This window comes from Cellulosimicrobium cellulans, from assembly GCF_016907755.1.
GTDB classification, from domain to species: Bacteria; Actinomycetota; Actinomycetes; order Actinomycetales; family Cellulomonadaceae; genus Cellulosimicrobium; species Cellulosimicrobium cellulans_D.
Genome location: NZ_JAFBCN010000001.1, coordinates 2063985 through 2179327, shown reverse-complemented (window position 1 = coordinate 2179327; position 115343 = coordinate 2063985). Strand labels below are relative to the sequence as shown.

Annotated in this window: 103 protein-coding genes, 3 tRNA genes and 1 other RNA gene (2 of these 107 cut by a window edge); 38 read left to right on the top strand and 69 right to left on the bottom strand. The window is 73.8% G+C overall.

From position 1 onward, the window contains the following. The 4 genes from JOE63_RS09350 to JOE63_RS09335 all read right to left on the bottom strand — a co-directional run. Positions 1 to 1079: the 5' portion of a solute symporter family protein gene (locus tag JOE63_RS09350; protein WP_204540867.1), read on the bottom strand. It extends 568 nt beyond the left edge of the window; the window shows 1079 of its 1647 coding nt (coding positions 1-1079); it begins with the start codon at positions 1077 to 1079; its stop codon lies beyond the left edge, outside the window. Continuing rightward, positions 1076 to 1426 carry a DUF485 domain-containing protein gene (locus JOE63_RS09345; RefSeq protein ID WP_087471630.1) on the bottom strand — a complete coding sequence of 117 codons (351 nt, stop codon included), beginning with the start codon at positions 1424 to 1426 and terminating at the stop codon, positions 1076 to 1078. Before JOE63_RS09345 ends, JOE63_RS09350 begins: the two co-directional genes overlap by 4 nt. Before the next feature lie 185 nt (positions 1427 to 1611). Beyond that, entirely contained in the window at positions 1612 to 2382 is a 771-nt protein-coding gene (gene trmB, locus JOE63_RS09340) for a tRNA (guanosine(46)-N7)-methyltransferase TrmB (RefSeq protein ID WP_204540864.1), read from the bottom strand. Positions 2383 to 2443: 61 nt separating this feature from the next. Beyond that, on the bottom strand, positions 2444 to 3754 hold the full coding sequence (locus JOE63_RS09335) for a TrpB-like pyridoxal phosphate-dependent enzyme (protein ID WP_204540861.1): 1311 nt from the start codon (positions 3752 to 3754) through the stop codon (positions 2444 to 2446). Between the two features lie 334 nt (positions 3755 to 4088). Here JOE63_RS09335 and JOE63_RS09330 point away from each other — a divergent pair, with 334 nt between their 5' ends. Next, complete coding sequence (locus JOE63_RS09330; protein ID WP_204540858.1) at positions 4089 to 4850, top strand: SDR family NAD(P)-dependent oxidoreductase; 762 nt, start codon at positions 4089 to 4091, stop codon at positions 4848 to 4850. A gap of 123 nt (positions 4851 to 4973) precedes the next feature. Here the strand turns inward: JOE63_RS09330 and JOE63_RS09325 are convergent, their stop codons facing one another. From JOE63_RS09325 to JOE63_RS09310, 4 genes are all read right to left on the bottom strand, one after another. After that, positions 4974 to 8780, bottom strand: a complete 3807-nt coding sequence (locus JOE63_RS09325; protein WP_204540855.1) for a metallophosphoesterase — start codon at positions 8778 to 8780, stop codon at positions 4974 to 4976. A gap of 269 nt (positions 8781 to 9049) precedes the next feature. Further along, a tRNA-Lys gene (locus JOE63_RS09320) sits at positions 9050 to 9122 on the bottom strand. A gap of 123 nt (positions 9123 to 9245) precedes the next feature. Further along, a tRNA-Lys gene (locus JOE63_RS09315) sits at positions 9246 to 9321 on the bottom strand. Between the two features lie 116 nt (positions 9322 to 9437). Then, positions 9438 to 9734 carry a GroES family chaperonin gene (locus tag JOE63_RS09310; protein ID WP_204543600.1) on the bottom strand — a complete coding sequence of 99 codons (297 nt, stop codon included), beginning with the start codon at positions 9732 to 9734 and terminating at the stop codon, positions 9438 to 9440. Between the two features lie 158 nt (positions 9735 to 9892). Between JOE63_RS09310 and bcp the strand changes: the two genes are divergently transcribed. Further along, positions 9893 to 10369 carry a thioredoxin-dependent thiol peroxidase gene (gene bcp / locus JOE63_RS09305; protein WP_204540852.1) on the top strand — a complete coding sequence of 159 codons (477 nt, stop codon included), beginning with the start codon at positions 9893 to 9895 and terminating at the stop codon, positions 10367 to 10369. A gap of 98 nt (positions 10370 to 10467) precedes the next feature. Beyond that, positions 10468 to 10549 (top strand) — tRNA-Leu (locus JOE63_RS09300). A gap of 225 nt (positions 10550 to 10774) precedes the next feature. Here JOE63_RS09300 and trxA read toward each other — a convergent pair. Further along, complete coding sequence (gene trxA / locus JOE63_RS09295; RefSeq protein ID WP_047233225.1) at positions 10775 to 11158, bottom strand: thioredoxin; 384 nt, start codon at positions 11156 to 11158, stop codon at positions 10775 to 10777. Positions 11159 to 11290: 132 nt separating this feature from the next. Between trxA and JOE63_RS09290 the strand changes: the two genes are divergently transcribed. From JOE63_RS09290 to JOE63_RS09270, 5 genes are all read left to right on the top strand, one after another. Next, on the top strand, positions 11291 to 12736 hold the full coding sequence (locus JOE63_RS09290; RefSeq protein WP_087471624.1) for an MFS transporter: 1446 nt from the start codon (positions 11291 to 11293) through the stop codon (positions 12734 to 12736). Beyond that, positions 12702 to 14327, top strand: coding sequence for a pyridoxal phosphate-dependent decarboxylase family protein (locus tag JOE63_RS09285; RefSeq protein ID WP_244286107.1), 1626 nt, complete (start codon positions 12702 to 12704; stop codon positions 14325 to 14327). The genes JOE63_RS09290 and JOE63_RS09285 overlap by 35 nt, the downstream gene beginning before the upstream one ends. Positions 14328 to 14368: 41 nt before the next feature. Beyond that, positions 14369 to 14938: an NUDIX hydrolase family protein gene (locus JOE63_RS09280; RefSeq protein ID WP_087471623.1), complete on the top strand. Its 570-nt coding sequence runs from the start codon at positions 14369 to 14371 to the stop codon at positions 14936 to 14938. Continuing rightward, complete coding sequence (locus JOE63_RS09275; RefSeq protein WP_244286106.1) at positions 14935 to 15597, top strand: Pr6Pr family membrane protein; 663 nt, start codon at positions 14935 to 14937, stop codon at positions 15595 to 15597. Before JOE63_RS09280 ends, JOE63_RS09275 begins: the two co-directional genes overlap by 4 nt. Positions 15598 to 15742: 145 nt before the next feature. After that, positions 15743 to 16285, top strand: coding sequence for a flavodoxin family protein (locus JOE63_RS09270; RefSeq protein WP_087471622.1), 543 nt, complete (start codon positions 15743 to 15745; stop codon positions 16283 to 16285). A gap of 71 nt (positions 16286 to 16356) precedes the next feature. Here the strand turns inward: JOE63_RS09270 and JOE63_RS09265 are convergent, their stop codons facing one another. Continuing rightward, positions 16357 to 17991 (bottom strand): ABC-F family ATP-binding cassette domain-containing protein, encoded by a 1635-nt coding sequence (locus JOE63_RS09265; RefSeq protein ID WP_087471621.1) that lies wholly within the window; start codon positions 17989 to 17991, stop codon positions 16357 to 16359. A 110-nt stretch (positions 17992 to 18101) separates the two neighbouring features. Between JOE63_RS09265 and JOE63_RS09260 the strand changes: the two genes are divergently transcribed. Further along, entirely contained in the window at positions 18102 to 18575 is a 474-nt protein-coding gene (locus tag JOE63_RS09260) for a DUF3054 domain-containing protein (RefSeq protein WP_087471620.1), read from the top strand. A 65-nt stretch (positions 18576 to 18640) separates the two neighbouring features. Here the strand turns inward: JOE63_RS09260 and rdgB are convergent, their stop codons facing one another. The 6 genes from rdgB to clpS all read right to left on the bottom strand — a co-directional run bounded on the left by rdgB (position 18641) and on the right by clpS (position 22887). Beyond that, positions 18641 to 19330, bottom strand: coding sequence for an RdgB/HAM1 family non-canonical purine NTP pyrophosphatase (gene rdgB, locus JOE63_RS09255; RefSeq protein ID WP_204540849.1), 690 nt, complete (start codon positions 19328 to 19330; stop codon positions 18641 to 18643). Further along, the gene (gene rph, locus JOE63_RS09250; RefSeq protein WP_087471618.1) at positions 19327 to 20097 is read right to left on the bottom strand and encodes a ribonuclease PH; all 771 of its coding nucleotides are present in this window, start codon (positions 20095 to 20097) and stop codon (positions 19327 to 19329) included. Before rph ends, rdgB begins: the two co-directional genes overlap by 4 nt. Before the next feature lie 92 nt (positions 20098 to 20189). Next, entirely contained in the window at positions 20190 to 21020 is an 831-nt protein-coding gene (locus tag JOE63_RS09245) for an MBL fold metallo-hydrolase (RefSeq protein ID WP_204540846.1), read from the bottom strand. Next, on the bottom strand, positions 21020 to 21823 hold the full coding sequence (murI, locus tag JOE63_RS09240) for a glutamate racemase (RefSeq protein WP_204540843.1): 804 nt from the start codon (positions 21821 to 21823) through the stop codon (positions 21020 to 21022). Before murI ends, JOE63_RS09245 begins: the two co-directional genes overlap by 1 nt. A gap of 111 nt (positions 21824 to 21934) precedes the next feature. Beyond that, positions 21935 to 22603 (bottom strand): DUF2017 family protein, encoded by a 669-nt coding sequence (locus JOE63_RS09235; RefSeq protein WP_204540840.1) that lies wholly within the window; start codon positions 22601 to 22603, stop codon positions 21935 to 21937. Beyond that, positions 22600 to 22887, bottom strand: a complete 288-nt coding sequence (gene clpS / locus JOE63_RS09230) for an ATP-dependent Clp protease adapter ClpS (protein WP_087472876.1) — start codon at positions 22885 to 22887, stop codon at positions 22600 to 22602. The genes JOE63_RS09235 and clpS overlap by 4 nt, the downstream gene beginning before the upstream one ends. Positions 22888 to 23000: 113 nt before the next feature. Between clpS and JOE63_RS09225 the strand changes: the two genes are divergently transcribed. Next, on the top strand, positions 23001 to 24431 hold the full coding sequence (locus tag JOE63_RS09225; protein ID WP_204540837.1) for a nicotinate phosphoribosyltransferase: 1431 nt from the start codon (positions 23001 to 23003) through the stop codon (positions 24429 to 24431). A 19-nt stretch (positions 24432 to 24450) separates the two neighbouring features. Here JOE63_RS09225 and JOE63_RS09220 read toward each other — a convergent pair whose 3' ends face one another. The 9 genes from JOE63_RS09220 to JOE63_RS09180 form a co-directional block, all read right to left on the bottom strand. Continuing rightward, positions 24451 to 26304, bottom strand: coding sequence for a DEAD/DEAH box helicase (locus tag JOE63_RS09220; RefSeq protein ID WP_087471614.1), 1854 nt, complete (start codon positions 26302 to 26304; stop codon positions 24451 to 24453). After that, complete coding sequence (locus JOE63_RS09215; protein ID WP_087471613.1) at positions 26301 to 26636, bottom strand: DUF3039 domain-containing protein; 336 nt, start codon at positions 26634 to 26636, stop codon at positions 26301 to 26303. The genes JOE63_RS09220 and JOE63_RS09215 overlap by 4 nt, the downstream gene beginning before the upstream one ends. A gap of 184 nt (positions 26637 to 26820) precedes the next feature. Then, complete coding sequence (nagB, locus tag JOE63_RS09210) at positions 26821 to 27603, bottom strand: glucosamine-6-phosphate deaminase (protein WP_087470544.1); 783 nt, start codon at positions 27601 to 27603, stop codon at positions 26821 to 26823. Beyond that, the gene (locus JOE63_RS09205; RefSeq protein WP_244286105.1) at positions 27603 to 28631 is read right to left on the bottom strand and encodes an ROK family protein; all 1029 of its coding nucleotides are present in this window, start codon (positions 28629 to 28631) and stop codon (positions 27603 to 27605) included. Before JOE63_RS09205 ends, nagB begins: the two co-directional genes overlap by 1 nt. A 1-nt stretch (position 28632) precedes the next feature. Further along, positions 28633 to 29493: a carbohydrate ABC transporter permease gene (locus tag JOE63_RS09200; protein WP_244286104.1), complete on the bottom strand. Its 861-nt coding sequence runs from the start codon at positions 29491 to 29493 to the stop codon at positions 28633 to 28635. Positions 29494 to 29561: 68 nt separating this feature from the next. Then, positions 29562 to 30518, bottom strand: coding sequence for a carbohydrate ABC transporter permease (locus tag JOE63_RS09195; RefSeq protein WP_087471612.1), 957 nt, complete (start codon positions 30516 to 30518; stop codon positions 29562 to 29564). A 154-nt stretch (positions 30519 to 30672) separates the two neighbouring features. Continuing rightward, positions 30673 to 31983: an extracellular solute-binding protein gene (locus JOE63_RS09190; protein ID WP_204540834.1), complete on the bottom strand. Its 1311-nt coding sequence runs from the start codon at positions 31981 to 31983 to the stop codon at positions 30673 to 30675. A gap of 198 nt (positions 31984 to 32181) precedes the next feature. Beyond that, positions 32182 to 33342 (bottom strand): ROK family transcriptional regulator, encoded by a 1161-nt coding sequence (locus JOE63_RS09185; protein WP_082141568.1) that lies wholly within the window; start codon positions 33340 to 33342, stop codon positions 32182 to 32184. A gap of 133 nt (positions 33343 to 33475) precedes the next feature. Continuing rightward, a complete protein-coding gene (locus JOE63_RS09180; RefSeq protein WP_307840307.1) occupies positions 33476 to 34351 on the bottom strand; it encodes a PfkB family carbohydrate kinase in 876 nt (291 codons plus the stop codon). 156 nt (positions 34352 to 34507) lie between these two features. On the opposite strand from JOE63_RS09180, the gene JOE63_RS09175 reads away from it, so the two are divergent. Both JOE63_RS09175 and JOE63_RS09170 read left to right on the top strand, forming a co-directional pair. Then, on the top strand, positions 34508 to 35491 hold the full coding sequence (locus JOE63_RS09175) for a DUF4349 domain-containing protein (RefSeq protein ID WP_204540827.1): 984 nt from the start codon (positions 34508 to 34510) through the stop codon (positions 35489 to 35491). Continuing rightward, positions 35484 to 35846, top strand: coding sequence for a hypothetical protein (locus JOE63_RS09170; protein WP_204540823.1), 363 nt, complete (start codon positions 35484 to 35486; stop codon positions 35844 to 35846). Before JOE63_RS09175 ends, JOE63_RS09170 begins: the two co-directional genes overlap by 8 nt. A gap of 79 nt (positions 35847 to 35925) precedes the next feature. Here the strand turns inward: JOE63_RS09170 and ssrA are convergent. The 16 genes from ssrA to JOE63_RS09095 all read right to left on the bottom strand — a co-directional run bounded on the left by ssrA (position 35926) and on the right by JOE63_RS09095 (position 48962). Continuing rightward, positions 35926 to 36292: a transfer-messenger RNA gene (gene ssrA, locus JOE63_RS09165) on the bottom strand. A gap of 128 nt (positions 36293 to 36420) precedes the next feature. After that, the gene (locus JOE63_RS09160; protein ID WP_087471608.1) at positions 36421 to 36834 is read right to left on the bottom strand and encodes a hypothetical protein; all 414 of its coding nucleotides are present in this window, start codon (positions 36832 to 36834) and stop codon (positions 36421 to 36423) included. Between the two features lie 101 nt (positions 36835 to 36935). Continuing rightward, positions 36936 to 37406: an SsrA-binding protein SmpB gene (gene smpB / locus JOE63_RS09155; RefSeq protein ID WP_047234045.1), complete on the bottom strand. Its 471-nt coding sequence runs from the start codon at positions 37404 to 37406 to the stop codon at positions 36936 to 36938. Positions 37407 to 37552: 146 nt separating this feature from the next. Continuing rightward, entirely contained in the window at positions 37553 to 38920 is a 1368-nt protein-coding gene (locus JOE63_RS09150) for a M23 family metallopeptidase (protein WP_204540820.1), read from the bottom strand. A 1-nt stretch (position 38921) separates the two neighbouring features. Further along, a complete protein-coding gene (gene ftsX, locus JOE63_RS09145; RefSeq protein ID WP_087472873.1) occupies positions 38922 to 39833 on the bottom strand; it encodes a permease-like cell division protein FtsX in 912 nt (303 codons plus the stop codon). Positions 39834 to 39838: 5 nt separating this feature from the next. Next, positions 39839 to 40726: a cell division ATP-binding protein FtsE gene (gene ftsE, locus JOE63_RS09140; protein WP_244286102.1), complete on the bottom strand. Its 888-nt coding sequence runs from the start codon at positions 40724 to 40726 to the stop codon at positions 39839 to 39841. A 163-nt stretch (positions 40727 to 40889) separates the two neighbouring features. Then, a complete protein-coding gene (gene prfB / locus JOE63_RS09135; protein ID WP_087471606.1) occupies positions 40890 to 42002 on the bottom strand; it encodes a peptide chain release factor 2 in 1113 nt (370 codons plus the stop codon). Positions 42003 to 42080: 78 nt separating this feature from the next. After that, positions 42081 to 43241 (bottom strand): hypothetical protein, encoded by a 1161-nt coding sequence (locus JOE63_RS09130; RefSeq protein WP_204540816.1) that lies wholly within the window; start codon positions 43239 to 43241, stop codon positions 42081 to 42083. Positions 43242 to 43374: 133 nt separating this feature from the next. Next, positions 43375 to 44001, bottom strand: coding sequence for a hypothetical protein (locus JOE63_RS09125; protein ID WP_087472872.1), 627 nt, complete (start codon positions 43999 to 44001; stop codon positions 43375 to 43377). 189 nt (positions 44002 to 44190) lie between these two features. Continuing rightward, complete coding sequence (locus tag JOE63_RS09120; RefSeq protein ID WP_087471605.1) at positions 44191 to 44682, bottom strand: pilus assembly protein TadG-related protein; 492 nt, start codon at positions 44680 to 44682, stop codon at positions 44191 to 44193. Further along, positions 44682 to 45161, bottom strand: a complete 480-nt coding sequence (locus tag JOE63_RS09115; protein WP_204540813.1) for a TadE/TadG family type IV pilus assembly protein — start codon at positions 45159 to 45161, stop codon at positions 44682 to 44684. The genes JOE63_RS09120 and JOE63_RS09115 overlap by 1 nt, the downstream gene beginning before the upstream one ends. Beyond that, the gene (locus JOE63_RS09110; protein WP_244286101.1) at positions 45158 to 45508 is read right to left on the bottom strand and encodes a TadE/TadG family type IV pilus assembly protein; all 351 of its coding nucleotides are present in this window, start codon (positions 45506 to 45508) and stop codon (positions 45158 to 45160) included. The genes JOE63_RS09115 and JOE63_RS09110 overlap by 4 nt, the downstream gene beginning before the upstream one ends. Before the next feature lie 58 nt (positions 45509 to 45566). Continuing rightward, positions 45567 to 45782: a hypothetical protein gene (locus tag JOE63_RS20990; RefSeq protein ID WP_239576671.1), complete on the bottom strand. Its 216-nt coding sequence runs from the start codon at positions 45780 to 45782 to the stop codon at positions 45567 to 45569. An 81-nt stretch (positions 45783 to 45863) separates the two neighbouring features. Further along, entirely contained in the window at positions 45864 to 46805 is a 942-nt protein-coding gene (locus JOE63_RS09105) for a type II secretion system F family protein (RefSeq protein WP_087471602.1), read from the bottom strand. Continuing rightward, complete coding sequence (locus JOE63_RS09100) at positions 46802 to 47662, bottom strand: type II secretion system F family protein (RefSeq protein WP_087471601.1); 861 nt, start codon at positions 47660 to 47662, stop codon at positions 46802 to 46804. Before JOE63_RS09100 ends, JOE63_RS09105 begins: the two co-directional genes overlap by 4 nt. A 1-nt stretch (position 47663) precedes the next feature. Continuing rightward, entirely contained in the window at positions 47664 to 48962 is a 1299-nt protein-coding gene (locus JOE63_RS09095) for a CpaF family protein (protein WP_087472871.1), read from the bottom strand. Positions 48963 to 49162: 200 nt separating this feature from the next. On the opposite strand from JOE63_RS09095, the gene JOE63_RS09090 reads away from it, so the two are divergent. Further along, positions 49163 to 50431 (top strand): pyridoxal phosphate-dependent aminotransferase, encoded by a 1269-nt coding sequence (locus JOE63_RS09090; RefSeq protein ID WP_087471600.1) that lies wholly within the window; start codon positions 49163 to 49165, stop codon positions 50429 to 50431. 166 nt (positions 50432 to 50597) lie between these two features. On the opposite strand, the gene JOE63_RS09085 is transcribed toward JOE63_RS09090, so the two are convergent. The 7 genes from JOE63_RS09085 to JOE63_RS09055 form a co-directional block, all read right to left on the bottom strand. Continuing rightward, positions 50598 to 51719 (bottom strand): hypothetical protein, encoded by a 1122-nt coding sequence (locus JOE63_RS09085; RefSeq protein ID WP_087471599.1) that lies wholly within the window; start codon positions 51717 to 51719, stop codon positions 50598 to 50600. Beyond that, complete coding sequence (locus JOE63_RS09080) at positions 51700 to 53481, bottom strand: ABC transporter ATP-binding protein (protein WP_307840013.1); 1782 nt, start codon at positions 53479 to 53481, stop codon at positions 51700 to 51702. The genes JOE63_RS09085 and JOE63_RS09080 overlap by 20 nt, the downstream gene beginning before the upstream one ends. Then, positions 53478 to 54533: a glycosyl transferase gene (locus JOE63_RS09075; RefSeq protein WP_157759609.1), complete on the bottom strand. Its 1056-nt coding sequence runs from the start codon at positions 54531 to 54533 to the stop codon at positions 53478 to 53480. The genes JOE63_RS09080 and JOE63_RS09075 overlap by 4 nt, the downstream gene beginning before the upstream one ends. A gap of 223 nt (positions 54534 to 54756) precedes the next feature. Beyond that, the gene (locus JOE63_RS09070; RefSeq protein WP_204540808.1) at positions 54757 to 57678 is read right to left on the bottom strand and encodes a thiopeptide-type bacteriocin biosynthesis protein; all 2922 of its coding nucleotides are present in this window, start codon (positions 57676 to 57678) and stop codon (positions 54757 to 54759) included. Positions 57679 to 58080: 402 nt separating this feature from the next. Further along, positions 58081 to 58296 (bottom strand): hypothetical protein, encoded by a 216-nt coding sequence (locus JOE63_RS09065; RefSeq protein ID WP_087471595.1) that lies wholly within the window; start codon positions 58294 to 58296, stop codon positions 58081 to 58083. 207 nt (positions 58297 to 58503) lie between these two features. Continuing rightward, positions 58504 to 59856 (bottom strand): LCP family protein, encoded by a 1353-nt coding sequence (locus JOE63_RS09060; RefSeq protein WP_244286100.1) that lies wholly within the window; start codon positions 59854 to 59856, stop codon positions 58504 to 58506. A gap of 174 nt (positions 59857 to 60030) precedes the next feature. Next, complete coding sequence (locus JOE63_RS09055; protein ID WP_087472869.1) at positions 60031 to 61266, bottom strand: multidrug effflux MFS transporter; 1236 nt, start codon at positions 61264 to 61266, stop codon at positions 60031 to 60033. Positions 61267 to 61407: 141 nt separating this feature from the next. Between JOE63_RS09055 and JOE63_RS09050 the strand changes: the two genes are divergently transcribed. Then, on the top strand, positions 61408 to 62175 hold the full coding sequence (locus tag JOE63_RS09050; protein ID WP_087471594.1) for an SOS response-associated peptidase: 768 nt from the start codon (positions 61408 to 61410) through the stop codon (positions 62173 to 62175). A 24-nt stretch (positions 62176 to 62199) separates the two neighbouring features. Here JOE63_RS09050 and JOE63_RS09045 read toward each other — a convergent pair whose 3' ends face one another. Together JOE63_RS09045 and JOE63_RS09040 are read right to left on the bottom strand one after the other, a co-directional pair. Beyond that, complete coding sequence (locus JOE63_RS09045) at positions 62200 to 63288, bottom strand: adenylate/guanylate cyclase domain-containing protein (protein ID WP_374059014.1); 1089 nt, start codon at positions 63286 to 63288, stop codon at positions 62200 to 62202. A 109-nt stretch (positions 63289 to 63397) separates the two neighbouring features. Then, the gene (locus JOE63_RS09040; protein ID WP_087471593.1) at positions 63398 to 64312 is read right to left on the bottom strand and encodes a biotin--[acetyl-CoA-carboxylase] ligase; all 915 of its coding nucleotides are present in this window, start codon (positions 64310 to 64312) and stop codon (positions 63398 to 63400) included. 249 nt (positions 64313 to 64561) lie between these two features. Here JOE63_RS09040 and JOE63_RS09035 point away from each other — a divergent pair, with 249 nt between their 5' ends. The 8 genes from JOE63_RS09035 (at position 64562) to JOE63_RS09000 (ending at position 73225) form a co-directional block, all read left to right on the top strand. Then, entirely contained in the window at positions 64562 to 66133 is a 1572-nt protein-coding gene (locus JOE63_RS09035; protein WP_087472867.1) for an acyl-CoA carboxylase subunit beta, read from the top strand. A 49-nt stretch (positions 66134 to 66182) separates the two neighbouring features. Next, the gene (locus tag JOE63_RS09030) at positions 66183 to 66701 is read left to right on the top strand and encodes a hypothetical protein (RefSeq protein WP_087471592.1); all 519 of its coding nucleotides are present in this window, start codon (positions 66183 to 66185) and stop codon (positions 66699 to 66701) included. Beyond that, the gene (locus tag JOE63_RS09025) at positions 66698 to 66958 is read left to right on the top strand and encodes an acyl-CoA carboxylase epsilon subunit (RefSeq protein WP_087471591.1); all 261 of its coding nucleotides are present in this window, start codon (positions 66698 to 66700) and stop codon (positions 66956 to 66958) included. Before JOE63_RS09030 ends, JOE63_RS09025 begins: the two co-directional genes overlap by 4 nt. Beyond that, positions 66955 to 67737 (top strand): hypothetical protein, encoded by a 783-nt coding sequence (locus tag JOE63_RS09020; RefSeq protein WP_204540806.1) that lies wholly within the window; start codon positions 66955 to 66957, stop codon positions 67735 to 67737. Before JOE63_RS09025 ends, JOE63_RS09020 begins: the two co-directional genes overlap by 4 nt. A gap of 10 nt (positions 67738 to 67747) precedes the next feature. Further along, on the top strand, positions 67748 to 69502 hold the full coding sequence (locus JOE63_RS09015) for a DUF885 domain-containing protein (RefSeq protein WP_204540803.1): 1755 nt from the start codon (positions 67748 to 67750) through the stop codon (positions 69500 to 69502). Between the two features lie 80 nt (positions 69503 to 69582). Beyond that, complete coding sequence (locus tag JOE63_RS09010) at positions 69583 to 70503, top strand: AEC family transporter (protein ID WP_204540800.1); 921 nt, start codon at positions 69583 to 69585, stop codon at positions 70501 to 70503. A 66-nt stretch (positions 70504 to 70569) separates the two neighbouring features. Beyond that, positions 70570 to 71229 carry a Maf family protein gene (locus tag JOE63_RS09005; RefSeq protein ID WP_087471587.1) on the top strand — a complete coding sequence of 220 codons (660 nt, stop codon included), beginning with the start codon at positions 70570 to 70572 and terminating at the stop codon, positions 71227 to 71229. Positions 71230 to 71425: 196 nt separating this feature from the next. Further along, positions 71426 to 73225 carry an acetyl/propionyl/methylcrotonyl-CoA carboxylase subunit alpha gene (locus tag JOE63_RS09000; protein WP_307840012.1) on the top strand — a complete coding sequence of 600 codons (1800 nt, stop codon included), beginning with the start codon at positions 71426 to 71428 and terminating at the stop codon, positions 73223 to 73225. Between the two features lie 430 nt (positions 73226 to 73655). Here JOE63_RS09000 and JOE63_RS08995 read toward each other — a convergent pair whose 3' ends face one another. Together JOE63_RS08995 and JOE63_RS08990 are read right to left on the bottom strand one after the other, a co-directional pair. Further along, positions 73656 to 74966, bottom strand: coding sequence for an MFS transporter (locus tag JOE63_RS08995; protein ID WP_307840011.1), 1311 nt, complete (start codon positions 74964 to 74966; stop codon positions 73656 to 73658). A 58-nt stretch (positions 74967 to 75024) separates the two neighbouring features. Further along, positions 75025 to 76227, bottom strand: a complete 1203-nt coding sequence (locus tag JOE63_RS08990; RefSeq protein WP_204543596.1) for an MFS transporter — start codon at positions 76225 to 76227, stop codon at positions 75025 to 75027. 147 nt (positions 76228 to 76374) lie between these two features. Here JOE63_RS08990 and JOE63_RS08985 point away from each other — a divergent pair, with 147 nt between their 5' ends. The 7 genes from JOE63_RS08985 (at position 76375) to narI (ending at position 86231) form a co-directional block, all read left to right on the top strand. Further along, positions 76375 to 76914 carry an NUDIX hydrolase gene (locus JOE63_RS08985; RefSeq protein WP_087472864.1) on the top strand — a complete coding sequence of 180 codons (540 nt, stop codon included), beginning with the start codon at positions 76375 to 76377 and terminating at the stop codon, positions 76912 to 76914. A gap of 91 nt (positions 76915 to 77005) precedes the next feature. Beyond that, a complete protein-coding gene (locus JOE63_RS08980; RefSeq protein ID WP_087471585.1) occupies positions 77006 to 77734 on the top strand; it encodes a helix-turn-helix transcriptional regulator in 729 nt (242 codons plus the stop codon). 119 nt (positions 77735 to 77853) lie between these two features. After that, positions 77854 to 79200, top strand: a complete 1347-nt coding sequence (locus JOE63_RS08975) for an MFS transporter (RefSeq protein WP_239576669.1) — start codon at positions 77854 to 77856, stop codon at positions 79198 to 79200. Between the two features lie 63 nt (positions 79201 to 79263). After that, a complete protein-coding gene (locus tag JOE63_RS08970) occupies positions 79264 to 83016 on the top strand; it encodes a nitrate reductase subunit alpha (RefSeq protein WP_204540797.1) in 3753 nt (1250 codons plus the stop codon). Between the two features lie 115 nt (positions 83017 to 83131). Next, the gene (gene narH / locus JOE63_RS08965) at positions 83132 to 84796 is read left to right on the top strand and encodes a nitrate reductase subunit beta (protein ID WP_204540794.1); all 1665 of its coding nucleotides are present in this window, start codon (positions 83132 to 83134) and stop codon (positions 84794 to 84796) included. Continuing rightward, positions 84793 to 85500: a nitrate reductase molybdenum cofactor assembly chaperone gene (gene narJ / locus JOE63_RS08960; protein WP_204540791.1), complete on the top strand. Its 708-nt coding sequence runs from the start codon at positions 84793 to 84795 to the stop codon at positions 85498 to 85500. The genes narH and narJ overlap by 4 nt, the downstream gene beginning before the upstream one ends. Then, on the top strand, positions 85497 to 86231 hold the full coding sequence (narI, locus tag JOE63_RS08955) for a respiratory nitrate reductase subunit gamma (RefSeq protein ID WP_204540788.1): 735 nt from the start codon (positions 85497 to 85499) through the stop codon (positions 86229 to 86231). Before narJ ends, narI begins: the two co-directional genes overlap by 4 nt. A 173-nt stretch (positions 86232 to 86404) precedes the next feature. Here narI and JOE63_RS08950 read toward each other — a convergent pair whose 3' ends face one another. From JOE63_RS08950 to JOE63_RS08935, 4 genes are all read right to left on the bottom strand, one after another. After that, positions 86405 to 86749 carry a DUF2249 domain-containing protein gene (locus JOE63_RS08950; RefSeq protein WP_204540785.1) on the bottom strand — a complete coding sequence of 115 codons (345 nt, stop codon included), beginning with the start codon at positions 86747 to 86749 and terminating at the stop codon, positions 86405 to 86407. Between the two features lie 90 nt (positions 86750 to 86839). Further along, the gene (locus tag JOE63_RS08945; protein WP_307840009.1) at positions 86840 to 89776 is read right to left on the bottom strand and encodes a multicopper oxidase domain-containing protein; all 2937 of its coding nucleotides are present in this window, start codon (positions 89774 to 89776) and stop codon (positions 86840 to 86842) included. Further along, a complete protein-coding gene (locus tag JOE63_RS08940) occupies positions 89773 to 91017 on the bottom strand; it encodes a hypothetical protein (RefSeq protein WP_204540782.1) in 1245 nt (414 codons plus the stop codon). Before JOE63_RS08940 ends, JOE63_RS08945 begins: the two co-directional genes overlap by 4 nt. 105 nt (positions 91018 to 91122) lie before the next feature. Next, positions 91123 to 91443 (bottom strand): ArsR/SmtB family transcription factor, encoded by a 321-nt coding sequence (locus JOE63_RS08935; RefSeq protein ID WP_087471579.1) that lies wholly within the window; start codon positions 91441 to 91443, stop codon positions 91123 to 91125. Between the two features lie 122 nt (positions 91444 to 91565). On the opposite strand from JOE63_RS08935, the gene JOE63_RS08930 reads away from it, so the two are divergent. After that, the gene (locus JOE63_RS08930; protein WP_204540779.1) at positions 91566 to 92759 is read left to right on the top strand and encodes an MFS transporter; all 1194 of its coding nucleotides are present in this window, start codon (positions 91566 to 91568) and stop codon (positions 92757 to 92759) included. A gap of 7 nt (positions 92760 to 92766) precedes the next feature. On the opposite strand, the gene JOE63_RS08925 is transcribed toward JOE63_RS08930, so the two are convergent. From JOE63_RS08925 to JOE63_RS08905, 5 genes are all read right to left on the bottom strand, one after another. Continuing rightward, complete coding sequence (locus tag JOE63_RS08925) at positions 92767 to 93837, bottom strand: TIGR03842 family LLM class F420-dependent oxidoreductase (protein ID WP_087471577.1); 1071 nt, start codon at positions 93835 to 93837, stop codon at positions 92767 to 92769. A gap of 25 nt (positions 93838 to 93862) precedes the next feature. Continuing rightward, positions 93863 to 95299: a dihydropyrimidinase gene (gene hydA / locus JOE63_RS08920; protein WP_204540776.1), complete on the bottom strand. Its 1437-nt coding sequence runs from the start codon at positions 95297 to 95299 to the stop codon at positions 93863 to 93865. A gap of 46 nt (positions 95300 to 95345) precedes the next feature. Beyond that, positions 95346 to 96182, bottom strand: coding sequence for a nitrilase-related carbon-nitrogen hydrolase (locus tag JOE63_RS08915; protein ID WP_204540773.1), 837 nt, complete (start codon positions 96180 to 96182; stop codon positions 95346 to 95348). A gap of 61 nt (positions 96183 to 96243) precedes the next feature. Next, positions 96244 to 97650 (bottom strand): aspartate aminotransferase family protein, encoded by a 1407-nt coding sequence (locus JOE63_RS08910; protein WP_087471574.1) that lies wholly within the window; start codon positions 97648 to 97650, stop codon positions 96244 to 96246. A gap of 7 nt (positions 97651 to 97657) precedes the next feature. Beyond that, positions 97658 to 99145 (bottom strand): CoA-acylating methylmalonate-semialdehyde dehydrogenase, encoded by a 1488-nt coding sequence (locus JOE63_RS08905; RefSeq protein ID WP_204543592.1) that lies wholly within the window; start codon positions 99143 to 99145, stop codon positions 97658 to 97660. Positions 99146 to 99361: 216 nt separating this feature from the next. Between JOE63_RS08905 and JOE63_RS21415 the strand changes: the two genes are divergently transcribed. The 3 genes from JOE63_RS21415 (at position 99362) to JOE63_RS08890 (ending at position 102698) form a co-directional block, all read left to right on the top strand. After that, complete coding sequence (locus JOE63_RS21415) at positions 99362 to 101485, top strand: endonuclease/exonuclease/phosphatase family protein (RefSeq protein ID WP_307840008.1); 2124 nt, start codon at positions 99362 to 99364, stop codon at positions 101483 to 101485. A gap of 144 nt (positions 101486 to 101629) precedes the next feature. Beyond that, positions 101630 to 102103 carry a hypothetical protein gene (locus JOE63_RS08895; RefSeq protein WP_157759607.1) on the top strand — a complete coding sequence of 158 codons (474 nt, stop codon included), beginning with the start codon at positions 101630 to 101632 and terminating at the stop codon, positions 102101 to 102103. 1 nt (position 102104) lies between these two features. Continuing rightward, complete coding sequence (locus JOE63_RS08890) at positions 102105 to 102698, top strand: hypothetical protein (protein WP_204540770.1); 594 nt, start codon at positions 102105 to 102107, stop codon at positions 102696 to 102698. A 25-nt stretch (positions 102699 to 102723) separates the two neighbouring features. Here JOE63_RS08890 and JOE63_RS08885 read toward each other — a convergent pair whose 3' ends face one another. Next, positions 102724 to 104175, bottom strand: a complete 1452-nt coding sequence (locus tag JOE63_RS08885) for an NAD(P)H-quinone dehydrogenase (protein ID WP_087471570.1) — start codon at positions 104173 to 104175, stop codon at positions 102724 to 102726. Between the two features lie 119 nt (positions 104176 to 104294). Between JOE63_RS08885 and JOE63_RS08880 the strand changes: the two genes are divergently transcribed. The 5 genes from JOE63_RS08880 (at position 104295) to JOE63_RS08860 (ending at position 110553) form a co-directional block, all read left to right on the top strand. Then, positions 104295 to 105146: a purine-nucleoside phosphorylase gene (locus tag JOE63_RS08880; RefSeq protein WP_204540767.1), complete on the top strand. Its 852-nt coding sequence runs from the start codon at positions 104295 to 104297 to the stop codon at positions 105144 to 105146. Position 105147: 1 nt separating this feature from the next. Next, the gene (locus tag JOE63_RS08875; protein WP_204540764.1) at positions 105148 to 106998 is read left to right on the top strand and encodes a phospho-sugar mutase; all 1851 of its coding nucleotides are present in this window, start codon (positions 105148 to 105150) and stop codon (positions 106996 to 106998) included. A 70-nt stretch (positions 106999 to 107068) separates the two neighbouring features. Continuing rightward, entirely contained in the window at positions 107069 to 108130 is a 1062-nt protein-coding gene (gene deoC / locus JOE63_RS08870) for a deoxyribose-phosphate aldolase (RefSeq protein WP_204540761.1), read from the top strand. A gap of 18 nt (positions 108131 to 108148) precedes the next feature. After that, entirely contained in the window at positions 108149 to 109621 is a 1473-nt protein-coding gene (locus JOE63_RS08865; protein ID WP_204540758.1) for an aldehyde dehydrogenase family protein, read from the top strand. Further along, the gene (locus JOE63_RS08860) at positions 109621 to 110553 is read left to right on the top strand and encodes an aldehyde dehydrogenase family protein (RefSeq protein WP_204540755.1); all 933 of its coding nucleotides are present in this window, start codon (positions 109621 to 109623) and stop codon (positions 110551 to 110553) included. Before JOE63_RS08865 ends, JOE63_RS08860 begins: the two co-directional genes overlap by 1 nt. 84 nt (positions 110554 to 110637) lie before the next feature. Here JOE63_RS08860 and JOE63_RS08855 read toward each other — a convergent pair whose 3' ends face one another. The 7 genes from JOE63_RS08855 to JOE63_RS08825 form a co-directional block, all read right to left on the bottom strand. Further along, positions 110638 to 111780 (bottom strand): adenosine deaminase, encoded by a 1143-nt coding sequence (locus JOE63_RS08855; protein WP_204540752.1) that lies wholly within the window; start codon positions 111778 to 111780, stop codon positions 110638 to 110640. A 62-nt stretch (positions 111781 to 111842) separates the two neighbouring features. Then, the gene (locus JOE63_RS08850) at positions 111843 to 112082 is read right to left on the bottom strand and encodes a hypothetical protein (protein ID WP_204540749.1); all 240 of its coding nucleotides are present in this window, start codon (positions 112080 to 112082) and stop codon (positions 111843 to 111845) included. A gap of 50 nt (positions 112083 to 112132) precedes the next feature. Then, a complete protein-coding gene (locus JOE63_RS08845) occupies positions 112133 to 113104 on the bottom strand; it encodes a hypothetical protein (RefSeq protein WP_204540746.1) in 972 nt (323 codons plus the stop codon). Then, complete coding sequence (locus tag JOE63_RS08840; protein WP_204540743.1) at positions 113101 to 113448, bottom strand: DUF202 domain-containing protein; 348 nt, start codon at positions 113446 to 113448, stop codon at positions 113101 to 113103. The genes JOE63_RS08845 and JOE63_RS08840 overlap by 4 nt, the downstream gene beginning before the upstream one ends. Then, positions 113445 to 113852 carry a YidH family protein gene (locus JOE63_RS08835; RefSeq protein ID WP_204540740.1) on the bottom strand — a complete coding sequence of 136 codons (408 nt, stop codon included), beginning with the start codon at positions 113850 to 113852 and terminating at the stop codon, positions 113445 to 113447. Before JOE63_RS08835 ends, JOE63_RS08840 begins: the two co-directional genes overlap by 4 nt. Before the next feature lie 2 nt (positions 113853 to 113854). Then, positions 113855 to 115204: a thymidine phosphorylase gene (locus JOE63_RS08830; protein WP_087472859.1), complete on the bottom strand. Its 1350-nt coding sequence runs from the start codon at positions 115202 to 115204 to the stop codon at positions 113855 to 113857. Positions 115205 to 115215: 11 nt separating this feature from the next. Then, on the bottom strand, positions 115216 to 115343 hold the final stretch of the coding sequence (locus tag JOE63_RS08825) for a cytidine deaminase (RefSeq protein ID WP_087471560.1). It continues 271 nt past the right edge of the window; the window shows 128 of its 399 coding nt (coding positions 272-399); its start codon lies off the right edge, out of view; it ends in the stop codon at positions 115216 to 115218.

Below are 115343 nucleotides of genomic sequence, written 5' to 3'. Positions count from 1 at the left end.
ACGACGGCGAGGATCGTCGCGAACGCGACGGCGGAGATGAACCCGAGCAGGATCTCCCCGCCGAGGGCGAACGCGAGCAGCGGCGCCGCCGAGTTCACTCCCCCTGGGGCCGCGCTGATCGTCTCCGGTCCCACGAGCGCCCCGGCGCCGTACCCCAGCACGAGGGTGAACAGGTAGAAGATGCCGATGAGCCAGATCGCCCACACGACCGAGCGGCGGGCCTCCTTGGCCGACGGCACGGTGTAGAAGCGCATGAGCACGTGCGGCAGCCCGGCCGTGCCGAGCACGAGGGCCAGGGCGAGGGAGAGGAAGTCGAGCTTGGTCGTGCCGGTCGCGCCGTACTGCTTGCCCGGCTCGATGAGCGCCTCGCCGCCGACGCCGGCCTCGTCGATGGCGCCCTGGAGCAGGTCGGAGAGGTTGAAGCCGAACTTGGCGAGCACCCACACCGTCATCACGGCCGCACCCGCGATGAGCAGCACGGCCTTGATGATCTGCACCCACGTGGTGCCCTTCATCCCGCCGACGAGCACGTAGAGGATCATCAGCGCGCCCACGACCGCGACGACGACGCTCTGGCCCGCCGTCGTGTCGATGCCGAGCAGCAGCGCCACGAGCCCGCCCGCGCCGGCCATCTGGGCGAGCAGGTAGAAGAACACGACGGCCAGCGTCGCGAGCGCCGCCGCCATCCGCACGGGCCGCTGCTTGAGCCGGAACGACAGCACGTCGGCCATCGTGAACTTGCCCGTGTTGCGCAGCAGCTCGGCCACGAGCAGGAGCGCGACGAGCCACGCCACGAGGAAGCCGATCGAGTAGAGGAACCCGTCGTACCCGTTGATCGCGATGGCGCCGCAGATCCCGAGGAAGCTCGCGGCGGAGAGGTAGTCGCCCGCGATGGCCGTGCCGTTCTGCGGCCCGGTGAACGAGCGCCCGCCCGCGTAGTAGTCGGCCGCCGACTTGTTCTGCCGGGACGCGCGCAGCACGATCACGAGCGTCACCGCGACGAACACGCCGAAGATCGCGATGTTGACGACAGGGTTGCCGACGTCCGTGGCCTCCGCGGCCAGCACCGGCGCGCTCACAGCTCGTCCTCCTCGATCTCGCGGCGCAGCTCGTCGGCCGCGGCGTCGAACCGCCTGTTGGCCCAGCGCGCGTAGATCATGGTGATCGCGAACGTGGACACGAACTGCCCCAGGCCGAAGAGCAGCCCGACGGTGATGTTCCCCCAAACCTTGGTGCTCATGAAGTCGTGGGCGTAGTTCGCGAGCAGGACGTAGACGAAGTACCACACGAGGAAGAGCGCGGTCATCGGGAACACGAAGTTCCGGAACCGTCTGCGCAGGTCCTGGAACTCGGGCGAGCGTTGCACGCGCTGGTAGTCGGTCTCTTCGGCGGGCCCCGGTCCGGGGACGGCCGTCACGTCGGTCATGACGCCTCCGTTGGCTCATTCCGTTGACTGACAGAGAGCCCGCACCCCGCAGACGGCCACCTGTCGACGCGACCGCACGCGACACTGCGTGCCCGGGGCGACGTTCTCCCCCGGCACAATGTGCCGTAGATCACTTCTGTCCGCAAGAACCTGACGCGGCCGGTCGGGCCGCCGGTCACCACGCGTCAGACGCGCACGTACTCCAGGTCGGTGATGACGCGGCCCGCCGTCTCGCCCTTGCGCTCGAACCCCGTCAGCACGCGCCCCTCGAAGCGCGGCGCCACCCCGCGCGGGCCGTGGACGTTCCGCAGCCCCGGCGCGGCGTCGAGCACGTCGAGCATCTGGTCGGCGTACTCGGCCCAGTCCGTGGCGAGCCGCAGCGTGCCGCCCGGCCGGCCGTCGTCTCCCTCGCCCGGGGCACGCAGCACCCGCTCGGCGAGCGCCGCGAACGACGGCGCCACGAGGCGCCGCTTGTGGTGGCGGGACTTGTGCCACGGGTCGGGGAAGAAGATCCACAGCTCGTCGACGCTCCCCGCGGGCAGCGTCGTGGCCAGCAGCTCGGCCGCGTTCGCCTGGACCAGGCGCACGTTCGTCAGGTCGCGCTGGGACGCGCGCAGCACGGTCTGCGCGAGGCCCGGCGTGTACACCTCGACGGCGAGGAAGTCGGTGCCCGGCTCGCGCTCGGCCGCGGCCACCACGGCCTCGCCCTGGCCCGAGCCGATCTCGACGACGAGACGCGCGTCGCGCCCGAACGTGCCCGCGACGTCCAGGACGTACGCCGGGTCGACCGACGTTCGCGCGACGTCGCGCGGCACGTCGACGACGTAGCGGTCCCGGTGGGCGTCCCACGCCCGCTGCTGGCGCGGCGCGAGGCGCCCGCTGCGCCGCACGAACGACACCGGCTGCGTCCGGTAGCGCGGGCGGTCGTCGAGGATGTCGGGGGTCGGGTCGGGCATCGCACCAGGGTACGGGCGCCCCGCGCGAGGTCCTACCGCGCGGGGCGCCCGGAGGCGCCCGTCAGACGTACGCCGCGTACGCCGGCAGGTCGAGGACGCCGTTGCCCGACAGGCCGAGCACGATCACCTCGGGCTCGGTCGCGGCGCGCGCGTGCGCGATCGCGGCCGCCACGGCGTGCGTCGACTCGGGCGCCGGGATGATGCCCTCGCTGCGCGCGAAGAGCGTGCCCGCGACGAACGCCTCGTCCTGCTCGACGGCGACCGCGTCCATGAGCCCGAGGTTCACCGCGTGCGACACCATCGGCGACATGCCGTGGTACCGCAGGCCGCCCGCGTGGATCGCGGGCGGGACGAAGTCCTTGCCGAGCGTGTGCATCTTGAGCAGCGGCGTGAGGCCCGCGACGTCGCCGAAGTCGTAGCGGTACTCCCCCTGGGTCAGCGACGGGCACGCGGCCGGCTCGCACGCGACGAGCCGCGTCGTCGTGCCCTCGCGCAGGTTGCGCCCCAGGAACGGGAACGTCAGGCCCGCGAGGTTCGACCCGCCGCCCGCGCACCCGAACACGACGTCGGGCGCCCCCTCGCCCGCCTCGTCGAGCTGGACGAGGGCCTCCTGGCCGATGACGCTCTGGTGCAGCATGACGTGGTTGAGCACGCTGCCCAGCGCGTAGTGCGCCGCGGGGTCCTTCGCCGCGGTCTCCACGGCCTCGCTGATCGCCATGCCGAGCGAGCCGGTCGTCCCCGGGTCGGCGGCGAGCATCGCGCGCCCGGCCTCCGTGAGGTCCGACGGCGACGGGTGGCAGATCCCGCCGTAGACCTCCATCTGCGCGCGGCGGTACGGCTTCGAGTCGTACGACGCGCGCACCTGCCACACCTCGACGTCGAGCCCGAGCAGCGCGCCCGCGAACGACAGCGACGCCCCCCACTGGCCCGCGCCGGTCTCGGTCGTGAGCTTCGTCGTGCCCTCGAGCGCGTTGTAGTACGCCTGCGCGACCGCGGTGTTCGGCTTGTGCGACCCGACCGGGCTCACGCCCTCGTACTTGTAGTAGATGCGGGCCGGGGTGCCCAGGGCCCGCTCGAGGCGTCGCGCGCGCACGAGCGGCGACGGCCGCCACAGGGCGTAGATCTCGCGGATCGTCTGCGGGATCTCGACGTAGCGCTCCGTCGTCACCTCCTGCTGGACGAGCGCGAGCGGGAACAGCGGCGCGAGGTCGTCGGGCGTGAGCGGCTCGCGCGTGCCCGGGTGCAGGTGCGGCGGCACGGGCTCGGGCAGGTCCGCGGCGAGGTTGTACCAGTGCGTCGGGACGGTCGAGGGCACCTCGGCGCCGGTCGGCTCGAGGGACCGGACGGGGACGGGAGACTGCTGTGTCGTCATTCTGGGGGCTCCAGCTCAGGGGTACTCGGAGGGGTACTCGGGAGGTAGAGGCCGCTGGGCCGACGACGCGTGCACCGGGGTCCGCCGAGGCCGCCCACGTCGTCGGGGCACGGCCGGATGAGGTCACCGGCCGTCAGGCGGCCGGCCACCAGGGGGTCACGGACGGGTGCGTCACGACGCCGACCCTACCCCGACGCGCGCTGTCGGGACACCGGCAGGGACCACCGGCACCGGCACAGGGACGATCGGCTCTCGCGCGCGCCAGGGCCCAGGCGGTGGGATGGGACCAGGACGCCGGACGACGGCAGTGCCGGCGCGGACGGAAGGAGCCGTCATGGTCAGCAACCACGTTCCCGGCCGGTTCGAGGGCCGCACCGCGATCGTCACCGGCGCGGGCGCCGGGATCGGGCGCGCCACCGTCGAGCGGCTGCTCGCGGAGGGCGCGCGCGTCGTCGCGACGGACGTCCGGGAGGACCGGCTGGACAAGCTCGTCGCGGACGTCGGGTCCGACGCCCTCGTGACGGTCGCGGGCGACGTGAGCGCGCAGACCACGGTCGACGCGGTGGTCGCCGCCGCGGGCGGCCGGGTGGACGCGCTCGCCAACGTCGCGGGCATCATGGACGGCTTCCTGCCGAGCGCCGAGGTCGACGACTCGACCTGGGACCTCGTCATGACCGTCAACGTCACGGCCGTCATGCGCCTCACGCGCGCGGTGCTGCCCCTCATGCTCGACGCCGGGAAGGGGTCGATCGTCAACGTCGGGTCCGAGGCGGGGTCGCGCGCGTCGGCCTCGGGCACCGCGTACGCGACGTCGAAGCACGCGGTCGTCGGCTTCACGAAGAGCACGGCGTTCTTCTACACCCCGCAGGGCGTGCGGGCGAACGTCGTCGCGCCGGGCGCCGTCGCGACGAGCATCGAGGCGCCGTTCCGCTCGCAGCACGCCGGCGAGCGGCTCGGGCCGATCATGGCGACCACCGTCCCGCCCGCCGCGAGCGCCGACGAGCTCGCCGCGGCGATCACGTGGCTGCTCTCGGACGACTCGGCGAACGTGTCCGGCGCCGTCCTGCACAGCGACGGCGGGTGGGCCGCCGTCTGACCACGGCGGCCACCGGGCCGAGGACGGAGACGTGGCCCCCGAGCACGAGTGCTCGGGGGCCACGTCTCACCTCTCGGCGCGGCGCGTCACCGGGTCACCCCGGTCACCCGCGCGGAGCACGGGTCAGCCGCACGAGAGGGCGTCGAACGCGACGTCGCCCGCGAACGTGCGGCCGTCGCCGGTCGCGGCCACGTGGGCGCTGCCCGCGGCGACCTGCGTCGAGCGCACGGCGAACGCCTGGTACGCCGACGCGCCGGGCTGCACGGCCGCGACCGTGCGCTCGCCGTACGGCGTGCTCAGCGTGACGTCGACCGGCACGGTGTCGGCGTTGGTCGCCCGGACCGCGACGTACGCCTTGCCTGCCATGCACTGGCTGCGCGCCGTCGTCGAGACGACGAGCCCGTCCGGCGCCGGGGCCGTGGTGAACGTGGTGACGGGCGAGACCGCCGTGCCGCCGCCCGCGCTCGTCGCCGTGACGACCCACGCGTGCAGGGCCCCGGCGTCGAGACCGTCCCAGGTCACGCGCGCGACGTCGCCCGACGGGACGGTCACGCTCCCGATCTCCTCCGCCGGGGCGTAGAGCGCCACGGCGTCGGTCACGAGCGTGGTCGTGCGGGTCGTCAGGTCCACCGGCACCGTGAAGTCGTCCTCGAGCCCGTTGTAGCGCTGGCGGTCGTCGTACTCCGTGGCCCCGAAGTTCTCGAGCCACGGCGAGTACGTGTCGACGACCAGCTCGGAGCGGTCGACGTCGAACTGGAGCAGGCGCAGGTAGCTCGACCCGAGCCGCAGGCCCTGGTCGGGTGCGTACCCGCCGATCTCGGTGAGACCGGCCTCCTCCGCGGTGACCTCGTAGAACTGGTAGTCCGCGAGGAGCTCGACGACACCGTTGCCCGGCGTGCCGACGTCGCGCTTCACGTTGATCCCGACGCCGTGCTCGTGGCCCGAGAGCACGAGGAAGACGTTCGGGTTCGGCTCGACGACCTTCGAGTACAGCAGGCGCCCGTCCGGGGTGGAGAACGGGGCCCCGCGGCCGTCGGGGTTCGTGCTCGGCGCGAGGTAGTCGTGCGCGAGCAGGATCGCGTTGCGGTCGGCGAACTGCTCCAGCACGCCGTCGGCCCAGGCGGCCTCCTCGTAGGTCACGCCGTACGACAGGTACACGGCGACGAAGTCCAGGCCGCCGGCCGTGAACAGGTCGTAGTGGTTCTGGTTGTCGCCCTCGCGCCACGGGCCGCCGTAGGACGCGTCCTGCCACCCGGCCGAGAGCGCCTCGTACCGCTCGGGCCCGTAGTAGGCGTTGTAGAGGGCACCGGGACCGTTGTCCGCACCGGTGAGGTTGTCGTGGTTGCCCGCGAGGACGCCGTTGGGGATGCCCGCGTCGTCGAGCAGACGCTGGGCGGACGACGAGAACTCGTACTCCCCGCGGACCTGGGCCGCCATCGCGTCGTCCGACGGCGTGCGCGTGTAGTTCTCGACGATGTCGCCCGTGTGCGCGACGTACTCGATGCCGCGCTCGTCGGCGTTGTCGACGACCCACTGCACGAGGTCGGTGTAGGTCTTCGCCCAGACCGCACGCTCCTCGGCGGTCTCCTGCTCGACGGCCCCCTCGGACAGGTACTGCGTGTCCGTGAAGTGGACCATCGAGAAGTCGTAGGCGTCGCGGTCCGCGAACGACGTCGGCTCCTCGGTGCCGACGCCGTCGTCGATGTCGTCGGCGAACGGGTCGGTGCCGGTGACGAGGACGTGCACCGTCCCCTGCGTGGCGTGCCGCGCGGACAGCGTCGCGGTCAGGCTCGTCGGCCCCTCGACGGCGCCCCGTGCCGAGGTGAGCGGCTCCCACGCCGCGCCGTCCCACACGTGGAGGGTCGCGAGGCGCTGCGGGTCGATCACGCCGTCCCAGCGGACGGTCTGCCCCGCCACGTCACCCTCGGCCGGGATCTCGAAGCGCTGGAACGCGATGTCGGCGGCGGGTGCCGCGTCGAGCGTCGCGCCGTCGCCCGGGACGAGCGCGTCGACGTCGGCCGGGACCTCGCCCTCGACGTGCAGGACGTCGGTGGGGACCTCGGCCGTCTCGCCCTGGGCCGCGACGGCCGGCGAGCGGACCTCGGCGCGCGCGAACGTCGCCGTCACGTCGCCGGCGCCGGGTGCGGTCACCCGCGCCCCGAGCTCGACGGAGCCCTCGACCCCGGTCGTCCCGGTCACGGGCGTGAGGTCGGTCGGGACGTCGGGGATCCCGAGGCTCGTGAAGCCGATCTCGTGCGTGCTCGCGTTCCCGAGCACGTCCGTCGCGGTGACGACGAGCGTGTGCGCGCCGGGTTCGAGGCCCGGACCGACGAGCGCGCCCGGCTCGACGACCTCGCCGTCGAGCGTGACCGCCGGGCCCTCGAGCACGCCCGAGGCGTCCGTGAGCTCGACGGCGAGGCTGGTCGCCGTCGCGAGCTCGGCACCGGCGGCGGGGGTGCTCGACGCGACCGCCGGACCCGTGTTGTCCGTGACGACCGCGCGCCGGGCCGTGGCGCCCGCCGCGGTCGAGGAGGTCAGCGCGTGCTCGCCGTCGGCGAGCGTCGTCGTGTCGAGGTCGGCGCGCAGCCCGGCAGCCGGTGCGTCGGCCGACGGCGTCACGTCGAACGTGAGGACGGCCTCGCGTGGCTTGGTCGCGCTCGAGCCGCAGTCGCCGTCGCCGAGCGAGTACGACGACGCGACGTCGACCGGGGTCGCGGTGCCGTGGCTCGGCACGAGGCCGATGCCCGAGATCGCGAAGTCGTCCCGGTTGTCGCCGCACGACGTCGGGTAGGTGCCCGTGACGAACCGGACGGTGTTGCGCCCGGCCGACAGGTAGGCGTTCGGCACGTCGAGGCGCACCGTCTCGCTCACGTAGTCCCGGTCGACCAGGTCGATGCGCTGGCCGTTGACGAGGAGGTGGTTCGTGTAGCGGGCCTCGATCGAGTTCGAGCCCACGGTGAAGACGAACTGCGACGAGCCGGCGCCCAGGGTCGCGGTCGTGGCGAGGGGCGCGCCGTCGACCTCGATGCCCGTCGGGGCGTCGCCGCCGGCGGGCGGGGTCGCGAGGACGGTCCGCGTGCCGTGGAGGAGCTCGCCGTCCGCCGGGGTCAGGGCCGGCGCGCCGGGAGCGGAGTTGTTCACGGTCACGCCGCTCGTCGCGGTCTGGCCCGACGCGGTCGTGGCCGTGAGGGTGTGCGCGCCGTTCTCGAGCGCCGTCGTGTCGAGCTCCGCCGCGAGTCCGGTCGTCGCGGCCGGGTCCTGGGCGACCGTGAACGTCAGGTCTGCCGTCAGGACGCGGGACGTGTTCGTCCCGCACGAGCCGTCGCCGAACTGGTAGGTGAAACGGTTGCCGGAGCCGTCGGCGACCTCGCCGAGCAGCTCGAGCGAGACCTCGGTGAGGTCGAAGTCGTCGTAGTTCGAGCCGCACGACGTGGGGACGGCGCCCACGACGAACCGCACCGCGTTCTCCCCCGGGACCAGCAGGTCGTTCGGCACGTCGAGCGCCACGCGCTCGGACACCATGTCGCGGTCGAGCTCGAGGCGCGCGCCGTTGACGAGCACGTAGCTGCCGTAGCGCTTCTCGATCGAGTTGCTGCCCACGTCGAACAGGAGGCGCGACGTGGCAGGGGTCGCCACGGCGCCCGCGAGCGGCTCGCCGTCGACGGCCAGCTCGCGGACCGGGTCGCCGGCCAGCACGGGCTGCGCCGTGACGGTCACCGTGCCGTCCAGGTACGTCCCGGAGGTGGGGTGGAGCGTCGGCGTCCCGCTCGGCTCCTCGGCCGCCGCGGCCACGCGTTGCGTGGGCGCGCGGTCGGTGGCCACGGCCGCGGTCACGGGGAGCGCGGTCCCCACCGCGAGGCTCGCTCCGACCACGGCGGCGAGCCCTCGGCGTCTTCTCCGGGTGCGGGGCGTGTGCACGGGCGTGCGCATCGGTGTGTCCTTTCGTCGTCGACAGGCCTGGGCACGACCGGTCCGACGTCCGCGGCGACCGCACCCGTACCGGACCATTCCGGGCACGGGTGAACTCTCGGACGAGACGGGACGAACGCGATCCGAACGCCGGGAGACGGTCCGGTGCCCGGACGGGTGGACGACAGAGCGCACGACAGGGGCGGCACGCACCGGCGGCACGGGCGCGGCGGGTCCGGGAACGACGCAGGCCGCCCACCCCGGAGGGTGGACGGCCTGGTCAGGAAGGGTGCGCCATCAGGGACTCGAACCCCGAACCCGCTGATTAAGAGTCAGCTGCTCTGCCAATTGAGCTAATGGCGCGCGAGAGGGAACACTACCAGCGGCCGCGGGTCCTCCTCGTGGAGGAGTCCCGCTCCCGCCGCCGCCCCGGTCCCTCGACCGGCACGGCTCAGGCCGCCCGCGTGCGGACGGCCCGATCGGTGGTGGTGCGCCATCAGGGACTCGAACCCCGAACCCGCTGATTAAGAGTCAGCTGCTCTGCCAATTGAGCTAATGGCGCGCGAGAGAAAACACTAGCAGCCGCGGGCGCGCCGGGAAAATCCGTTCCGCCCGCTCCCGTGTGACGTCGGCGACAGCGCCCGACGCCCCGCCCGCGCGGCGGGGCCCACGGCCGGTTCAGAGGTACAGGCCCGTCGGGCCGTCCTCCTCGATCTCCTGGGAGACGGCGTGCACGTCGCGCTCGCGCAGCAGCACGAGGTCCCGGCCCCCGAGCTCGACCTCCGCGCGGTCGTCCGGGTCGAAGAGGACGCGGTCACCCACCGCCACCTGGCGCACGTGCTCACCAGCGGCGACGACGACGGCCCACGCCAGGCGCTTGGGGCCGACCGCCGTCGCGGGGATGACGAGGCCCGCCGAGCTCTGCCGCTCGCTCGCGTCGATCTCCGGGTCGACGAGGAGCCGGTCGTGGAGCATCCGGATCGGCAGGTCACGGGCCGCCGGGCGGACCGAGGACGTGCGGGTGGAGGACGCGGAGGGGGCGGACGTCGTCTTGCTCACAGCCACAACGCTACCGGTGCCGCGACGCCTCACCTACGCTCGAACCCACACCCTGGCCGGACCGAAGGAGATCCATGTCCACGCGCCTCACCGTCGGCGACACCGCTCCCGACTTCACCCTGCCCGCCGCCGACGGCAGCACCGTCACGCTCTCCGACCTGCGCGGCAAGCACGTCGTCGTCTACTTCTACCCGGCCGCCGGCACCCCTGGCTGCACGACCGAGGCGTGCGACTTCCGCGACAGCCTCGCCTCGCTCCAGGGCGCGGGGTACTCGGTCGTCGGCGTCTCCCCCGACCCCGTGGACAAGATCGCGGCGTTCGTCGAGGCCGAGCACCTCACGTTCCCGCTCGTCTCCGACGTCGACAGGACGGTCCTCGAGGCCTACGGCGCGTGGGGCGAGAAGAAGCTCTACGGCAAGACGGTCGTGGGCGTCATCCGCTCGACGGTCGTCGTCGATCCGGACGGCAAGGTCGAGCTCGCGCAGTACAACGTCAAGGCGACGGGCCACGTCGCCAAGCTGCGCCGCGACCTGGGCATCGACCCGAAGTAGTCCTCGCGGCCGAGCGCTGCGGCCACGCGCGAACGCTGCGTCCCGGGACGCAGCGCCCGACCAGGGACGCAGCGCTCGCGCCGTAGACTGACCACCGCGCGCGAGTGGCGTAACTGGCAGCCGCGCCAGGTTTAGGTCCTGGTGTCCTCGGACGTGCGGGTTCGAGTCCCGCCTCGCGCACCCTGGAGCGACGCCCCGGCTTTCACCCGCCCATCAACTGGACGCCCGTCCAGTTGGACGGCTAGCCTGACGTCAGAGCCGGTGTCCGCACCATTGCCCCCTGCCGGTGCGGGCACCGGCTTCTTCCGTCGAGGCGCGTCCTGCGCGCGCACGACGGCCTCTGACCGAGACGCGAACGGCCCGGCACCCTCGAGGTGCCGGGCCGTTCGTGTGCGAGGGTGCGGGTCAGGCGTCCTGCGCCGGGGTCCCGTCGTTCGCCGCGGCGATCTGGCGACGGACGTCCTCCATGTCGAGGCCCTTGACGGCGTCCACGACCTGCTTGAGCGCGGGAGCGGGGAGCGCGCCCGGCTGGGAGAACACGAGGATGCCCTCGCGGAAGGCCATGAGCGTCGGGATCGACGTGATGTTCGCCGCCGCGGCCAGGCCGCGCTCGGCCTCGGTGTCGATCTTGCCGTGCACGACGTCCGGGTTCTCCTCCGACGACGCCTCGAACACCGGGGCGAACATCTTGCAGGGTCCGCACCAGTCGGCCCAGAAGTCGACGAGGACGATGTCGTTCTCCGTGATCGTCTGCTCGAAGGTGGACTCGGTGAGCGTCTGCGTGGCCATGGATGATCCTCCTGGGACGGTGGGGGTGTCTGCCTCGTAGAGCAACGATCCTCCCCCACGTATTCCCCTCGCTCCCCGGGCACGCGCGCGCCCCGGCCCGCCCCGCGCCCGACCAGCCTCTACGCTGCCCCTGTGACGAACGCCACCGCCTCCCCTCGGCTCTCGCGCGCCACGATCGCCGGCTACGCCGCCGGCTCCGTGGGCACCGGGGGCTTCGGCACCCTGCCCGGCCTCGTACTGCTCGTGTACCTGACCGACGCGCTCGCCGTGCCCGCCGCGGTCGCGGGGCTCATCGTCACCGGGGCGAAGGTCTGGGACGTCGTCATCGACCCGTTCATCGGGTACGGCTCCGACCGCGACCTCGCCCGCACCGGGTCGCGCCGGCGCTTCATGACGATCGGCGCCCTCACGCTGCCCGTCTTCTTCGCGCTGACGTTCGCCGTCCCGGCCGCGGCAGGACCGACCGCCGCGGCGATCTGGGTGCTCGTCGCGTTCCTCCTCGCCGCGACGTCGTTCTCGCTCTTCCAGGTCCCGTACATCGCCCTGCCGGCCGAGCTCGACCCCACCTACGACGGCCGCACGCGGCTGCTCGCGTGGCGCGTCGCGGCGCTCGCGTTCGCGATCCTGCTGTTCGGCGCGGGCGGGCCCGCGCTGCGCGGTGGCAGCGACTCGACCTCGGGCTACCTCGTCATGGGCGTCGTGTCCGGCCTCGTCATCGGCGTCGGGATGCTCGTCGCGACCCGCGTCGCCCCGCGCGCCCCGGGCTCCCGGGACGCCGGCCCGCACGCCGCGACGACGACGTCGCTCGCCCCCGCCGCGTCGACGTCGGCCTCGCGCGCGTGGACCCTCGCGGTCCGCGAGGCGTTCGACGCGCTGCGTCGCTCGCGCCCCTTCCGCACGCTGCTCGCCGCGTTCTTCCTCCAGGCGGTCGCCACCGGCCTCATGCTCGCGGGCGCAGCGTACGTCGCCCGGTACGTGCTGCACGACGAGGCCGCGGTGAGCTACCTCTTCGCGGCCCTCATCGCCCCCGCCCTGCTCTGCATGCCCTTGTGGACCCGCCTCGCGCGCCGCGACGGCAAGGAACGCGGGTTCGTCGTCGCCACGGTGCTCTTCGCGGTCGCCGCGCTCGGGATGATCCCGCTGCTGTGGGCGCCCGGTGCCTGGGTGTACGCCCCGACGGCGCTCGCCGGGATCGCGTACGCGGGCATGCAGGCGCTCCCGCTCGCGATGCTCCCGGACGTCATCGCCCACGACGCGCGCACGCACGGCGAGGGCCGCGGCGGGGCGTTCAGCGGCGTCTGGACGGCGGGCGAGACCACGGGCATGGCGCTCGGCGCCGCGGTGCTCTCGCTCGTCCTCGGGGTCACGGGCTACGTGTCGACGCGCGCCGGGGAGACCGTGACGCAGCCGGACGCGGCGGTCGACGGCATCGCCCTGGCGTTCTCGGTCGTCCCCGCGGTCCTCGTGCTGGCAAGCCTCGTTCCGCTCGTACGGTACGGTCTGCGCAAGGGGGACATCGACGACACAGCACCGGAGCTGCCGCGTGACCACGCCTCCACCGACCGAGCGCACGACTGACCCCTCCACGGAGCACTCCGGGGCCACGGCGGGCGACGTCCCGCTGCGCACGGACGGGATCCTCGACCGGCTCGCCGCGCTCCGGGCGGCCGACGCCCCGACGCACGGGGGCCGCGTCCTGTCCTACGTCTACGACCCGGGCCTCGCCGAGCTCGACGAGCTCGCCGCCGCGGCGGCCCGCGCGGTCCAGCCCGTCAACGGCCTCGACCCGACGACGTTCACCTCGGTCGCCGTCATGGAGTCCGAGCTCGTCGCCTTCGCCCGCGCGATGCTCCGCGGGCCCGACACCGGGCCGGACGCGGTCGTGGGCTCGGTGACCTCCGGCGGGACCGAGAGCTGCCTCCTCGCGGTGAAGATCGCCCGCGACGCAGCCCGCGCGGCCCGGCCCGGCGTGCGCCCGCGCGTCGTCGCCCCGGTGAGCGTGCACGCCGCCTTCCGCAAGGCCGCGCAGTACCTCGACGTCGACCTCACGCTCGTGCCGGTCGACCCCGCGACCGGGACCCTCGCGGCCGCCGACCTCGTCGCTGAGCTCGACGGCGCGCCCGACGGCGACGACGTCGCGCTCGTCGTCGTGTCCGCGCCGTCGTACCCGCACGGCGTCGTCGACCCGGTGGCCGAGGTCGCCGCCGCGGCCGCTGCGCGCGGCGTGCCGGTGCACGTGGACGCGTGCGTCGGCGGGTGGGTCCTGCCGTTCTGGGAGGACGCGGGCGGCGACCCGGTGCCCGCGTTCGACTTCTCCCTGCCGGGCGTGACGAGCATCTCCGCGGACGTGCACAAGTACGGCTACGCGCCCAAGGGCACGTCGGTCCTGCTCGTGCGCGGCCGCGACCGCCAGCGCCGCCAGTTCTTCGCGACCACGGGCTGGCCCGGCTACCCGGTGGTCAACCCGACGACGTCGGGCTCACGCTCCGCGGCCCCGCTCGCGGCGGCGTGGGCCGTGAGCCAGGCCCTCGGCACGGCCGGGTACACGGCCCTCACCGCGCGGTGCGTGCGCGCGACCCGGGCCCTGCACGAGGCGATCGGCGGGATCGACGGGCTGCGCGTCGTCGGCCGCCCCACCGGTCCCCTGATCGCCGTGGCGTGCGACGAGACGGTGCCGCCCGCGCGGCAGGTCGACCCGCACCTGTGGGCCGACGCCGTCCGGTCGCTCGGCTGGGTCCTCCAGCCCCAGCCGGGCCTCGCGCAGGACGACGGGACGCACCTGCCGCACACGACCCACCTCACGGTCACCCCCGTGACGGAGGCGGGACTCGACGGCCTCGTCGCGGCGCTCGCCCAGGGCGCGGACGCGGTGCGCGGCGAGCCGCGTCCCGACGTGAGCGCCGTGCTCGGCGCGCTCTCCGGAGCGTTTGCTCCCGCGCCCGGAGCCGCCCCGACCGAGCCCACCGCCGACGCCGTCTGGGAGGCGCTGCTCGCGGCCCTCGCCGCCGACGGAGGCGAGCCTCGCGGAGCGTCCCGCTCCGTCCTGCCCGACCGGCTCGCGCCGCTCATGGCCGTCATGGAGGTGCTGCCCGCGGAGGCGGCGGAACGCGCGCTGGTCGAGATCGTCGCACGGGTCGCCGAGCCACCCGCCGGTCCCGGTACGCCGTGAGCGGACTCGCCCCGGCGCACCGCACGGGGTAGAACAGTCGCGTGACCGACACCGCCGACTTCGTGCCCGACGACTTCTCCCACGAGAACCCGCAGCCCGCGGGCTGGCTCAGCCCGGAGGAGATCGCGGTCGCGCGCGCACAGCTCCCGCTCGTCTACGTCGACGCCGTCCCGGTGCGGGTCGACGACTCGGGCGACGTCGTCGCCGTCGGGCTCCTGCTGCGCGTCACGCCGGAGGGCATGATGACGCGCGCCCTCGTCTCCGGCCGCGTGATGTTCCACGAGCGCATCCGCGACGCCCTGCTGCGGCACATCGAGAAGGACCTCGGCCCGGTCGCGCTCCCGCAGGTCCCCGCGTCGCCGCAGCCGTTCACGGTGGCCGAGTACTTCCCGACGCCGGGCATCACCTCCTACCACGACCCCCGCCAGCACGCGGTGTCGCTCGCGTACGTCGTGCCGGTGACGGGCGACTGCCGACCCCAGCAGAACGCGCTCGAGCTCGCGTGGCTCACGCCCGAGCAGGCGTGCAGCGACGAGGTGCAGCTCGAGATGCGCGGCGGCCAGGGGGTGCTGCTGCGCCAGGCGATGGCGTACGTCGGCCGCCTGCCGTGACCGGCGCGCCGCGCGTCCCGGCGGCCGGACGAAGGATCGCCGTCGCGCGGGCGCTCCACGCGCTCGTGGCGCTCGCCGCGCTCACGGGCGTCGCCATGGAGCTCGTCATCGCGCTCGTCGACGGGCCCGGCACGGCCCCGAGCCAGGCGGAGCGTCTCGTGCGCCTGTTCTCCTACTTCACGATCCAGTCGAACCTGCTCGTCGGTGTCGTCTCGGTCCTCCTCGCGGTGCGGCCCGAGCGGGACGGCCCGGTGCTCCGGGTCGCGCACCTCGACGCGCTGCTCTGCATCGCCGTGACCGGCCTCGTCTACAACACCGTCCTGCGTGGTCTCGCCGAGCTGAGCGCCGCCGGCCAGGTCTCGAACCTGCTCCTGCACCTGATCGCGCCCGTGCTCGCCGTCGCCGCGTGGCTCCTCGTCGGTCCGCGTCCCCGGGTCGACGCCGCGACGGTGTGGTGGTCCGTCGTCTACCCCCTCGCCTGGATCGCGTACACGTTCGTCCGGGGCGCGGCCGTCGGCTGGTACCCGTACCCGTTCCTCGACGTGGGCACGCTCGGCCTGGGCCGGGCGCTGGTCAACACGGCGGTCGTCGCGGTCGTCTTCCTCGCGCTGGCGTGGCTCGTGCGCCTCGTCGACGCGCGGCTGCGCCCGGCACCCTGACGCCGCGCCCACCGGCGGCGGCGAGCGCGGGACCAACGGCCCCCACGCTCCGTCCGCTCGACCCTGGGCCGGGCGCGCCCCCGGCCGGACGCTGGAGGGAGGGGACCCGTCCGGTCCGGACGGGCGTTCGACGAAGGGGCGCGCCATGGATGCCGCAGTGGTCTACGAGTCGATGTACGGGAACAGCGAGCGGGTCGCACAGGCCGTCGCCGAGGGGCTGAGCGAGACGGTCCGCGTGATGGTGGTCGACGTGTCCGACCCCGCCGCGAGCCCCGACGCGCTCCGGCACATGGGCCTCGTGGTCGCCGGAGGTCCGACCCACGCGTTCGGCATGACCCGGCCCACGACACGTGCTGAGGCCGTGCAGCGCGCGAGCGGCGACGTGTCCGACCGCGCGACGGGACTGCGCGAGTGGGTCGAGTCCGTCCCGCGCCAGGACGAGACGCGCCTGGCCGCGACGTTCGACACGCGCGTCACCAAGGTCAAGTCCCTGCCCGGCTCCGCCGCGCGCGGCGCGGCCAAGGTGCTGCGCCGAGCCGGCTTCCGCCTGGTCACTCCGCCGGCGTCGTTCTACGTCGGGGACGTCGAGGGGCCGCTCGACGACGGCGAGCTGGACCGCGCGCGGGCGTGGGGCCGCGCGCTGGGCAAGGTGCTGGTGCCCGCGGCGAGCCCGGCCGAGGGCCGCTGAGGGACCGCCCGGCGGGCGGGGCGGACCGCGGGTCGGTGCCGTCGCGGGTCGGTGCCGGTCGCGCGGCCGGGTCAGCGCCCGAGCTCGAGCTGCGGCCAGTCCGCGAGGTCCTCGCGCATGCGCCGGTCGTGCGTCGCGACGACGACGGCCGCGGGCGTGACCCGCAGCGCCTGTGTCAGCTCGTCGACGAGGTCGATCGAGAGGTGGTTGGTCGGCTCGTCGAGGATCAGCACGTGCGGCGCGGCCAGGAGCGCGCGGGCGAGGTCGAACCTGCGCCGCTGCCCCGCGGACAGCTCGCGCAGGGGCCTGTCCAGGTCCTCCTCGGCGAGCAGGCCGAGGAACGCCACCGGGACGAGGTGGTCCGGGTCCAGCCGGTTCGTGTCGAGGAGCTCGAGGGCCTCACGTGCGTACTCGTCGAACCCGGTGCGGTCCTCGGCCTCCGGGGGCAGCGCCGGGCCCTCCTGCGCCACGACCCCGAGCCGCGCGCCGTCCACGACCGACCGCGCACCCCGGTCGAGCGCGACCAGCCCGGCAAGCGCCGCGAGGAACGTCGACTTCCCGCTCCCGTTCGGCCCGGTCACCAGGAGCCGCCCGCTGGGCGGGAGCGCCACCCGGGTCCCGGGCAGGTCGAGGCGCGCGCCGCCGTCGGGCCCGACGCGCGGGCTGCGCAGCTCGAGCACCGGGTCGCCCGGTTCCCAGCCGGGGGACATCGCGGGGAGCTCGGGGAACACGAGCTGGAGCGGCGGCACCGGGACCTCGACGGCCTCCGCCTCGAGCTGCTGGAGGCGCCGGTCCGCGGCCTTGACGTGGATGCGGGCGCGCGTCGCGCGACGGTGCTTCTGGCTGCCCTTGGGCGGGCGCCACTCGTCGGACAGTCCCTCGTACGAGGCGTCGAGCACCGCGGCAAGCTTCTCCGCGCGCTTCTGCTCGGCGCGGAACCGCTGGCGCCACCGGTGCAACGCCTGGTTCTTGGCGAACCGGTAGGACAGGTAGCCCGGCTGCCCGTAGAGCACCGGCTTCCCGTCCATGGCGGGGTCGAGGTCGAGGATCTCGGTCGCGACGTCGTCGAGGAGCTGGCGGTCGTGCGTGACCATGACCGCGCCCCCGCGCCACGCGACGAGCTCGCCGGTGAGGAAGTCGATCCCGCCCGCGTCGAGGTGGTTGGTGGGCTCGTCGAGGAGCAGCAGGTCGGCGCGCTCCGCCAGTCGGCACGCGAGCCGCACCCGGTAGCGCTCGCCGACGGACAGCGTCGCGAGCTCGCGGTCGCGGTCCCGGCACGCGCCGAGGCGGGACAGCGCGACGTCGACGCGGCGGTCCGCGTCCCACACCGCGAGGTGCTCGGCCCGCGCGAGGATCTCCGTGAGCTCGGCGAGGTCACCGGCCTCGTGGTCGAAGTCCCGCGCCGCCGCCTCGAGCTCCGCGGCGACGGCCCGCAACCCGCTGAGCGTCGCGGCGACGAGCGTGCCGACCGTCTGGCCCGGCTCGATCGCGAGCTCCTGCTCGACGAGCGCGAGCGAGCCCGCGCGGCGGACCTCGCCGCGGCCGGGTGTCAGGTCGCCCGAGAGCACGTGCAGCAGGGTCGACTTGCCCGTGCCGTTCTCCCCCACGACGCCGAGCCGGGTCCCCGCCGCGACGCGCACCCCGACGCCGTCGAGGACGGGTCGTCCGGGGTAGGCGAAGGCGAGGTCGTCGGCGGCGAGATGCACGGGGACTACCTTAGGTGCCGCGGGATCGACCCCCGCGGCGCGAGATCGACCTCCCGAGGGTCGATCTCGACCGTACGGGTCGATCTCGCGCGCGGGGTACGGTCGGGCGCATGAGCACCGTGCCCTCCGGACCGGCCCAGCCGAGCGCCCCCTCCTCCCCTGCCGCCGCCCCCGGGACGACGCCGGAGCCCTCCACGGGCCGGACCGCGGCCCGGGTCGTGACGCTCGCCGTCGTGCTCGACGTCGTGAGCGTCCTCGCCTTCGCCGCGGGCGGGCGCGCGAGCCACGCCGCGGACAGCCCCCTCACCGCCGTCGCGGGCATCGCGTGGCCGTTCCTCGCCGGCCTCGCGGTCGCGTGGGTCGTGCTGCGCGCGTGGCGACGCCCGCTCGTGCCCTGGCCCGTCGGCGTCGGTGCGTGGGCGCTGACCTGGGCCGTCGGCATGGCGCTGCGGGCCGCGACGGGCGAGGGCCTCGCCGTCCCGTTCCTCGTCGTCTCCGCGCTGTTCCTGCTCGCGACGCTCGTCGGCTGGCGTCTCGTCGCCTCGCTCGTCGCGCGCCTCCGCGCCGCCCGCACCCCGCGGTAGAGGCGTGGTCACCCGAGGTAGAGGCGTGGTCGCCGACCAGGCCTCTACCTCGCGGGACCGGGCCTCTACCTCGACGAGAGCACGGTCACGATCTCGGGGGCGAGCGCGCGGAACGCCTTGCCCCGGTGGCTCACGGCGTTCTTCTCCGCCGGGCTCAGCTCGGCCGCGGAGCGGGCGGGCGCGCCGGCGTCCGGCTGCTCGTCCGGCAGGAGGATCGGGTCGTACCCGAACCCGTTCTCGCCGCGCGGCGCGGTGAGCAGGGTCCCGCGCATCTCGCCGGTGCGCACCACCTCGGTGCCGTCCGGCGTGACGAGCGCCGCCGCGCACACGAAGCCCGCGGCCCGGTGCTCGGCAGGCACGTCGCCGAGCTGGGCGAGCAGGAGCTCGAGGTTCGCGACGTCGTCGCCGTGGCGCCCGGCCCAGCGCGCCGAGAAGATCCCCGGGGCGCCGCCGAGCACGTCGACGGCGAGGCCCGAGTCGTCGGCGACCGCCGGCAGGCCCGTCGCCGCCACGAGCGCGCGCGCCTTGATGAGCGCGTTCTCCGCGAACGTCACGCCGTCCTCGACCGGCTCGGGCGCGCCGACGTCACCGGCACCGACGATCGCCTCGTGCGCGAGCGCGAGGCCCGGGTGCGCGTCGAGCTCCGCGGCCAGGATGGCGCGCAGCTCGGCGATCTTGCCCGGGTTGTGCGTCGCGAGCACGAGGCGGGCGCCGTCGGGCACGACGACGCCCGTCGCCTCGGGCGCGCCGCTCACCGTGCGTCCGCCGCGAGCGCCGCGCGCTGGATCGCGGTGAGGTCGGCGGTGCCCGCGACCGCGAGGTCGAGCAGCGCGTCGAGCTCGGCGCGGTCGAACGGGGCGTGCTCGGCGGTGCCCTGCACCTCGACGAACGTGCCCGAGCCCGTGACGACGACGTTCATGTCCGTCTCGGCCCGCACGTCCTCGACGTACGGGAGGTCGAGCATGGGCGTGCCGTCGATGATCCCGACGCTCACGGCCGCGACGGAGTCCGTCAGGACCGGCTTGCCGCCCTTGATGTGCCCGTGCCGCTGGCCCCACGCGACCGCGTCGGCGAGCGCCACGTAGGCTCCCGTGATCGCGGCGGTGCGCGTGCCGCCGTCGGCCTGGAGGACGTCGCAGTCCAGGACGATCGTGTTCTCGCCGAGCGCCGAGACGTCGATGATCGCGCGCAGGGACCGGCCGATGAGGCGCGAGATCTCGTGCGTGCGCCCGCCGATCTTGCCCTTGACCGACTCGCGCTGGCTCCGCTCGTTCGTCGCGCGCGGGAGCATCGCGTACTCGGCCGTGACCCAGCCCTCGCCCGACCCCTTGCGCCAGCGCGGCACGCCCTCCGTGAACGACGCCGCGCACAGCACGCGCGTGCGACCGAACTCGACGAGCACGCTCCCCTCGGCCTGGTCGAGCCAGTGGCGGGTGATGGTCACGGGGCGGAGCTGGTCGGGCGTGCGGCCGTCGGCGCGCAGGGGCGCGCCCGTGTCCGAGGACGATGCGGGGATGGTCATGCCGCCACCCTACCGACCGCCCGGCACCCGCTGAGTGCGGGGTATCTGCCGTCACGACGCCGTGCGGGCGACACGTCCCCCGCACTCAGCGGCTAGAGGTCGAAGACCGCGCCGGTGGTCGCGACGTCGACCTTGCCCGCGTACGACTCGCGGGCCTCCGCGCGCGACCGCTCGGGGTCGTTCCACGCGGGGAGGTGCGTCAGGACCAGCCGGTGCGCGCCGGCCGCCGTCGCGACCTCGCCCGCCCGGCGCCCCGTGAGGTGGATGCCGCGCTCGACGCCGTCGTCGCGGCCCTCGTGGAACGCGGCCTCCGACAGCAGCAGGTCGGCGTCCCGCGCGAGCTCGACGACGCCGTCGCACGCGTCGGTGTCGCCCGTGTACGCGAGCACGGCCCGCTCGCCCGGCCGCAGCGACGACGGCCCCGTGACGCGCACGCCGTACGCCTCGACGGGGTGGAACACGCGGTGCGGCTCGAGCGTGAGCGGCCCGACCCTCACGGGCACGCCCGGCTCCCAGACCCGCACGTCCAGCTCCTCGCTCATCCCGTCGCCCGGCTCGGCGCCGTACGCCGCCTCGATGCGCCCGGCCGTGCCCGACGGACCGAGCACCGTCAGCCGGCTCGGCACCCCGGTCCGGGTCGAGCCGCGCTCGGGGTGGTAGCGCAGGTAGACGTACAGCCCGCAGACGTCGACGAAGTGGTCGGGGTGCAGGTGCGACAGCGCGACGGCGTCGAGGTCGAGCGGGTCGACGAACCGCTGGAGCGCGCCCAGCGCCCCGTTGCCCAGGTCGAGCACGACGTTCCAGTCGCGCGCCGCGAAGCCCGCGGCCGCGGCCTCGGCGGCCGGGACCTGGACGAGGTACGACGACGCGGGCGAGTCCGGCCCGGCGAACGACCCCGAGCACCCGACCGTGACGAGGCGCATCAGGCGGCCTCCACGCTGAGCACCTCGGGGCCGAGGAAGCGGCGCGCCAGGTGCTCGAACGGTTCCGCGCTCCCCGTCGCGAGGAAGCGGTGCCGCGGCGTCCCCGCGTCGCGCGAGCGTTCGAGGTCGTGCGCGACGAGCGTGCGGTAGACGTCCTTGGCGGTCTCCTCCGCGCTCGACACGAGCGTGACCTCCTCGCCCATGACGTAGGAGATCGCGCCCGTCAGGAGCGGGTAGTGCGTGCACCCGAGCACGAGCGTGTCGACGCCCGCCGCCTTGACCGGGTCGAGGTAGCGGTGCGCGACCTCCAGCACCTCGGGCCCCGACGTCACGCCCTGCTCGACGAGGGACACGAAGTCCGGGCACGCCTGGGTCGTGAGGTGCAGTCCCGGCGTGACGGCGAACGCGTCCTCGTAGGACCGCGACGTGATGGTGGCGCGCGTCCCGATGACCCCGATCCGCCCCGAGCGCGTCGCCGCGACCGCGCGGCGCGCCGCCGGGAGGATCACCTCGACGACCGGCAGGCCGTGGCGCTGCGTGTACCGCTCACGGGCGTCGCGCAGGACAGCCGAGGAGGCCGAGTTGCACGCGATGACGAGCATCTTCACGCCGTCGTCGACGAGCTGGTCCATGATCGCCAGCGCCATCGCCCGGACCGCCGCGAGCGGCTTGGGCCCGTAGGGACCGTTCGCGGTGTCCCCGATGTAGAGGAGGGACTCGTTCGGGAGCTGGTCCAGGATCGAGCGCGCGACGGTCAGGCCACCCACGCCCGAGTCGAAGATCCCGATGGGAGCGTCGTTCACCCGCCCGAGCCTACTGGCGCGCCCGCGCGCGGGGCGCACCGAACCGCGGCTCCCGCCTGTGGCAGCGCCCACAGGGCGGTCGCCGCGGCGGCCCGACGCGCGGGACGACCCTCAGGACCGGCCGTCGCGCCCCGCCCGCAGGTCGGCGAGCATGCCGTCGACGAGCGACTCCTGGAGCAGGCCCGTGAGCAGGAAGACGCTCACGAGGAAGCGGCGCGGTGCGCCACCCACCTCGCCGTCGTCCGGGCCGTCGTCGCCCTCGCGGTCCAGCTCGTCGTAGAGGCCCTCGACCTGCTCGTCGGTCCGCAGGCCGAGGCGCTCGGCGAGCACGAGGCGGACGTCCGTCAGCGCCCCCGCGACGTCCTCGGCATCGTCGCGGGCGACGGCGAACGGCGCCACCTCCGCGGGCTCTGCGTCCACGAGCAGGCGCGCCAGCCGCACCAGCCGCCCGACCTTGCGCGCCGCCAGGTCGTCCTGGGTGAACCGCCGGAACTCGGCGGCCACCTCGACGTCGTCCGACGCGTCCGGGAGCAGACGCCGCACGGCCGGGTCCGGCGGCGGCGTCGCGTCCGAGACGCTCCCCCCGGGGACCGGCCCCGTCCAGCCGGGAGGCGACCACGCGTCGTCGGGCCCGGACGGTCCGGGCTCCCCCGGCGCCCGCCCCGGCACGCCCTCCTGGAGCATCTGCGCGACGTCGCCCGCGAGCTGGGCCAGCACGATCCGCTCCGACGGCTCGAGCTCCGCGACGTACCCCTGCGCCTCGGCGCGGAACGGCCTCACTGCTCACCGTCCTTCTGGAGGGTCGCCCACAGCCCGAACGAGTGCATCGCCTGCACGTCGACCTCCATGCGCTCGCGGTCGCCCGTCGACACGACGGCGCGACCCTCCTGGTGCACCTGCAGCATGAGCTCCTGGGCGCGCTCCGCGGCGTACCCGAAGTAGGACTCGAACACGTACGCGACGTAGCTCATGAGGTTGACCGGGTCGTTCCACACGAGGGTGACCCACGGGCTGTCGGGGAGGACGGTCTCGTCGACCCGCGTCGCCTCCTCGGGCACGGTCACGGACGCCCGCGCGCCGACGGCGCGGGTGAAGATCGGCTGGGGGCTCACGCCACCACTGTATTCGTGGGCCTGTCGACGCCCGTCGTACCCGTCGCTGCCCTACCGTATTCCGCATGAGCCTCGCCGATCCGGGCAGCGTCGCCCTCTCCCCCACCGACAGCGCTGCCTCGCCAGGACAGCACGCCGGCCCGGCGCCGGAGCGCCCGCCGTACCAGCCGGTCGCGTCGACCGCGCTCCTCACCGACCGCTACGAGCTGACGATGCTCCAGGCCGCGCTCGCGGACGGCACCGCCGACCGGCACTGCCTCTTCGAGGTCTTCACGCGGCGCCTTCCCCCCGGGCGGCGCTACGGGGTCCTCGCGGGGACCGGACGCGTCCTCGAGGCGCTCTCGTCGTTCCGCTTCGGGGCCGAGGAGCTCGACTGGCTGCACGCGCAGGCCGTCGTCGACGACCGCACGCTCGAGTTCCTCGCCGGCTACCGGTTCACCGGGACGATCACGGGGTACGCCGAGGGCGAGGTCTTCTTCCCGCAGTCCCCCGTGATGACCGTCGAGGGCACGTTCGCCGAGGCCGTCCTGCTCGAGACGCTCGTGCTGTCGATCCTCAACTACGACTCCGCCGTCGCGTCGGCCGCGTCGCGCATGACGAGCGCCGCCGTCGAGCGCCCGTGCCTCGAGATGGGCGCGCGGCGCGCGCACGAGCAGGCCGCCGTCGCCGCGGCGCGCGCCGCCGTCGTCGGCGGGTTCGCCGGGACGTCGAACCTCGAGGCGGGACGCCGGTACGGGCTCGCGACCATCGGCACGGCCGCGCACGCCTTCACGCTCCTGCACGACGACGAGGAGTCCGCCTTCGCGTCGCAGGTCGCCTCCCTCGGGGCCGGCACGACCCTGCTCGTCGACACCTACGACGTACGCAAGGGCGTCCAGAACGCGGTCCGCGCCGCCGGCGGCCGGCTCGGCGCCGTCCGCCTCGACTCCGGCGACCTCGGAGTCCTCGCCGTCGAGGTGCGCCGCCAGCTCGACTCGCTCGGCGCGCACGACACGAAGATCACCGTGACGTCCGACCTCGACGAGTACGCCATCGCGTCGCTCGCCGCCGCACCGGTCGACTCGTACGGCGTCGGCACGTCGCTCGTCACCGGCTCCGGCGCGCCGACGTGCGGCATGGTCTACAAGCTCGTCGCCCGCGCCGACTCCTCCGGCGTGCTCCAGCCCGTCGCCAAGGCGTCCACGGCCAAGACCAGCACCGGGGGGCGCAAGGTCGCGGCGCGCCGCTACGACGTCGACGGGCGCGCGATCGAGGAGGTCGTCGTCACCGGCGCCGACCTCCCCGTCCAGGAGTGGGAGCCCGACGACGGCGACCTGCGGCCGCTCCAGGTCCCCCTCGTCGTCGACGGCGCGGTCGACTCGCGCTGGGTCGGTTCCTACGGGGTCCAGAACGCCGCGCACCGCCACCGCGAGGCCCGCGCCGAGCTGCCCCGCGGCGCGCGCCGCCTCTCCGCCGGCGACCCCGCGATCCCGACGGTCGTGCACACGCTCTCCTGACGCACGGGCCCGGCGTCGGCTACCGCTTGCCGACGAACCAGCCGCGCACGGTCGCGACGCGGGCGTCGAGCTGCTCGACCGTCGCGAGCGGGACCTCGGGTCCGCCGCAGCGGCGGCGCAGCTCGGTGTGCACCGAGCCGTGCGGCTGCCCGCTGCGGCGCGACCAGGCGGACACGAGCTGCTGGAGCTCCTTGCGGAGCTCGGCCGCTCGACGGTGGTCCAGCTCGGACCGCTCCCGCTCCGCCGACTGCGTGGTCTTCGAGCGGGCGCTCAGCTGGTCGGCCTGGCGCTGACGCAGCAGCGTGGTGACCTGGTCGGCGTCGAGGAGTCCGGGGAGCCCGAGGAAGTCGAGCTCCTCGTCCGACCCGACGTCCGCGCCCGTCCCGAACTCGCCGCCGTCGAACAGCACGCGGTCGAACGACGCCTGCGCCTCGAGCGCCTCGAACGAGCCCTGGACGAGCTCGCCCGACGCCTTGTCCTCCCGGTTCGCCTCCGCCAGCAGCGCGTCCTCGGGGCTGAAGCCCTCGCCCTGCTCCTCCGCCGTGAGCGGGCGGTCGAGCGCGTGGTCACGCTCGATCTCGAGCCCGTTCGCGAGCTCCAGCAGGTGCGGGACGCTCGGCAGGAACACCGACGCCGTCTCGCCCCGCTTGCGCGCCCGCACGAACCGCCCGACCGCCTGCGCGAAGAACAGCGGGGTCGCCGTCGAGGTCGCGTACACGCCGACGGCGAGGCGCGGGACGTCCACGCCCTCCGACACCATGCGCACGGCGACCATCCACCGGCCGTCGCCGTCGGAGAACTCCTCGATGCGGCTGCTCGCCCCGTCGTCGTCGGAGAGGACGACCGTCGGCGATCTCCCGGTGATCCGGGCGAGGTGTCCCGCGTAGGCGCGCGCGTCGGTCTGGTCGGTCGCGATGACCAGGCCACCGGCGTCCGGGATCGCGCGCCGTACCTCGGTGAGGCGCTTGTCCGCGGCCGCGAGGACCGACGGGATCCACTCGCCGTTCGGGTCGAGCGCGGTGCGCCACGCCTGGCCGGTCATGTCCTTGGTGAGCGCCTCGCCGAGGCGTGCGCTCACCTCGTCGCCGGCCTTCGTGCGCCAGCGCATGTTGCCGGAGTACGACAGGAAGAGCACGGGGCGCACGACGTGGTCGCGCAGCGCGTCGCCGTAGCCGTACGTGTAGTCCGCACGCGACCGGCGGATGCCGTCGGGGCCGCGCTCGTACTCGACGAACGGGATCGCCGCGGTGTCGGAGCGGAACGGCGTCCCCGTGAGGGCGAGGCGGCGCGTCGCGTCCTCGAACGCCTCGCGCACCGCGTCGCCCCACGACAGCGCGTCGCCGCCGTGGTGCACCTCGTCGAGGATGACGAGCGTGCGGTCGGCGGTCGTGCGGGCCGCGTGCAGGGCGGGCTTGGCGGCGATCTGCGCGTAGGTCAGCGCGACACCGTCGTAGTGGGCGCCGTGCCGCCCCTGGCTGTTGCGGAAGTTCGGGTCGATGCGGATGCCGACGCGCGCGGCGGCGTCGGCCCACTGGTGCTTGAGGTGCTCGGTCGGTGCGACGACGGTCACCCGCCGCACCACGCCCTGCTCCAGGAGCTCCGTCGCGACGCGCAGCGCGAACGTCGTCTTGCCCGCGCCGGGGGTCGCGACGGCGAGGAAGTCGCGCGGCGCGCGCGTGCGGTAGAGCTCGAGGGCCTCCGCCTGCCAGGCGCGCAGCTTCGACGCCGAGCCCCACGGGGCACGGCGCGGGAACGCGGGCGAGAGGTGCGACGCCGCTGCCGACGACGGGCTCTGCGGCGCGGGCGGTGTGGTCCTGCTACGGGTGTCGGGGACGGAGTGACCGGTGGACGTCGTCTGGTGCTCCCCGCTCACTTGCCGGAGTCACCCTCGCCGTCCTGCGGGTCGCGCAGACCGTCGTAGATCTCCTTGCACGTGGGGCACACGGGGAACTTCTTCGGGTCGCGGCCGGGCACCCACACCTTGCCGCACAGCGCGATCACCGGCTTGCCGGAGAGCGCGGACTCCATGATCTTCTCCTTGCGCACGTAGTGCGCGAAGCGTTCGTGGTCGCCCGGCTCGGTCTGCTCGCGCGTCTCCTCGCGCTCGAGCACCCCGGTCGACGTGCCGGTCGTCGGCTCGGTCGCGGGGTTCCGGAACGGGTCCTCAGGACCCCCGGGGGGCGTGCTCGCACGGAGTTCGATCATGGGGGGAAGTCTACGTCGGTGCGCCGACACCCGTGCGGCGCGGCGCCGTCCGCGGGTGCCTCCCCCGCCTCGACCCGACGACGACGAGAGCCCGCCGGCGCGGCGGTCCAGGGGCGTGGACCGCGCGCCGGCGGGCGGTTGTGCCTCGCGGGCGACGGCCCGCGAGAGTTCATCGGCAGATCGGCTACAGGCCCTGCCAGTCCGGCTTGGACGCGTACGTCTGGCGGTAGTAGTCCCCGAGCTGCAGGCGCGAGGCCGCCGCGTCGTCGACCAGCACCGTCGCGTGCGGGTGCATCTGCATGATCGTCGCGGGCCACAGCGCCGAGATCGGGCCCTCCACGAGCTGGTGCACCGCCTCCGCCTTGCCCTTGCCCGTCGCCAGCAGCACCAGGTGCCGCGCCGACATGATCGTCGCGAGCCCCTGCGTCAGGCAGTGCCGCGGCACCCGGTCCACGTCGTCGCCGAAGAACCGCGCGTTGTCCTCACGCGTCTGCGCCGTCAACGTCTTGATCCGCGTGCGCGACGCCAGGCTCGACCCCGGCTCGTTGAACGCGATGTGCCCGTCCGTCCCGATCCCCAGGATCTGCAGGTCCACACCCCCGGCCCCCGCGATCGACTCCTCGTACGCCGCGCACGCCGCGACCAGGTCCTCGGCGTTCCCGTCCGGGCCCTGCACCGCGCCCGGGGCGAAGTCCACCCGCGAGGCGATCTCCGTCTCGATCACGTTCCGGTACCGCTCGGGGTGCTCCGCGGGCAGGCCCACGTACTCGTCGAGCATGAACGCCCGCACGCCCGCGAACGACAACCCGTCCTCACGGTGACGGCGCGCCAGCTCGTCGTACACCTTCAGCGGCGAGGAACCCGTCGCCAGCCCCAGCACCGCCTCCGGCCGCGACCGCACCACCTCCTCGATCGCGTCCGCAGCCAGCACCGCCAACCGCTCCGCAGGAGCGATCACGACCTCCATCACTTCACCTTTCGACGGCCGACGAGGGCAGCGCCCACCGCGGCGACGGGTACGTCCGCCGGAGCGAGCGAGACCCGCTCGGCGAGACGCAACGAGGACAGGAACGGGGACGTGCTCGACTGCGCGTCGAGCGCGGCGCGCACGGCGTCGAGGAGCGGCTGCCCCAGGGCGGACACACCGCCGCCGAGGACGACGTGCCGGACGTCGACCGTGAGCTCCAGGATCCGCACCGCGGAGGCGACGGCGGACGCGAACTCGTCCTTGATCCGGATCGCCTCCGGGTCGCCCGCGGCGGCCGCCTCGAACAGCTCCGCGGGAGCGGGCCGGCCGTGGCGCGACGGCCACCGGGCGGACACCGCGGAGCCGGAGGCGTAGACCTCGACGCACCCGCGCTGGCCGCACGCGCACTCGGGACCGTGCGGGTCGATCGGGATGTGACCGATCTCCCCTGCCGCACCGCTCACACCCCGGCGCAGCTCGCCACCGAGCACGATCCCGGCGGCGAGGCCGGTGCCCAGCGCGAGGAACGCGAGGTCCGACCCGTCGTCTCCGCGCAGGTGCGAGGCACCGAGCGCGGCGACGTTGAGGTCGTTGTCGACCTGGACCGGGAGACCGCCGAGCTCCGCCGACAGCGCCTCGGCGAGCGCGAAGCGCCCGCCCTCGATGCCGAGGTTGACGGCGTGCATGACCGAGCCGTCCTCCGGGTCCACCAGCCCCGGCACGCCGACGCCGACACCGTCCACCTCCGCGAGCTCCGCACCCGCGCGTCGCACCACCTCGCGGACGGCTCGGGCCGCGCTGGACACGACGCCCTGCGGCCCGCGCACCGTCGGCAGGCGCAGGGTCTCCCGCGCGACGCCGTCAGGCCCGAGGAACGCGGCGAGCACCTTGGTCCCGCCGATGTCGAGACCGACCGCGGTCCCGGCACCCGGGGAGTCGCACCGCGGCGCGCCAGCGGGACCGGGGCGTCCGGCCAGGGCTGCGGCTGCCTCGCCGTTCAGCGAGGCAGCCGTGCTCAGGTCGCTCACGTCAGCCCTTCACCGCACCCGAGACGAGGCCACCGGTCATCCGACCCTGGACGATGAGGAAGAACACCACCGCCGGGATCGCGATGAGCACCGACCCCGCCATGAGAGCACCCCAGTTGGTCGCCTGAGTGGCCTGCTGGAACGTCCGCAGCCACACCGGCAGAGTCATCGACTCGGGGCGCTGCATGATGATGAGCGCCATGACGAACTCGTTCCAGGCCTGGATGAACGCGAAGACGCCGGTGGCGACGAGGCCCGGAGCGAGGAGCGGGAAGGTGATCTTCCAGAACGCCTTGCCGCGCGAGCAGCCGTCGATCATGGCCGCCTCCTCGAGGTCGGCGGGGACGCCGTTGACGAATCCTCGCAGCGTCCAGATCGTGAAGGGCAGGACGCCGGACACGTACACGATGCCCAGGCCGACGATCGTGTTGAGCATCTGCCAGTTGTCGATGATCCGGAAGATCGAGATCATCATGGCCTCGCCCGGGATCATCTGGACCACGAGGATCGCGAGGATGAACGTGCGACGCCCCTTGAAGCGGAACCTGGTCACCGCGAGCGAGGCGAGGAACCCGAGCACCATCGCGATGACCAGCGTGAAGAACGTCACCGTGAGCGAGTTGCCCATCGCGGGGACGAACGGCGCTCGCGAGTCGTCGGTGACCGCCGTCACGTAGTTGTTCAGCGTGAAGACGTCCGGTGTCGGGAAGAACTTGAGGTCCGTACCCCGCACGAGGCTCGACGGCAGGAACGAGGTGTTGATCATCCAGTAGACCGGGAAGACCGACGAGACGAAGACGATGATCGCCAGGATGGCGTAGCCGACGTTGGCGGCCTTCTTGCGCTGCTTCTCACGGCTCACGCGAGGCGCGGAGCCGCCCGCGGCGGAGGCGTGTCGGACAGTGGTCCGTGGTGTGGTCTGGATGGTGCTCACAGTTCTTCCTCCCGGACCGTCTGGCGCACGTAGTAGAACGAGATGCCGAGCATGATGAACACGAAGATCACCGAGATGGCGCCCGCGAGACCGTAGTGCCCCTGGGCCATGCCCATCTGGTAGATGTACACGCCGATGGTGTTCGTCTTGTCGCGGTCACCCCCCACGCCCTGCAGGGCGTAGATCTGCGTGAAGACGCGCAGGTCCCAGATGATCGACAGCACGATGAGCACCGTGATGATGCTGCGCACGTACGGGATCATGATGAGCCGGAAGCGCTGGACCGGACCCGCTCCGTCGAGCTGCGCGGCCTCGAGCACCTCGCCGGGGATCTGCGTCAGTCCCGCGTACATGGTGAACGCGACGAAGGGGACGGCGCCCCAGACGATGATGAGCGTGGCGATGAGGAAGAACTGGAGCGGGTTGAGGAGCCACGAGTGGCCCATCCAGTTGTCCCCCGTGATCGTCGTCAGGAGGTTGTTGATCACGCCGTACTGGGTGTCGAAGATCCAGCCCCAGACGATGGTCGCGGCGAGCGCCGGCATGGCCCACGCGAGCAGCAGCCCGACCGAGACCAGCAGACGGAAGCCCTTGCCGAGGCGCATCATGAGCAGGGCGATGAGCGTGCCGAGCACCATGGTCAGGACGACACAGGCGACCATGAAGAGGAAGCTGCGCAGCAGCACGGTCCAGAAGCCGTCCACGTCGGTGAGGACCTGGACGTAGTTGTCGAAGCCGACCCACTCGGCGGGCTGGCCCATGAGCTGCGCCCGCTCGTACTTCTGGAACGACATGATGACGAGCCGCACGAGCGGGTATCCCACGAGGACGCCGAGCACGACGAGGCTGGGGACGAGCAGCGTCCAGGGCAGGATCGGCGGACGCCGCTTCTTGGGGGGTCGCACCGGCGCGCCGGGACGCTCGGTGCGTGGTTCGAGGGTGGTTGAGCTCATTTCCTCACTCCGTCAGAGGTGCGCGGTGGTGCGCAGGCGACGTGCCGACGGCCCGTCATGGGAAGGGGTGGGGACTCCTCAGGAAGGAGACCCCACCCCTGACGGCTCGAGCCTCCGGTGATGCCCGGCCTGCGCCGGGCATCACCGGACGGGCTCAGCTGTTGAGGATCTCCTCGATCTTCGCGTCGAGCTCCTTGGCGACGGTCTCGACGTCGTCACCGTTCGCGATCTTGGTGAAGGCGCTCTGGAGCACGTTCTGCGCCTCGACGTCGGCCCACTTCGGGGACGCCGGGGTCAGGCGCGCGTTCTGCGCGGCCGCGACGCCCGCCTGGGCGATCGGGTCCTCCTGCGGCACCTCGCTCGCGAGCGACTTCTTCGCCGGGATCATGTTCGCCTGGGCGAGGATCGTCTGGTACTCGTCGCTCATCATGATCTCGAACGCCTTGTACGCGAGCTCCGGGTTGTTCGACTTCTGCGCCACGGCGATGTTCGAGCCACCGGCGAACACGGCAGCCGGCTCACCCGCGGTCTTGCCCGGCAGCGGGAACGCCGCGAGGTCCGAGCCGTAGGTCTCGAGGCAGCCCGGGGTCTGCGCGGGGTCCTCAGGGGTCTGCGAGGTCTTGATGGTCCCGGCGATCCAGGTCGGGGCCGACACGTACGCGACGGTGCCCTCGCAGAACGGCACCTGGAGGTCGGTCTCCTGACCGTCCTTCGGAGCGTGCGACGCGTTGGTCATGAGGTCCTGGACCTGCGCGAGGCCGGCGAGGCCGCCCTCGCTCGAGAAGCCCGCCTCCCACTCGCCCGCGTCGTTCTGCTCGGCGATGAAGCCACCGTTCTCCCAGACGAACGGGAGAGCGTTGTACCAGTCCTGGCCGGGCCAGTACACACCCGACACCGTGTCCGTGTACATCGCCTTCGCGTTGGCGACGTACTCGTCGAGCGTCGTCGGGACGGCCGTGGCCCCGGTGACCTGCGGCGTGTAGAACACCGCACGCGAGCCCGCGTAGTACGGCAGGGCGTAGTGCTTCTCGTCCCAGTCGCCGGCCTCGACGAAGCCGGGGAGCAGGTCGTCGCCGCCGAGCGACTCGAACTCCTCCGCCGTGATCTCACGGAAGAAGCCCGCGGACGTGAACGCCGGGGACTGCGTGTTGCCGACCTCGACGACGTCCGGGCTGTCCGACCCGGAGAGCGACGTGGTGAGCTTGTCGACGAGGCCGGTCCAGGACTGCTCCTCGATCGTGAGGGTGCTGCCCGGGTTCTCCTCCTCGAACGTCGTCTTGAGGTACTCGCGCGCGGCGTCGGGCGTGTCCGAGCCGTTGAGCCAGACGCGGATGTCGCCGGTCGTGGCCTCGGTCTCGCCGGAGCCGTTGTCGTCGCTCCCGCCGCCGGAGCTGCAGGCGGTCAGCGCGAGCGCCAGGGTGATCGTCGACGCCACGGAGGCGACGACGAGACGGTTCCTCTTCACTGGGTGCTTCCTCTCGGTGTTTCTTGGTGGCGGCGTCGGTGACGCCACCGGAGGTGTGGCAGGAGTCCTGCGTAATCGAGCACGTGCAGGGGTACTGCGTTCCTGGGGATGCTGCTCTGGGGTTCCCAGGAGGTCTGAGGGGCAGGGTCGGGACCCGGCCCCGGTCGGGCGGTGGAGGTCAGTCCGAGCGTCGTCGGCTCAGGAGACCCCCAGCTGTCCGGACAGGACGAGGACGGCCGCCCCAGCAAGGACGACGTCTTCGTCGAGCGTGGCCATCCGCACCTGGAGCCCGCTGCCGATGACCGGCATCGTGCGGGAGCGGATGGTCTCGAACGCCGCCTCGCGCAGGGGCCCGTCGAGCAGGTCCGCAGGACCGCTGACGAGCACCTCCGCGAGGTTGAGCGCACTGACGACAGGTGCCAGAGCGATGCCCAGCGTCCTGCCCACCGACGCCAGGACGGCGTCGGAAGCCTCGGTGTCGAGCCCGTCCACCGCGCGGCGCAACGCCGGCACGGACAGGACGGTCTCCAGGCAGCCGCGGCGCCCGCAGGCGCACGGCTCGCCGTCGTCGACGACGGTCACGTGACCCAGCTCGCCGGCCGCGTCCGCGTGCCCGCGCACCCGTGCGCCGTCGACCATGATCCCGGCGCCCACGCCCTCGCCCACGGTGAGGACGAGGAGCCCGTCGCCGGCCGCGCCGCCGAACGTGAACTCGCCGAGCGCGGCGATGTTCGCGTCGTTGGCCACGTGGACCGCGAGACCGAGCCGCTCGGTGAGCTGCGCGGCGAGCGGGACGTCGTACCAGCGCCGGTTGGGCGCCTCGATGACGCGGCCCTCGGCGTCGACGACGCCGGGCGACCCGATCCCCACGCCGATGACCGGCTGGGTGGCGGACGCGATGAGGCCGCGGCAGAAGCGCGTGAGGAGGTCGACCAGCTCGGTCCCGGTGCGTCCGTCGACCGCCAGGCTCTGCCGGACGACGAAGTCGCCGGTGAGCGTGAGGACGGCGCCGCGCAGGACCTCGTCGTCGGTGAGGTCCACGGAGACGATCTGGTAGGCGCTCGTGCGCATCCCGACGAGGATCGCGGGCTTGCCGACGCGCTGGCCCGGGCGGACGCCGAGCTCCTCGACCAGGCCCTCCGCGATGAGCACGGAGACGAGGTCGGAGATGGTCACGCGGGTGAGGGACGTGGCGCGCGCCAGGTCGGCGCGCGAGGTGGGTCCCTCGTGGAACAGGTGCTGCAGCACGAGGGACCGGTTGTGGGCCCGAGCGTGCTCGGGCAGCACCTTCGAGGTCGGCCTGAGCCCTGTGCTCAGACGCCTCCTCGGTGCTCCGGTCCCGGTGACTGCCGTTGTCATGTTTGTTAGTAGACTGCCTTTACTAAGTGGCTGTCAACTTCCTCGCGGCTTCGTGACCGAAATGTTGCCGATCGGCCCTCGCCGCGGGACCTGGGTCCTGGCCACAGACGGCCCGTGGGCCCGCCAGCGCCCCTCAGACCGCCGCCCCGCCTGCCCAGCCCCGCGCACCGGGGTGCTCCACCGATCGTGATGCGACGACGACCGCCTGCTCGAGCGCGGACCGCCACGACGCCCCGCGCGCCACCCCCGCCGCGAACGCCCCGTGGACCACGTCCCCCGCCCCGAGGGTGTCGACGACGCGCTCCGGCTCGGGAACCGCGACGTCGTACCGCTCCCCCGCGTCGAGCACCTCGACGGGACGCGGACCGCGCGTGCGAGCGACGAACCGCGGTCCGAGCGCGGCGACCGCGGCGAGCACGTCACCCGCCCCGAGTCCCGGCGGCCGGAAGTCCGCCGACACGACGACCGCGTCGCACAGCCCGATCATCTCGACGGCGTCGGGCTTCCAGGACCCGCCGTCGAGCACGACGCGCGCGCCTCGCTCGCGCGCCCCGCGCGCGAGCGTGAGCGCGAGGCCCGGCAGGTGCCCGTCCAGCAGCAGGACGTCGCCCGGCCCGACGCCGTCGAGGAGCCCGGAGCCGCCCGCCACCGCGCGGGCCGCGAGGTCGCCGAACCCGGACGCGTTGGTGCTCACGACGGCTCGTTCACCGGTGGCCCGCGTGACGAGCACGGTCGAGACGGCGAGGCGTCCGCCGCTCGTCCCGGCCGCGGCATCGACGAGACCGACCCCGCAGTCCGCGAGCTCGCGACGCACGACCTCCGCGAGCGGCCCGTCCCCGACCGCGGTGACGAACCGCGTGGGCACGCCCAGCACGGCGGCGGTCGCCGCGGCGTTGGCGGCTGGCCCCCCGAAGGTGGCCGAGACGGACCGTGCGACGACCTTCTCGTCGGGACGGGGCAGCGCGTCGACGACCTGGACGACGTCGAGGGTCACGAGACCGCAGCACACGAGCACGCGACCATCCTGCCGTGCCACGTCCCGGGACCGCGCCGCCGTCCACGGTCCGAGGTGTCGCGCTGCGGTTGGATCACGACCAGTTCACAAGACGGTCACGATGTCGCGCCCGGTGTCCGGTTCGCACGCTTGGCCCCCTACCCTCGCAGCATGCGGACCACTCGCCCCTTCGCCGTCGTCGCGGCGCTCCTGCTCGGCGGCGCTCTCCTCGCGGGCTGCTCCGCCTCCTCGGGCGACATGGCGGCCCTCTCCGTGGACGACGGCGGCGCGGGCTCGGAGGTCGCGGGCGGCGGCGCGGCGGACGCCCCCGAGGACGTGGCCTCGGGGATCGCCCCGGGAGACGAGGACGCCGTCGCCGCGGCGGAGCGGGAGATCGTCACCACCGGGTCGGTCACGGTCGTGGCCGACGACCCGTCGGCCGCAGCCGACGCGGTCGCCGACCTCGCGGAGAGCGCGGGCGGGCGGGTCGAGAGCCGGCGGCAGTCGGAGCCCGAGGGCGACACGCTGGCGTCCGCCGAGCTGACGATCCGGGTGCCGGCGGCACAGACGACCGCCACCGTCGACGCCCTCGACCAGGTGGGCGAGGTGCGCGACCTGTCGATCGAGGCCGTCGACGTCACGGGGACCGCGCGCGACCTCGATGCCCGCGTCGACGCCCTGACGACCTCGGTCGAACGGCTGCGCACGCTCATGGGCGACGCCGCCACGACCGCCGACCTGCTCGCCGCGGAGCAGGAGCTGACGAGCCGCCAGGCCGAGCTGGAGTCGCTGCAGGCGCAGCGCGCCGCGCTCACGGACCAGGTCTCGATGTCGACCCTGCACGTCACGGTCGTGCAGGTCGTGCCGACCGAGCAGCTCGCGCCCGGCGGCTTCCTCGGGGGTCTGCAGAACGGCTGGAACGCCCTGCTCGCCACGCTCAACGGGCTCGTCGTCGTCCTCGGCGCCCTGCTGCCGTGGCTCGTGGTCGCCGGGGTCGTGCTGCTCGTCGTGCGTTGGGTCCTGCGCCGGTTCCGACGGCGAGCCCAGGACGGAGGCACCCCTCCGGGGGAGACCGACCGCCCGGGTCCGGACGACGACCCCGACGCCCCGGCCGCGAGCCGCGGGCCGCTCGTCGGTGCGTCCACCCATGACTGAGTCGACGCACACCGAGACCCCGCCGACCGGGCGGGTCGCACGCCTCTGGCTCGACACGGACGACGGAGAGCCGCGACCGGTCGGGCACCTCGTGACGCGCGTGTGCACGCACTGGGACACGGTCGGCCCGCAAGCCTTCCCGCGGCACGTGAACCCCGAGCCGCGCGTGCAGTGGCGCGCCCACCTCGACGACGCCGACCCGGCCCTGGCCGAGGACCTGTACAGCGACGACCCCGAGGCACCGCCGCTCCCCCGCGAGGACGGCGACGACCTCGTCGTGCGGGGGCGGCGGCTGCGGGTCGAGTGGCTCGACGGCGCGGAGGCGGCCGACGCCTGGGCGCAGCACGGGTGGTGACGGGCGCCCACGACCGACCGCACCACCTGCCGGGACGACGACGGCCCGCACCCTCGAGGGGTGCGGGCCGTTGCCGCAGGGGTGGAGGTGCGGGGAATCGAACCCCGGTCCGGTGACGCCGATCGAGGACTTCTCCGGGCGCAGTCTGCTGTCGTTTTTCTCGGCCCCCGCACTCACGCAGACAAGATGCGGACGGGCTCAGTCACCTGAAAGTCCCCGCAGCCCCGATGACGAGGACTACGAGCAGTGGCTCTCTAGATGACGTCAGGATCCGAGTCGAGAGCTAGCTCGGGCTGACGGACTTCGGGGCTCGCTCAGGCGGCGAGGGCGAAGTCGGTGCGCTTGTTATCGGCACCTGTGGTTTGCAGACATCGTTAACGAGATAAGCCTGCATCCTCGGCCCGCTTCTCCTCGAAGCACGACCACCGTCGAAACCGATCACCCCCTGTGGAGTTGTCAATCACTGCGCGGCTCCCGGGCGGACCCGGTCCTCGCTCAGCAGGACAAGCCTACGGGATGAACGCCGGCCGCTGCACCGATATTTCCGCGCGGCCGGACGCCGCCGGACGCGCGCCTACTTCTTGCGGCTCAGCGCGTCCACCAGCAGACCGCCCGCGATCCCGAGGAGGAACACGTCCTTCGCGAGCCCGGTGCCCTGCTCGGTCGGCCGCACGCCGTCCTCGCGCGTCATGCCGGGGGTCTTCAGGTACATGCCCACGAGCCCGGCCGAGAAGACGCCCAGGCCCACGGCCACGAGCCCGGTCGGGACGAACGGCACGACCAGGGCCGCGCCGAGCGCGATCTCCGTGGTCGAGAGCGCCTTCGTGAACTGCTTCGGCTCGACGTCCCCGAGGAACGAGTACGTCCCCGCCGCCATGCCGTGGATCCCCTGCGCGGTCGCCTCGTCCGCGCCGCGCTTGTTCAGTCCGGAGTTGAGGATGTACGCGCCCGCCGCGAGGCGCGGGATGTACTGGCGGAGCTTGACCATGGGGCCTCCTGGTTCGTGGTGGACGTCTCGCCCTCGACCGTACGTCGAGGGCGACGCCGCCACCAGCGGGTGGGACCGCCGTCGGCCCCGACCTGCCAGGGTCAGCGCAGCTCGCGCTGCCGCATCGCGCGCTGCGCCTCGCGGTTGTCCTGCTTCTCGCGCAGGGCCTGCCGCTTGTCGTACTCCTTCTTGCCGCGCGCCAGGGCGATCTCGACCTTGGCCCGACCGTCGAGGAAGTACAGGGCGAGGGGCACGATCGTGTGGCCCTTCTCGCGCGTCTTGGACTCGAGGCGCAGGATCTCCTCCTTGTGCAGGAGCAGCTTGCGCTTGCGCCGCGGGGCGTGGTTGTTCCACGTCCCCTCGGTGTACTCGGGGATGTGGACGTTCTCGAGCCACGCCTCGCCGCGGTCCACGGCGACGTAACCGTCGACGAGCGAGGCCCGCCCCATCCGCAGCGCCTTGACCTCGGTGCCCGACAGGACGATCCCCGCCTCGTACACGTCCTCGATCACGTAGTCGTGGCGTGCCTTGCGGTTGCTGGCGACGACCTTGCGGCCGGTGTCCTTCGCCATCCGTGTCCTACCGTCCTTCGCTGTCGTGTCGTCGCCGGCGCACCAGCGTACGGGTGCCCGACGACGCCCGGTACCGATTATCCCCCGCGGCGGGACGGCGCGGGCCAGGCCGCGGTGCGCGACCCGCCCGCGCTCGGGGACGTGGGTCAGCGCAGGACCGACATCGGGTCGATGGTGGAACCGTTGACGTACACCTCGAAGTGGAGGTGGCACGCCCCCGACAGCCCGGTGTTGCCCGAGTAGCCGATGACGTCCCCCTTGTTGACCGACTGGCCGGAGGACACCGCGAAGCGCGTGAGGTGGTTGTAGCTCGTCATGAGGTTCGACCCGCCGACGGTCCCGTGGTTGATCAGGACCTGGTTGCCGAACCCGTTGCGCCACTGCGCGTGGACGACCGTCCCCGGCCCCGCGGCCATGATCGGGGTCCCGCAGTAGGCGCGCAGGTCGGTCCCGGCGTGCAGGCGGTAGTACCCGAGGATCGGGTGCAGCCGCATCCCGTAGCTCGACGTCACGTACGGCACGGCGGTCGGGAACGACAGGAAGCTCGAGATGCTCCCGCGGTCGCCCCCCGACGAGGACCCGCCGCCACCGCCACCGCCGGACGACCCACCACCGCCGCCGGACGGCTGCTGCTGCTGGCGCCGCGCCTCCTCCTCCGCGGCCTTCCGGTCGCGTTCCGCCTGCTCGGCGATGATCCCCTTGATCTCCTGCTGCAGCGACTGCTGGGCGGCCTCGTTCTCGGCGACCTTCGCCTCGGCCGCGGCCTTGCGCTCCTCGATCGTCGCCTTCTTCGCCTGCTGGTCGACGATGAGCTGCTCGACCTCGGCCTTGCGGTCCGCCGCCGCCTTGCGCGCGGCCTCGGCGGCGACGACGTTCTCGTCCGCCTGCTTCTTCAGGTCGGCGACCGTCTCCCGCACCGCCTGCAGGCGCGCCTCGCGGTTGCGGGCCACGGACTCGGCCTCGAGGAGGTCCTGGAGGGACCGGGACTGGCTGCGTGCCGCCGTCGACGAGACCGCGTACTCCTCGATGAACTCCTCGGTGCTCTGCGCACCCGTGACGATGCCCAGGCTCGAGACGTCACCCTGGCCGCGGTACGCCTGGCGCGCCATCTCCGCGATGCTGGACTTCGCGTCGGCGACGTCGGTCGCGCCGCGCTCGATCTCGGCGCTGATCGCGGCCTCCTGCCCGAGCGCGTCCTCGAGCCGTTGCGCGAGCAGCTCCGCCTCACGCTGGGTCCGCTCCACCTCGGCCTCCGCGGCGTCCAGCTCGGCCTGCGCGACCGGCAGGCGCGCCTCGATCGCCTGGAGGTCGACGACCGCCTGCGCGAGCTCGGCGTCGGTGTCCTCGAGCTCGGACTGGAGCTGCTCGCGGCCGCCGAGGATCTCGGACTGACGGCGTTCCGCGGCGGCGCGCCGGTCGTCGATGTCGTCGGCGGACGCCGACGCGACGCTCCCCACGAGGAGCATCGTCGTGGCGATCAGGGCCGCGGTCGCGCGGCGGAGGTCCCGGGTCATCTCACACCCTCGTGTGCCGGTTGAGCGTGACGACCGAGGAGACGGCCGCCAGCAGGAACGCGATGCCGACGAGGACCGGCGCGATGCGCAGCACGTCCGACTCGTCGACGTAGGCCACCCACGTCACGGACTGCGACAACCAGTCGGTGACGAGGTACTTCACCCCCACCCAGAGCCCGCCGACCGCGAGGAGCGCGCCGAGCACGGCCGCGATCGCCCCCTCGAGGAGGAACGGGAGCTGGATGAACAGGTTCGACGCACCGACGAGGCGCATGATGCCGGTCTCCCGGCGCCGGCTCAGCGCGGACAGCCGGATCGTCGTCGTGATGAGCAGCACCGCGGCGAGGAGCATGACCGCTGCGAGGCCGGCGGCGAGGAGCGACGCGCGGTTGAGCGCGAGGAACAGCGAGTCGAAGATGCGGCGCTGGTCCTCCACGACCTCGACGCCCGGGCGTCCGGTGACGACGTCGTTGACGACCTCGTAGTTCTCCGGGTTCGTGAGCTTGAGGCGGAAGGACGCCTGCATGTCGTCCACGGTGAGCTGCGTGCCGAGGTAGCCGTCCGGGTACCGCTCCTGGAACGCCGCGAACGCGTCGTCCTTGGACTCGAAGTAGACCGTCTGGATCTCGTCGGCGAGCTCGTTCTCGAAGACGTCCTCGAGAGCCGCGATCTGGTCCGGGGTCGCCTCGCCCGCGGCACACGTCGGCGACGGCGAGCCGGTCGGGCACAGGAAGACGGAGACCTCGACCTTGTCGTACCAGTCGTCCTTGAGCTTGCCGATCTGCGCCTGCAGCAGCATGGACGCCCCGACGAACGTCAACGAGACGAACGTGACGAGGATGACCGAGACCGTCATCGAGACGTTGCGGCGCAGGCCCTGGCCGAGCTCCGCGAGGATGAACTGGAGTCGCACGCCGATCACTCCCCCGCCGCTGCCTCGACGTGGCGACGCACCGAGCGTCGCGACGGCGGCTCGGCCGGCTCCTCGTCGACGGCCTGCGCCCCGCGGACCGGGTCGTGGTGCGCGCGCGGGACGATCGTCGTCGGCGCGGACTCCGGCGTCCCGTCCGGCGCCGGCTGGGCGCCGGGGGCGTGCCGGTCAGGGTCCGGGATGACCTGCCCCCGCGCCCCGTAGGCGCCGTGCGCCTGGTCGCGCACGAGCGTGCCGGTCTCGAGCTCGATGACCCGGCGCCGCATCTGGTTGACGATCTCCTCGTCGTGCGTCGCCATGACGACGGTGGTCCCGGTCCGGTTGATGCGGTCGAGCAGGCGCATAATCCCGAGCGACGTGGTGGGGTCGAGGTTCCCGGTCGGCTCGTCGGCGAGCAGGATGGGCGGCCGGTTCACCATGGCGCGCGCGATGGCGACGCGCTGCTGCTCACCGCCGGAGAGCTCGTGCGGGCGACGCTTCTCCTTGCCCGCGAGGCCCACCATCTCGAGCGTCTCGGGGACGGTGATCGCGATCGTGTGCCGCGGCTTGCCGATGACCTGGAGGGCGAACGCCACGTTCTCGAACACGGTCTTGTTCGGCAGCAGGCGGAAGTCCTGGAAGACGACCCCGATCTGGCGCCGCAGCTTGGGCACGTTCCAGCTCGACAACGACCCGAGGTCCCGCCCGGCGACGAAGACCTTCCCCCGGGTCGGGCGCTCCTCGCGCAGGACGAGGTGCAGGCACGTCGACTTGCCGGAGCCCGACGCGCCGACGAGGAAGACGAACTCGCCGCGGCGGACCTCCATCGACACGTCGTCGACGGCCGGCCTCGCGCCGCGCGCGTAGACCTTGGTGACGTTCTCGAAGCGGATCACAGCGGCACGTTCCTCGGGTCGGGGGTCGATCCGTGGACGAACGAGGTTCGTCGCACGATCCCGAGGGTAGGCACGCGCGCCCGGCCGGGCGGGGCGGACACGCCGCGCCCGGGCGCATCGACCTGTTGCTCGGATCAACCGCCCGGGGCGGGCCCGCGCCGGGTCAGGACTCCTGCTGCGCCCCGCGGCGCCAGCGGATCCCGGCCTCGATGAAGTCGTCGATGTCGCCGTCGAACACCGCCGACGGGTTGCCGACCTCGTGCTCCGTGCGCAGGTCCTTGACCATCTGGTAGGGCTGCAGCACGTAGGAGCGCATCTGGTCCCCCCAGCTCGCCTTGATGTCGCCCGCGAGCTCCTTCTTCTTCGCGTTCTCCTCCTCCTGGCGCACGAGCAGCAGGCGGGACTGGAGGACGCGCAGCGCGGCCGCACGGTTCTGGATCTGCGACTTCTCGTTCTGCATCGACACGACGATGCCGGTCGGGATGTGCGTCATGCGCACCGCGGAGTCCGTCGTGTTGACGGACTGCCCGCCCGGGCCGGACGAGCGGAACACGTCCACCTTGATCTCCGACTCGGGGATCTCGACGGAGTCCGTCTGCTCGATGAGCGGGATGACCTCGACGGCCGCGAACGACGTCTGCCGACGTCCCTGGTTGTCGAACGGCGAGATGCGCACGAGGCGGTGCGTGCCCGCCTCGACCGACAGGTGGCCGAACGCGTACGGCGCCTTCACCTCGAACGTGGCCGACTTGAGCCCCGCCTCCTCGGCGTAGGACGTGTCGAGCACGGTGGTCGAGTAGCCGTGACGCTCCGCCCAGCGCAGATACATGCGCAGGAGCATCTCCGCGAAGTCGGCCGCGTCCACGCCGCCCGCGCCCGCGCGGATCGTCACGACGGCCTCACGGGCGTCGTACTCGCCCGCGAGGAGCGTGCGGACCTCGAGCTGGTCGAGGTCCTTGCGGATCGCGCCGACCTCGGCCTCCGCCTCGACGAGGGTGTCCTCGTCCTCCATCTCCTGGCCCATCTCGACCAGGGTCTCGACGTCGTCGATGCGCTGCCCGAGCTTCTTCACCCGGTCCAGCTCGGACTGCACCGCGGAGAGCGCCGACGTCACCTTCTGCGCGGCGTCCGGGTCGTCCCACAGGTCGGGGGCCGACGCCTTCTCCGAGAGGTCCGCGATCTTCGCGCGCAGCACCTCCGGGTCGCTCACGCTCTCGATGGACTCGAGCGTGCTGCGCAGCGCCTTGATCTCGGTCGGAAAGTCGATGGTGGCCACGAGGTTCAAGGTTACGCGACGTCCTGCGCGCTCCGCGCCGTCGGGCGGGTCTCCCCTGCCCGACGGCGCGGCCGTGGCTCAGGCCTTCGGCTCGCCCTTCGCGGCGGGCGAGGCCGTGCCCGACGGCGCGGGCTCGCTCCCGGCGGCCTGCTGGCGGCCCTCGTCGCGGGCCTTCGCGAGCATCGCCTCCAGGCGCTGGCGGCGACGACGGCGGTCGTCGCGCACGCCCACGATCAGGACCACGACGATCGCGATCAGGAGGAGCTGCGGCCACGGGACGGCCCAGGTCGTCACGGTGACCGTGACGGGCTCGAGCGGCGCGTCGACCTGGTCGTCCGCGACGGTCGTCGGCGTGACGGTGATCGTCGTGCGGACCGGGCCGAGAGGCCACACGTCGTCGAAGTCGACGCGGCTGCGGAGCGACCCGCCGGGGAGGACCTCGTTGATCGGCTCCGCCGCACCGTCCGCGCTCACCGCACCGAAGAGCGCGGACGTCGCGACGTCCCCCTCGGCACCGAGGCGCACGTTGCCGTCGTTCGCGACGTCGTAGGAGACCGTCAGGTCACCCGCCGCGAACGGGTTCCACGACGGCGCGTAGGAGGCCTTGACGTTCTCGACCACCAGGACGGGCTCGACCTCGCCGGTGACGCGCGTCGTGACCCGGAAGCCGACGCGGGACTCGACCCCCAGGCTGGTGCCTCCCGCGTCGGTCCCCGTGCTCGTGATCGACGCCGCGATGCCCGCCGGGTGGTCACCGGGGGTCGCGTTCTCCGGGACCGTGATCGTGTACGGCACCACGACCGTCTCGTCCGGACCGACCTCGACCGTGTCCTGGACGGTGAACCACGTCCCCGCGTCCGTGGACTCCTGGTCCGACGGCAGCATGTTGAACCGGCCGTTCGCGGTGAGGTACCCGTCGGCGGACTTCAGCGCGAAGGTGGCGGGCACCTTGCCGAAGTTCGTGACCGCCAGATGGTCCTCGACCGTCTGCCCCGGGTCCGCGGTGAAGTCGACCCAGCGCCGCCCGTCAGCGCCGTCGGCGTCCGCGGGAGTGACGCTCCAGGTGATGGTGTCCTCGGTGTCGAACGCGAGGCCGCCCGGCGCCACGCTCGCCGTGGCCGCCGCCGGCAGGACCGGCGCGAGCGCGGCGACGAGCGCTGCGCCGGCGGCCAGGAGCCAGCGCGCGGCACGAGGTCGTGCCGGGGTCGTTCGGGCGTTCAGGTGTGATGCAGGGTTCACGCAGGTGCTCTCTCCGTACGACGACGGGCCGCCCGTCCCACCCGACGCTCGGTCGGACGGGGCGGAGCGGCCCGCCGTGGTCTGCTCGGTTCGACGGCCGGCCGAGACCGGCCGTCGGGTCACGAGGGGCTGATCAGCCGATGTCCTCGAAGAGGGACAGCGTGACCGTCGAGGAGTAGGCGCCGGCGGCGACGTCCTCGGCCGTACGGAGCGTGAGGCCGGCGTTCGCCGTCCACGAGCCCTCGGGGTTGACCTCGGTGGAGTCGAAGGTCGAGACGAGGAGGTCCTGGTCGACGAGGCCGACACCGTCCTCGAGGACCGGGTCGACACCCTCGCCGGCCTCGACGAGGCCGCTCGCGCTGCCACCGACGAGAGCCGGCGCCCAGCCGAGGTTCTCCGCACCGATCGTGCCGGCGTCACCGGTGAAGTCCGAGGCCGAGCCCAGGACGTACCAGTAGGAGCCCGCCGCGATCTGGTCGGCAGCACGCGTGTCGGTGACCGTGACCGACGGCAGCGTGCCGGTGAACTCGCGGGTCTCGGCGACGGTCGAGTCGACCTCGCTGAGCGTCGTGGAGCTGGAGGCCACGCTGAAGGCGAGGTTGCCCGGCTCCACGGTCGACTCGATCTCGACCGAGACGTCGACGTTCGAGTCGTCGCCCACCTGGTCTGCGGTGGCAGCGGACGCGAGGGCGACCGTGCCGATGAGCATCGCGCCGAGGGCACCCCCGGCGACGAGCTTCTTCGTTGCTCGTGCGTTCATGTTGTAGCTCTCCATCGTTGGAGTTGTTGTCGGACCGGATCACCATAGCGGCGAACCTGGGGTTTTGACAGAGTCGAACCAGAAGTGGCCATCCAAAGTTAAGAAAGTAAACAAAGGCGCGGGAGCATGCTCACGCGTCCTTGCGAACTGCCCTTTCCTGGATGCTCGTCGTCGAACAGCAACAGGTGCTCACCACGCTCTGGCACGTGACTCTGCACGCACGATGATGCCATCACTCCACGCCTGGGTCACCCAGCCGATCATCGCGGGTCGTGCCCGCGCGGCGAGACCGACCGTCGCGGTGCGCCCGTCGGCGGTCGACGCCTCGGTCACGACGACGTCGTGCAGACCGTCGAGCGCCCCCGGATTCCGGGTCAGGTAGTCCTGGACGTCCGACCGGATCGAGGAATCCGTGAGCGTCAGGACACCGCTCTCGACCGGTGCGGTGGCGGCACCCGTGTAGAACGACTCCGGCGCCATCGAGTCCGCCGCCGTGAGGGCGAGCGCGTCCGCGAGCTCGTACAGCCGCTTGCGCTCGAGATGCACCTGCGTCGCGCTCACCACCACGGTGACCAGCAGCAGCGCGAAGGCGACGAACGCCGTCGTGAGGAGCATGATGCGACCGTCCTCGGGCCCGTCGACGGGCTCGCTACGGCGCCACGGGTCGAGCCTCGCACGCATCACGGCCGCCTCGCGGCGTACTCGTCGACCGACGCGACGTGCTGCGCCTCGACCGGGACCGCGAGGGGCACGGCCGCCCGGACGAACGACGGGACGAGCGGCAGGGGCACCTCGAACTTCACCCGCGCGACCACCTCGCCCCCGGGCTCGAGGCAGGGTGTGGCGGAGCAGGAGATCGTCAGCACGTCGGTCCCGGGCCGAAAGCCCTGGTCGTCGAGCGCGAGCCTGACCGCGGCCGCGGCGAGCCGCCCGCCGTCGTCCGCGGTCTGCGCGGTCACGAACGCCCGCGCCGCCTCGCGCGAGGCACCCTCGACCGCGAACGTGGCCGCTTGCAGCCGCCCGACCGTCAGCACGAGGTACAGCACCGGCAGCAGCAGCACGAACGCGACGCCCAGGAACTCCACGACGGCGCTCCCCCGCTCCGCCCGCTGCCCACCCCCGGTGAGGCGAGCGAGCACCGTCCGCACCCTGCGGGTCACGGTGCCTCCTCGAGCGCGTGCCCGTCGACGGTCACCACGCCCGCAGGACCGAGCAGGCCCACCACGGGGAGCGGCGCCGAGACCGTCACCTCGACGACGGGGAGACCGTCGACGACCGCCTGCCGTGCCACGACGTCCTGGGCATAGCGGGACGAGAGCGCGGCCGTGATCAGGTCGCGCGTCCGGGCAGCCCCGTCCTGCGGGCCGCGGTCGGCGCGCCCGGCGACCCGAGCGCCCTCCGCGGCGCAGTCCACCAGCGTCGCCCGCACGTGGACCGCGAGCGCCACCTGGACGACACCGAGGAACAGCACGAGCACCAGGACGGACACGAGGGTGAAGTCGACCACCGCGGACCCGCGCTCACGATCTTCCGACGCCGGGCCGAGACCGTCTCCGTGCGCCACCTCAGGGCGCCCCCACGCTCGAGATCGCGTTGCTGAAGGCCTGGGTCAGCGCCGGCCCGGCGACGGCCCACAGTGCGATGACCAGACCCGCCGTCATCAGGGTGATGAGGACCCACCCCGGGACGTCGCCCCGTTCCGCGTCTCCTCGCACCAGGCGTCCCAGCGCCTCGCGCGCCGCTCGCCGTGCACCCTGCGTCCTAAGACCCCACCCCTGCATGGTTCCCCCTCGTTCGTCCGTCGTCTGTCGTGTCGTCTGTGAGCCGTGCGGGTCCCGGGCACGCCCGGGGGGAGCCGCCGTTCAGAACCCGAGCCGCAGCGTGGCCAGGGACGGATAGACGGCGAAGACCACCGTCACCGGGAGGATGAGGAAGACGACCGGGATCATCATCGCCACCTCCTTCTTGCCGCCCGCCTCCATGAGCGCGCGGCGCCCGGACTCGCGCACGTCCTGCGCCTGGGCGCGCAGGACGTCGGCGAGCGGCGTCCCGCGCTCAACGGCGACGGCAACCCCCTCCGCGAAGCGGGTCAGGCTCGGCAGACCCGTCCGGTCGGCGAGCTGCTCGAGCGCCCGGGCGAGCGGCGTGCCCGACCGCACGGACGCGAGGGTCGTGCGCAGCTCGTCCGAGAGCTCTCCGCGGGCCGTCGACGCGACCCGTTCGAGCGCCGCCACCGGGCCCTCGCCGGCGTTGACCGCGAGGGCGAGCAGTTCCGCGACGGTCGGGAACTCCGCGAGCATGCGTTCCTCGCGGCGTCGCACGGCGCGCGTCAGGGCGTGGTCGCAGGCGAGGATGCCTCCCACCCCGCACAGCAGCGCGAGCAGCACGAGCAGCACGACGGACGAGCCTCGCGTCGCGGCGAGGACCACAGCGACGAACGTGCCCAGCGCGAGCCCGACGACGCCCCACACGAGCTGGCGGGCACGGAACTGCTCCACGCTCTGGCGTCGGCCCGCGCGATCGAGCCGGCGGCGGACGTCGGCGGACGTGGAGCCGAGCCGCTCGAGCGCCCGGCCGGCGTCGGCGAGCACCGGGGCGACCAGGCGCTCGACCGTCGGGAACGGCGTCCGGGTCGGCTGGTCGCGGAGGAGCACCGACGTGCGGTCGTGCGTCCGCAGGTAGGGCGCAAGGCGCTCGTCGAGCCGGATCGCGCGGCCGCGGACGCCCGCGACGACGAGCAGCAGCCCCACCGCACCGAGCCCGCCGATCGCGGCTCCCGTCAACGACACGTCGAGCGCGTTCATCGGAGCACCCTCTCCTCCTCGGGCAGTCGCCCGATCCGCAGCATGAGCTGGTACGCCGCGGCGGAGCAGGCCGCGCCGACGCCGAGGACGAGCGCCCCCGCGAGCGAGTTGTACGCCGCCGCGGTCTCGGGCCGGGTCGCCAGGAAGCCGAGCACCACCCAGGGGCCCGCGACGGCGAGCCGCGCGCCGTTGACCGTCCAGGACTGGCGCGCCTCGAGCTCGCCGCGCGTCCTCGCGTCCTCGCGCAGGAACGTCGAGAGGGTGCGCAGGAGCCGCCCCAGGTCCGTGCCGCCGACGTCGCGCGTCAGTCGGAGCGCCTCCACGATGCGGTCGGCCACCGGGTCCGCGAGCCGTTCCTTGAGACGGTCCAGACAGTCTCCGAAGCGCCCTGACGCGCGGTAGTCCACCGCGAACCGGGTGAACGGCTCCCGCAGCTCCGCCGGGCCACGCTCGCCCAGCTGACCGACGGCCTCGGGGAGCGACAGGCCCGCGCGGACGCCGGAGGCGAGGTGGTCCAGCACCTCCGGCCACACGTCGCGCAACCGGGCCCTGCGGCGTCGGGCGCGGGAGCGCACGAGGAGCACCGGCAGCGACGCGGCGATCGCACCGAAGCAGGTGGCGATCGTGACCGACCCGGCGAGGACCGTCGCGACGAGGAGGACCACGAGCCCCACGCCCACGCTCGTCGCCACCAGCGCGCCCGGCGTCACGGACGGTGCACCCGCTTGCACGAGGAGGTCCTGGGTGCGTGCCGTCCAGCCGTCCGCACGGCGCTCCTGGCGCGGGCCCGGCGCCCAGAACGACCACCACACGCAGAACAGGCCCGCGCCGAGCAGGAACCCCACGACGACGCCCACGTCAGCTCGCCCCCGACCACGTCGTGCTCGCCGAAGCACCCGCCGGGGCGGCCGGGACGCGTGAGCGCTCGGGGTGCATCACGGCCGCCAGGTCGATCCCCGCACGCGCGAACCGGTCCGCGCCCGGTGGGAACCCGTCGGCCCGCACCAGCCGGTCCCCGGTCCGGACGAAGATCTCCGCCGCCTCCACCACGCCCTGCTCGACCCGCCCCGTGACCCCCAGGACCTCGCGCACGACGCGCCGCCCGTCGACGTCGACGCCGAGATGGACGACCAGGTCGATCGAGGACGCGACGGTGGGGACCACGAAGCGGTCCGAGACGTTCTCGCCGGCGAGCAGCGGCAGCGTGCACATCTTGGTGATCGCCTCGCGGGCCGAGTTGGCGTGCAGCGTGCACATCCCGGGGATGCCGGCGTTGAGGGCCACGAGGAGGTCGAAGCTCTCCGCCTCGCGGACCTCCCCGATGACGATCCGGTCGGGGCGCATGCGCAGCGCCTCCTTGACCAGGCGGCGCAGCGGGATCTCGCCGGTCCCCTCGAGGCTCGGCTGCCGACACTGCATGGAGACCACGTCCCGTACGGCGAACCGGAGCTCGAACACCTCCTCGCACGTGACGACGCGCTGCGTGGGCGGGACCGAGCCCGCGAGGGCGTTGAGCATCGTCGTCTTGCCCGCCTGCGTGGCGCCCGCGACGAGGATGTTCAGCCCGGCACGGACCGAGGCGTCGAGGAACGACGCCGCCTGCGGGGTGAGCGAGCCGAGCCGGACGAGGTCGTCGAGGTGCGACGCGCGGACGACGTGCTTGCGGATGTTGACCGCCCAGCTGTTTCGCGTGACGTCAGGGATGACCACGTGGAGCCGCTCGCCGCCGGGCAGCGAGGCGTCGACGAAAGGGCTCGACAGGTCCAGCCGGCGGCCGGACGAGCGCAGCATCTGCTCGACGAGGTCCCGCACCTGCTCCGCGGTGAGGATCGTCGTCGTGAGCTCGGACCGGCCGCCCCGCGCGACGAAGACCTGGGAGGGCGCGTTGATCCAGACCTCCTCGATCTCCGGGTCGTCGAGGTAGGGCTGGAGCGGTCCGAGGCCCGCCACGGAGTCGACCACCGCGCGACCGGCGGCCGTCGGGTCGGCGAGCGGCGCGACGGCCCCGAGCGCGCTCCGCGTCTCGTAGTCGGCGACCGCCTCGCGGACGAGCTCGTCGACCGCCGCGCGGTCGCGCACGGGGTCCACCCCGCGCCGCCGGACGAGCTCGCGCACCTCGCCCTCGAGCACGCCGACGGCGTGCGTGTCCGTAGACATGTCGAGCATTCCCCCTGCTCTGCTGGCCGGCTGCCCCGCCGGACCGGAAAGACCTGACCGAGAGAGTAGGGCATCGACGGGCCCCGCGGGAGTGCCCTGTGGACAGCGGACCCGGGAGCCTCGGGATGACGGCGCGCGCCCGCCGGGAACCCGGCCGCGGCGTCCCACATCGTGGGCGCGGACACGGCTAGGGTCGGGCCATGACCGACCTCCCGCCCGGCCGCTGGCAGGCCGCCGCCCGTGCCACCGGCCTCCTCGGCGCGGACGGCGCGGTCGCGGCGACGATCTTCGCCGAGATGACGGCGCTCGCGCACCGTACGGGCGCGATCAACCTGGGGCAGGGATTCCCGGACGTCGACGGCCCGGCGACGGTCAAGCACTCCGCGATCCGGGCGATCGAGGAGGGCCACAACCAGTACCCGCCGGGTCCGGGCATCCTCGAGCTGCGCAACGCCGTCGCGAGCCACCAGTACCGGCACTACGGGCTGGACCCCGACCCGGAGACCGAGGTCCTCGTGACGACGGGCGCGACGGAGGCCCTCGCCGCGACGATCCTCGCGCTGGCCGGCCCGGGCGACGACGTCGTGACGCTCGAGCCGTTCTACGACGCGCATGCGGCGTGCATCGCGCTCGCGGGCGCGAACCACGTCACCGTCCCGCTCGTGGCGGGCCCGGACCGCTTCCGGCTCGACCTCGACGCCCTGCGCGCCGCGGTCACGGACCGCACGCGGCTGATCCTCGTGAACTCGCCCCACAACCCCACGGGCACGGTCCTCGACCTCGACGAGCTCGACGCGATCGCCGCCGTCGCGCGCCGTCACGACGCGGTCGTCGTCACGGACGAGGTCTACGAGCACCTCACGTTCGACGACGCCCGGCACGTGCCGATCGCGACACTGCCCGGGATGCGGCAGCGCACGATCACGATCTCCTCGGCCGGCAAGACGTTCTCGTTCACCGGCTGGAAGATCGGCTGGCTGCACGGGCCGGAGCAGCTCGTCACCGCGGTGCGCACGGTCAAGCAGTTCCTCACCTACACGTCGGGCGCGCCGTTCCAGCCCGCGATCGCCGACGCCCTGTCCGACGACGAGACGCCGCGCGCGCTCGCCGACTCCCTCGCCGCGCGTCGGGACCTGCTGTGTGCGGGGCTCGTCCGCGCCGGGTTCGACGTCGTCGTGCCGCAGGGCACGTACTTCGTCGTCGCCGACGGCGCCCCGCTCGGCTTCGAGGACGGCACCGCCCTGTGCCGCGACCTGCCCGCCCTCGCGGGCGTCGTCGCGGTCCCCGTGAGCGCGTTCTGCACGCCGGGGTCGACGACGGCCCGCGCGCTGGCCCCTCGCGTGCGGTTCACCTTCGTCAAGCGCGAGGACGTGCTCCGCGAGGCGGTGGCGCGTCTTGCTCGCCTCGGCACGACACCGCACCCGCGAACAGCCCGCGGAGCGGTGCCGGGGAGCCCTGCCGGTCGTTGAGGCACCGGGTCATGGGAGCGCGAACCGGGCCTGCCTGCCCCGAGAGCGCCTCGCCGCCCCTGTCGGCGCCCGGCCGGGGTCGCGCGGGCCTTCTGCGCGGCGCGTCCGGCATCCCGGCTACACCTTCCGACCACGGGGAACCCGACATGAAGCAGCCCGAGCCGACTCAGCCCGTTCGAGCGCCACCCTCGGGGGGCCCGATCGCCCGACCGAGGTCGAGGCCCTCGAGAAAGGCGTCCCGTACCGGGACGACGAGCTCGTCGGGCGCCGCCCGTGGACCGGTGGGCCGATGACCCTCGACGACGCCGGCGGCGAGCGTCTCCAGCGCCACCTCGCCGTTCGCCCCTCCCGGGATCCCCCCTCCGGAAGTCCCGGTGTCGCGGTCCGCCGTCTGGCCGACCTCGAACCCGCTGAGCGTCGCGAGCAACAGGGCATGGGCAGCGGTGGTCACTGGGAGATCGCGGGTCCGGTGGAGAGTCCGGCCCTGAGTGCGTGCGGTCTCGGCGAGCTGCGCCAGGATGCGGGGTCGCTCTGCGAACGCTTCGCGGATCGTGCAGGGACGCAGGCCTCCGTCGGAGCCACGAGTCAGGTAGAAGGGGACTCCGGCCGTGCGTGACATGACCGGTACGCGGTCGAACCGGGCCGGACCCGCATCGCCGAACGACGCCGGAGCCGGGCCGAAGAGGGCGGACCGCCGTGAGCCCTGGAAGGTGTTGCCGACCAGGCTCGGGAGAGAGGCGTGCTCGACCAGGTTGGGCACGGCGATCAGCGGGGTGACGCCGAGCTCGCGCACGACCCGCGCCAGGACGACGTCGTCTTGCGGCACGTCGAGCGAGGCGACGGCGGCGGCGTCCGCGACGACGGCCGGAAGCACGATCCCCACCTGGGACACCCAGGCATCGGGATTCTCCACGAAGCGTTGTCCGGTCCAGGCTGCGAAGCGGACGAGGTTCGAGGACGCGGACGCCCATTCCGACATGAGGCAGACGGGCTGTTCACGACAGGTCGTCGCGATCTCCCGGACTCGCTCGGCAAGGCCTGTGCACGGCTCGGCGTCGTCCTGGAGCACCACCAGGTGTGAGGCGTCGACGGGCCGGGAAGCCCATACCCGCTGGGCGGTGCGGGCGGCGGAACCCTGGCCGGGCGGTGCGTCGTCGACCACGACGTACGCGTTCAGCGTGTCGAACCGGCGTGCGAGCGCGTGTGCGCGGTCCAGCCGAGTCGGGTGGGCCATGACGGCCAGCGCCAGGTCGACGCCGTCGTCCGACTCACGCGAGCGCGTCGACATGCTCGTTCTCCGTTCGCTCGCCGCTCACGGTGCTCGCCCGAACCAGAGCGGCGAAGTGGCCGTCGCGGCGGACCAGGTCCGCCCGAGTGCCCTGTTCGGCCACCCGTCCCTCGTCCATGACGAGCACGACGTCGTCGTTCCTGATGCCGGCGAGCCGGTGGGTGATCAGGACCAGGGTCCGCGACCCGTGCAACGCGTCCAGCGCGGCGCTCACCTGCTTGGTCGTCCGCCAGTCGAGCGCGGAGGTGACCTCGTCCAGGACGATGACCGGCGCCTCGGCGAGAAACGCCCGTGCCAGCGCGAGGCGCTGACGTTCGCCACCGGACAGCTGCTTCCCACCCTCACCCACCGTCGCGTCGAGGCCCTCCGACGAGCGGTCGACCAGGTGGGTCAGCGAGAGCATCGCGAGCACATCGCACATCTCTTCCTCCGTGACGGACGAGCGGGAGACGGCGAGGTTGACGCGGATCGACGCGTTGAGGAGAACGGGCTCCTGCGGCACGAGTGTCGCGACGTCCACCGCGCGCAGGCCGGCGCGGAACTCGACTCGGCCGGAGGTCGGTTCGAGCAGTCCAGCGAGCACCTGCCCGAGCGTCGACTTGCCGCTGCCGGTCGCCCCGACGACGAAGACGCGCTCGCCAGGGGCGATGTCCACGTCGACGTCCACGAGCGCCGCCGCGCTCGCGCCGTCGTGGACGAACGACACGCTGCGCGCGACGACCCCGACAGGTCCTCCGGCGTGGTGGTCATGGGCTTCCGGAAGGCTGACCAGGGGCTCGAGGTCGAGGATCTGCCACACGCGGTCGAAGCTCGCCAGCGCCACCCTGCCTTCCGTTCCCAGCCCGAGGATCTCCCCGACCGGGTAGGACAGCGACGTCGCGAGGATGACGAAGCTGATCGCGGTACCTACGGTAAAGCCGGAACCGCCGACGCCGCCGTACCAGTAGATCAGCGGGATCAGGAGGGAGAACGCGAACTGCATCAACGCCCGCATCCGGATCAGACGGTTGCGCTGCCGTGTCTCCTCCTCCGCCACGACCGCTGACACCAGCTCGAACCTGCGGCGCTGTTCCCCCCACACCTTGAGCGTGCGACCGAGGACCACTCCGCCGAAGGACAGGCTCTCGAACGCCTCGTGCATCATCGCCGACGTCGCGGCCTGCACCGTGTCCGCATGCCTGCGCTGACGCTCGGCGGAACGGTGGTTCACCCACGCCAGCACCAGCACCCCCAGGACCATGCCGGTCGCCAGACGCCAGTCGAGGAGGAACATCGCGACGCCGTAGCCGAGCACGAGCGAGCCCGCGCCCACGGCGCGCTGAGCCGTGAACGCGATGGTGTCGCTCACGTTGCCCAGGTCGCTGGTCACGCGGGTCTGCACCTCCGCACCCGAGGCACCGGTGAAGAACGTGACGGGCAGCCGCTGCAGCCGTTCGAAGATCTCGCCGCGGATGCGACGCACCACCGCAAGGCCCGCCCGATTGGTCAGCCGGTGCTGCGCGATCCACAACCCCGCCGTGAGCGCCCCGATGACGACGAACGCGAGGCACCCCAGCATGAGCGCGCGCCGGTCCTCGCCGAGCAGACCCTCGTCCACCATCACCCGCACCACGAGCGGCGACAGGACCGCCGTCGTCGCGTCGGCGAGCACGATCAGGATCGAGACGATGAACGCGACCCGGTACGGGCGGTAGTACCCGGCGACCCTACGGATCGTCTCGCGCGCGCTGGTCTCGCGGGCGGCGCCGAACGCCGCTGTCACCGCACACCGCCGACGACCGCCGACGGACGCGCGTGCGCCAGGATCCGGGTGGCCACCGCACGCGCCTGACCCCACGCCGCACCGGCCAGTTCGGCCTCCGCCGTGCGCGGGCGGTCGAGGACCCTTTCCAGCACCCCCCAGAACCGCTCCGGCTCACGCGCGTCGACCACCCCGACCGGGCCGAGGGCGCTGACGGCCCGCAGCCGTGCGGACACCTGCGTCCGCTCGTTCCCGTCGAGACCCACCGGCAGGAGCGCCACGGACGGCACGTCGTTGTGCGCGAGGTCGCAGACCGTGAAGCCCGTGCCGTCGCAGACGACGAAGTCCGCGGCCGCGTAGTACGCCTCGGGGTCATGCACCCGGCCGACCCACACGACGCTCGGGTCCTCGACGACCGCACGGACCGGCGGGTCGCAGAGGATCACCAGGCGCCCGTCACGCGGGCGCCGGCCCCAGGCCCGCAGCACGGCGCGCAGCATCTCCAGACCACGCCGGCGGTCGGGGCGACCGCCCATGCTGACCACGCCCAGCAGTCCGGGCCGACCGCCCAGTCCGGGCAGGTCGCGGCCGGTGGAGCCGAACCGCCGCACGATCGGTCCGGAGACCGTGACCGGCACGTCGAGGTACGGAAGAACCGGGTGCACCTCGGGGAAGTCGGTCACGATCACCTCGGACGCGTCCCGCAGCGGCTCGTCCGCGTCCGGCGCCCCGAACTCCGCACCGAACCAGTCCGTGAGCACGACGACGGGTCGGCCCAGGACGCGCCGCGCGAACGGAGCGGCGTGGAAGAACTCGTCCGAGACGACGACGTCCGTGTCCCGCGCTTCGTGCAGGAGCCGCCACACCGCCCAGACCGCGTCCGTGCCGTGGTCCTCCGAGTCCGGGAACCCGAGGTCGACGAAGTCCCGGCCGCGCTGGGCGAAGAACGTCGCCCCGCTGCCCGAGCTGGCCAGCGTGAGCCGCAGTCCCGGCTCGAGCGCGTACAGCTCCTCGATGATCCGCTCGTCGCGCGCGGCATGACCGAAGCCGTGCCCGCGGGAGAGGAACGTCATGCTGAGGCCCTCCACGTGAACTCCCCTCTCCTCGGTCCACGACGCCTGACGGCGTCCTCTCTCACCCCTCGCCCCACGTGTCGGGCGGCGGTACCCATGGGGCGAGGGCGGCGGCGACCGGCTGCTCCTGACAGTCGGCTGTGGCCCTCGCCCTCCCGCTGGTGGTGCTCCTGACTCCTCGCACCGCCGCCCCGGCGAGGGACGACCGACGGGACGGTCCGGGCTAGCCGGCGCGTGACCCGGCTCGTGCTCGCTCCTTGCGGCGCGCCCTGTCGGCGATGCGCAACACCACGAACTCCTCGCGACGATCGAGCCCCAGACGGTTGCAGAAGAGGTGCAGGGCGGACTGCACCACTGTGGCGTCACGTACCGCGTCGACGGCGGAGGGCGCCGTCCAGTGCTCGCGCAGCGCCTCCCCGAGCGCCGCGGCCGCGTCCGACGCGCGCGCCTCGTGCTGGCGCGCCGTCGCACGCAGCACGTGGACGTCCGGGCCGAGCTCGGCGGCGTACCCTTCGTCGACCAGCTCCAGCACCCGGTCCGCCGTCTCCGGGTCGGGCGCCGCCACCGAGAGCCACGCCTCCACCAGCCCCGCCGCGAAGGCGTAGTCGGGCTCGTCGTCGCTGCTCCGCACGCGCAGTGCAGCGCCGGCGACGAGCGCCTGGGACTCGACGCAGAACGCGTCCTGCCAGATGCCAAACGACACGGCGCCGCCGTAGCGTTCGAGCTCGAGCTCGAACGTCCGGACCGCCACCTCGCCGACCGTGCCGTCGGCGCGGAGGCGCGCCACCACGTCGAAGAGGTCACCGAGCGCGGCGAGATCCGCGTTGACTCGCAGCCGGAGCTGCCCGTGCCCCTGCTCGTCGTATCGCACGAAGTACCACGGCCGTGCGCCGGCAGCGGCCGCCAGCGTCCTCACCAGCCCGTCGAACCGGTCTCGCCGCGCCTTCAAGGTCAGATAGGTCCAGCCCTTCCCGATGTCGAGGCGTCGCGCCTCGTCGTCCGCCTCGCGCACGACGGAGCGCGGCGACCAGCGACGCGCTCGCGCCCGGTGCTCGTCCGGCGTGGGGAGCGTGACGACGAGCTCGGCCGCGTGGTCGCCGTCGGGCCCCGGGATCGTTCCCAGTCGCTCGGGGGGCGGGGCCTCATGGACCCACGCCGGGCGTTCACCCAGCTCGCCGGCGAGCAGGTCCACGTGCACCGGGTCCTCGGTATCGAGGTGCAACCGGTTGTCACCGTCACCGACGGTGACGTAGCGCGGCAACCCTGCCTCGCGGAGCCAGCCGCTCACCGCGTCCCGCGAGCCCCTGCCGCCCGTCCAGCGCCACGCCTGCTCCGAGAGGACCACGCCCCGGTAGACCACCTCCGGGACGTAGTCCACGAGCCCTCCGACCGGACCCCAGGACCAGCGCGGCGCGACCCCGCCGCTCTGCCCGACTTCGAGGAGCAACCGCACGATCTCTGCATACTGGTCGGTGTTGAGCATCGTCAGCTGTCGAAGCTCCACGGGTGTTCCGTCACCCAGGAAGAGCCCGAGCGATCCTTCGTCCACGGTCCCGAGGAACAGCTCGTCCAGGCGGATCCTCCGGTCGTCCTCACGGGAGCCGGCGGAACCCGTCAGCGCGAGCGTCGCGGCGTGGAGCGCGACCGTCATGCCGACGACGTTGAGGGCGCCGTCGTCGGTGCCACAGTCGAGCTCGGCCACGACGGCCTCCGCGTGGACCGCCCTGTCGTATCCGGCCCACGTGCGCGCACGTTCCGCGAGATCGGCGTTCCCCAGGGTGAACCTTCCGATGCCCCGACCCCCGGGCGAACGCGCGCCGACCGGCGTGACCGTCAGGACCGTTCGTCCGTCGCGCTGCGAGAGCCCGACGAAGAGGTCGTACGACGACGGCCAGCCACCGTTGTGCGGCAACGACCGGAGATCCTCGTCGAGCAGGGTGACGCTCCCGGTTCCCGTGCGTCGTGCCCGGTCGAGCAGCGACGCCCGCACCGACAGGAGCCGCCTGCGTTCGGGGTCAGCCTCGTCGCTGGGATCTGGTTCGTCCCACTTCTCCGGGAGGCCGAGTCCTCGCTCAGGATCGGCGGCACGGAGGACCGGCACCAGTGCCGACCCGTACCGCTCGCGGAACCTCTCTGCCCAACGTACGACCCCCGGGCGAGGAGCCGGGACGGGAGAGACTCGCGCGAGCACGGGGGCCACGGCCGCAGCGGCCTTCACGAGGTCCTCCGGCACGGCTCCCCGCACGTCGAGGTAGGTGTCGACGTGCACGAACGCGCCACGATGAGGCGAACCCGTCGACGTCCCTGCAGCACCGTGCGCCGCGCGGAGCGCCGCCTGGGCCTCGGCGAGCTCGGCGGCACCGTCGCCCCAGGGGGCGGTCGCGTACCCCTCCAGCGCTCGCACGACGTCGTCGGGGACACCGGGCTGGCGCAGTCCCTCGAACATCGAACGGCCGGCCGAGGGCACGAGCACCTCGAAGTCCACCAGGCGTGCCACGAGCCGGCCCGCGGCCGCTTCCGGCACGCCGCTCTCGACGACTCGCGCGACCAGCTCGGACCGGGTCAGACCGTCCCGGCACAGCTCCATCACCTGCGTGACCAGCGCGCTGGTCCGGACCGACGACGCCGTGGCCCGTCCCGACCGCCGCCCCCACCGCACAGGCACGACGAGGCGGTCTCCCCGGACCACCAGCCCCGGGTGCGGCACGAGCGGCACGTCCTCGCCCTGAGCCAGGTCATGCGCCACGGCCGGGTCGACCCGCACGTGGCGACGATGGCCGCTCCCGAGCCGCAGCGGTCCAGCACTGCGGTCCGTGTCGGCCACGCCGGCAAAGGTCCCGAAGGGGGTCGCCCGCGTCACGGCGCGCAACGCGAACCGGAGCAGCCCCGCCCGGAGCCGCTCGAGTCGACGCTCGCTCGGCTCACTGCGACCGGAGAGGACGTCCTCGATGCGCGTCGCGAGGTCCGGGCTCGACACGGCGACGGACTCCCGCAGGGGACTCGAGCTCCACAGGAGCCGGAGGTGCTCGAGGGGGGACAGGTTCTCCGACCCGACCGGGTAGCGGGTGACCGGAAGCGTCGCGCACCGCACCGCGACGGTGGGAGACGGTGCTTGAAGGTTCTCGTACGACCTGTCCGTCCGCATGTCGCACAAGGCCAACAACCCTCATCTCGCTCATGGCGGCGATCTTCACCGGATCCGTAAACCCTGTGTTCACCTCGCGGACGAAACAATAACCGGAGGGGATTTCAGGAATGTGTGGTCCGACCCGTGGAAGTGAGCGCCCGCGATGAGCGACTCCGCTTCCACAGGCCGAAACACACCGGTCGGCTCTACCGACGGGACCCCGAGAGCTCTACTCGACCACGAATACCCTGCGTTCGGGCTGCAATGATTCCTGACCCCGGGGCGACGCGACCTCTCGCGCACGCACCACGGCCCGCAGCACGGGATCCTGCAGCACGCCGGCTCGCCGGGTCGCGCGTCTCCGGCGTGGTCACGCCCACCAGGATCCCTCAGCACGGCCGCATCCTGGGAACTGCTGGATCACACGGTTCGGCAGGTCTTCCAGGTGCTCACCGTGATGGCGCCGCCGCACGACGTGATCTCGAGCTCCGAGTCGAGCACGCCATCGAGCAGAGCGTCGATGGCGTCGTCCCACGTCTCCGCAGAAGCGCCGACGAGTTCAGGCATTGTCACAGTCATGGAGATCTCACCTTCGAGCGTGCGAATATGACGACAGCGCCGTACGACCGAGAGCATTCGAGGCCCTCGACTCACTCCGGGATTATGGAAGCGGCCCTGCGGAACAGAGGTTAACGGCACTCTGATTACTGGTCAACCCTGCCCAGAGAATTCATCGCACCACGACGCATCGGCGTCTCCCCTGAAACACGGGCGCCACGAAATACCGAGCACGCGACGACCGCCCGAGTCTCCGAACGGTGGTCGGCACGGCCACGGGCCGGCTCAGCCGCAGACGCCGGGCTGCAGCTCCTGGACCGGGGTCTCGGGGGTCATGCCCGGGTCGGTGGTCCCAGGGTCGGTCGTACCCGCTCCCGGGTCGGTCGTGCCGGGGTCCGTCCCGGTCGCCGGGTCGGTCGTGCCGTCCGCGGGCGCCGTCGCGTCGTCGCGGGGGTCGGTGACGGGCTCGTGGCCCGGAGGGGGTGCGTCGTCGACGAGGCGCTGCCAGATCGCGTCCGCCTCCGAGGTCCACTCGACGCGGTTGCGGTCGCTCGCCGCCTCGACGACGGGGACCTGGGTGAAGACGACCTCGGAGGGCTGGATGGCCCGGAGGCTGAACGCGAGGCCCGCGAGCGCCGTCGGGTCCGCGATCGTGGGGTCCGCGCTGATCGAGCTGAGGACGGCCTCGATGACCCCGTAGAGCTGGGGCGAGTTGGTGATGACGTTCTGGGAGAGCAGCTCGCGCACGGCGGAGTCGATGAACGCCTGCTGGCGCGCGATGCGCGTGAGGTCGGACCCCATCTCGAGGCCCATGCCGGTGCCGTGGCGTGCCCGGAGGAAGCTGATCGCCTCGTGCCCGTTGAGCGTGTACTCCCCTGCGGGCAGGTCGAGGGTGCCGTACCGCGGGCTCTCCTTGACGGGCTCCGGAAAGCACATGGTGACGCCGTTGATCGCGTCGACCACGCCGATGACCCCGGTCATCTTGACGACGACGTGGTTGGTGATCGGGACGCCGGTGAGCTCCTGCACCGCGGTGATCGTGCATGCGGCGGCGTACGTCATGTCGTCGACGCCGCCCGAGCCGATCTGGAACGCCTCGTTGAACATCGTGTTGCGCCGCGGGCCCGACATCGACCCGTCGGGGAGGTTGCACGCAGGCAGGTCGACGAGCGAGTCGCGCGGGATGGAGACGACCTCCATGCGCGTGCGGTCCCCGGACACGTGGACGATGAACGTCGTGTCCGACCGCATGCCGTCCTCCTCGCCGGCGATCGCGGCGTTCTCGGCGTCGCGGTAGTCCGTGCCCATGACGAGGATGTTGAGCGCCTTGCCGGCGAACGGGTCGGAGGGGTCCTTCGGCGGCTCGACCGTCGGCCCGCCGACGACGAGGCCCGACACGTCGCTCACGGTGATCTTCGACTTGAGGTCGAGATAGACGGCGCCCGCGCCTACCGCGACGAAGACGAGCGCCCCGGTGAGGACGAGCCCGACGGCCCGTGCGACGCGGTGCGAGCGCAGCGCACGCGCGTGGTGCGGGCCGCCGGAGGGCTTGTCCTCGCCACTCTTGCGAGAGTGTGTCGTCGGTGTCGCGCGGGGCCGCGAGCGCGGGGACGACGAGGCGGGGGCGGTCGTTGGCACGGTCTGAGGGTAGAGGGTGCGGCGTGGATGCGTGCGCCGAACCAGCAGGAGGACGTGTGAAAGGGCGGCGAAGACCCGCCTCGGAGGCTCGCAGCGCACGCCCGGCGACGGGAGGGGTCGTCCGGCGGCCGACGAGTCGTCGACGAGCGCGTGCCGCGCCGTCGCCGTGGCCCGTCAGACCGGCGTGTGCCAGCCGCCGCGACGGAACGCGGGCGTGGCGAGGGCGAGCACCAGCAGCGACGCGACGACCGCACCGAGCATGACGGTGGCCATCGCGACGGCGTCGCCCCCGAGCACGCCGACGAGCGGGCTCACGAGCCCGGCGACGCCGGACTGGAACGCCCCGATGACTGCTGCGGCGGTGCCCGCGATCTCGCCGTGCCGGGTGAGGGCGAGCGCGGAGGCGTTCGCCGGGATCATGCCCTGCATCGACAGGACGAGGAACAGGGCGGCGACGATGCCGACGATCCCGCCCGCGCCGGTCACGGCGACGACCAGCAGCCCGACGGCGAACACGCCCTGCACGACGAGCGCGGTCCGGAGCAGGCGCACGGGCGCGACGCGGCGCACGAGCGCGGCGTTGGCCTGCGCGGACAGGACGAGGCCGATGCCGTTGACGGCGAAGAGGAGCGCGAACTGCCCGTGGCTGAGGCCGTAGCCCTCCTGGAGGACGAACGGCGACCCGACGACGTAGCTCATGAGGACGGCCTGCCCGAGGCCGGGCAGGACGGCGAGGGCGACGAAGTGGCGGTCGCGCAGGAGGCTCGCGTAGCCGCGCAGGACGGTGCGCGCACCGGCGGGGCGCCGGCGCTCGACGGGCAGGGACTCCGGCATCCAGAACAGCACGATCGCGCCGAGCGCGATGCCGCCGAGCGCCAGGACCCAGAACACCGCGCGCCACGAGGCGTGGGCCCCGATGAACGACCCGATCGACGGCGCCAGGAGCGGGGCGAGCCCGATGACGAGCATGAGGCGCGACAGGATGCGGGCGGCGTCCGACCCGGTGAAGCGGTCGCGGATCGCGGCGATCGCGACGACGGAGGCGGATGCGTTGAAGAACCCCTGCAGCACCCGCAGCCCGATGAGGATGCCGATGTTGGGCGCGAGCGCGCAGAGGAGCGACGTGACGACGTGCAGCGAGAGCCCGACGAGGACGGGCAGGCGCCGGCCGTAGCGGTCCGACAGCGGGCCGATGACGAGCTGGCCGACCGCGCCGCCGAGCAGCATCCCGGACAGCGTGAGCTGCGCGAGCGAGTCGGGAGCGCCGAGCTCGGCGCCCACCTCGGGCAGCAGCGGGAGGTACATGTCGACCGTGAGCGCGGGGAGCGTGGCGAGCGCGCCGAGGAGCAGCACCCAGCGGGCGTTCGATCTCGGTCGGGGCACGGCGGGGTCGACCGAGGAAGAGGGCATGGCGTCCATCGTATCGATTCGATCGAGTCGCACCCGCCCGCGCGGGAGTGAGTCTCCTCTCCTGCCGCAGCCCGCCCACGGCACCGCGGACCCCACCCCTCCAGCTCCCCGCGTGTGGGTGGCGTGCGGCAGGCTGGGGGCATGTGCGGACGCTATGCCTCCTTCCGGGACGCGCAGGACCTGGCGGACGAGTTCGCGATCGCGGACGTCGCCGACGACGCGCGGCTGCTGCCGCCGTCGTGGAACCTCGCGCCCACCGACCCGGTGCGGATCGTCGTCGAGCGCGCGGCGAAGGACACGGGCGAGGTCCGCCGGTCGCTGCGCCTGGCACGCTGGGGACTCGTGCCGTCGTGGTCCAAGGACCCGAAGGGCGGCGCGCGCATGATCAACGCGCGCGCGGAGTCGATCCTCGACAAGCCGGCGTTCGCCAAGCCGTTCGGCGTCCGCCGCTGCCTCGTCCCCGCGGACGGGTACTACGAGTGGCGCGTCCTGCCCGACGCCGCGTCGCCGGCAGGGTCCGCGGGTGCGCCCGCGCGCAAGGGCAAGGCCCCCAAGCAGCCGTACTGGATCGCGCCGGGCGACGGCGAGAGCGCCGCGTTCGCCGGGCTCTACGAGTTCTGGCGCGACCGGTCCAAGGCCGACGACGACCCCGACCGCTGGCTCGTCTCGACGACGATCATCACGACGGACGCGGCGCCCTACCTCGCCGAGATCCACGACCGCATGCCGCTCGCCCTGCCCTCCGACGCGTGGGACGCGTGGCTCGACCCGGCGGTCGACGCCCGCGGCGCGGCCGACCTGTTGGGGCTCGGCGGCCCGCACGACGACGTCCCGATGGTCGCGCGCGAGATCTCGACCCTGGTCAACTCCGTGACGAACGACGGTCCCGGCCTGCTCGAGGCCGTCTGACCCGGTCGCACGGCCGGCAGGCCGTCAGCCCCGGTAGGCCCACTGGAGTCGCACGGGCTCGATCGTGCCGAGCCCCTGCACCTCGGTCTCGGGCTGTGCCGTGAGCGCGAAGCGCTGGTCGCCCGCGAGCAGGCCCGCGGTCTCCCGGTCGACGAGGACCGTCGTCGGCTCGGCGATGTCCACGAGGCGGGCGGCGAGGTTGACGCTCGGCCCGAACACGTCGCCGAACCGCGAGAGCACCCGGCCCCACACGAGGCTCACGCGCACGGGCGGGACGTCGACGTCCTCCTCGCGCCCGCCGGCCTCTGCGAGGCCGAGCGCGACGCGGGCACCGGTGGCGACGTCGTCGGCGACGTAGAGCACCGCGTCGCCGATCGTCTTGACGACCCGCCCGCCCGCGGCGGTGATGACGTCGCGCGCGCTCGTCTCGAAGAGCTGGACGAACTCGGCGAGCTCGCTCGACCCGAGCCCGCGCGTGCGCTGCGTGAAGGAGACGATGTCCGCGAACCCGACGGCCCGCGGCAGCGGGAGCTCGTGCTCGTCGACCGCCGTGGCCCGCGCGTCGGAGAACTCGACCGCGAACCGTCCGGCGACCGCGGCGAGCTGGCGGCGCCACGCGTGCAGGAGCTGCTCCTCGAGGACCGGCGCGAGCTCGGGCAGCCGGTCGAGGACGAGGAGGCGCGCGCTCGTGTCGTCGAGGTCGAACCGGCGCGTCATGTGCTCGACGAGCGCCTCCACCTGCCAGAGCACGAGCCGCTCGGTGGTGTGCCCGGTGGACCGGATCAGGGTCGTCAGGGCGCGCTCGTCGAGACGCTCGGTCGCGGCGAACGCGAACACGTCCGCGAGCGCCTGCGCGTCCTTCTCGGTGAACGCGTGCTCCTCGCCCTCGGTGAGGGGCAGGCCCAGCGCCTGCCAGTAGGCGCGCACCCGGTCCTCGCCGACGCCGGCGCGCTCGGCGAGCCGCTCGACGGTGAGGGTGCGAGGGCCGCCGAGCAGCGCCTCGTCGAGCACCGCCTCGGTCGCCTCGGTGTCCGGGGCCGGCTCGCCGCCCTCCCCGCCGTTCGGGGTCAGGGTGGTGGGGACGGGCTCGTTCTGCTCAGGGTCCACGGGCACCCGGCGATCCTATTCCTCGGCCCAGGTCGGCGAGATCGGCGGACGCGCGCGAGATCGGCGGTCGTGACCGCCGACCGCGTCCCGGACTGCCGATCTCGGACGCAGGACGTCAGCCGTGCGGGCGCAGGTGGTGGACGTCGCCGCTGTGGTGGACGCTCGTCGTCCCGTCGTCCTCGCGCACCACGAGGCCGCCGTCGGGCGCGAGCCCGGTCGCGAGCCCGACGACGTCGCCGCCCGCGACGCGCTCGACGCGCACGCGCGTGCCGAGCGTGGCGCTGACCTGCGCGCAGTCCGTGTCGAGCCCGGCCGCGCGCGCGTCGCCCCCGGCGTCCTGCCAGCGCACGAGGACCTCGCCGAACGCCTCGTGGAGGGCGACGAGCACGACCTCGCGATCGGTCGTCGCGGCGCCCGCGAGGGCGAGCGACGTGGCCGTCGGGACGGGCAGCTCGTCGCGCTCCTGCGAGACGTTGAGCCCGACGCCGACGACGACGCCGCCGTCGGGCAGCACCTCCGCGAGGATGCCGGCGACCTTGCGCAACGACGCCTGGTCGCCGGCCCCCGGCGACGCGACGCCCAGCGACCCCGGCGCGGCGCCCGGGTCTGGCACGAGGACGTCGTTCGGCCACTTGACGACGGCGTCGACCCCGGCGGTCGCGCGCAGCGCGCGGGCGGTCGCGAGCCCGGCGAGGAGCGGGAGCCAGCTCAGCGCCTCGCGCGGCACATCGGGGCGCAGGAGGAGCGAGCCGAGGAGCGCGGCGCGCGGCGGCGTCGTCCACGAGCGGCCCAGCCGGCCGCGCCCGCCGGGCTGGTGCTCGGCGACGAGGAGCGCGGGCGCGGGCCACGCCCCCGGGTCGTCGGCGACGGCGCGCGCGAGCTCGGCGTTGGTCGAGGCGGACTCGGCCACGACCTCGAGCCGGGCGAGGGGCCCCGCGGGCGCCACGAGCAGCTCCCGCAGGAACTCCGCCCGCAGCGGGGGCCGCTCGTCGCCGTCGGGCCGGGTCTCGTCGTCGCGCGCGCTCGCCATGCCCGCCATCCTCCCGCACGGGGACGACCCGGCACGAGGGTGGGCGGGCGCGCGGGCACCCGTGGGCGCGCCCCCGGGTGCCCGCGGCGGGTTTGTCGACACCCACCAAGACCCGCCCCCGGCGTGCTGGCGTCGCCCGCATCGAGTTGGCGCCACCCGCCAACTAGGCTCGGGTCCGTGACGGACTCTGCGACCACCTCGCCCGCGACGCCCGAGGCACCCCCGACATCGCCCGACGCGCCCCACCTCGTGGGCACCGCGGCCAAGCTCGCCGACCTCGACCGTCGCCGCGCCGAGGCGACCGAGCTGCCCGAGGAGGCGGCGCGGACCAAGCAGCACGCGCGCGGCAAGAAGACGGCGCGCGAGCGCGTCGAGGCGCTGCTCGACGAGGGCAGCTTCGTCGAGCTCGACGCGTTCGCGAAGCACCGCTCGCACAACTTCGGGCTCGAGAAGAAGCGCCTGGCGGGGGACGGCGTCGTCGTCGGGCACGGCACGATCGACGGCCGCCAGGTGTGCGTGTACTCCCAGGACTTCACGGTGTTCGGCGGGAGCCTCGGCGAGGTCCACGGCCAGAAGATCACCAAGGTGCAGGACCTCGCGCTGCGCACGGGCGTGCCGCTCATCGGCATCTCCGACGGCGGCGGCGCCCGCATCCAGGAGGGCGTCGCGGCGCTCACGCAGTTCGCGGAGATCTTCCGCCGCAACGTCGCGTCGTCGGGCGTGATCCCGCAGATCTCTCTCATCCTCGGCCCGAGCGCCGGTGGCGCGGTGTACTCCCCCGCCCTGACCGACTTCATCGTCATGGCCGACAAGACGTCGAACATGTTCATCACCGGACCGGACGTGATCCGCGCGGTGACGGGTGAGGACGTGGGCTTCGAGGAGCTCGGCGGCGGCCTGACGCACAACGAGAAGTCCGGCGTCGCGCACTACCTCGGCGCGGACGAGGACGACGCGATCGACTACGTGCGCCACCTCGTGTCCTACCTGCCGCAGAACAACCTCTCGGACGCGCCGTCGTTCCCGCCCGACGACGTCGAGCTCGACGTCACGGAGGAGGACCTCGAGCTCGACGCGCTCGTGCCCGACTCGGACTCGCAGCCGTACGACATGCGCACCGTGATCGAGCACGTGCTCGACGAGGGCGCGTTCCTCGAGGTGCAGCCGCTGTTCGCGAAGAACGTGCTCGTCGGGTTCGGGCACGTCGAGGGCCAGTCGGTCGGCGTCGTCGCGAACCAGCCGCTCGCGATGGCGGGCACGCTCGACATCGACGCCGCGGAGAAGGCCGCCCGGTTCGTGCGCACGTGCGACGCCTTCAACATCCCCGTGCTCACGCTCGTGGACGTCCCCGGCTTCCTCCCGGGCGTCGACCAGGAGCACCAGGGCATCATCCGGCGCGGCGCGAAGCTCATCTACGCCTACGCCGAGGCCACGGTCCCGCTCGTCACCGTCATCACGCGCAAGGCGTACGGCGGGGCGTACATCGTCATGGGGTCCAAGCAGCTCGGCGCCGACGTCAACCTCGCGTGGCCGACGGCGCAGGTCGCCGTCATGGGCGCGGGCGGCGCGGTGAACATCCTCCAGCGGGCGGCGCTCAAGCGCGCGGCCGACGCGGGCGACGACGTCGAGGCGGAGCGCGCCCGGCTCGTCGCCGAGTACGAGGACGCGATCGTCAACCCGTGGGACGCCGCCGAGCGCGGGTACGTGGACGCGGTCATCCGTCCGTCCGAGACACGCGTGCAGGTCGTGCGCGCGCTGCGCGCGCTGCGCACCAAGCGCGCGACCCTGCCGCCCAAGAAGCACGGCAACATCCCGCTGTGACCACGAGCGAGCACGAGCACCCGACGAACCTCGCGAGGGAGAACCAGGAATGAGCCACGACGACGCCACGCACGGACCCGTCCCGCTCGGGTCGGTGGACCCGGCGCCGCTGCACGCCGCGGTCGACGCGCTCACGGCGGCGCTGCACGAGTACGTCGAGACGGCCGTCGGGGTACGGGCCGAGTTCGGGGCGTCCGAGGCGGACGAGGACCCGCGCGTCCTCGCGCTCGAGGGCCGTATCGGCGCGCTCAACGCCCGGCTGTTCGACGAGCTGCACGGCACGCTCGGCATCCACGCCGACCTCACGACGTCGGTGTGGGACCCGGGCGCCGACGAGGAGGTCGACGAGGACGCCTCCCCGGCGGACGTGCAGGACGACACCTTCACCCTCGACTACGTCGTCATGACGCACCCCGGCGGGCCGGACCTCGACGACGTCGTCGGGCTCCTGGACCGGTGGGGCCACGAGGCGCGCGAGCGGCTCGTCGAGGCGGGCTACGCCGTCCCCGAGTGGGGCGTGGGGCGCGGGGCGGACGACGACCACGACCACGACGAGGACGACGAGTGAGCTCGCCGCGCCCCGACGCCCCGAGCGTCCGCGTCGTGCGCGGGGCGCCGGACGAGCTGGAGGTCGCCGCGCTCGTCGCCGGTCTCGCCGCGGCCGCCGCCGCGGGCGGGCTGCCGGACGACGTCGCGCCCGTCGACGAGTGGACCAACCGGGCGCGCGGGCTGCGCGGGACCGGGGACGGCGCGACCGCGAAGAGCTTCGGCGGCCGCGCCGGCCGGCACAACGCCGACTCGTGGCGCTGGAGCCTGCGGTCGTGACCGCGCCGAGCGCGGCGCCGCGCGTGCGCCGCCTGCCCGAGCAGGCCGTGCTCGTCGAGCTGTCCGCCTCCGCGGACGAGGTCGAGGCGGGCCCCACGGGCCTCCCGGCGGTGGAGCCGGTCCCGGGCTGGCGGCGGTGGGGCTGGGCCGTGGCGTTCGTGCCGACCGTCGCGCTGCTCGTGTACCAGCGCCTCGCCACCGGGCGCGGCTGGGCCGTGCCGGACGCCGTCGTGGTCGTGGGGACCGTCGGGCTGCTCGTCACTGCGCTGCTCGCGCTCGTGCGCTACCTGGACGATCGCGTCGTGGCGGGCCTCGCGCGCGGGCGGGACGCGCTGCTCGCGGCGCCGGTCCGGGCGACCGGGACGCTCCTGCTCCCGGGCGTCGGTGCCGAGGACTCGGCGACGGGCACGGCGACGGGCGCCGCGGACGACACGGCGGCGAGCGCCCGGGCGACCCGGCCCGCGGTCCTGCGGGCGACGCTGGTCGTGACCACCGCCTCCGGTGCGAGGACCGCACGCCCGGCGCGCGTCGTCGTGCCCGACGGTGCGGTCGGTCCCCGCCCGGGTGACCCGGTCGCCGTCTGGCACGCCGCGGACGACACGGACGCCACGGGGGTGGTCCTGGTGCGCTACCACCGCGCCTGGGCGGACGACCTCGGGGCCGCGCTGCGGGCTCGGGCCGACGAGGCTCGCCCCGAGGACACGGCCACGGACCCGACCGGGGACGACCGGGGCGAGACGCCCGGGAATCCGGCAGACCCGCGACCGGGCGCCGAGTAGTCTCGACCGGGTGAGCGACACCACCACCACACCCGCCGGCGCATCCGCCGGGACCCCCGACCGCACACCCACGCCGATCGACGCCGTCGCCGAGGCCTACGTCACGCGGATCGCCGAGCTCGACCCGATCGCCGCGACCGCGATGGGCCTGTCCGGCTACGACCACCTCGTCTCCGACCTCTCGCCCGCCGGGCACGACGCGCGGGCCGACGCCGACCGCGCGGTGCTGCGCGAGCTCGAGGGCCTGGAGCCGGTCGACGACGTCGACCGCGTCACCCTGGCAGCGATGCGCGAGCGCGTCGGCCTCCAGCTCGAGCTGCACGAGGCGGGCGAGCCGCTCGCGAGCCTCAACAACATCGCGTCGCCGGTGCAGGAGCTGCGCGACGTCTTCGACATCATGCCCACCGGCACGGTCGAGGCGTGGGAGAACATCGCCTCGCGCCTCAACTCCCTGCCCACCGCGATCGACGGGTACATGGCGTCGCTCACGGAGGCGGCCTCGCGCGGCAACGTCGCCGCGATCCGCCAGGTGCGGATCGGTGTGCAGCAGTCGCGCGAGCTCGCGGACGCGAAGGGCTCGTTCTTCACGACGTTCGTCGCCGGTCCCGAGGCCAACGCCGTGCTCGACGACTCCTCGGCGTGCTCGCTCGTGCGCAAGGAGCTCGAGCACGGCGCCGCCGCTGCGCGCGAGGCCTACGGCCGCCTCGCGGACTTCCTCGAGACGACGCTCGCCCCGCAGGCCCGGGAGCAGGACGCCGTGGGCCGCGAGCGCTACGGGCTCTTCTCGCGCACGTTCCTCGGGGCGCAGGTCGACCTCGACGAGACGTACGCGTGGGGGCTCGAGGAGCTCGCGCGCGTCGTCGCCGAGCAGGAGGAGATCGCGCGCCGCATCGCCGGTCCGGGCGCGAGCGTCGAGGACGCCGTCGCCGCGCTCGACGCCGACCCGGCCCGCACGCTGCACGGGACCGACGCCCTGAAGTCGTGGATGCAGGAGACGTCGGACGCCGCGATCACCGCGCTGAACGGCGTCCACTTCGACGTCCCGACGCCGGTGCTCGACCTCGAGTGCATGATCGCGCCGACCCAGACGGGCGGGATCTACTACACGCCGCCGAGCGACGACTTCTCCCGTCCTGGCCGCATGTGGTGGTCGGTGCCGTCGGACGTCACGGAGTTCAACACGTGGCGCGAGAAGACGACGGTCTACCACGAGGGCGTCCCGGGCCACCACCTGCAGTGCGGCCAGGCCGTGTACGCGCGCGCGACGCTCAACACGTGGCGCCGGCTCGCGTGCTGGGTCTCGGGCCACGGCGAGGGCTGGGCGCTGTACGCGGAGCGCCTCATGGCGGACCTCGGGTTCCTCGACGACGACGGCGACCGCCTCGGCATGCTCGACGCGCAGCGCATGCGCGCGGCGCGCGTCGTGCTCGACATCGGCGTGCACCTCGGCCTGCCGGCCCCCGAGGAATGGCGCGGCGGCGCTGCGGACCCCCGATGGGATGCCGACAAGGCGCTCACGTTCCTCCGCGCCAACGTCAACATGCCCGACTCGTTCGTGCGCTTCGAGCTCGACCGCTACCTCGGGTGGCCGGGCCAGGCACCGTCGTACAAGGTCGGGCAGCGCCTGTGGGAGGCCACGCGCGACGACGCGCGCGCCGCGGCCACGGCGCGCGGCGAGTCGTTCGACGCCAAGGCGTTCCACGCGCGCGCGCTGAACCTCGGCTCGGTCGGCCTGGACGTGCTGCGCGACGCGCTCTCGTCGTGACCCGGTCGTCGGCACGGCCCGGGTCGGCCTCGCGCCGGCCCGGGCCGACCGGCGTCGGTCCCACCCCGGGGACCTGACCCGTGGGCGCCGTCCTCACCGGTTTCGCCATCATCGCCGTGGTCGTCGCAGCCGGCTACGTCACCGCGCGCCTCGGCATCGGCGGCCCCGACGCCAGGACGGCGCTCAACCGCATCGGGTTCTTCGTCGCGAGCCCCGCGCTGCTGTTCACCGTGCTCGCGCGGGCCGACGTCGCCGCGCTCGTCCAGGCGCCGCTCGCGGTCGCGGCGGCGGCGGCCGTCCTGACGGCGTGCGTGTTCGTGCTCGTCGACCGGCTGTGGCTCCGGCTCCCCGCGCCCGAGGCGACCATCGGCGCCGTCGGCTCCGGGTACGTGAACGCGAACAACATCGGCCTGCCGGTCGCCGTGTACGTGCTGGGCGACGCGACCGCCGTCGTGCCGGTGATCCTGCTCCAGCTCCTCGTCCTCGCACCCGTCGCGCTGCTCGTCCTCGACGCGACGACGAGCGGGCGTCTGTCCTGGCGGTTCGTCCTCGCGCAGCCCGTGCGCAACCCGATCATCCTCGGGTCCTTCGCGGGCGCCGTCGTCTCGTTGACCGGCTGGACCCCGCCCGTGGCGGTCATGGCGCCGCTCGAGATCCTCGGCGGGGCCGCCATCCCCATGATCCTGCTCGCGTTCGGCATGTCGCTGCACGGCACCAGGCCGCTGCGGCGCGGCGAGCCGCGCGCGGCCGTCGGGGTGGCGAGCGTCGCGAAGCTGGTCGTCATGCCCGTCGTCGCGTTCGTCGTCGCCCGGTTCGTGCTCGGCCTCGACGACGCGGCCGTCGCGTCGGCCGTCACGCTCGCCGCGCTGCCCACGGCGCAGAACGTCTACAACTACGCGGCGCGGTTCGGGCGGGGCGAGATCCTCGCGCGCGACACGATCCTCGTCACGACGCTCGGCTCGCCCGTCGTGCTGCTCGTCGCGGCGCTCCTCGTCGCGTAGGGCCGCCGCGCCGCGCGCTTCCTGGCGGGCCCGGTCGCGCCGGTCCTCGACAGGTAGTCTGCGCGGGTGCTCCGACTCGTGCTCGCCTCCCGCTCCCCCGCCCGCCTCGCGACGCTCCGCGCGGCCGGCGTCGAACCCCTCGTGCGCGTCTCGGGGGTCGACGAGGACGCGGTCCTGCAGACCGCCGCCGCGGAGCGCGGCGGGCTCGCCCCCGTGGACGCGGTGCTCGTCCTCGCCCGCGCCAAGGCCGAGGAGATCGTGCGCACGCTCGCCGACGACGCGACCGGCGCGGCGATCGACGACCCCGCGCTCCTCGTCGGGTGCGACTCGATGCTCGAGCTCGACGGCGAGGTGCTCGGCAAGCCCGCCGACGCCGACGACGCCCGCGCGCGCTGGCGGGCGATGCGCGGCCGGGCCGGCGTCCTGCACACCGGGCACTGGCTCGTCGACCTCCGCCCCGCCGGCGCCGGCGGGACCGGGACGACGGCGGGCGCGACGAGCTCGACGACCGTGCACTTCGCCGACCTCACCGACGCCGAGATCGACGCGTACGTCGCGACCGGCGAGCCGCTGCACGTCGCGGGCGCGTTCACCGTCGACGGCCTCGGCGGGCCCTACGTCGAGCGCATCGAGGGCGACCATCACGGCGTCGTCGGGATCAGCCTCCCGCTGCTGCGCTCGCTGCTGCGCGACGCCGGGGTCGCCTGGCACGAGCTGCGGTCCTGACCCGACGCGGCCGCCGCCCGCCGTCGGCGCTCCTTGTGGGTGCCGGACAACCCCACGCGCCGGGCGACGCCCAGGGGTGCGCCGCTATGGAGGTTTCCTCCAACCGCCCTCCGCTCGCCTTGGTTTGTTCTCCAATCTTGTCCGGCACCCGGCCCGGGAGCGTGAACGGCGCCCCGCGCACGCGTTACCGTGAGCCGTGCCCGCGAACCCCACCCGCCCTCTGAGCAAGGTCCTCGTCGCCAACCGTGGCGAGATCGCCGTCCGGATCGTCCGTGCCTGCGCCGACGCCGGCATCACGTCCGTCGCGGTCTACGCCGACCCCGACCGCCAGGCCCTGCACGTGCACCTCGCCGACGAGGCGTTCGCGCTCGGTGGCGCCCGGGCGGCCGAGACCTACCTCGACATCGCGAAGCTCCTCGACGTCGCGCGCCGCTCCGGCGCCGACGCCGTGCACCCCGGGTACGGCTTCCTCGCGGAGAACGCCGAGTTCGCGCAGGCCGTGCTCGACGCCGGCCTCGTCTGGATCGGGCCCCCGCCCGCCGCGATCGACGCGCTCGGCGACAAGGTGAGCGCGCGCCACATCGCGCACCGTGCGGGCGCCCCCCTCGTGCCCGGCACCCCCGACCCCGTCGCCGACGCGAGCGAGGTGCACGCCTTCGCCGCCGAGCACGGCCTGCCCATCGCGATCAAGGCGGCCTTCGGCGGCGGCGGGCGCGGCCTCAAGGTCGCGCGCACCGCTGACGAGATCGACGAGCTCTACGAGTCCGCGGTGCGCGAGGCCACCGCCGCGTTCGGTCGCGGCGAGTGCTTCGTGGAGCGCTACCTCGACACGCCCCGCCACGTCGAGACCCAGTGCCTCGCGGACGAGCACGGCACCGTCGTCGTCGTCTCGACGCGCGACTGCTCCCTGCAGCGCCGCCACCAGAAGCTCGTCGAGGAGGCGCCGGCGCCGTACCTCAGCCCCGCCCAGGAGGCCGAGCTCTACAAGGCGTCCGAGGCGATCCTGCGGGAGGCCGGCTACGTCGGCGCGGGCACGTGCGAGTTCCTCGTCGGCGCCGACGGCACCATCTCCTTCCTCGAGGTCAACACGCGCCTCCAGGTCGAGCACCCGGTGTCCGAGGAGGTCACCGGCATCGACCTCGTCCGCGAGCAGCTCCGCATCGCCGCGGGCGAGCCTCTCGGCTACACGTCGACGCAGGTGCGCGGCCACTCGATCGAGTTCCGCATCAACGGCGAGGACCCGGCCGCGAACTTCCTCCCCGCCCCCGGCCGCATCACGCGCCTGCGCTTCCCGTCCGGACCCGGCGTCCGCGTCGACTCCGGCGTCGTCGAGGGCGACACGATCTCCGGCGCGTTCGACTCCATGATCGCCAAGGTCATCGTCACCGGCGCCACGCGCGAGCAGGCCGTCCAGCGGGCCCGCCGCGCGCTGCGCGAGCTCGAGGTCGAGGGCATCCCGACCGTCGTGCCGTTCCACCGCGCCGTGCTCGACGCCGAGGCGTTCGTCCCCACGGACGACGAGCCGTTCCGCGTGCACACCCGCTGGATCGAGACCGAGTTCGCCGACCAGCTCGCCGCGCTCGCCCCCGCCCCGACCGCCCCCGCCGACGAGGACGACGAGCCCCTCGCGACCGAGCGCGTCGTCGTCGAGGTGGGCGGCAAGCGCCTGGAGGTCGTCCTCCCGGCAGGCCTCGGCATGGCCGCGGGCCGCGCCCGCACCGCCAACGCCGCCCGTCGGCCCGCGCGGCGCAGCGCCGCGAAGGCCAACGGCGGCGCCTCCGGCACGACGCTCGCCTCTCCCATGCAGGGCACGATCGTCAAGGTCGCCGTCACCGACGGCACCCAGGTCGCCGAGGGCGACCTCGTCGTCGTGCTCGAGGCCATGAAGATGGAGCAGCCGCTCCTCGCCCACCGCGCCGGCACGGTCCGCTCGCTCTCCGCCACCGCCGGCGCGAGCGTCAGTTCCGGCACCGCCATCTGCGAGATCGTCGACTGACCCTCCGCGCCGCCGTCGGGCCGCTCGCCGCAGTCCGGTGGGCGGCGACCCCTCGGCCGACGTCGCCACCACCAAGAGCCCCGCGCGTGGTGACGAGAAGCGAGAAATGGCCCACGGGACGAGGCCCGCAGGGGCCACTTCTCGCATCTCGACCGGACCCTCCCGCCGCCGAGCGGCACGACCGCCGGACCGGGGCTGCGGGTCGTGCGGTGACGGCCAGGACGAGCGGTGGGGTCGGACCGTGCGCGCAGGACGTCAGAGGCGCACTCCTCGAACCCCCGCCCGAAAGACCAGGGTGACGGTGCGCCAGTCCAAGCACACGGTCCGACCCCACCGCGGACCCGACCCAGCGAGCACGAGACCCGAGCCGACCAACGGACCCGACCATGCGGGCCGTGAACCCGCCCGAGCCGGTGCGGAGGCGCGGGTGCTAGCCGTGCTGGGCCGCGGCGCGGATCGCGCGGCGGCCCGACGGCACGGCGACGGCGACGGTGATGACGAGGAACATGAGGATCCCGGAGACGACGAGGAGCGACTCCACGGTGAAGCGGTCGGCGAGCGGGCCGAACACGACCATGCCGAGCGGCATCGAGACGGCCATGACGATGCCGACGAAGCCGAAGACGCGGCCCTGGCGCTCGGGCTCGACGGTCTCCTGGAGGACGGTCATGGACGTCGTCGAGAACGGCGGGACGGACAGGCCGAGCAGGAACATGAAGGCGAAGAAGACCCACATGTTCGTGGAGAGACCCATGGCGACGGACAGCACGCCGAAGACGAACGTCGAGCCGACGATCATGGCGATGCGGTTCTTGAGCCCGCCCCAGGTCGCGAGGAGCACGCCGCCGAGCAGCATGCCGACGGAGAACGCGACCTCGTTCACGGTGAGCTTCCAGACCTCCTCGCCGAAGGTCCGCGCGACCATGAGCGGGGTGAGGTACGACGGCGCGACGATGAGCAGGAACACGACGGCGTAGAGGCCGAGGACCCAGCGCACGAACGGGTGGGAACCGAGGTAGCGGAAGCCCTCGACGAGGTCGTCGAAGTATCCGGCCCGCTCCCCCGCGGCGGCGTGCGCGAGCGTCGGGACGGGGACGAGGAGGAGGAGCCCGATCCCGATCGCGGCGGTGACGACGTCGATGAAGAAGACGGAGACGATGGACGTGCTCGCGTAGACCGCCGCGGCGACGGCCGGGGCGAGCAGCATCATCGCCGACTGGATGGACTGGTTGATCCCGTTGACGCGCAGCAGCTTGCTGGTGGGGACGATCTGCGGGAGCAGCGCCGCGACGGCGGGGGTCTGGACGCCGGCGCCCGTGGAGCGGATCGCGAGCGCGGCGTAGATGAGCCAGAGGTCGTCGGCGCCGCCGAGCATGAGCAGCGCGAGCGCGAGGGTCGTCACGGCGATCGTGCCGTCGGCGGCGATGACGAGCGCCTTGCGGTTCACGCGGTCGGCCCACACGCCGCCGAAGATCGAGACGATGGCCTGCGGCAGGAACCCGAAGAGGGTGCTCAGCGCGAGCACGGCCCCGGACTTCGTCTCGATCGTCAGGTGCCACATGACGGCGTACTGCACGAGCATCGACCCGAACAGGGAGACCGTCTGTCCGGAGAGGAAGATCGCGGTGTCCCGACGCCAGCGCGGGAGGGCGAGCGTGTCGTCGACGGGGGCGTCGGTCCCCGCGCCGTCGGAGACGTCGGCGGTGGGGGCGTCGGTGTTCTCGTACGGCGTATGGCTCACCCGCACATCCTGACGGCCGCCACCCACACGGTCCACGGAATTCGCCGACGGCGGACGGTCAGCCGTCCGCCGCGACCTCGCCGACGTGGGCGATGTGCCCGAGCTGGCGCCACACGAGCGCGAGCGTGATGCCCGCGCCGACGAACGCGAACCAGAACGGCGCGGTGATCCCCCACGCCTGGGCGAGGACGCCGCCCAGCGCCTGCCCGACGACGCTGCCGCCGAACACGCAGACCATGTAGACCGAGCCGACGCGGCCCTGGAACTCCGTCGGGACGGCGCGCTGCCGGATCGTGTTGGACACGGTGCCCCACACGAACGCGTACGCGCCGAAGACGACCATGATCGCGAGCGCGACCCAGCCCGTCGTGGTGAGCGCGAGCGCGAGGTGCATGAGGACCTCGAGCGAGAGGCACACGCGCATGAGGGTCGACAGGCGCACGTGCCGCTCGAGCCACCCGAACGACGCGATGCCCACGACGCCGCCGACGGCCGACGCCGTCGTGAGCAGCCCGAAGCCGACCTCGCCCATGTCGAGGTGGTCGAGCGCGTACTTGACGAGGACGCCCCACGGCGCGGCCCAGGTCACGTTGAAGGCGAGGATGACGAGCGCGAGCGTCCGCACCGGGGCATTCCCGAGGATCCACCGCACGCCCTCGGCGATGTCCTGGCGCACGTGCGTCTGCGTCTCGCGCACGCCGCCCGGCGTGGTCGCGATCCGTCCCACCAGCACGACGGCGAGCGCGACGCAGACGACCTGGGCGACGAACGGCCAGACCATCCCGAGCGCGAAGAGGAACGCTCCCACCGGCGGCCCGAGCAGCTGGTTGGCGGTGAGGAACCCGGCCTGGAGCCGCGCGTTGCCCGTGCCGAGGTCGCGCGGCTCGACGAGCATCGGGAGCAGGGTCTGGGACGCCGAGTCCGCGAACACCTCCGCGACGCCGTACAGGAACATCACGGCGAGCACGACGCCGATGCTCACGTGCCCGGTCGCGACGAGGACGCAGAGAGCCAGGACGACGACCGCCCGCAGCGCGTTCGCGACCATGACGACGACGCGCCGGTCGAGGCGGTCGGCCAGCGCCCCGGCCCACAGCCCGAACAGCAGCCAGGGCAGCCGCTGCAGCAGGGCGGCGAGCGCGACGAGGAACGCGGAGTCGGTCTGGGACGCGACGAGCAGGGGCCCCGCGGCCAGGGCGATGCCGTCCCCGACGTTGCTCGTCCACGACGACGACAGCAGCCAGCGGAAGCTGGTGCCCATGCGTCGCGGCGCGACGACCTCCCCGATCCTGCTCACAAGCGGAGAAGCGTACGCCGCCACGCCGTCTGCCCGGGCAACCTTTTCCGGACGCCTGCGTGAGGTGCGGTGCCGGGCGTGGCCACGGCCTGGCAGCATGGCCCCGTGACCATCCCGACCGCGCCCCGCGACCCTGGCGAGCCGGCCCCACGGCTCCCCCGCCACCTCCAGCCGGGCGACGGCTGGGTGGAGTGCGAGTGCGGCCGTCGGCACTGGGGTCTGTTCGGGGCTGCCGGGCTCCTGCTCGGGCGGCGCGACGGCGCGGGCCGGCTGACCGACGTCGTGCTCCAGCACCGCGCGCCGTGGTCCGACCAGGGCGGGACGTGGGGGGTGCCGGGTGGCGCCGTCGGGCCGCACGAGACGCCCGCCCAGGGCGCGCTGCGCGAGGCGCAGGAGGAGGCGGGGATCGAGCCGGCGCACGTGCGCGTCGTGGGCGAGCGCGTGCTCGACCACGGTCCGTGGCGCTACACGACGGTCCTCGCGGAGCTCGCGGACGGCGCGGCGGTCGACCCGCGCGCGACCGACGCGGAGAGCGTCGAGGTGCGCTGGGTCCCGGTGGACGACGTCGCGACGCTCGACCTGTTGCCCGCCTTCGCGGACGCCTGGCCTGGCCTGCGCGCGACGCTCGACCAGGGCACCCCCGAGGCCTGACGGCCCGCGCCCACGGGACCTTCGTCACCGATCGGCGGCGGACGCGCCCCGGGACCGGTCCGACGGCGCCGGACCGGGGCACGATGGCGTCGTGCCCGAGGACACGTCGACCACGTACCGCGCGCTCGCGTCGTCGAGCCGGCTGACGCTGCTCCACGCCCTCCAGGAGCGCGGCCCGATGACGGTCGCCGACCTGTCGCGCGAGGCCGCACTGTGCCCGAGCGCGACGCGCGAGCACCTCCAGCGCCTCGCGGACGCGGGGTTCGTGCGCAGCGCCCCCGAGGTGCGCACGACGCGCGGTCGCCCGCGCATCCTCTACGAGGCCATCGCGGGCGAGGACCCGCCGCCGGACGACGGCGCGGCGCGGCGCCTCGGCGAGTCGCTGGTCCGGGCCGCGCTGACCCGCGCGGTGCTCGGGCACGACGACGCCGCTCAGGACGCCGCGCGCGACGCCGCCCCCGGGGCGGGCGACGACCTCACCGGGACCGCGCGCGCCGCGGGGCGACGGCTCGTCGACGTGCTCCGCTCCTCGGGCCGGGACGCGCCCGAGCCCACACCGGAGAACCAGCTCGCCGCGCTCGACGACCACCTGCACCAGCTCGGGCTCGACCCCGAGCTCGAGGAGGACCGGCTGCGGTTCCACCTCTACCGGTGCCCGTTCCTCGCGCTCGCCGCCGAGCGCGAGGACGTGGTCTGCGCCGTCCACCTCGGCCTCGTCCAGGGTGTGCTCGCGGGGGTCGGCGGGCCCGTCCGGGCGGAGGCGTTGCTGCCCTTCGTCGAGCCGCACCACTGCGTGCTGCAGCTCGCGCGCGCGGGCTGATTTTTCACGGTCCGCGGCCCGCCGCGGTCCCGTCCCGTCGGGTCATGCTGACCGCGCACCGGGTACGGACCCGGCGTCACGACGACGGTGGTCGTGACCTGCGACGACGGGAGGACGACATGACCGCCCCTGCCACCACCAGGCCCCCCTCGCTGCTGCGGGCGGTGCGCACGCCGTCGAGCGTGGACCTGTCGACGTGGGACCCCGAGGACGAGTCCCGCTGGGACCGCCGGTTCGCGTGGCGCACGCTGTGGATCACGACCTACAACCTCACGCTCGCGTTCTGCGCGTGGTACCTCGTGAGCGCGGTCGCGCCCCGGCTCAACGACGTCGGCTTCGACCTCACGACGGCGCAGCTCTACTGGCTCACGGCCGTCCCGGGTCTGGCCGGCGGCCTGTTCCGCATGGTCTACATGTTCCTGCCGCCCGTCGTCGGCACCCGCACACTCGTCGGCGGGACGGCGACGCTCGTGCTCCTGCCGATGCTCGGCTGGGCGTTCGCGGTCCGCGACGCGAGCACGCCGTACTCGATGCTCATGCTGCTCGCGGTCGCGGCGGGGATCGGGGGCGGCGCGTTCTCGGGGTTCATGCCCTCGACGAGCTACTTCTTCCCCAAGCGCATGGCGGGGACGGCGCTGGGGCTGCAGGCCGGGATCGGCAACTTCGGCGTGAGCCTCATCCAGTTCCTCACGCCGTGGGTCGTCGGCTTCGGCCTCCTCGGCACGGCGGTCCTCACGCCGCAGCAGACGGCGTCGGGCAGCCACCTGTGGCTGCACAACGCGGGCCTCGTGCTCGTGCCGTGGACCGTGCTCGGCGCGGTGCTCGCGGGCCTCTACCTGCGCCGGGTCCCGGTGAGCGCGAACTTCCGCGAGCAGCTCGACATCTTCGGCAACAAGCACACGTGGATCATGACGGCGATCTACCTCATGACCTTCGGGGCGTTCAGCGGGTTCGCCGCGCAGCTCGGGCTGCTCATCGTCGCGCAGTACGGCGGGTTCGCGAACGCACCCGACCCGCTACGCTACGCCTTCCTCGGCCCGCTGCTCGGGTCGGCCGCCCGCGCCGGGTTCGGGCCGCTGTGCGACCGGTTCGGCGGCGCGATCTGGACCCTCGTCGCCGGGATCGGCATGACCGTCTCGACCGTGTTCTCGCTCTTCTTCCTCGACCCGCACGACGTCGGGCAGTTCGGCTGGTTCCTCGCAGGGATGCTCGCGGTGTTCACGTTCGCCGGGATCGGCAACGCGGGGACGTTCAAGCAGATGCCGATGATCTTCCCGCGCCGGCAGGCGGGCGGGGTGATCGGCTGGACCGCCTCGATCGCCGCGTTCGGCCCGTTCCTCGTGGGCATCGGCCTCTCGCTCGTCCCCGCGCGGTCGTTCTTCGTCGGCTGCGCCGTGTTCTTCGCGCTCTGCACGTGGCTCACGTGGCACTACTACGCCCGTCCGGGCGCCCCGAACCCCTCCTGACCCCGACCGGGAACGTCCGGCCACGCGTCCGCCGTCCCGCCCCAGAGAACCCGAGGAGCTGTCGTGCCCCTACTCGACGAGCGCACCCCCCGTGACCCGGCCGACACCCTGCTGCGCCTGGGCAGCCGCCTGCGGCGCGGGAAGGTGTCGGACGACCTGCGGCAGGTGTTCCTGACCGGCGGGCGCCAGGGCGACGTGTTCTACCGCGACCGCTGGTCCCACGACAAGGTCGTGCGCTCCACCCACGGCGTGAACTGCACCGGGTCCTGCTCCTGGAAGGTCTACGTCAAGGACGGCATCATCACCTGGGAGACCCAGCAGACCGACTACCCCTCCGTCGGCCCCGACTCCCCCGAGTACGAACCCCGCGGCTGCCCCCGCGGCGCCGCGTTCTCCTGGTACACCTACTCCCCCACCCGCGTGCGCTACCCCTACGTCCGCGGCACCCTGCTCGACCTGTACCGGCGCGCGAAGGACGAGGTGGGCGGCGACCCCGTGCTCGCGTGGGCGAAGGTCACGTCCGACCCGGGGTCGGCCCGCGCTTACAAGTCGGCGCGCGGCAAGGGCGGGCTCGTGCGCGCCACCTGGGACGAGGCCGCCGAGATCGTCGCCGCCGCCCACGTGCACACCATCAAGACCTACGGCCCCGACCGCGTCGCCGGGTTCTCGCCCATCCCGGCGATGTCGATGGTGTCGCACGGGGTGGGTTCGCGGTTCGTGCAGCTCCTGGGCGGGAGCATGCTGTCGTTCTACGACTGGTACGCCGACCTCCCGGTCGCGTCCCCGCAGGTGTTCGGCGACCAGACCGACGTCCCCGAGTCCGCCGACTGGTGGAACTCCACCTACTGCATCATGTGGGGCTCCAACGTCCCGGTGACCCGCACCCCCGACGCGCACTTCATGGCGGAGGCGCGGTACCGCGGCCAGAAGGTCGTGACCGTGTCGCCGGACTACGCCGACAACGCCAAGTTCGCCGACGAGTGGCTCGCCCCGCACCCGGGGACGGACGGTGCCCTCGCCCAGGCGATGGGCCACGTCATCCTCACCGAGTTCCACGTGCGCGACCGCGCGCCGCGGTTCCTCGACTACATGGCCCGGTTCACGGACTCCCCGTACCTCGTCACGCTGGAGGAGCGCGGGGACGCGTACGTGCCGGGACGGTTCCTCACGGCGGACCGGCTCGCGGGCACGCCCGCCGCTGACCAGGCCGGCGCCGCGAACGCCGCGTCCAAGACGGTGATCCTGTCTCGCGAAGGCGCCGTCGTCGTCCCCAACGGGTCGCTCGGGCACCGCTACGGCGACCCCGGTCGCTGGAACCTCGACCTCGAGGGCGTCGAGCCCGCGCTGTCGGTCGCGGACCTGTCGGGCGGCGCGTCGGGCGAGCCGGTCGCCGTCGACCTCCCGCGCTTCGACCTCGCTCCCGAGGAGGGCGCGGAGCACCAGGGTGGTGCGGGCGCCGTCCGGCGCGGCGTGCCGACGCACCGCGTGGGCAGGCACCTGGTGACGACGGTCTACGACCTGCTGCTCGCGCAGTACGGCGTGGACCGCCCCGACCTCGACCTCCCGGGCACGTGGCCGACGGGGTACGACGACCCGTCGACCCCGGGCACCCCGGCGTGGCAGGAGGAGATCACCGGCGTGCCCGCGGCTGCCGCGGCGCGCATCGGGCGCGAGTTCGCGCAGAACGCGCTCGACTCCGGCGGCCGCTCGATGATCATCATGGGCGCGGGGACGAACCACTGGTTCCACTCCGACACGATCTACCGCACGTTCCTCGCGCTCGTGACCATGACGGGATGCCAGGGCGTGAACGGCGGCGGCTGGGCGCACTACGTGGGGCAGGAGAAGGTCCGCCCGATCACGGGGTTCCAGCAGTATGCGAACGCGGCGGACTGGGTCCGGCCCCCGCGCCTCATGATCAGCACGGCCTTCTGGTACCTCGCGACGGACCAGTGGCGCTACGACGGTCTGCCCGCGGACGCGCTCGCGTCCCCGCTCGCCACCGGGAAGCTCGCGGGCCGCACGACGGCGGACACGCTGGTGGAGTCCGTCCGTCGCGGCTGGACGCCCAGCTACCCGACGTTCGACCGCAACCCGCTCGACCTCGTGGACGAGGCCGAGGCGGCGGGCAAGGACCCGGTGCGCCACGTCGTCGACCAGCTCTCCTCGGGCGGGCTGGACTACGCGTGCGCGGACCCCGACGACCCGGCGAACTTCCCGCGCGTGCTCACCGTCTGGCGCGCGAACCTGCTGGGGTCGTCGGGCAAGGGCAACGAGTACTTCCTCAAGCACCTCCTCGGGACCGACGCCGCGGTGCGCGCACCGGAGTCGGGGCCGGGCCGGCGGCCGAGGGACATCGCGTGGCACGACGAGGCGCCGCAGGGGAAGCTCGACCTGCTCGTCACGGCCGACTTCCGCATGACGTCGACGACGCTGTTCTCGGACGTCGTGCTGCCGGCGGCGACGTGGTACGAGAAGCACGACCTGTCCTCCACGGACATGCACCCGTTCGTGCACTCGTTCAACCCGGCGATCAGCCCGCCGTGGCAGACGCGCACCGACTTCGACATCTTCCACACGATCGCCCGGCACATCTCCGAGCTGTCGGTGACGCACCTGGGCGTGCGCAAGGACGTCGTGGCCGTCCCCCTCGCGCACGACACGCCGGACGCCATGGCGACGCCGCACGGCGAGGTCCTGCCGCAGGACGAGCTCGTGCCCGGGGTGACCATGTCCAGGCTCGTCGTCGTCGAGCGCGACTACCCCGCGCTCGCGGCGCGGCTCGCGGCCCTCGGCCCGCTCACCCAGCAGGTCGGCATGGTCACCAAGGGCGTCGCGTTCGACCCGACGCCGGAGGTCGAGCGGCTCGCCGTCGCGAACGGCGTCGTCGCCGAGGGCCCGACGGCGGGGCGCCCGCGCCTGGACCGGGACACCCATGTCTGCGAGATGATCCTCGCGCTGTCGGGGACGACGAACGGGCGGCTCGCGGTGCAGGGGTTCGAGGACCTGGAGCGTCGCACCGGGCAGCGTCTGGCCGACCTCGCGCGGGACGAGCAGGGCAAGAGGATCACCTTCCCGGACGTGCAGTCCCGTCCGACGGCGGTCATCACCTCTCCCGAGTGGTCCGGCTCGGAGCACGGCGGGCGGCGCTACAGCGCCTTCGTCATCAACGTGGAGCGGCTCAAGCCCTGGCACACGCTCACGGGTCGCCAGCACTTCTTCCTCGACCACGACTGGATGACGGAGCTCGGCGAGCAGCTCCCGGTCTACCGGCCGCCGCTCGACATGCACCGCCTGTTCGGCGACTCGCGCGTCGGCGACACGTCCCCCACGGGGGCGCAGGGGTCGGAGGGTTACGCCGAGGTCGCGGTGCGGTACCTGACCCCGCACTCGAAGTGGTCGATCCACTCGGAGTACCAGGACAACCTCTTCATGCTCTCGCTCTCGCGCGGCGGCCCCACGATCTGGATGAGCCCGCAGGACGCGGAGAAGGTCGGCGTCGCGGACAACGAGTGGATCGAGTCCTACAACCGCAACGGCGTCGTGGTCGCCCGAGCCGTCGTCTCGCACCGCATGCCGGAGGGCACGGTCTTCATGTACCACGCGAAGGACCGGACCGTGGACGTGCCGCGGTCGGAGACGTCCGGGCTGCGGGGCGGGATCCACAACTCGCTGACCCGCGTGCTGCTCAAGCCCACCCACCTCATCGGCGGCTACGCGCAGCTCTCGTACGGCTTCAACTACATCGGCCCGACGGGCAACCAGCGTGACGAGGTCACGGTGATCCGTCGTCGTTCTCAGGAGGTGACCTACTGATGTCTGGAACGGCGACGCGCATCGGCATGGACGAGTGCGGAACGGCGACGCGAAGGGCGAGGAACGAGTCCGCAGCGGAGCGTGACCTGGGTATCGGAGTGGAGCGTGACGTTCGGTGAAGGTGATGGCGCAGATGTCGATGGTGATGAACCTGGACAAGTGCATCGGGTGTCACACGTGCTCGGTCACGTGCAAGCAGGCCTGGACCAACCGGACCGGGGTCGAGTACGTCTGGTTCAACAACGTCGAGACCCGCCCCGGACTGGGCTACCCCCGCACCTACCAGGACCAGGACCGCTGGCAGGGCGGGTGGGTCCGCACCAAGAAGGGCAAGCTCAAACTGCGCGCCGGCGGGCGCCTGAAGAAGCTCGCCACGATCTTCTCCAACCCCGTCCTGCCCTCGATCCACGACTACTACGAACCGTGGACCTACGAGTACGACATGCTGCTCTCGGCCCCCCAAGGCGCCCACACCCCCGTCGCGCGCCCCAAGTCGCTGCTCACGGGCAAGGACATGAACATCTCCTGGTCGGCGAACTGGGACGACGACCTCGCCGGGTCCACCACCACCATGGCCGACGACCCGATCCTGGCGCACATGTCCGAGCACGTCGCGACCGAGCTCGACAAGACGTTCATGTTCTACCTGCCCCGCATCTGCGAACACTGCCTCAACCCCGCCTGCGTCGCGTCCTGCCCCTCGGGCGCCATGTACAAACGCGCCGAGGACGGCATCGTGCTCGTGGACCAGGACCAGTGCCGGGGTTGGCGCATGTGCGTCACCGGCTGCCCCTACAAGAAGGTCTACTTCAACCACAAGACCGGCAAGGCCGAGAAGTGCACCCTGTGCTACCCCCGCATCGAGGTCGGCCTACCCACCGTGTGCTCCGAGACCTGCGTCGGACGCCTGCGCTACCTCGGCCTCGTCCTCTACGACGCCGACAAGATCACCGAGGCCGCGTCGGTGGAGGACGAGCACGAGCTCCTGGCCTCCCAGCGCGCCGTGTTCCTCGACCCGAACGACCCCCAGGTCATCGCCGCCGCGCGTGCCGAGGGCATCCCCGAGGACTGGATCACCGCCGCCCAACGCTCCCCCATCTGGGACCTCATCACCCGCTACGAGGTCGCCCTGCCCCTGCACCCCGAATACCGCACCCTGCCCATGGTCTGGTACATCCCACCCCTGTCCCCCGTCGTCGACGTCATCACCGCGTCGGGCAACGACGGCGAAGACGGACGCACCCTGTTCGCCGCCATCTCCCAGCTGCGCATCCCCCTGGAATACCTCGCCGGACTCTTCACCGCCGGCGACACCGCCCCCGTCGAACGCGTCCTACGCCGCCTCGCAGCCATGCGCTCCTACATGCGCGACATCAACCTCGGCCGCGACCCCGACGAACGCACCGCCGCCGCCGTCGGCATGACCGGCACCCAGGTCCAAGACATGTACCGCCTCCTGGCCATCGCGAAGTACGAAGACCGGTACGTCATCCCCACCGCCCACACCGAGATCGCCCGCGAGCTCGACGAGCTCGGCCGCCGTGACGAAATGTCATGTTCCCTCGACTACGACGGCGGCCCGGGGATGGGGAGCGCGGGACCGACGACGGGCGAGTCGTTCCACGCGGTCGGCGAGAAGGAACGGGCCACCAGCCCGTACACCCCCTCCACCACGGGTCGGGTCAACCTGCTCAACTGGGACGGTGACGGGACCCCGGGCGGGCTCTTTCCTCCGTCGCGACCGGCGGGCGGGCCCGAGCCCTCAGGGGGTGCGGCATGAGACGCGCGACCCGGTCCCGGTCGGCGTCCTCGACGAGCGCGGCGTCGCCCGGTCCCCTGCCGGACGACCAGCGCCGCGCCGCGCACACGGTGATCTCGCTCCTGCTCGACTACCCCACCGCGGAGGCCATCGCGCACCGCACGGACGTCGAGGACGTCGTCGCCGGGCTGCCGTCCGACGTGCGGCGGCCCCTGCGCGCGTTCCTCGACGCCACGGCGTCCCTCTCGCTCGGGGAGCGGCAGGCCGCCTACGTCGCGACGTTCGACCTCAAGCGCCGGTGCTCGCTGTACCTGTCGTACTACGCGGCCGGGGACACCCGAAAGCGCGGCGCCGCGCTCGTCACGTTCGTGGAGGCGTTCCGCGCGGCGGGCTGGGAGACGGACGGCTCCGAGCTGCCCGACCACCTGCCCACGGTGCTCGAGCTCTCCGCGCGCACGGACGGCGAGATCGCAGGCATGGTGCTCGACGCGCACCGCGACGGCATCGAGGTCCTGCGCGCCGCGCTCGAGACGCTGCGCAGCCCGTACGCGCACGTCGTGGCGGCGCTCGTCGCGACGCTGCCCGCGATGCAGTCGGAGACGGCGGCGCGCTTCCGCGACCTGGTCGCCGCGGGACCGCCCACCGAGCTCGTCGGCCTGAGCGACCTGTCCCACCTCACGCCGTTCGCCACGATCCCGAGCCTGACCGAGGAGACCCGACGATGAGCCCGCTCGACGTCCTGCTGTGGGTCGCCGTCCCGTACGCGGTGGCGGCGGTGTTCGTCGTCGGGCACGTGTGGCGGTACCGCTACGACCAGTTCGGCTGGACCACGCGCTCCTCGCAGCTCTACGAGAACCGCTGGCTGCGCCTCGGCTCGCCGCTGTTCCACGTCGGCATCCTCATGGTGATCGGCGGGCACGTCGTCGGCATCCTCGTGCCGCGCCCGTGGCTCGAGGCCGTCGGCGTGGACGAGCACGCCTACCACCTGGTGGCGACCGTCGCCGGCACCTTCGCGGCGGTCCTCACCGTGGTAGGCCTGGTCATCCTCGTGCTGCGCCGCCGCCTGTCGGGCGCGGTGTTCCGCGTGACCACGCGCACGGACAAGCTCATGTACGTCGTGCTCGGCGCCGCGATCGGGTTCGGCACGCTCGCGACGGTGCAGCACCAGATCTTCGGCGGCGGGTACGACTACCGCGGCTCGATCTCGCCGTGGTTCCGCTCGCTGCTCACGTTCCAGCCGGACCCGTCGCTCATGGCCGACGTCCCGCTCACGTTCCAGCTCCACGTCCTGTGCGGCCTGGCGCTGTTCGCCCTGTGGCCGTTCACGCGCCTCGTGCACGTGTTCTCCGCGCCGCTCGGCTACCTCACGCGGCCGTACCTCGTCTACCGGCGCCGCGCGGCCACGACGACGTCGCGCGCCCCGCGCCGCGGCTGGGAGCCCCCGACGACCCCGTAGCGGGGACCGCGCTCGTCGAACGATGCGTCCGCGCCCGAGCGATGCGTCCCGACACGCATCACTCGGGCGCCGACGCATCGCTCGATCCGGGGAGCGCGCGACGACGCCCGGCGGCCATCCCCGTGCCGCCGGGCGTCCTCGCGTGCCGGGCCGGTCGGGCCGGCCCGGGCTCCTCAGTCCTGTGCGGGCACAGGACGGCGCGTCAGGCGGATGCTCACCTCGGTCGCCTCGCGCGACAGGTACTCGCGGTCGAACGCGCCGGGCTCGCGTCCCTCGAGCTGCGCGAGCAGCGGGAGCGGGTCGTGCGGCGCGACGAGGACGAGCCCGTCCCCGGGAGCGAGCGCCTCGAGCGCCCCGAAGACGACGCCGTGGCGCACGGCGTGCGGGATCGTGCGGACGTCGAGGACGATCTCGGCCTCGTCGTGCGCGCACCCGCAGGTGTGCCCCTCCTCGGGCCCTTCCCCGTGCACGGCCGCGTGCTGCGGGGGCTCCGTGATCTCGATCGGTTCTGCTGCCATGGTGGTCCTCCTGGTCGTGGCGCGAGCGCCGGGTGGGGTGCTGGGTCTGCGGGGCTGCCGGCTCGAACGCAACGTCGGCGGGCGAGCCGGTCAGGGCGTCACGGCGAACGCCCCGGACGCGCCGCGTTCGGCGTCGGACATGGCGTGCGTGACGAACGGGTAGGTCCCGGGCTCGGGGAACGCGAGCTCGACGAACCCGCCCTGCGCGGGCAGGAGGCCGAGCACCTGGCTGCCGCCGGGGGTCCCCGACGGCAGCGCGTAGGCGCCCTCGTGATAGACGGTGTCGAACTGGCCGCCGACGACGTGGAACGCGCTCGGGCGGTTCGGTCCGGCGTCGAGCACCCAGACGCGCACGCGCTCGCCGACCCGCGCCGAGAGCGGGTCGTCGCGGTACTGGTTCGCGTACCCGTTGAACGCGAGGAGGTCGGGCTCGGAGGCGGCGACCTTCGCGTCGTCCGCCGACGCGCCCTGCGCGCCGAGGTAGAGCTCGGACTGCACGACGACGTACTCGCGGTCCACGGGTGCGAGGTCCGGCGGGTCGATGATCACCGCGCCGAACATGCCGTTCGCGATGTGCAGCGACATGGGCATGGTGGAGCAGTGGTACATCCAGATCCCCGCCCGGGTCGCCGTGAAGCGGTAGGTGAGCGACTCCCCGGGCGCGATGGTCCGCATCGGCTCGTCGGGCGCGAGCGCGCCCGCGTGGAAGTCGATCGAGTGCCCGATCGTCCCGTCGTTGACGAGGGTGATCTCGAAGACGTCGCCGACCTTCCCCCGCAGCACGGGCCCGGGCGCGATCCCGCCGAACGTCCACACGGTCTGCTCGACGCCGGGCGCCACCTCCTGCACCGTCTCCGTCACGGTGAGGGTGCGCCGGTGCACGACGGGCTCGCCCGCGGGGTCGATCTCGGCCGGTGCGAGGGTCGCGTCGCGCGCCGTGAACCCGTCGCCCGGGTGCGTCATGAGGTCGACGTCGGACGCGGCCAGCGAGTCCGCCCCGCCCGAGCCCGTGCTCGCGTGCCCGCCGTGCGCATCATGCACGTCCCGGCCGCCGTCGTCCGCCGCGAGCGTCCCGCCGGAGCCGTCCGAGCCGCCGGTGCCCTCGACGTCGATCGTGAGTGTCATGCCCATGAGCCGGTGCCCGGCCACGGAGCACCACCCGTCGAGGTCGCCGCTCACGACGCCCGCGTCGAGGGTCGCGGTCGCGCCCGGTGCGACGCGACCGGTCGTCGCGCCGTCGGCGAGGACCAGGTCGTGCACGTCGTCGTCGGTGTTCGTCAGCTCGATGACGAGCCGGTCGCCCGCGGGCACGCTGATGACGTCCGGGACGAAGCGCATGTCGACGGCGTCGACCTGCACGGTCGTCGTGAGGCCGGTCGCCGCGACCGGCACGCCGGCCCCTCCGGTCCCGGCGACGGCACCGCCGCCCACCACGCCCGACCCGACGCCAGCCGCGACCGGGTCGGCCGCGACGCCGCCCACGACCGCGAGCGCCAGCGTCGCGACGGCGGCGGTCACCGCGCCCGCGAGCGGCCTGCGCACCTGCGCGTCCCGGCGGGCAGCGACAGCACGGGCGGCGTCGCCGCGGCCCGTGCCCGACGGCGGCGCCGCCGTCGTGAGGTTCGCCGCGCCTGGGACGGGCGCCCCAGCCTCGGGCGGGGCCGCCGTCTGCTGCGACGCGTCCTCGCGCGCGACCGTGTCGCCCCGCGAGACCGTGTCGCCCCGCGAGACCGTGTCACCCCGCGAGACGGCCTCGGCACGCGAGACCACGACGGCGCGGAGTGCGAGCACGAGGAACGCCAGAAAGGTCGCGAAGACGACGAGCGACAGCCCGACGCGCACCCAGGACGGCAGCGGCAGGAGGTACAGCGCGAGCCCGCCGTTCGCCACGAGCACGCGGTACGCCCCGCCGGCGCCGACGACGGCCTCGGTGCGCCGCCGTCGTGCGGGGCCGCCGCCGAGCACGACGGGGACGAGGTACGTGAGCGCGCCGAGGAGCACCTGCGCGGCGAACCCGACGACGAACGGGAGCAGCAGCCCGCCGATCGCGTCCTGCGCGGCGGCCCACGACGGCGCCGTCGCGACCCGGACCCCGAACGCGGCCACGCTCCCGGCCAACCACCCGACCGACGCGGCGAGGCTCCACGCGGCGAACCCCCACGCACCGCGCTGCGCGGCGCGACCCTGTGCCGCGAGGTGCCGCCCGACCATCACCGTGCCGCCCAGCACGACGGCAGCCCCGGCCGCGACGAGGGGTCGCCAGCCGACCGCGCACGCCGCGACGACGAGCAGGATCCCCGCGGTGAGCACCGGGAGCGCGCGGCGGGCCGCGACGTCGGCGTCGGGCTCGATGCGGGTGCGCAGCACGGTCGGCCACAGGAGCACGAGCGTGCCGAGCACGGTGAGCCCCACCCACCCGAGGACGTTGAGCGTCACGTGCGCCACGTAGAGGCGGCCGTACGCCTCCGTCCCCGCGCCGCCGCGGGCCATGAGGACGCCGAGCGTGACGCCGACCGGGAGGCACGCCGCGGCGACGACGTAGTAGCGGACGAGCCGGCCGAAGCGCGACGGCAGAGCGCCCCGGCCCTGGAGCACGAGCACCGCCGCGTGCGTCACCGCGCCCGCGCCCACGAGCACCCCGCCCGCGACCACGAGGGACCAGACGTCGCTCAGCAGTCCCGCGACGACGAGCAGCGCACCGACCGTGTGCGCGGCGAGCCGCGCGACGTGCAGCGGGCGCCCGCCCGGCGCCTGGCGGCGCAGCATCGTGTCGGCGAAGTGCTGGCTCCACACGAGGATCGCCGTGCTCACCGCGCCGAGCATGAGCACGTGGACCATGAGCCACAGCGCGTCGGGCACGAACCGGTGCACGACGACCAGCACCGCCTCCGCGACGAACCAGGCGAGGACGAGCGCGTGCAACCACAGGTTGCGCGCGGTGCCCCCGACCTTCGGCGTACCCGGGAGCGGCCCGGCGGGCCGGGCGGTCAGGAGCGAGGGTCGCTCGGGCGTGGTGGGCACGGTCACCTTCCGGAGACGATCGGGAGCGCAGCGGACGGGGCCGAGGGAGAGCCCAGGTCGCGCGAGGTAGAGGCCTGGTCAGCCGAGGTAGAGGCCTGGTCGCGTGAGGCAGAGACCCGGTCGGCGCGCAGCGCCGACCAGACCGCGACCCCGACGAACCCGAGGACGGCGACGACGTTCCCCGCCCCGCCGACGCGCACGGCCGCGACCGCGGCGGGGCCGTCGCCCGCGAGGTCGCCGCCGACCCGGACGGCGAGCGACACGTGCAGCAGCGCGAGCGGCGCCCACATCGCGGCGCGGTACGGGAGCGGACGGCGCAGCACGGCGGGGAGGATGAGGGGCGCGTGCGCCATGATCATCGACAGCCCGAACCCGAGGAACACCGCGTGCACGACGGCGTCGTACGTCGTCCCGGAGCGCAGCGTCACCGCGGGGCCGAGCCCGGCGGGCCCCGCGCCGGCCGCGAGGAACACCCAGGCCGCGCCCGCGAGCACGAGCCACGCGTAGCCCGCGAGCATTCCCGCCGCGGCGAAGCGCGGGAGCCCGCGGCCGCGGACGGTGCGGCGCGCGACGTCGTGCCGCAGCAGCGTGACGGCCGACGCCGCGAGCGCCGCCCCGGCGACGGCGTAGCCGGGTGCGGGCGCGAGCAGGGCGAGGCACGCGGCGCCGACGTAGACCAGCGCCCCGGCGAGGACCGCGCGCTCGGTGCGGGCGTCGATCTCGAGCCGCGCGAGCTCGACACGCTCGCCGAGCACGGTCCAGGCGACGAAACCGACGAGCCACGGCAGCAGGTCGGGCACTGCGAGGCCCGCGGCCCAGAGCGAGGCACCCCCGACGGCGAGCACGGCCCCTGCGGCCTGGATCGCCGTCGCGACGGAGGGCTGCCGCCGCCACACGACGGCGTAGATCACGAGGAGCCCGAGCGTCCCCGCGACGAGGAGCCCTTGGCCGACCCCGCGGGGCAGGGGCGCGAGGAGCGCGAGCGCTCCGACGCCGAGCGCGGCGGGCGCGAGGTAGGCGACCGGTCGCCGCACCGCGACGGCGCGCTCGAGCGTGACGAGCGTGCCGACGAACCCGAGCACCATGAGGAGGCCGTGCGCGTCCTGGACCCGCGCGGCGGGGACCGGCGACGGGAGCCCGAGCAGGGCGAGCCCGGTCGCGAGCCCCGTGAGCAGCGCGACCCCGGCCGGCAGCACGAGGAGCCCGCGGAACGGCGTCCGGCTCGTCACGCCCCGAGGGTTTTCCACGGTCCCGACCGTAGGAATCCGGCGGTACGCCCGGACAGGGCCGAAGGTCCCCGCGATCGTCAGCCCGGCGTGGGCTCGGTCACCCCGGTACGCGTCCGACCGTGCTCAGCGGTCCGCGGCGCTGAGGACGGCGTCGAGCAGCCCCGGGAAGAGCGCGTCGAGGTCGTCTCGTCGGAGCGTGAGGCGACGGCCACGCCCGTTCGGCTCGTTGCGGATGACGCCGGCCGTGCGCAGCACCTTCATCAGGTGGGACTTCGTGGACTTCGGCATCGACGGGTCGCTGAGGTGGCAGGCGGCCATGTCGAGGGGGCCGTCGGCGAGCTGGCGGGCGATCGCGAGCCGATCGGTGTCGCTGAGCGCGAAGAGCACGCCGCCGAGGGTGATCTGGGCGCGCTCGGGGTGCGGCAGCTCGGTGGAGGAGACCATGGTTCGACAATTGTTGCACGATCGAGCGACGCCGGGCTACGCTCCGACGGTTCCAAACGATTCGAACCATGGGAGCAGGAGTGACCCCCCTGAGCGACGTCCGAGCGGGCGTGGACCGGATCGTGACCCGAGCTGCCGGCCCGACCCCGCGGCGGGTTCACGCCGGGTTCGCCGTCGCCGTCGCCGCGACGGTCGTGATGATGGCCGGCGCCAGCGCGCCGTCGCCCTTCTACCCGGGTCTCCAGACGTCCCTCGGGCTCGCGCCCTGGGTCATGACGACGGTGTTCGCGGTCTACGCCCTCGCGCTCCTCGTGACCCTGCTCGTCTTCGGGTCCGTGTCCGACCACGTCGGGCGACGCCCCGTCGTGACGATCGGGTTCCTGCTCCTCGCCGGGAGCTTCGCGCTGTTCTGGCACGCCGACGCCGTGAACCTCCTCGTCGCGGCCCGTGTCCTCCAGGGCGTCGCGAGCGGCCTGCTGCTCTCGACCCTGTCGACCGTCGTGACCGACCTCGAACCGCCGAACCGCCCGGGGCTCGCCGCGCTGGCCAACGGGGTCGCACCGATGGCCGGGCTCGCCGTCGGTGCGCTCGTCGCGGGCGCCGTGCTCGACCTCACAGGCGCCGCCCTGCGTGACGTCTTCGGCGGTCTCACCGCGCTCGCGCTGCTGCTCGCCGTCGGAGTGCGGCTGGTCCCCGAGACCGCGCCACGGCGCGCCGGGCTGCTGGCCTCGCTGCGCCCGCGGGTCGCGATCCCACCCCCGATCCGCGGCCTGCTCGCCCGCAGCGCTCCGGCGATCGTCGCCGGGTGGGCGACCGGCGGCCTGTTCCTGTCGCTCGGCGCGGCCGTCGTCCGGACCCGGTTCGACGGCGCAGGTCATCTCGTGCAGGGGCTGACGGTCGCTCTGCTCGCCGGGGCCGGCGCGCTCGCGGTCCTCGTCTCGAACCGGTACGGCGCCCGCGCGGTGACGATCTACGGCACGGCCGCGCTCTCGGTCGGCACCCTCCTGACGCTGGCGGGGCTCGCCGTCGGCTCGGAACCCGCCTACCTCGCTGCCGTCGTGGTGACGGGGACGGGCTTCGGGACGGCGTTTGCCGGCATCCTCCGCTCGGTCGTCCCGCTGCTGCGGCCCGACGAGCGAGCCGAGGCCTTCGCCGTCGTCTACGTCGTGTCGTACCTGGCGTTCGGCGTCCCTGCCGTCGTGGCGGGCCTGGTGACACCGTCCGCCGGGCTCCTCGCGACGACGTCCGCCTACGGGGTCGTGGTGGCGCTGCTGGCCGCGACAGCGGCCGTGCTCCGCTGGCGGAGCCGGGGCTGAGCCTGGCTCACCCCCGGGTCGGCGCGAGCCGGTGGACGGCCGGGCCGATCGTCTCGCCGTACGCGCGCAGGGTCTCGTCCTTGGCGTCGTGCTGGAGGTAGACGGCGAACTGGTCGACGCCGAGCGCGGCGAGCTCGCGCAGCCGCTCCACGTGCCGTTCCGCCGGTCCGACGAGGCAGAACCGGTCGACGATCTCGTCGGTGACGAACGCCGTGTGCGTGTTGCCCGCGCGCCCGTGCTCGTTGTAGTCGTACCCCTCGCGCCCGGCCACGAAGTCGGTGAGCGCGTGCGGGATCGTCACGCCCGCGCCCTCTTCCGACCCGCCCGGGCCGTAGCGCGCGACGATCTCGGCGACGTGGTTGCCCACCATCCCGCCGAACCACCGGCACTGGTCGTAGGCGTGCGCGAGCGCGCGCCGTCCGGCCTCCCCGTTCGACGGCGCGGTGCCCGTCACGTAGGCAGGCGCGGCGACGCAGATGCGCACCGCGTCGGGGTCGCGTCCCGCCCGCTCGGCGGCGGCGCGCACGGCCGCGACGGACCAGGCGACGACGTCGGGGTCGGCGAGCTGGAGGATGAACCCGTCGCCCACCTCGCCGGTGAGCGCGAGCGCCTTGGGCCCGTACGCGGCCACCCACACCGGGAGCCGGGAGTCAGGGTTCCACGGCAGCCGCAGCGTCGAGCCGCGGTACTCCACCGCCTCGCCCGACGCGAGGCCACGGATCACGCCGATCGCCTCGCGCAGCTCGGCGAGCGTCACGGGCCTCCCGTTGATCACGCGCACGGCGGAGTCGCCGCGACCGATCCCGCAGATCGTCCGGTTGCCGAACATCTCGTTGAGCGTCGCGAAGAGCGAGGCGGTGACCGTGACGTCGCGCGTGGCGGGGTTGGTGACCATCGGGCCCACCGTCACCCGGTGCGTGGCGGCGAGGATCTGGGAGTAGACGACGAACGGCTCCTCCCACAGCAGGTGCGAGTCGAACGTCCACACGTGCGAGAAGCCGTACGTCTCCGCCTGCCGCGCGAGGTCCACGACCCGCCACGCGGGCGGGTCGTTCTGCAGCACCACGCCGAGGTCCATGCCCGCCTCCGATCCAGGCCCGCGCTCAGCGCAGGTACGCCGACAGCCCGCGGCGCAGGAACCGCCCGTGCCCGGGGCTCCCGTGGTACGTGCCGTCCTCGACGACCACGCGCCCGCGCGACATCACGACGTCCACGTGCCCGGCGACCTCGAACCCCTCCCACGCGGAGTGGTCCATGTTCATGTGGTGCGTCTTCCCGTACCCGATCGACGTGCGCCCCGCGGGGTCGTAGACGACGACGTCGGCGTCCGCGCCCGGGGCGAGCACGCCCTTGCGGCCGTCGAGCCCGAACATGCGGGCCGGCGTCGTGCAGCACAGCTCGACCCACCGCTCGCGCGTGATCCGCCCGTCGACGACGCCCTGGTAGAGCAGGTCGAGGCGGTGCTCGACGCCGCCGATCCCGTTGGGGATCTTCGAGAAGTCGCCGAGGCCGAGCTCCTTCTGCTCCTTCATGCAGAACGGGCAGTGGTCGGTGCTCACGACGGACAGGTCGCCCGTGCGCAGGTACCGCCACAGCTCGTCCTGGTGCCCCTCGGCGCGCGACCGCAGCGGCGTCGAGCAGACCCACTTGGCGCCCTCGAAGTCGCCCCACTCCTCGCTGCGCGCGCCGAGCTGCTCCTCCAGCGACAGGTAGAGGTACTGCGGGCACGTCTCGCCGAACACGTTGTGCCCCTCGTCGCGGGCCCGCGCGAGCGTCGCCACCGCCTGCTTGGCCGACATGTGCACGACGTACAGCGGCGCCCCGGTCAGGCGCGCGAGCATGATCGCGCGGTGCGTCGCCTCCTCCTCGGTCTCCCACGGGCGGCTCGTGCCGTGGAAGTACGGGGCGGTGTCGCCGCGGTCGAGCGCCTCGCGCACGAGCACGTCGATCGCGATGCCGTTCTCGGCGTGCATCATGATCACCGACCCGTTGTCGCGCGCCTTCTGCATCGCGCGCAGGATCTGCCCATCGTCGCTGTAGAACACGCCCGGGTAGGCCATGAAGAGCTTGAAGCTCGTGATGCCCTCGGTGACGAGCTCGTCCATGGCCTTGAGCGAGTCGTCGTCGACGCCGCCGAGGATCTGGTGGAACCCGTAGTCGATCGCGCACCGCCCGTCCGCCTTGGCGTGCCACGCGGCGAGCCCGTCCTGGACCCGCTCCCCGGTGCGCTGGACCGCGAAGTCGACGATCGTCGTCGTCCCGCCCCAGGCCGCGGCCCGCGTGCCGGTCTCGAACGTGTCCGACGCGTTCGTCCCGCCGAACGGCAGCTCCATGTGCGTGTGGCAGTCGACCGCGCCGGGGATGACGTACTTGCCCGTCGCGTCGATCACGCGCTCGGCGTTCGCGGCCAGGTCGGCCCCGAGGCTCGTGTCCCCGGGCCGCAGCAGCGCGGCGACCTGCTCGCCGTCGACCAGCACGTCGGCGAGCGTCGAGCCCGTGGGTCCGACGACGGTCCCTCCCCGGATCAGCGTGTGCGGCATCGCGTGCTCTCCCGTCTCGGTCGGGTGGTGTGCGGGGGGTCGCCGGTCACGGCCGGGTGAGGTCGTCGTAGGCGTCGGGCCGGCGGTCGCGGTAGAACTGCCACCGGTCGCGCACGACGCGCAGCAGGTCCAGGTCGAGGTCGCGCACGACGAGCTCCTCCTCGTGGTCGTCGGCGGGCTCCCCGACGAACGCGCCCTCGGGGTCGACGAAGTACGACGTGCCGTAGAAGTCGTCGTCGCCCAGGTCCTCGACGCCCACGCGGTTGATCGCACCGACGTAGTACTCGTTCGCGACCGCCGCCGCCGGCTGCTCGAGCCTCCACAGGTAGTTCGACAGCCCGCGGCTCGTCGCGCTGGGGTTGAGCACGATCTCCGCCCCGTTGAGCCCGAGCGCGCGCCAGCCCTCGGGGAAGTGCCGGTCGTAGCAGATGTAGACGCCCACGCGCCCGACGGCGGTGTCGAACACCGGGTAGCCCAGGTTGCCGGGGCGGAAGTAGAACTTCTCCCAGAACCCGCGCACGTGCGGGATGTGCGTCTTGCGGTACTTGCCGAGGTAGCGCCCGTCGGCGTCGATCACCGCCGCGGTGTTGTAGAGCACGCCCGGCTGCTCCTCCTCGTAGACGGGCAGCACGACGACGGTCCCCAGCTCGGCCGCGAGCGCCGAGAACCGCTCGACCGTGGGGCCGGGGACCGACTCGGCGTACGCGTAGTACGCGGCGTCCTGCACCTGGCAGAAGTACGGCCCGTAGAACAGCTCCTGGAAGCACACGAGCTTCGCACCCTGGTCGGCGGCGTCACGCAGGTGCTTCTCGTGGACGTCGATCATCGACTCCTTGTCGCCCGTCCAGCGGACCTGGGTGAGCGCGGCACGTACGGTGGTCATGACCCCTCCTCAGTTGTGGGCATGGAATGGGCCTGGTCTGGGGGCGCGAACCGGACCCTTTTCATGCCCGCACCGCCTCGGCCTGCTCGTCGGCGACGTCGAGGGCCGCGTCGATCGCGGCGAGGCCGTGCTCGAGGTCGTCGGCGGACGTGACGAGCGGCGGCGCGACGTGCAGGCGGTTGAAGTGCACGAACGGCCACACGCCGCGCTCCTTGACCGCGGCGACGACCGCGCCCATCGGCGCGGCGGCCGGCCCGCTCGCGTTGAACGGGACGAGCGGCTCGCGCGTCTCGCGGTCGCGCACGAGCTCGACCGCCCAGAAGAACCCGAGCCCGCGGACCTCACCGACGCTCGGGTGCCGGGCGGCCATGTCGCGCAGTCGCGGCCCGATCACGTCGGCGCCGAGCGCGCGCACCCGCTCCAGGATCCCCTCGTCCTCGAACGTGCGGACCGTCTCGACCCCGACCGCGCACGCGAGCGGGTGGCCGGAGTAGGTGAGGCCGCCGGGGAACACGCGGTCGTCGAACGTTCGCGCGACGTGCTCGCCGACGACCACGCCCCCGAGCGGGACGTAGCCCGAGTTCACGCCCTTGGCGAAGGTCACGAGGTCGGGCACGACGCCCCACCGGTCCACCGCGAACCACTCGCCCACGCGGCCGAACCCGACCATCACCTCGTCGGTCACCAGGAGGATCCCGTGCTCGTCGCACAGCGCGCGCACGCCCGCGAGGTAGCCGTCGGGCGGGATCAGCACGCCGTTGGTCCCGACGATCGTCTCGAGCAGGATCGCCGCGATCGTCCCGGGCCCCTCGAGCTGCACGACCTCCCGCAGGTGGGCGAGCGTACGGACCCCCTCCTCCGCGTCGTCGCGCGCCCCGAACGACGACCGGTACGTGTAGGGCCCGAGGAAGTGGCGCACGTGCGGGTCGGGCGCGACCTCGTTGGGCCAGCGCCGCGGGTCGCCCGTGAGCGAGATCGCCGTCGTGGTGTTGCCGTGGTACGACCGGTACGCGGAGAGCACCTTGGCGCGCCCCGTGTGCAGGCGCGCGAGGCGCACCGCGTTCTCGACGGCGTCCGCGCCGCCGTTGGTGAAGAAGACGCGCCACCGCCGCTCGTCGCCCGTCCCTCCCGCCGGACCGCGGGTTCGCGCGCCCGGCGCGCGCTCCGTGATGAGCCGCGCGAGCTCGCCCCGCACGTCGTTCGCGAACGTCGGTCCCACGGTCGCGAGCCGCCCCGCCTGGGCCTGGATCGCCGCGACGAGCCGCGGGTGCTGGTGGCCCAGGTTGAGGTTGACGAGCTGCGACGCGAAGTCGAGGTAGCGGTTGCCGTCCTCGTCCCAGAACCACGCGCCCTCGCCGCCCGCGACGGGTAGCGGGTCGATCGCGCCCTGCGCGGACCAGGAGTGGAAGACGTACCGGTCGTCGGCACGCGTGCGCGACGTGCGCCGGGCGAGCTCCTCCGTCGTCATCGGTCGCTCACCGGGTCCGGGGGAAGCCGAGGTCGACGCCCGCCGTCGACGGGTCGGGCCAGCGCGTCGTGACGACCTTGGTGCGCGTGTAGAACTGCACGCTCTCCGGTCCGTAGACGTGCAGGTCGCCGAACAGCGAGCTCTTCCAGCCGCCGAACGAGTAGTAGCCGACCGGCACGGGGATGGGGACGTTGACGCCGATCATGCCCGCCCGGGCGTCGATCTCGAACGCGCGCGCCGCGCCGCCGTCGCGCGTGAAGATCGCCGCGCCGTTGCCGTACGGGTTGTCGTTCACGAGCCCGACGGCCTCCTCGTAGGACTCCGCGCGCACGACGGACAGGACCGGCCCGAAGATCTCTTCGCGGTACACCGTGTGCTCGGGACGCACGTGGTCGACGAGCGTGGGGTGCAGGAAGAACCCCTCCCCCAGATCCCCTGCGCCCGCGGGCGCCTGGCGGCCGTCGACGACGAGCGTCGCGCCCTCCTCGGCCGCCGTGCCGACGCGCGCCGCGACCCGGTCGCGGTGCTCGGCCGTGATGAGCGGCCCCATCTGGGACGCGGGGTCGGAGCCCGGCCCGACGACGAGGCGCGCCACGCGCTCGCGGATCGCCGCGACGAGCGGGTCGGCCACCGCGCCCACGGCGACGAGCACGGAGACCGCCATGCACCGCTCGCCCGCCGACCCGTACGCCGCGGAGACTGCCGCGTCCGCCGCGACGTCCACGTCGGCGTCGGGCAGGACCACCATGTGGTTCTTCGCGCCGCCGAGGGCCTGGACCCGCTTGCCGTGCCGCGTCCCCGTCTCGTACACGTGGCGGGCGACGGGCGTCGAGCCGACGAAGCTCACGGCCTCCACGTCGGGGTGCTCCAGCAGGCGCTCCACCGCGACCCGGTCGCCCTGCACGACGTTCACGACGCCGTCGGGCAGCCCGGCCTCCTGGAGCAGCCGCGCGACGACGAGCGACGCCGACGGGTCGCGCTCGCTCGGCTTGAGCACGACCGTGTTCCCGCACGCGATCGCGTTCGGGATCATCCACAGCGGCACCATGGCCGGGAAGTTGAACGGCGTGATGCAGGCGACGACGCCGAGGGCCTGCTTGACCTCGTGCACGTCCACGCCCGACGACGCCTGCTCGGTGTACCCGCCCTTGAGGAGCTGGCCGATCCCGCACGCGAACTCGACGCACTCGAGCGCGCGGGCGACCTCGCCCGCCGCGTCGGAGAGCACCTTGCCGTGCTCGGCGCTCACGACCGCCGCGATCTCGTCGCGGTGCTCCACGAGGAGCTGGTGGAACGCGAAGAGGATCTCGACACGACGTGACACGCTCGTCGCGCGCCACGCAGGGAAGGTGTCCCGCGCCGCCGCGACCGCGGCGTCGACGTCCTCCGCGGACGCGAGCGCGACCCGCCCCGTGACCGCGCCCGTCGCCGGGTCGTGGACCGGTCCGTACCGCTCCGCGTCGGACCGCGCACGGCCCGCGACCCAGTGCCCGATGCGCGCCTCCCCGGCACGCCCCTGCCCGTCGTCCGTCGCGGTCGGGGCGCTCGTGGCGCCCTCCGCGACCGGAGAGATCCCCGCGGTCGTCTCCACGTCCTCGCCTCCTCGCGCGCCGAGGTGGTGGCGCGCCGTCGCAGCCGATCCCTCAGTCTGGCACGGAAGACCCGATCGTGTGGTGCGGATCACATCGCCCGCCCGGTAGCGTCGTGCCTCGTGAGCGCAGCGCAGCCCCCGTCCCCGCGGCCCGTGCCACGGTCCGCCGCCCGGCCCGACCGGGCGAACCTCGTCCCGCTCCTGCTCGTCGTGACGGTCACGGCGATCGTCGTCGAGCTCGTGCGGTCCAGCGGCCCGCTGCACGACCACGCGTTCTCCGCGGGCGTCGTCACCGTGGCGCTCACGGCGCTCGCGACGTACGCCGCGCCCGGCGTCCTCGTCGTGATGATCGCGGCGCGGCTCGAGCTCACGGGCAAGGTCGTGCTGCTCGCCGTGGCGTCGCTCGCCGTCGCGCGCCTCGCTCTCCAAGGCCTCGGCGCCGCCATCGCCGGGGGCGTCGACCTCGGGCTCGTGCGCTACGGCGTCGGGCTCGCGACGGTCGCGCTCGGGATCGGCGTGCTCGTGCTCGTGGCCGCGTTCGCGAGCGGGACGGGCGGACCGGCAGGTGGTGCGGACCCGGCGCCCGGGATCGACGCCGCGCCGGGGCCGACTCCGGTCCGCACCGCGGCCCCGCCGCTCGCGCGCGGGTCGCTCGTCGCCGTCGGCATCGTGCTCGGCGCGCTGCTCGCCGGGGCGCTGAGCGCGGTCCTCGGCACCTGGGACGCGTACTGGCGCGCCGACGTCGCGGGATGGGTCGTGACGGTCGTGGTCGCCGCCGGTGCCGTCGCGTGCGCGTGGGCGCTCCGGGGGCGCGCCGCCTGGCCGGGGTCACGCGGGCTGTGGGTGCTCGGCCCGTTCGTCGCGCTCGTGGTGCAGGCGCTCGCCAACCCCGCGTTCGCCGCGTCCCAGACGGGCGTCGCCCTGCCGTTCGCCGTCGCCGCGCTCGCCGTCGCCGCCGTGCTCGCCGCGTGGTTCGTCCCCTGGGCGGGCCGCTCGACCCCGCCGGGATCGCCGTGGGTGTCCCCCGCCCTGCTCGTCGTGGGCGTCGCCGTCGTGTTCCTCGCCGTGCCGCGCCTGGACGGGCCGGGGGCCGTCGGGGGCTGGGCGCTCCTCGTCCTGCTCGTGCTCCTCGTCCCCGTCGCGGCCCGCACGCTCGCTCTCGCCCTGACGCGCACCGCGCGCCCGCTCACCTGGCTGCGCCTCGCCGGCGCCGCGAGCGTCGCCGGGCTCGGGGTGGCGGTCCCCCTGCTCGGGTACCAGCTCGAGTACGACGTCCCGCTCCCGTTCCCGCACACGCTCGTCCCTGTCGCCGCGGCGCTCGCGCTCGCCGTGCCCGCCGTCGTCGCCGGACTCCGCTCCCGGGGCGCCACGGCCTCCGCGGGCGACCCCGCGGCGTCGGGCACGACGCCCGCCGCCGGTCGCGCCGAGGTCCCGGTGCTCGCCGTCGGCGGGGCGGTCGCGGTGCTCGCGCTCGTCGGCGTGACGCAGGTCCACGTGCCGGCCACGACCCCGTCCGTCGCCGACTACCCGGCGGGCGACCTCCGGCTGCTCGACTGGAACCTGCACTACGGCGTGAGCGCCGACCCGTCGGTCCGGCTCGACGAGATGGTCGCGACGATCGACGACTCCGGGGCAGACGTCGTCACGCTCCAGGAGGTGTCCCGCGGCTGGGTGCTCGGCGGCGGCGCCGACATGGCGACGTACCTCGCCCGCCAGACCGGGATGCGCGTCGTCTTCGTCCCCGCGGCGGACCGGCAGTTCGGCAACGCGATCCTCTGGGACCCCCTGCGCGGCGACCTCGCCGACGTCGCGCGCCACGCCCTGCCCTACGGTGCCGGGCCGCAGGAGCGCTCCGCGGTCTCCGCGACGCTCGACGCCGCGGGCGTCCCGGTCCGGGTGACGTCCGTGCACCTGCAGCACCGCGAGGAGAACACCCCGACCCGGCTCGACCAGCTCGGTACGCTCCTGGCCGACGAGCCCGTGGACGGCGCGTACGTCCTCGCGGGCGACCTCAACGCCGAGCCCGGCTGGGACGAGATCACGCTCCTCGAGGAGCACGGCCTCGAGAGCGGTCAGGACGTCGCCGGCGACCCCGACGCGCTCACGTCACCCGCGGTCGCCCCGGCGCACCGTATCGACTGGGTCTTCGGGTCCGACGCCGTGACGTTCCGCTCCTTCGAGGTCCTCGACGTCACCGCCTCCGACCACCGCCCCCTGCTCGCCGAGCTCCGCGCGCGCGGCTGACGGCCGCGTCCGCGGCCCGCGGTCTGACAGACCCGTGGCCGCGCGACCACGGCCCTGTCCCCGCGCAACCAGGGTTCTACCCCGCGCGACCACGGCTCTACCCCGTGCGACTCGGTTCTCACCTGGCCGCGTTAGGGTCGGCGGGTGCGTATCGAGCTGACCGTGACCGAGGCCGTCGAGATAGCGCGCGCGACGGGCGGGCTGCCGCCGTACGTGCGCTCGGTGACGAGCGAGGGCGACGACGTGCGGGTGGTCGTCGACCTGCGCGAGGTGCCGGACCCGCCGTCGGCGCTCAAGCTCGCCGCGCGGCTGGTCCCCGTGGTCCGGGCGACGCTGCACGTCGAGTCGGTCGTGGCGGGCACCGCGGTGCTCGCGGTCGAGGCCCATGCCGCCGGGCTGCCCGCGCACAAGCTGCTCGGCTTCGTCGAAGCACCCCTCCAGAGCGCGCTGCGCTCGAAGGACCTGCCGCCCGAGGCCGTGCGTGTGCTGCCCGAGGCGCGGGTCGCGGTCGACGTGCAGGCGCTGCTCGGCGGGGTGCTCGAGCACACCTTCCCCGGGTTCCAGCTCACCGAGCTGGCGTTCGCGGACGGGACGCTGCGCCTGGACGGTCGGCTCTGACGTGTCGCAGCACCAGGTCGACGGCCGGGCCGTCGCGCCGGTCCTCGTCCTGCTCGGCCCTGCGGCCACCGGCAAGTCCACGCTCGGCGGGCTCGTCGCCGGGCTGCTCGGGGTCGCGTTCGTCGACCTCGACGCCGTCGCCGACCGCTACTACCCGGACGTCGGGTGGAGCGTCGACCGGCTCGTCGAGCGCATCGCGGTGGTCGGCCGGGTCGCCGCCGAGCGGGAGTGGGAGCCTGCGCGGGCGCACGCCGTCGAGCGTGCGGTCGCCGACCATCCCGGCGCGGTGCTCGCGCTGGGTGCCGGGCACGCGTCGTACACGGACCCGGCGTGCCTGGACCGCGTCCGCGCGGCGCTCGCGCCCGTGCCGCACGTCGTCCTCGTCCTGCCCGGCGCCGACCGCGAGCACGCCCTGGCGGTGCTGCGGGCGCGGTCGGTCGCGGCGAAGGGCACGGACTGGGTCCGTGACGGCCACGACTTCCTCGCCGAGTGGTTCGACGACGCCGGGACGCGCGGTCTGGCGCACCGGACGTTCCTCACGGGCGCGGACGACCCGGCCGCGAGCGCCCGGCGGCTCGTCGACGTGCTCGGCTGAGGAGCCCGGCCGAGAGCCGCCGCGCTCAGTCCTCGCGGTGGTGCAGCATGCGCGCGACCTCGGCGATGGACCCCGAGAGCGACGGGTAGACGGTGAAGGCCGACGCGACGTCGTCGACCGTGAGCCGGTGCGACACGGCGAGCGTGATGGGGAACACGAGCTCGCTCGCGCGCGGCGCGACGACGACCCCGCCGAGGACGACCCCCGCCTCGGGGTGCGCGAAGAGCTTGACGAAGCCGTCGCGCATGCCGAGCATCTTGGCGCGCGGGTTGCGCGCGAGCGGCAGCACGGTCGTGACGTACTTGCTGCTCTGCGCCTTGAGCTGCTCCTCGCTGTACCCGACGGTCGCGATCTCGGGTGCGGTGAAGATGTTCGCCGCGACGGTCCGCAGCTTGATCGGCACGACGGCGTCGCCGAGCGCGTGCGACATGGCGACGCGGCCCTGCATCGCGGCGACGGACGCGAGCGGCAGCACGCCGGTGCAGTCGCCGGCCGCGTAGATGCCGCGCACGGACGTGCGTGACACCTTGTCGACCTCGACGTGCCCGCTCGGCGTGAGCCGGACCCCGGCCTCCTCGAGGCCCAGGCCGCTCGTCGAGGGGACCGCGCCGACGGCGATGAGGACGTGCGAGCCCTCGACGACCCGGCCATCTGACAGGGTGACGCGCACGCCGTCCTCGGTGCGCTCGGCGGACTCGGCGCGGGACCGCGACATGACGGTCATGCCGCGCGAGCGGAACACGCCCTCGAGCAGCTCGGCCGCGTCGGCGTCCTCCCCCGGGAGCACGCGGTCGCGGCTCGACACGAGGACGACGTCGGACCCCAGCGCGTTGTACGCGCCCGCGAACTCGGCACCGGTGACGCCCGACCCGACGACGATCAGCCGTTCCGGGAGCTCGGACAGGTTGTAGAGCTGCGTCCACGTGAGGATGCGCTCGCCGTCGGGCTGCGCCGTCGGCAGGACGCGCGGCGTCGCGCCGACCGCGAGGAGGATCACGTCGGCGTCGAGCACGAGGGGCCCGTCCGCGCCGTCCGGCGAGTCGACGACGACGCGCTCCGGGCCGTCGAGGCGGCCCGCGCCGATGACGACGCGCACGCCCTCGCGCTCGAGGCGCGCGTGGATGTCCGCGGACTGCGCGGCCGCGAGCGCCATGACACGCGTGTTCACGGCCTCGAGGTCGACGATGTGGCGTCGCATCGCGGGGTGCTGCGCCTTCGCGGTGTCGACGGGCAGGCGGATGCCGAGCTCGGCGGCGCGCTCGGCGATGGTCATCCAGTCCGCGGTCGCGATGAGCGTCTTGGAGGGGACGACGTCCGTGAGCACGGCCGCGCCGCCCAGGCCCTGGCGCTCGACGACGGTCACGTCCGCCCCGAGCCGGCGGGCGACGAGGGCGGCCTCGTAGCCGCCGGGCCCACCTCCGAGGACGACGATGCGGGTGGCCTGATGGTCGATGCTCGCGTGCGTCACGCCGGACATTCTGTCAGGCCGTCGCGTCCCGCGGTGTCAGCATGCGAGACGCCGGGGCCGGTCAGGGCCGGGCGGCGACGTCCCCGCTCGTCGGGTCGGGCGTCCGGGGACGGACTAGCCTTGCGACCATGACGACGACGCCTGCGAGCACACCCCCGCTCGACGACCCCGCGACCGACCCGTTCCTCGTGGCGAGGGCCGCCGCCGACCACATCGCGCAGGCGACGGGGGTCGACGGGCACGACCTGGCGCTCGTGCTGGGCTCGGGGTGGGGCGGCGCCGCGGAGCTCCTGGGCGACGTCGTCGCGGAGATCCCGACGCACGAGATCCCCGGCTTCTCCGCGCCCGCGGTCTCGGGGCACCTGTCGGTGACCCGGTCGATCCGGGTCGAGCGCGCCGACGGCTCGGTCCGGCACGCGCTGGTGCTCGGCTCGCGCACGCACCTGTACGAGGGCAAGGGCGTGCGCGCCGTCGTGCACGGCGTGCGCACGGCCGCCGCCACGGGCGCCGAGACGCTGATCCTCACCAACGGGTGCGGCGGCCTCAACCGGGACTGGGGCGCGGGCACGCCCGTGCTGCTCTCGGACCACATCAACCTCACGGCCCGCAGCCCGCTGGAGGGCCCGACGTTCGTCGACCTCACGGACGTCTACTCGCCGCGCCTGCGCGAGCTCGCGCACCGCGTCGACCCGAGCCTCCCGGAGGGCGTGTACGCGCAGTTCCCCGGGCCGCACTACGAGACCCCGGCCGAGGTGCGGATGGCGGGGGTCCTCGGCGCCGACCTGGTCGGCATGTCGACCACGCTCGAGGCCATCGCGGCCCGCCACTGCGGCCTGGATGTGCTCGGCGTCTCGCTCGTGACGAACCTCGCCGCCGGGATCAGCCCGACGCCGCTCTCCCACGCCGAGGTCATCGAGGCCGGCCAGGCCGCGGGACCGCGGATCAGCGCACTCCTGGCCGACATCGCGAAGCTGGTGTGACATGACCGACCGCACTGCTGCCTACCGGGGTGCGGCGGACGCCGCCGACGACCCGGCGTTCGACCCCGGGACCGACCGCGGCGCGTTCCTCGAGCGCGTGGCCGCGTGGATCGACGACGACGTCGACACGGGCGACCAGGACGAGCTCCGGCACCTGCTCGACCTGGCCGACTCGCCCGACCCGCGCCAGCACGACGTCCGCGCCGCCGCCCTCGCCGAGCTACAGGACCGGTTCTCCGGGCCGCTCGAGTTCGGGACCGCCGGGCTCCGCGGGCGCATGGCCGCCGGTCCGCACCGCATGAACCGCGCGGTCGTGATCCGCGCGGCGGCGGGGCTCGGGGCGTACCTGCGGGGCGCGCTCGGCCCCGCGGGCGCCGGCGGCGCGGCCCGGCCGCGCGTCGTCGTCGGGTTCGACGCGCGGCACCGCTCGCGCACGTTCGCGGTCGACAGCGCGGCCGTGCTCACGGCGGCCGGGCTGGACGTCCTGGTCCTGCCCTCGGCGCTGCCCACGCCGGTCCTCGCGTTCGCGGTGCGCCACCTCGGCGCGGACGCGGGAGTCATGGTGACCGCGAGCCACAACCCGCCGGCGGACAACGGGTACAAGGTCTACCTCGGCGGGCGCGTCGTCACGGACTCCGGCCAGGGCGCCCAGATCGTCCCGCCGTACGACGCCCGGATCGCCGCCGCGATCGCGGCCGTCGGACCGGCGCGGTCGGTCCCGCGTGCGAGCGGGGGCTGGACCGTCCTGGACCGGGAGGTCGTCGGCGCGTACGTCCGCTCGGTCCTCGCGCTGTCCGACGGCGCCCCCCGCCGGCTCAAGGTCGTCACCACGGCGCTGCACGGCGTGGGCGGCGAGACGGTGGCGCACGTCCTGCGCGACGCGGGCTTCACGACCGTCGTGCCGGTCGAGGAGCAGCTCGACCCGAACCCCGACTTCCCGTCCGTCGCGTTCCCCAACCCCGAGGAGCCGGGCGCGATGGACCTCGCGCTCGCCGTCGCGCAGGACGCGAGCGCCGACGTCGTGCTCGCCAACGACCCCGACGCCGACCGCTGCGCGGTCGCGGTGTTCGACCCGCGCGTCGGGACGTACCAGGGCGCGGAGACCGCCCGCTCCAACGGGTGGCGCATGCTGCACGGCGACGAGGTCGGCGCGCTGCTCGGCGACGACGTCGCGCGGCGCGTCGCGGCGTCCGGTGCGGCCGGAGGCGTGCTCGCGTGCTCGGTCGTGTCCTCCCGCCTGCTGGGGAAGATCGCCGCCGCGCACGGCCTCGGCTTCGCGACGACGCTCACGGGCTTCAAGTGGATCTCGCGCGTCGACGGGCTCGTCTTCGGGTACGAGGAGGCGCTCGGCTACTGCGTCGACCCCGCGCACGTGCGCGACAAGGACGGGATCAGCGCCGCGCTGCTCGTCGCGCAGCTCGCGAACCGGCTCAAGGCCGAGGGCCGGTCGCTCGTCGACGCGCTCGACGACCTGGCACGCCAGCACGGCCTCCACGTGAGCGACCAGCTCTCCGCGCGGTTCACCGACCTCGACCGCATCGGCGAGACGATGACGCACCTGCGCGCCGCTCCCCCGCGCACGCTCGCCGGCGCCGGCGTCTCGGACGTCGCCGACCTGTCGGCCGGTCTCGACGGCCTGCCGCCCACCGACGGCGTGCGCATCCTCACCGCCGACGGCACGCGGGTCATCGTCCGGCCGAGCGGCACCGAGCCCAAGGTGAAGTGCTACCTCGAGGTCGTGCTGCCCGTCGACCCCGACGCCTCGCACGCCGACCTCACGGCGGCCCGAGCCGCCGCGCGCGACCGCCTCGACCGCGTCACGGCCGACATGCAGCGCGCCCTCGGTCTGTGACCCCCGGTACGGCTCGCACCGGGTACCCACCGGACCCGACGCGAGCCGTACCGACGGGTAACCTGGGGCGATGAGCACAACGACACCGACGTCGGTCGCCGAGACCGGCCGGGCGGGTGCCGGAACGGCCCCGGCGACCCCGGGATCGGCCGACCGGTCCGCCGCGGAGATCGCCGATCTCGCGCGCTCCGTGACGGGTTCCGCCCTCCTCGACGACACCGCCTGGCGCCGCTACCTGCACGGGCTGCCGGGGGTGGACAAGGTGGGCGCCGACGGCCGCGCGGCCGCCCTGGGCACCCGCTCGATCAAGACCACGTCCAAGGCCTGGGCGCTCGACACGATCATCCGCATGGTCGACCTCACGACGCTCGAGGGCGCGGACACGCCCGGCAAGGTGCGCGCGCTCGCCGCGAAGGCCGTGCGCCCCGAGCCGGCGGACCCGACGTGCCCGTCCGCCGCGGCCGTGTGCGTGTACAACGACCTCGTGCCCGTCGCCGTCGAGGCGCTCGCCGGGACGGGCGTCAAGGTCGCCGCCGTCTCGACCGCGTTCCCGTCGGGGCGCGCGAGCCGCGCGGTGCGCCTCGCGGACACGCGTGACGCCGTCGAGGCCGGCGCGGACGAGATCGACATGGTCATCGACCGCGGCGCGTTCCTGTCCGGCCGGTACTCCCAGGTCTACGAGGACATCGTCGCCGTGCGCGAGGAGTGCCGCGCGAACGGGCACCACGCGCACCTCAAGGTCATCCTCGAGACCGGCGAGCTCGCCACGTACGACAACGTGCGCCGCGCGTCGTGGCTCGCGATGCTCGCGGGCGCCGACTTCATCAAGACGAGCACCGGCAAGATCTCCCCCGCCGCGACGCTCCCGGTGACGATCGTCATGCTCGAGGCCGTGCGCGACTTCCGGGCGCTCACGGGCGTCCCGATCGGGGTCAAGCCCGCCGGCGGCATCCGCACGTCGAAGGACGCGATCAAGTACCTCGTCGCGGTCAACGAGACCGCGGGCGGCGACTGGCTCGACCCGGACTGGTTCCGGTTCGGGGCGTCGTCGCTGCTCAACGACGTGCTGATGCAGCGCAACAAGCTCGCCACGGGTGCCTACTGGGGCCCCGACTACGTGACCGTCGACTGAGCCGGACTGAAGGACACCATGACCACCACAGCCAGCACGGCCGGCTCGCCGTTCGAGTACGCGCCGGCCCCCGAGTCGCGCGCCGTCGTCGACATCGCGTCGTCGTACGGCCTGTTCATCGACGGCGAGTTCACGCCCGCGTCGGACTCGGGCTCGTTCAAGACCGTCAACCCCGCCACCGAGGAGGTCCTCGCTGAGGTCGCGGAGGCGACCGAGGAGGACGTCGACCGCGCCGTCCGCGCGGCGCGCCGCGCGCAGGAGAAGGTGTGGGGCCCCATGCCGGGCCGCGAGCGCGCCAAGTACCTGTTCCGCATCGCGCGCCTGCTCGCCGAGCGCTCGCGCGAGTTCGCGGTCCTCGAGACGCTCGACAACGGCAAGCCGATCCGCGAGTCGCGCGACGTCGACGTCCCGACGGCGGCCGCGCACTTCTTCTACTACGCGGGCTGGGCCGACAAGCTCGAGCACGCGGGCTACGGCCCCGACCCGCGCCCGCACGGCGTCGCCGCACAGGTCATCCCGTGGAACTTCCCGCTGCTCATGCTCGCGTGGAAGATCGCCCCCGCGCTCGCGACGGGCAACACGGTCGTCCTCAAGCCCGCCGAGACGACGCCGCTCACGGCGCTCCTCTTCGCGGACCTGCTGCGCCAGGCCGAGCTGCCGCCCGGCGTCGTGAACATCGTCACCGGCGCGCGCGCCACGGGCTCCGCGCTGGTCAACCACCCGGACGTCGACAAGATCGCGTTCACCGGCTCGACCCCGGTCGGCAAGCGCATCGCCCAGGAGATCGCGGGCACGCGCAAGCACGCGACGCTCGAGCTCGGCGGCAAGGCCGCGAACATCGTGTTCGACGACGCCCCGATCGACCAGGCGATCGAGGGCATCGTCAACGGCATCTTCTTCAACCAGGGCCAGGTGTGCTGCGCCGGGTCGCGCCTGCTCGTCCAGGAGTCGATCGCCGAGGAACTCGTGGACCGGCTCAAGGCCCGCCTCGGCACGCTGCGTGTCGGCGACCCGATGGACAAGAACACCGACGTCGGCGCGATCAACTCGCCGCAGCAGCTCGCGCGCATCACCGAGCTCACCGACGCGGGCACGGCCGAGGGCGCGACGCGCTGGAGCCCGGACTGCGAGCTGCCGTCGTCGGGCTACTGGTTCGCCCCGACGCTCTTCACCGGCGTCTCCGCCGCGCACCGCATCGCGCGCGAGGAGATCTTCGGCCCCGTGCTCAGCGTCCTGACGTTCCGCACGCCGTCCGAGGCCGTGGCCAAGGCGAACAACACCCCGTACGGCCTGTCGGCGGGGATCTGGACCGAGAAGGGGTCGCGCATCCTCTGGATGGCCGACCAGCTCCGCGCGGGCGTCGTGTGGTCCAACACCTTCAACCGGTTCGACCCGACCAGCCCGTTCGGCGGCTACAAGGAGTCGGGCTACGGACGCGAGGGCGGCCGGCACGGCCTGGCGCCCTACCTGATCGAGGGGAGCACCTACTGATGGCCCGCACGACGAAGGCGCCCACCGCGACCCGCACGGCGCCCGAGCGCCTCGGGGTGCGCAAGACGTACAAGCTCTACGTCGGCGGGAAGTTCCCCCGCAGCGAGTCGGGCCGCACGTACGAGGTGACGGACGCCAAGGGACGGTTCCTCGCGAACGTCGCCCAGGCCTCGCGCAAGGACGCGCGCGAGGCGGTCGTCGCCGCGCGCGCCGCGCAGGCGACGTGGGCCGGCGCGACGGCGTACAACCGCGGGCAGGTGCTCTACCGCGTCGCGGAGATGCTCGAGGGCCGCCGCGAGCAGTTCGTCGCCGAGGTCCAGTCGGGCGAGGGCCTGACGGCCCGGCAGGCCGAGCTCGCCGTCTCCGAGGCGATCGACCGCTGGGTCTGGTACGCGGGCTGGACGGACAAGATCGCGCAGATCTCCGGCTCCGCCAACCCGGTCGCCGGTCCCTACTTCAACCTGTCGTCCCCCGAGCCGACGGGTGTCGTCGTGGTCCTCGCGCCGCAGCGCTCGTCGCTGCTCGGCCTCGTCTCGACGATCGCCCCGCCGCTCGTCACGGGCAACGCCGTGATCGTCGTCGCGAGCGAGCGGCGCCCGATCCCGGCCGTCACGCTGTCCGAGGTGCTCGCGACGTCGGACGTCCCGGGCGGCGTCGTGAACGTCCTCACCGGCTTCACGAAGGAGCTCGCTCCCCCGCTCGCGTCGCACCTCGACGTCAACGCGATCGACCTCGCCGGCGCCGTCGGCGCCGAGGGCGTCGCGTGGGGCGAGCTCGAGGCCGCCGCGGCCGACTCCGTCAAGCGCGTCCTGCGCCCCGCCGTCGGGCGCCGCGGAGACGACGCCGAGCCGGACTGGACCGAGGCCCCGCGCCCCCAGCGCATCCTCGCGTTCACCGAGACCAAGACGGTCTGGCACCCCAAGGGCGCCTGACCCCCGACACGACCGTGGTGCCGTGATCGACGATCACGGCACCACGGTCGTGTCAGCAACCCGCGGGAGGGTCTGCAGGTTCCGTCAGAGCTGCGCGCCCTGGACCTCCTGGTAGCCCGGGAGGATCACGTCGTCGACGAGCGCGCGGCGCTCGTCGTGGTGGACGAACGCGCTCCACGCGGCGGTCATCGTCACGTCGGCGAGGTCGTCGATCGTCCACCCGGCGTGCTCGACGAGCAGCGCCATCTCCTGCGTCATCGTCGTGCGCGACATGAGGCGGTTGTCGGTGTTGAGCGTGACGGCGAAGTCGAGCTCCTTGAGCCGCGTGATCGGGTGCGCCGCGACCGACGTCGCGGCCCCGGTCTGCACGTTCGACGACGGGCACAGCTCGAGCGGGATCTGGTGGTCGCGCACCCAGTGCGCGAGGAGGCCGAGCGCGGCCGTCCCGGACTCGCCTTCGGCGCTGTGCGGGAACCGGTGAGGGTGCTCAGCGTCGAACGTGATGTCCTCGACGATGCGCACGCCGTGGCCGATGCGGCTCGCCTGCCCCAGGTGCACGGCCTCGGCGATCGACGCCGGACCGGCGGCCTCGCCCGCGTGGATCGTCACGGGGAAGTTCTCGTCGGCGAGGTAGCGCCAGATCTCCGCGTGGCGCGAGGGCGGGAACCCGTCCTCGGCACCCGCGATGTCGAACCCGACGACGCCGTTCGCGCGGTTCGCGACGGCGAGCTCGGCGATCTCCTGCCAGCGGTCGGCGTGGCGCATGGCGGTGACGAGCTGCCCCACGCGGATGGTCCGCCCCTCGGCGGCAGCCTCGGCGACGCCCTGCTCGATGCCGGACTGCACGGCGTCGACGGTCTCCTGGAGCGTCAGCCCGCGCTGGAGGTGCTGCTCGGGCGCCCACCGCTGCTCGGCGTACACGACGCCGTCCCGTGCGAGGTCGAGCACCGCCTCGCGCGCCACGCGCGCGAGCGCGTCACGCGTCTGCATCACGGCGATCGTGTGGTCGAACGTCTCGAGGTAGCGCACGAGCGAGCCGGAGTCGGCCGACTCGGCGAACCAGGCGCCGAGTGACTCGGCGTCGCCCGCCGGGAGCTGGTGCCCAACGTCGGCGGCGAGCTCGAGGATCGTGGCGGGGCGCAGTCCCCCGTCGAGGTGGTCGTGCAGCACGACCTTGGGCAGCGAGCGGATGACGTCGACCGTCAGGGGGGCGTTCTCGGTGGTCATGCGCTCACGGTACCGGCCGGTACGCCTGCGCTCGCGCCGAACGGCCGGGCTCCCCGGGCCGGTCAGGCGTAGTCGTCCTCCTCGCCCGGCACGGCCGACGCCTGCTCGACGACGTCGGCCTCGTTCGCCTCGCCCTCGAGGTCGGGGCGCGCGGTGCGCGGACGGTACTCGTCGCTCTCGTGCTCGGCGTCGTCGACGCCGGGGCCGTCGTCCTCCGACTCCTCGACCAGGCTCACGACCTCGTCGTCCTGCTCGACCAGGCCGGCGTCCCGCCACGCGTCGTTCCCGGGCACGGTGCTCATCGCGACTCCTCACCTGACGACTCGGCGCACCACGGCCGTGGCGGCTCTCTTCATCCTCTCGCCGGGTGCGGGGCCTCGCCAGCCCGGCCGACGACGGGCAGGAGCGCCCAGCAGACGTGCGGCCAGCCCCCGAGCGCGCTCCGCACCGCGGGCCGCCGGGCGCCGTCGAGCAGCGACGCCGCGTCCAGGTCGTGCACCGTGCCCGACGACGGCTCGTAGACCCGGCAGCGCCGCGCCCGAGCGCCGGACACGGTGCCGTCGTCGGCGTCGACGTCGGTGAGCAGCACGACGTGGCGCGGCACGGCGGTCGCGACGCCGAGGGCGAGGTCGCCGCCGGTGAAGAGCGGCACGGGCGCACCGCGCTCGGCCGCGGCGAGGGCTGCCCGGACCACGGGGTCGTCCCGCTCTCCGGCGACGACGCGCTCGACGTACCGCACGTCCGCGTGCCGCGCTGCCCGCGCGGCGCCCCACGGCGGGGTCCCGAGGGACGCGGGCCACGGCAACGGGCCGAGGGCGGCGTGGTTGGTGCGGCGCTTCACCACCCGCTGCAGCTCCGCGAACCGCGCGGCACCGCCCGGCCAGGAGCGGCCGCCCGGCCCGGGGTCGTCGCCCGGCCGCAGGCCCGTGGCGAGCCACAGCGCGAGCACCGGGTCGCCGGCCGCGGCGAGCAGCCCGAGCACGGCCGAGCCGCACGTCGTCGCGTCGGTCTGGCGCGCCGGCTCCCCGCCGAGCTCGAGCAGCCGGACCCGGCGGTCGCGTGGGCCGCTCGGCCCGGGGGCCGCGCGGCCCAACGGGTCGACGACGGCGTGCCGGGCCCTGGGATCGAGCGCACCGAGCGTGCCGGCGAGCGCGCGCACCCGGCCCTCGGGGTGGCCCGCGCGGCGGGCGAGGTCGAGCGCCCGGTCCGTCCCGCCGTCGGGCCGGTAGACGCCGCCGGGAGGCGGCTGCGGCACCGCGCGCGCGGGCACGAGCCGCACGAGGTCGGTGACGCGGAGCGCACCGAGCCCGCCGCGGAGGTTCATGCCGCCCCCAGCGCCCGGCCGAGCGCCCAGACGGCGCCCACGACGGCCAGCACGACGACGAGGCTCGCGACGCGCACCAGGAAGGACCACGAGTACAGCCGCCCGTCGCCGGGCAGCCCGCCGGTCGGGGGCCGCAGGACGGCGGGGACGAGCGCCAGCACCCCGACGGCGACCGCCGCGCAGACCGTGACCGTCGACCCCGAGCGGAGCCCCGCGCCGGCCAGCAGGAGCGCGCCCACGACGACGCCGAGCACCGTCCGCTGCCACGCGAGCGCCGTGCGCTCCGGCTGCATGCCCTCGTCCCGGACCGGCGGCGAGGGCACCTCTCCCGGCGGCGTGCTCACGGCCCGCTCGCCGAACCCACGGCGTAGCCCGCGAGCAGCAGCGCGAGGACCACCACCCCCGCCACGAGCACGGGCAGCCCGCTCGGGGCGGGCAGCCGCCGGCGCAGCCGCAGCGCACGCTCGTTGCGGCGCCAGGAGACGAGCGCGTAGCCCGCGAACCCGGCGCCCACGAGGCACGCGACGCCGGCGACGACGTCGAGGACGCCCGGCATGTCGGCGAACGTCGCGAAGGACGTCAGCGCGACGCCGCCCGCGACGAGGCCGAGCCCGGTCCGCACCCACGCGAGCGCGGTGCGCTCGTTGGCGAGGCTGAACCGCGCGTCGGGCTCGGTCCCGACCCCGTACACGGAGCGCGGCCGCCGCGTGTCCGCCGGCTCGCCGGCGACCGGCTCGTCGGGTGCCACGCTCAGTCGACGCGGTCCAGGACGACGGGCCGGCGCTCGACGACGGTGCCCGGGTCCGCGATCGCCCACGCCCCCTCGAGCGCCTGGACGGCCCGCTCGAAGCGCTCGGGCGTGTCGGTGTGCAGCGTCATGAGGTGCTGACCCTTGCGCACCGGGTCCCCCGGCTTGGCGAACAGCTCGACGCCCGCGCCCGCCTGCACCGGGTCCTCCTTGCGCGCGCGTCCCGCCCCGAGCCGCCACGCGGCGACCCCGACGGCGTACGCGTCGAGCCGCTCGAGGACGCCGTCGCGGTCGGCGACGACGTGCTCCCGCTCGCGCGCGACCGGCAGCGGGGCACGCGAGTCGCCGCCCTGCTCGGCGATCATCTCGCGCCACTTGTCCAGCGCGCGCCCGCCCACGAGCGCGTGCCGCACGTCGTCCTCGTCCTGCGGGTGACCCGCCCCGGCGAGCATCTCGAGCGCGAGCGCGACCGTGAGGTCGACGACGTCCTGCGGCCCGGCACCCTTCATCACCTCGACGGACTCGCGCACCTCGAGCGCGTTGCCCGCGGTGAGCCCGAGCGGCGTCGACATGTCGGTGAGCAGCGCGACGGTGCGCACGCCGGCGTCGGTCCCGAGGTCGACCATCGTCCGCGCGAGCTCGCGCGCCGAGCCCAGCTCCTTCATGAAGGCCCCGGAACCCACCTTGACGTCGAGGACGAGCGCCCCCGTGCCCTCCGCGATCTTCTTGCTCATGATCGAGCTCGCGATGAGCGGGATCGACTCGACCGTCCCGGTCACGTCGCGCAGCGCGTAGAGCAGCCGGTCCGCCGGCGCGAGCCCCGAGCCCGCCTGGCAGATCACGGCGCCCACGTGCTCGAGCGCGTTCATCATCTGCTCGTTGGACAGCGCGGCGCGCCACCCCGGGATGGCCTCGAGCTTGTCGAGCGTGCCGCCCGTGTGCCCCAGGCCGCGCCCCGAGAGCTGCGGCACCGCGACGCCGTACACCGCGACGAGCGGGGCCAGCGGCAGCGTGATCTTGTCCCCCACGCCCCCCGTCGAGTGCTTGTCCGCCGTCGGGCGCGAGAGCCCCGAGAAGTCCATCCGCTCGCCCGAGGCGATCATCGCCTGCGTCCAGCGGCCGATCTCGGTGCGGTCCATGCCGTTGAGGTAGATCGCCATCGCGAGGGCGGCCATCTGCTCCTCGGCGACGACGCCACGCGTGTAGGCGTCGATCACCCAGTCGATCTGCGCCGGGTCGAGCCGCGCGCCGTCACGCTTCGTCCGGATGACGTCGACCGCGTCGAACGGCTCGGGCGCCGGTCCCTCGGCCGTAGCCTCCTGGTCCTCGGTCCCGCCACCCTGCGGGGTCACGTCGTCGCTGGTCACGAGCGTTCCTCCAGATCCTCGGGCCCGAAGGCGTCGGGCAGCACGTCCTTCATCGTCTTGATACCACGCACGGTGTCGACCAGCAGGTCGGGGCCCCCGTGCTCCCACAGGAGCTGCCGGCAGC

Excerpts from the sequence above, each read along its gene's own strand:
- JOE63_RS09345 (WP_087471630.1), bottom strand. The coding sequence starts at position 1,426 with ATGACCGACGTGACGGCCGTCCCCGGACCGGGGCCCGCCGAAGAGACC.
- trmB (WP_204540864.1), bottom strand. The coding sequence starts at position 2,382 with ATGCCCGACCCGACCCCCGACATCCTCGACGACCGCCCGCGCTACCGG.
- JOE63_RS09335 (WP_204540861.1), bottom strand. The coding sequence starts at position 3,754 with ATGACGACACAGCAGTCTCCCGTCCCCGTCCGGTCCCTCGAGCCGACC.
- JOE63_RS09330 (WP_204540858.1), top strand. The coding sequence starts at position 4,089 with ATGGTCAGCAACCACGTTCCCGGCCGGTTCGAGGGCCGCACCGCGATC.
- JOE63_RS09325 (WP_204540855.1), bottom strand. The coding sequence starts at position 8,780 with ATGCGCACGCCCGTGCACACGCCCCGCACCCGGAGAAGACGCCGAGGG.
- JOE63_RS09310 (WP_204543600.1), bottom strand. The coding sequence starts at position 9,734 with ATGCTCCACGACCGGCTCCTCGTCGACCCGGAGATCGACGCGAGCGAG.
- bcp (WP_204540852.1), top strand. The coding sequence starts at position 9,893 with ATGTCCACGCGCCTCACCGTCGGCGACACCGCTCCCGACTTCACCCTG.
- trxA (WP_047233225.1), bottom strand. The coding sequence starts at position 11,158 with ATGGCCACGCAGACGCTCACCGAGTCCACCTTCGAGCAGACGATCACG.
- JOE63_RS09270 (WP_087471622.1), top strand. The coding sequence starts at position 15,743 with ATGGATGCCGCAGTGGTCTACGAGTCGATGTACGGGAACAGCGAGCGG.
- JOE63_RS09260 (WP_087471620.1), top strand. The coding sequence starts at position 18,102 with ATGAGCACCGTGCCCTCCGGACCGGCCCAGCCGAGCGCCCCCTCCTCC.
- rph (WP_087471618.1), bottom strand. The coding sequence starts at position 20,097 with ATGACCATCCCCGCATCGTCCTCGGACACGGGCGCGCCCCTGCGCGCC.
- JOE63_RS09245 (WP_204540846.1), bottom strand. The coding sequence starts at position 21,020 with ATGCGCCTCGTCACGGTCGGGTGCTCGGGGTCGTTCGCCGGGCCGGAC.
- JOE63_RS09225 (WP_204540837.1), top strand. The coding sequence starts at position 23,001 with ATGAGCCTCGCCGATCCGGGCAGCGTCGCCCTCTCCCCCACCGACAGC.
- JOE63_RS09215 (WP_087471613.1), bottom strand. The coding sequence starts at position 26,636 with ATGATCGAACTCCGTGCGAGCACGCCCCCCGGGGGTCCTGAGGACCCG.
- nagB (WP_087470544.1), bottom strand. The coding sequence starts at position 27,603 with ATGGAGGTCGTGATCGCTCCTGCGGAGCGGTTGGCGGTGCTGGCTGCG.
- JOE63_RS09195 (WP_087471612.1), bottom strand. The coding sequence starts at position 30,518 with ATGAGCTCAACCACCCTCGAACCACGCACCGAGCGTCCCGGCGCGCCG.
- JOE63_RS09185 (WP_082141568.1), bottom strand. The coding sequence starts at position 33,342 with ATGACAACGGCAGTCACCGGGACCGGAGCACCGAGGAGGCGTCTGAGC.
- JOE63_RS09175 (WP_204540827.1), top strand. The coding sequence starts at position 34,508 with ATGCGGACCACTCGCCCCTTCGCCGTCGTCGCGGCGCTCCTGCTCGGC.
- JOE63_RS09170 (WP_204540823.1), top strand. The coding sequence starts at position 35,484 with ATGACTGAGTCGACGCACACCGAGACCCCGCCGACCGGGCGGGTCGCA.
- JOE63_RS09160 (WP_087471608.1), bottom strand. The coding sequence starts at position 36,834 with ATGGTCAAGCTCCGCCAGTACATCCCGCGCCTCGCGGCGGGCGCGTAC.
- smpB (WP_047234045.1), bottom strand. The coding sequence starts at position 37,406 with ATGGCGAAGGACACCGGCCGCAAGGTCGTCGCCAGCAACCGCAAGGCA.
- JOE63_RS09150 (WP_204540820.1), bottom strand. The coding sequence starts at position 38,920 with ATGACCCGGGACCTCCGCCGCGCGACCGCGGCCCTGATCGCCACGACG.
- JOE63_RS09125 (WP_087472872.1), bottom strand. The coding sequence starts at position 44,001 with ATGAACGCACGAGCAACGAAGAAGCTCGTCGCCGGGGGTGCCCTCGGC.
- JOE63_RS09120 (WP_087471605.1), bottom strand. The coding sequence starts at position 44,682 with ATGCGTGCGAGGCTCGACCCGTGGCGCCGTAGCGAGCCCGTCGACGGG.
- JOE63_RS20990 (WP_239576671.1), bottom strand. The coding sequence starts at position 45,782 with ATGCAGGGGTGGGGTCTTAGGACGCAGGGTGCACGGCGAGCGGCGCGC.
- JOE63_RS09105 (WP_087471602.1), bottom strand. The coding sequence starts at position 46,805 with ATGAACGCGCTCGACGTGTCGTTGACGGGAGCCGCGATCGGCGGGCTC.
- JOE63_RS09095 (WP_087472871.1), bottom strand. The coding sequence starts at position 48,962 with ATGTCTACGGACACGCACGCCGTCGGCGTGCTCGAGGGCGAGGTGCGC.
- JOE63_RS09090 (WP_087471600.1), top strand. The coding sequence starts at position 49,163 with ATGACCGACCTCCCGCCCGGCCGCTGGCAGGCCGCCGCCCGTGCCACC.
- JOE63_RS09085 (WP_087471599.1), bottom strand. The coding sequence starts at position 51,719 with ATGTCGACGCGCTCGCGTGAGTCGGACGACGGCGTCGACCTGGCGCTG.
- JOE63_RS09075 (WP_157759609.1), bottom strand. The coding sequence starts at position 54,533 with ATGACGTTCCTCTCCCGCGGGCACGGCTTCGGTCATGCCGCGCGCGAC.
- JOE63_RS09070 (WP_204540808.1), bottom strand. The coding sequence starts at position 57,678 with ATGCGGACGGACAGGTCGTACGAGAACCTTCAAGCACCGTCTCCCACC.
- JOE63_RS09065 (WP_087471595.1), bottom strand. The coding sequence starts at position 58,296 with ATGCTCTCGGTCGTACGGCGCTGTCGTCATATTCGCACGCTCGAAGGT.
- JOE63_RS09055 (WP_087472869.1), bottom strand. The coding sequence starts at position 61,266 with ATGCCCTCTTCCTCGGTCGACCCCGCCGTGCCCCGACCGAGATCGAAC.
- JOE63_RS09050 (WP_087471594.1), top strand. The coding sequence starts at position 61,408 with ATGTGCGGACGCTATGCCTCCTTCCGGGACGCGCAGGACCTGGCGGAC.
- JOE63_RS09040 (WP_087471593.1), bottom strand. The coding sequence starts at position 64,312 with ATGGCGAGCGCGCGCGACGACGAGACCCGGCCCGACGGCGACGAGCGG.
- JOE63_RS09030 (WP_087471592.1), top strand. The coding sequence starts at position 66,183 with ATGAGCCACGACGACGCCACGCACGGACCCGTCCCGCTCGGGTCGGTG.
- JOE63_RS08990 (WP_204543596.1), bottom strand. The coding sequence starts at position 76,227 with ATGGGCACCAGCTTCCGCTGGCTGCTGTCGTCGTCGTGGACGAGCAAC.
- JOE63_RS08975 (WP_239576669.1), top strand. The coding sequence starts at position 77,854 with ATGACCGCCCCTGCCACCACCAGGCCCCCCTCGCTGCTGCGGGCGGTG.
- narJ (WP_204540791.1), top strand. The coding sequence starts at position 84,793 with ATGAGACGCGCGACCCGGTCCCGGTCGGCGTCCTCGACGAGCGCGGCG.
- narI (WP_204540788.1), top strand. The coding sequence starts at position 85,497 with ATGAGCCCGCTCGACGTCCTGCTGTGGGTCGCCGTCCCGTACGCGGTG.
- JOE63_RS08950 (WP_204540785.1), bottom strand. The coding sequence starts at position 86,749 with ATGGCAGCAGAACCGATCGAGATCACGGAGCCCCCGCAGCACGCGGCC.
- JOE63_RS08935 (WP_087471579.1), bottom strand. The coding sequence starts at position 91,443 with ATGGTCTCCTCCACCGAGCTGCCGCACCCCGAGCGCGCCCAGATCACC.
- JOE63_RS08925 (WP_087471577.1), bottom strand. The coding sequence starts at position 93,837 with ATGGACCTCGGCGTGGTGCTGCAGAACGACCCGCCCGCGTGGCGGGTC.
- hydA (WP_204540776.1), bottom strand. The coding sequence starts at position 95,299 with ATGCCGCACACGCTGATCCGGGGAGGGACCGTCGTCGGACCCACGGGC.
- JOE63_RS08915 (WP_204540773.1), bottom strand. The coding sequence starts at position 96,182 with ATGACCACCGTACGTGCCGCGCTCACCCAGGTCCGCTGGACGGGCGAC.
- JOE63_RS08910 (WP_087471574.1), bottom strand. The coding sequence starts at position 97,650 with ATGACGACGGAGGAGCTCGCCCGGCGCACGTCGCGCACGCGTGCCGAC.
- JOE63_RS08885 (WP_087471570.1), bottom strand. The coding sequence starts at position 104,175 with ATGTCCGGCGTGACGCACGCGAGCATCGACCATCAGGCCACCCGCATC.
- JOE63_RS08880 (WP_204540767.1), top strand. The coding sequence starts at position 104,295 with ATGACGACGACGCCTGCGAGCACACCCCCGCTCGACGACCCCGCGACC.
- JOE63_RS08875 (WP_204540764.1), top strand. The coding sequence starts at position 105,148 with ATGACCGACCGCACTGCTGCCTACCGGGGTGCGGCGGACGCCGCCGAC.
- deoC (WP_204540761.1), top strand. The coding sequence starts at position 107,069 with ATGAGCACAACGACACCGACGTCGGTCGCCGAGACCGGCCGGGCGGGT.
- JOE63_RS08865 (WP_204540758.1), top strand. The coding sequence starts at position 108,149 with ATGACCACCACAGCCAGCACGGCCGGCTCGCCGTTCGAGTACGCGCCG.
- JOE63_RS08860 (WP_204540755.1), top strand. The coding sequence starts at position 109,621 with ATGGCCCGCACGACGAAGGCGCCCACCGCGACCCGCACGGCGCCCGAG.
- JOE63_RS08855 (WP_204540752.1), bottom strand. The coding sequence starts at position 111,780 with ATGACCACCGAGAACGCCCCCCTGACGGTCGACGTCATCCGCTCGCTG.
- JOE63_RS08850 (WP_204540749.1), bottom strand. The coding sequence starts at position 112,082 with ATGAGCACCGTGCCCGGGAACGACGCGTGGCGGGACGCCGGCCTGGTC.
- JOE63_RS08845 (WP_204540746.1), bottom strand. The coding sequence starts at position 113,104 with ATGAACCTCCGCGGCGGGCTCGGTGCGCTCCGCGTCACCGACCTCGTG.